Here is a 111,904-nt window from a genome sequence, read left to right on the forward strand (position 1 = left end):
ACGAATGCCTCGTCGCCTTCCACCCACGCGTCATGGCCGGCCGGAATGGTGTAGGCGTGGCCCGCAGTGACCGTGGCCCGGGCGCCGTCATCCATTTGAACCGTCAGCGTTCCGGCAGCGCAGATCCCGACGTGATTGACCTGGCAACTGTCCGTGTGCACCACGGTCTTGATGGTCTCGGACCACCGCCAGCCCGGCTCAAAAGTAAACCTGCCCAAAGTGGTGTCTCCGATGTTGACCACATCGACGGCGGTCTTGGGCGGACGGCGCCGTTCGTCGGGTTCGTCGAACGACTTCGCCTCAAGGGCTTTGACTGCTTCTCCGGCCATTTCCTTCTCCTGACAGGGAGTGATTGGAACTATTCATCCGGAGCGCCCAGACCGCTCCTGGGGTAGGTTGGCCGGCCTGGGGTAAGTCTCACGCCGTGCCAACACTGGCACCCAGCGGTATCAGCGTGCGCCCGGGAGGGGAAGGTGTCAATATCTTGTTACCCTCCATTCAGAGCAGGTCCTCTGTGGCACGGCTTTGCTGGAGCTGCCATAGTCTTATCCTCATCCAGCGCTACTCAACGGTAGGGACAGACACATGAGCATCAGCGCGAACCTGCGCCTGGTCATCGGAGCCGACCACGCCGAATTCGAGTACAAGCAAGCCCAGAATGCCGATCCGGAGGCTTAAGGTGTCATCTCTTCCTGACCCCGCCGCGGGCGGAACACGCACAACCGGCGCCGGGGCCGGGAATCAAACCGGGGCCATCATCGGTGTCAGCCTGAAAATGTACTTCGGCTATGAACGCACCCTCGCCTGGTGCAGGGCCGTTGCCGGCATAGCCTCCGCACACCCGGCAGTGCGCAACGGTGACATCGAACTCTTTGTACTCCCGGCCTTTCCGGTTCTCGCCGAAGCGGCCCGTGTCCTGGCCCCCACCGGCACCGGCACTGGTGCCCAGGACATCTTCTGGGAAGACGAAGGCGCATACACCGGGGAGGTCGCTGGACCAATGATCACAGAACTCGGCGGAGCGTATGCGGAGATCGGCCACGCCGAACGACGCCGCCTCTTCGGGGAAGACGACGATGTCATCGGGCGGAAGCTCGCTGCCGCCTACCGCAACAGCCTTACGCCCGTCCTGTGCATCGGCGAGAGGTACCGGGGAACTGCCACTGAGGCGGTGCGCCAGTGCATCAGCGAGATGGAGGCCGTGTTCAGGCGTGCAACAAGTCTGGGCGCCGGGGGGCGGACTATCGTGGCTTATGAGCCGCAGTGGGCGATCGGCGCGCCGGAACCGGCAACGCCGGAGTACATCAGCGCCGTCATCACCGGGCTGGACACGCACCTGCGTTCACTGCCCGGGCAGGCCGAGAGCCGGGTCATCTACGGCGGCAGCGCGGGACCGGGCCTGATCGGCCGGCTCGACATGTCCGTCGCCGGCCTGTTCCTGGGTCGCTTCGCCCATGACCCGAAAGCGCTGAAAACCATCCTGGACGAGACCACCGCGCGGCTGGGGCTGCCCGGCCCTGCAGAAGGCACGCCATGACCTCAATTATCGGACTGAGCTGTGCTATCGGAGCTATCGGACTGAGCCGTGCGACGAGAAACCCGCGAAGGGTCAGGAAATCTGCAGCCCCCCGTTGATATCGTAGGTGGAGGCCGTGATGAAGCCGGCGTCCTCGCCGAGGAGGAACACCATCAGGGCTGCGATGTCCCGCACGGTCCCCACGCGGCCGACCAGGATGTCCGCAGCCATGTCTGCCTTGCGCTCCTCAGTCAGCGTGCCACCCATGATGTCGGTGTCCACGGGTCCGGGAGCCACGCAGTTGACGGTGATTCCGTGCTGGCCCATTTCCCGGGCCAAGGCTCGGGTAAAGCCGATGATGGCCGCCTTCGAGGCGCTGTAAGCCACCTTGGAATAGGTGCCGCCACCGCGCTGCGCGGAAATGGACGAGACACTCACGATCCTCCCGAGCTTCCGCTCAATCATGCCCCGGAGCACGCGCTGAGTAACCAGGAATGTACCTGTCATGTTGATCTTGAATACCCGCTCCCAGCCCTCGAGCGTCTCGTCCATGAACTCCGTCGGTGAACTGATGCCCGCCAGGTTGACCAGGCCTACGATTGGCGGCAGCGCGGCCTCGACCTCGTCAATGGCGGCGTTGACCGTCGCCTGGTCGGAGACGTCCGCGCCTACCCCGATCGCCGGGACCCTGTAAACGTCCGCGATTTCTTCGGCGGCCTTCCGCGCCGAGTCGCCGTCGATATCCAGGATCGCCACCGCCCAGCCTTGGCTCGCGAGCATTTCCGCCGTTGCCCGGCCGATACCGCGCGGCGATGCGGCACCCGTCAGCACCGCAGTCCGCTCGGCCGGAAACGTTTGTGAAGGAGTCATGTCCAGTTGGCCTCTCGTAGCATGGTTGTCAATTCCTGGTGTCGAAATCGTCGGCAGCGACAGCTTCCTCACCGACCGCGGCCGGCGTGCCCGGCTTTACATGTCCCTCCGCGCGGTGGCGCGCGTAGAGGAAGGTGGCGACGGCGGTGATGGCAAGACAGGCGGCGAGGAACACCAGGCCGGACCGGTTGTCTCCGGTGGCGTCGTTGAACAGCCCTACGGCGTAGGGAGCAACGAAGCCGCCCAGGTTGCCGAGCGAGTTCACCATGGCAAGTCCGGCTGCCGCGGCAGCGCCGACCAGGGCCGTCGAGGGCATGGCGAGGAACGGGGCGATGGCGGAGTAGATGCCCATGGCCGCCAGCGTCAGGGCCATCATGGCCAGGACCGCGTTGACCTGGACCAGGTATCCGGCGGCCAGCAAACCAACGGCGGCCATGACCATGCTGATGCTCGCATGCATGACCCGGTTGCCGGTGCGGTCAGAGCGCCGGCTCCAGAAGTACACGAAGACGGCGGCAATCGTGTACGGGATGGCAACGATGAAGCCGACTTGCGTAGTGGTGAATTTGCCCAGTGCGGCGACGATGGTAGGCATCCACAGGCCGAGGCCGTAGATGCCGCAGACCAGTCCGAAGTACAGCGCGGAGTAGGCGATGGTCCGCGAGTCCTTGAGGCCTGCGAGGAAGTGGTGGGGCTGGCCCTTCTGCTTGTGTGCCAGCTCATCGTCCATGGTCTTGGTCAGCCATTCCCGCTCATCGTCCGCCAGCCAATGCGCATGGCTGGGGCGGTCGGTCATCAGGAACGGGGTCAGGAGGCCGAGGAGGATGGCCGGGACGCCTTCAATGATGTAGAGCCATTGCCAGCCTTGGAGGCCCAGAATGCCGTCCATCTGCAGCAATAGGCCCGAGACCGGGGCGCCCAGGGCATTGGACACGGGCTGGGCGAGGATGAAGATGCCCAGCACCGTGACGCGCTGGGCGGCAGGGAACCACAGCGTCAGGAAGAACAGGATGGCAGGGAAGAACCCCGCCTCAGCGGCACCCAACAGGAACCGGATGACGTAGAAGGTTACCTCGCCATTGACCAGCGCCATGGCCGTGGCAAAGATGCCCCAAGAGATGAGGATCCGGGCGATCCATTTACGGGCGCCAAACTTGTACATGCCGCCGTTGCTCGGGATTTCCAGCAAGGCGTAGCCGAGGAAAAAGATGCCTGCGCCGAGGCCATAGGCAGAGGCACTGAGGCCGATATCCTCGCTCATGGTCAGCTTTGCGAAGCCGACGTTGTTCCGGTCCAGGTAAGCGATGAAGTAAAGCAGGACGACCAGGGGCATAAGGCGGTTGCGGACCTTGCGCAGCGTCCGCTGGCCCAGCTCGTCAAGTTGATTGGCAGGATTCATTGACGTCATCATGCACCTCGCTGTGAGTAACGATCCCGCCCGGTTCCGCAGCGGAACAATACATATTTACCACTGAGAAACGCAATAGTCACCATACTTAGCATCTTCAGTTTGCGATTATTGCCGGGCAGCACTTCCCATCAAGCAGGTTTTAGTTGATGGGTGCGGGTCCGAGTTCTTCGAGGAGCTTTTGCATGGCGACGTAGGCCTTGTTGCGGTAGGCGACCAGTTCGGGGGTGCGCTCTGCCGGGACGTTGAGGAAGCCGGATCCGGTTTTGGTGCCGAGCTTTCCGGCCTCAACCAGGTCCGTGAGGATTTTCGGAGTCGCGAAGCGTTCCGGGAAGTCGGTCTGCAGGGATTTGTAGCAGAAGTTGTAGACGTCCAGGCCGGCCATGTCGGCGATCGCGAACGGGCCGAAGAACGGCAGCCGGAAACCGAAGGTGGTACGGACCAGGGTGTCGACGTCTTCCGCGGTCGCGATGCCCTGTTCCACCAGCTGGGCAGCCTCGTGGAAGAGGGCGTACTGCAGCCGGTTGAGCACGAACCCGGTGACGTCCTTGACCACGGCGGTCTGCTTCTTGGCGGCGTGAACCAGGTCCCGGACGGTCGCGACCGTTGCCGCGGAGGTCCCGGCGTGCGGGATGATCTCCACGCCAGGAATGAACGGGGACGGGTTGGAAAAATGCACGCCCAGGAACCGTTCCGGGTTGGTGACCGGTTGTGAGAGCTCAGCGATGGAGATGGTGGAGGTGTTGGAGCCGATGATCGCGTCAGCACGGGCGGCGGCGCTGATGCGGGCCAGGGTGTCGTGCTTGATGGCGATGACCTCGGGGACGGCTTCTTCAATGAAGCCGGCGTCCGCCACGGCTTCCTCGATATCCGTGGCGGCCCAGAGGTTTTGCCGCAGGGTCTCGGTGGCGCCCGCGGGGAACAGGCCGTCGGTTACGAACTGGTCGGATTCGGTGAGCAGCCGCTCGTAGTTCTGCCGGGCCACCTCGGCCGACACGTCCGCCAGTGCCACCCGGGCGCCGCCAAGCGCCAGTACCTGGGCGATCCCGCCGCCCATGTAGCCGGACCCGACCACCGCGATCTTGCCTGGGTTTTTGGGTGTTTCCGTCATGGCCAGTCACTCTCCAATCAGTCGGATTCGTAGGAGTGGATGGCGTCCACCTTGGCCGCGGAGGCCGAGCTTTCATCGAAGCGGTAGCTGAGCCACTCGCCCACGAGCTTCTTGGCAAGTTCCAGGCCGATGACCCGCTGGCCCATGGTGAGGACCTGGGCATTGTTGCTCAGGACCGAGCGTTCCACGGAGTAGCTGTCGTGCGCGGTGACGGCCCGGATGCCGGGGACCTTGTTGGCCGCGATAGCCACCCCCAGGCCCGTGCCGCAAACCAGCAGCGCCCGGTCGGCTTCGCCGTCGGCCACCTTCCGGGCGGCGTTGACCGCCAGATGCGGGTAGGCGGTGGAGTCGTTGGCGTCGACCCCGATGTCCACCACGGAGGCAACGCGCGGATCGGCTTCAAGCAGCGCCTTCAGGGCGTTTTTATATTCAACGCCCGCCTCATCGTTGCCGATTACGATGCGCCAACCTTCGGTGTCAGTCATTATGTACTCCCTTACCGGCCGTTGTGGCCTCGTCCGATGTTGCAGGTTCTGGCCTGGTCAGTTCCCTCTTGATGTGTTGCGCGACCCGTTCGCTGATGAGTCCGAACGAGACCGCGCCGGGGTCAGGGTGCCCAAGGCTCTTTTCCGCGAGGGGCCGGGCGCGGCCCTTGAGCGGGCGGAGATCAGCAGTCCGGTCGGCGGCTGTCCGTGCAGCGGCGGCAGCGGCGGCGAGGGCATCAGCCAAGGAGGTGCCGCCGTCGAGCTCGCCCAGCAAGGTGTCCCGGAAGGGCAGGAGGGCGTCCACCATGGTCTTGTCCCCGGGTTCGGCCTTGCCCAGTTCGGTGATCGCACTCACGAAAGCCTTCACCGCGGCGGCCGCATCCCCGGCCGAGTAGGACTCCCGGTTGCCCAGCGCCAGGCCCGCGGCGATGACCGCCGATCCCCAGAGCGCTCCCGAGGTTCCGCCGGCCCGTTCGCTCCAGGCCTCCCCGGCGGCGGTCAGGACCCGTTCAACCGATGCCCCGGTTGCCGCCTTCCGCTGTCCGGCCTCGAGGGCCGCGTCCACGCCGCGGCGCATACCGATGCCATGGTCCCCGTCGCCGGCGATGGCATCGAGGTTGCCCAGTTCCTCTTCGTACTCGACGACGACGTCCCGCACCCGGGCGAGCACGGCCGCCGCCTGCTGCCCGATCGCTGCCGCTGCGGAGGTGGTGTCCTCGGCCGCCTCGGACGCGGCGGCTTCCGGGCCGGCAAGTTCCCGGCGGGCGCGGGGTGCCGTGTTGCCCTTGCGGAACGCCGGGGTGTCGGCCGGGGCGGCCCAGTACTGTTCGAGTTCCTCGTCGAGCCAGAGCAGGGTCAGGGAGAGCCCGGACATGTCCAGGCTGGTGACGAGTTCGCCGCATTCGGGCTCCACTATGGTCAGTCCGGCGGCACTGAGGAGCTTCTCAATCTTGCCGAAGAGCAGAAACAGCTCGTCGTACTTGACCGTACCGAGACCGTTGACGATGGCGACCACGCGGCTGCCGGCGTCCTCCGGCTTGTCCTCCAGAAGCTTGGAAACAAGCAGCCCGGCCAGCTCCGAGGCGGTCGGCATCGGGTGTTCGGAGACGCCCGGCTCGCCATGGATGCCCAGGCCGAGTGACATCTGGCCCTCCGGGACGCTGAACAGCGGCGCGTCCGAGCCCGGCAGGGTGCACCCCCCGAACGCCACCCCGAGTGAACGGGTGCGGTGGTTGGTCCGGACCGCGAGGCGCTCCACCTCGTCCAGGTTGAGGCCAGCTTCGGCGGCGGCGCCGGCGATCTTGAAGACGGTAAGGTCCCCGGCGATGCCGCGGCGCTTTTCGATCTGCTCCAGCGGTGCGCTGGCGATGTCGTCGGTGACCAGGACGGTGCGGGTCTCGATCCCTTCGGCGTTCAGGCGCAGCTGGGCCTGGCCGAAGTGCAGCACGTCCCCGGCGTAGTTGCCGTAGCTCAGCAGCACACCGCCGCCGGCGTTTGCGGCTTTCGCCACCCGGTAGACCTGCCCGGCCGCTGGTGAGGCGAAGATATTCCCGCAGGCCGCGGCGGCGGCCAGGCCCGGACCCACGAGCCCCGCGAACGCCGGGTAGTGGCCGGAGCCGCCGCCGATCACCAGGGCGACCTGCCCGGCGGGAACCTCGGTGGCGCGGACTACGCCGCCGTCCACCCGGGCGACATGGCCGGGGTAGGCCGCGACGAAGCCGTCCAGTGCCTCATCCGCGAACTCAGCGGGATTATCGAAAATCTGCGTCATGATTCCTCATCGAATCCGTGTTGGATTATTAGTTTCCGGTACGGGGTCCGCGCCGCGCGGGGGCCCGCCATCTGTTCAGGAGCCGGCCAGTCTGGCGCCGGCGCCGGCGGGCTGCTGCCGGCCCTGCGCCACCTTGCTCGTCCCCAGGGCATAGCCGTCGGTCTTCGGCAGGACGTGGCGGCGCAGGTAGTCCTGGTTGCTGGCCGTAACCGACAGGCCGTCGCCGCCGTAGTGCTCCGTGCACAGAATCCCCTGGAAGCCCACGGAGATCGCCATCTTGAATGCCTCGCGATAGTTGATCAGGCCGTATTCCATCGGGGCCGGCATGGCAACGTAGCTGTCCCGGGCCACGTCCTCATCACGGATGTAGTTCTTCATATGCCAGTAGTTCGAGTAGGGCAGGGTCTTGGCCAGCAGTTCGCGCCAGTCTTCGATCGGCCGGTGCAGGCGGACAAGATTTCCGATGTCAGGGTTCAGCCCGACGTTGTCCAGTCCAATATCCTCCACCAGCTGCACGGACGAGTTCCCAGTGCCAAGGTAGGTGTCCTCGTACATCTCCAGCGAGAGCAGGACCCCCACCTCGGCCGCGTGCCGGCCGAGGTCGCGGAAACGCAGCACCGCGTTGTCCCAGGCTTCCTTGTCGTCCACCGGATCCTTGTAACCTTCAACCGTCCAGAACCAGAGGTGCTTTTGCTGCTCCGGGGTGATCGCCTGGTGCAGTCCAAACGAAACCACTTCGCAACCGAGTTCAGCCGCGGCGTCGATGGTTCGATGGCTGTACTCAAGGTTGGCTGACCAGTTGCCTTTCTCGATCACGCTGCGGCGGATGGCCGAGATGACGGGAATGCCGATGCCAACGCTTTCGGCGGTCTGTTTGAACTCGGTCAGGCGTTCTTTGCTGAGATCGCCGGGACGAACCCAGCTGTCCGTGAGGTCGGCGTCGGCAAAGCCGGCTTCCTTGACTTCGGTGAAAACCTCCGCCCAGGCGGAAGCGTCAGCGTCGTTGATTGGTGTGCCTTGGGCGTCCGTTCCTGGAAACTGCAGGAGGGCCGCGGTGATCGGCCAATTTTCAGCTGTGTACGCCATTGGTTCTTCACTCCTTCGTGAATCCTGTTCCTGGAGGAACCGCCCCGGCAGAAAGCTGTCAAGGCGACAAGGACTGTCCCGGGACACTCAGAAACCTATCGGGACTGTTCCCGCTTTGGAAGGGGTCACCGGCTGCCCAGGCCATCCAGCTGTGGCGACGCACCCGAAGGTCCACTTATCCCTCGGTAAGTCCGGTGCGTTTAGCGGGGGCGATGACTTTGATGACGGCGGAGTCGTCGGCGGCGGCGAGGCCTTGGGCCTGGCCGAGGAGGTAAAGCTGTTCGGCGGCCGCGGCTACGGGGGTCGCGAGGCCGGCGGCGCGGGTGGCTTTGCCTACGATGCCCATGTCCTTGACGAAAATGTCCAGGCGGGACAGGACTTCAGCGCCGCCCTCGTTGTAGGCCTCCAGGATGCGGGGGCCGCGGTTGGAGAGCATGAACGAGCCGGCGGCACCCGCTTCGAGGGCGGCGAGGGTCTTGGCCTGGTCAAGGCCCAGTGCGTCAGCCAGGGCCATGGCTTCTGCGGCGGCCGCGATGTGGACGCCGCAGAGGAGCTGGTTGACGGTCTTGAGGGCCTGGCCGTCGCCGGGCTTGTTGCCGACGACGGTCAGGGTGGAAGCCAGGAGTTCCAGGACCGGGCGGGCGCTGTCCAGGGCGGCGGGGTCGGAGCCGACGACGATCAGCAGGTCTCCTTCGCCGGCGCGCTTGGGGCCGCCGGAGAGCGGCGCGTCAACGAGGGAGACGCCGAGTTCGGCGAGGCGGGCCACAGTCGGGGGGATCGCGTCGGTGCCGACGGTGCTGCCAAGGATCACGACGGCGCCGGGTTTGAGCACGGCCGCGACGCCGGTGGCGCCGAAGAGGACCTCGTTGAGCTGTTCGGCGTTGCGGACCGCGAGCAGCAGGGCATCGGCGCCCCGGGCCGCGTCCCTGGCCGAGGTGAAGGTCCGGATGCCTGCCTCCTCCGCGAGTTTCAGGCGCGGTTCGGCGATGTCGAAGCCGTGGACGGTGAGCCGGGTGGCGAGGCGGGCCGCCATCGGCAGGCCCATCGCGCCCAGGCCAAGGACGGTGACTGTGTACTGTGCGGTCATGGTGTTCTCCAGTGAAGGCATCGTTTCAGGTGGTGGGGCCTAAAAGGTGTTGCTGAGTTTGCGCGTGACCTGGACCAAGGACTGGTCATCACCCACGTTGCCAGCGAAGACGACGAACGGGATGCCCTTGGCGGGGCCGTCCACCGGCTCCCAGAGGCTCACGATGCCCGGCAGCATGGGCCCTCGGACCATCGCATGCCGGATCTCCAGTCCATGGGCCGCGACGTCGGAGGAAGTGATGCCGCCCTTGGCGATGACGAACCGGGGCGGGAAAGTCTTGAGCGTGCGGTTTACCACGGAGACGACGGCGGCAGAGACAGTGCGTGCGATCCGCAGGCTTTCGACAGTGTCATCGGTCCTGATCAGCAGGCGGCTCGTGTGCAGGATCACGTCCCCGCCGTGCAGGGCAGCGGTGACCTCATCGACGCACCGGTCCAGGTAGGCGTCCGCGTCCGCGCGGAGCAGTTCCGCAACATCAATCTCTACGATCCGGGCCGCGGCGTGCTGGTCGGTAAGGGCCTTCAGCTGGCGGGTCGTAACGCCCACGTGCGAGCCCACCACGATCAGGCCGCCGGCCTCGGACGGGGTATGGCCGGCGTAGGCTTCCGCGCCGCTGAGCTCGGGCCGGATCTCCTGCCCGATCCGGGCCCGGACGAACGGCGGACCTACCCGGTAGAGGAGGTTCTTGCCGCGGCGTTCTGCTTCCTCCAGTCCCAGGGCCAGGGCGCGCAGATCATTCTCGGTCACAATGTCCGCCACGATCGGGGTGGACTCCGTCGCCGCGCCGATCGCGTCCGCGATCGCCCGGGCCGAACGCTCCGGATCCGCAGGAACACCGTCTGTCCCGGCCCCGGCCCGGACGATGTCCAGACCCAGCACGATCACCGACGCTGCCGGGAAACGGCCGCGGGACTTCTCCTCCACATACCGGGCCATCTCGGAGCTGGCGAACCCGAAGCTGGCATCACGGGCAAACTCCGTCTCCGCGACCGGGATCAGCTCTCCCGCCGCGGCACCGGTCCCGCGCATGTAATGCACACCGCCGATCGTCACCCTGCCCGCGTCCGGGAACGCCGGCACGATCACCACCCCGTCGGTCACCTCACCGCTGACCGCGGCGACCGTTGAGGCAATAACATCGGGCTCCAACGGAAAGTGCCCCCGCAAGGTCGAATCACTCCGGCTCACAAAACCCACCTTCAGCGGGACAGCCCCCGCGCCGGAGGCGGTGCCGGATCCGGTGGCGCCGGCCGCCGCCGTCAGGGCGTTCCGGACGACCTCCTCATTCCGGGCGGCGGCCTCCGCCGGATCAAGGCTGCGCGTGTTCGTAAGCACATACACTGCAGGCTTGCCCTGCCCAAAAGCCCATTCGAAGTCCGCCACTTCCCACCGCGTCAACACCGGCAAATCGGCCACCGACTGGGTACCCGTCGGATCATCATCCAAGACCACCAGAATCCGGAAAATCTCCGCGGAGGACCCCGCTACTTTACGGGCTACCAGCGTGGCGGGAACCTGGACTTCGGGCGGAAAAGAGGCCAGCAACTCTGCTTCTATGGGCACTTTGAACTCCGATATGGGGGAACGATTGGCTCAATTGCCTTTGTAAGTTTCCTGACCTAGGGGCTCGTTGCCCTGTGGCACGCATCACCGTGATCCTTCAGCAAAATATTCCTTTAAAGGGCCGGGGGCACCAGGGTGGAGCAAAATCGGGCGGGAATCTTGTCGGTGCTGTTTCCGGCCAGCTGACACTTCATACTCCCGTGACCGCCGAAGGTGCCGATAACCCATGTTCCGGCCGACGATGTGCCCCTTGGGCAACAGCTTGAATTACGTCAACAAATTGGGTCTTTTTGATCCACCGCGTCGCGCCTACCGTGGGACAACACGGGACGGCCAAACCGGGCTGCCGAAGTACGGAGGGTCTTAAAGATGACATCGCACGTCGCAGACTGCAGCGTAACCAACTGTTCCTTCAATGACCATACAAACTGCAACGCCGCCGCCATCACCGTCAGCGGCGCCGAAAACCACGCCAGCTGCGCAACGTTCATTGACACCGGCATGCACGGCGGCCTCCCCAAGGTGCTGGCCGACGTCGGAGCCTGCCAGCGCAGCGAATGCGTCCACAACGACCACCTGATGTGCCAGGCACCGGAAGTCCATGTGGGTCCCGGCGCGGACAACGCCGACTGCCTCACCTACGCCCACAGCTAAGCTTCCCGCCCCGTGGTTGAGCCTGTCGAAACCTTGGCGGGCCCAACCACCGGCGCTTTTGCGTGTCCGGGCTACTCTGCCGGCGCCCACAGCGTGCAGTTGATCGCGTCCGCCACCACGTCCTGCAGCTCGCCGGTGCGGTGCAGCACTTCCAACTGGCGGACAGCACCGGTACCAGCAGCCAGCAGATCATCAATCAGTGCTTCCACCCGGTCAAGGTCCCCGCTGTCCTCCAGCGCAGGACGGATGTGATTCAACAAGGTATTCACGACGGCGAGCGCCGAGGAAGGGCGGCTGGTGAGCGGATCCAGCAGCTCGCCGCGCAGTCCCCACCGGCTGGCCTTCCAGCCGGCCAGGCGGAGCAGTGCCGCCGGCACAGCCACGGGTTCGATGCCGTCCCGCCACTCCCGGGCTGCGGTCTCCACCAGCCCGCGGACAATACCGGCAAGCAGCACGGTGTTCTCCGGCCGCAGGCAAACATCGGCTATCCGGACTTCAACGGTGGGATAGTGCCGCGACAGCCTCGCGTCGAAGTAGATCATGCCCTCGTCCAGAGCCACGCCAGTGCTGATCATGTCGTGCACGAGCTGGTGGTAGGCGTCCGGGGAACCGAGGATCTCCAAGGGTCCGGCGGACGGCCACCGGTTCCACACCTGCGAGCGGTAGCTGGCATAGCCGGTTTCTTTTCCATGCCAAAAGGGGGAGTTGGCGCTCAGGGCGATCAGCACCGGCAGCCAGATGCGGATCCGGTCCAGCACGCCCACGGCCTCTTCCGCCGACTCCACAGAGACATGGATGTGGCAGCCACAGGTGAGCTGTTCCCTCGCGGTGAGCCCGTACTCTTCGGTCATGGCCATGAAGCGGCGCAGCTGCACCGGATGGGGATCGGCGGGAAGTGGGGACGTGGCCAGGGCGGCTACCCGAACGCCCACGTCCTGTGCCGCCCTGTCCGCGATGGCCCTTCCCCGAATGATGTCCGCTTCCAGTGCGGCCATGGTGGCGTGCGGAGGAGTGACTACCTCGATCATTTCCTGCTGGAATTCTGCGGTCAGGACTGGACCGGAAGCGGAGTCCATCGGACGGACGTACAGGTCCCACAGCGCGCCGGCCACAGGCACTGCCTCTCCCGTGCCTGGGTCCACCAGCAACAGCTCCTCCTCGACGCCGAACGTCCGCAGCGCCCCTTCAGTGTCGCGTCGGCCGGCGTCCAGGACTGAGCCGGCCTCTGCCGTGGCGTCTTCTGTTCCTGAGCCGTCCATCGCCGTCGTCCTTCTGTCATTCCATCCGGGCCAGTTCGTCCCAGAAACACGCAAGCGTGGCCGCGCCGTTCACCAGGACCTCAAGGCTGGCGCTCTCGTCGCTGTCATGCCAGTGGTCCTCCACCAGGCCTGTTCCGAAAAACAGGACCGGGGTATCCAGTGACCGGCTGAGGAGCTCGGCCGGGCCGCCGCCCGCATTGCCCATCCTGCCCACAGTGCGGGCGCGGAAGCCGCTGGCCATGGCCCGTTCCAGCGCGGCAACAGCCGGATGGTCCGGAGTCCAGTACGGCTCCTGGGCGGTCTCAAGGTCCACGCTGAGCGTGTGCCCGTAGTTCTCCCCGATGGTGTCCTGAACCCATTGCTGGAACTGCTCCGCCACTTTCTCCACCCGCTGGCCGGCGACGGTCCGGAAGCTCAGGTCCACGGACGCCACCGACGGAACGGCGGCGCTGGAAAGTCCGCCAGGATCGCCGGCGATCAAAGCTGTGACCTCCACCGCCGGCCGGAGCCACAGGCGTTCCGGAACCGTGTACCCCTTCTCACCAAGGATGCTTCCGGACTCGGAGCGCTCTACCCAGTCCTCTTCTGTGAACGGCAGGCGTGCGAGCGCCTCCCGAAAGTGCTCCGGCACTCGCGCAATGTCGTCGTAGAACCCGGGGATGGCGATCCGGCCATCTTCGTCGTGAAGGCCGGCGAGCAGCCTGCCCAGTTCAAAGGCGGGATTGGGCGCCGCCCCGGAGACGGCGCCGCTGTGGACGTCCACGTCAGGACCAGTAACCTCCAGGTGCGCGCTGAGCATCCCGCGAAGGCTCATGCACAAGGCTGGATGATCTGCGCGGAAGAGCAGGGTGTCCGAGAAGAGCACCAGGTCCGCCTTGAACCTGTGCCCCTGCTCCTCCAGCAACTGGGCCAGGTGCGGCGACCCGCTCTCTTCCTCCCCCTCGACGAGGTACTTCAGGTTGACGGCCGGCGCGGGGGTTGAGCCTGAACTCCCGGCGGTTGAGCCTGTCGAAACCCCGGTGGAGTGCGAGAGCGTTGGGGTTTTGGCCGCATTAAGTGAGAGAGCGTCCGGGTTTTGGGGGTCATAAGTGAGAGAGCGTCTGGATTGTTGGTGCAGGTGGGCGCGGAGGGACCAGAGGTGGGCCAGGACCTGCCCCTTGGCGTCCGAGCTGCCCCGCCCGTACAGCCTGCCGTCCCGAACCGCCGGCTCGAAGGGTGCGGTCTGGTCCCACTGCTCCGGCTTGGCCACCCGAACATCGTGGTGGCTGTACACCAGGACGGTGGGGGCGCCGGGCGCCTCACACCACTCGGCGTACACGGCGTGCGACTCCCCGGTGGGCAGCACCTCCACCACCGGAAAGCCCACGCCGCGGAACGCCGCTGCCAGCCAGTTGGCCGAGCGGAGCATGTCCTGCGCGTGCTCCGGCTCCCCCAGCACGCCGGGCACGCGCACCCACTCGGCCAACTCCCGCTCCAATTCGCCCTGCTGTGAGCGGACGAAGGCGTGAAGGTCCGTGCCGCCGTCGTTATCCGCAGCTGGCTCCGGGCCATGGTTCTTGAGGCCCTCGTTGTCCGGGCCGTCGTGCGTCAGTTCCTCGTGACCGGGCCCGTCATGGCCCTCGAGGCCGTGATACTGCTCCATGCCTTACCGCGGCTGGGCCGGGTTGGTGGGATCGCCCTGCGACGGCGGGTTGATCGGAGGTCCCGGCACGCTGGCCGTCTGCGGGGTGTCTGGCTGGCCCGTATTGACCTCAGGCGTGGTCGGCGTCCGCGGCCCCCGGGGTACGGCGCCGCCCTGCAGGTCATGGAGCCTCTTTTCGAGGATCTGCAGGATGGGCAGGCGGTTCCCGTGGGCCTTCTCGTAGGTGACCAGCTGCGCCACATCCGCCTCCTCCAGGCCGGAGATCCGGGACGGCAGGGTTCCCACCGGCAGGTGGTCGTAGTCGGGCAGCGGCAGTTCGCTGTGCTGGGGTACTTCGTTCATGGTTGTTCAGCTCCTTAGGTCAGTGAGGTCAACAGTTCAGCGCACGCCTGTTCACAGCGGCGGCACGCTTCCGCGCAGATCTGGCAGTGGTCGTGCATGTCCGCGTGCTTTTCGCATTCGTCCCCGCAGGCCTTACAGGCGGTCCGGCAGGCCTCCACCAGTGCCCGGGTGACGTTGGCGTTGGACCCGGTGAGCCGGGAAAGCACCTTCCCCGTCGTGGCGCAGATATCCGCGCAGTCGAGGTCGGTGCGGATGCACTGGGCCAGGTCCGCCACCATGTCCTCGCCGAGGCAGGCGTCGGCACAGCCAGTGCAGGTCTGCGCGCATTCGTAACAGGCGCTGATGCACTCCGAAAGCCTGGTCACATCGATTCCGCCGAGGTCCTTGGGATATGCGTCAATCATGGACCGTATATGGGTCATGCCCGTTCTCCTGTTCCCTGGCTTCTTCGAATCGCCAACCTTTTTGGTAAGTACACTTACTTGTTTCACGGTACCGGGATGGGCGCCGCTGGTACAGGGGCAAGATTCCCCTCCGACCAACCCGACCAGCGGCGGCACGGCAGCGCCGCGTCAGGCGCTGGCCTCGGCCCCGACCGGTTCAGGCTCCAGGGATCCGTGGGCAAACACTGATTCGGCCATCTGGGCGGCGATCGCATCCCAGTGGTATTGCTTCAGCAACTCGCGGGTCTTCGCTTTCGGCCCCCGCGACGGATCCCGCCGGCCAAGCTTCCGGCACAACGCCGCGAAGTCCGCACCGTCATCGCGCAGGTGCACCACACCAGGGAAATCCGCGACGACGTCCGGCACCCGCGTGGAGACCACCGGCAGGCCGGCGGCCAGGTACTCGAGCGTTTTGGTGGGGCTGATGGAGCGGGTGGCCTCGTTCAGCGCGAACGGCATCAACGCCACGTCCAGCCCGGCCATCGCCACCGGCAGGTCGGCATAGCAGGTGTAGCCTTCATAGCTGATGTTGGGCGCCTGGGGCAGGCTGGCCGGATCGATCTTGGCCACCGGCCCGTACATCCTGATATCCCACTCCGGGAGGGCGTTCGCCAGGTCCGCGATCAGCGCGAGGTCCAGCCGTTCGTCCAGGACGCCCACGTATCCGGCAACGGGACGCTGCCCCGGAACCCGGGCCTCGGCCGTCGGGAGCCTGTAATGCTCCGGCTCCACGCCGCTGGGAAAGAGGAGGGTGTCCGTGCGGCCCTGCCGCACCATGGAGCGGTGGAGCGAGCGGCCGCCGGCAAAAACGACGTCGGCCCGGCGCAGTGCCTGCCGCTGCCTTACCACCAGTTCAGGCGGGGCGTCCTTGAAGGCGGCGAGATCATCCATGACGTCGTAGACGAGCGTGGTGGGGTTCAGGGCGAGGGCCAGTTCCAGCGCCAGCGGCGTGTACAGCCAGACCACGCGGTCGCCGGCAGGCGGCCCCACCAGTTCAGGCAGCTGCGCGATGTAGTCCGGCAGGACGTCGTCGAAAAAGCCCACGTGGTGGCCCTGCTCCGGAATCTCCAGCCAGGCGCGGTGGAGGCCGTCCACCTGAATGTGGTTCATCCGGTTTGGTCCGCTGAATCCCGGCGACGGTGTGAGCGGCTCCTCCACATACCAGGTGGAACAGCGGGAACCCAGCCGGGAGACCAGGTGCTGGGGACGCTGCCAGACCCAGTCCCAGCGGAGGTGCGACAAAACAATCAGTTCACTCGGCATTGGCTATCCTCAATTCCATTCGTGTCTCCGTGCGGGGAAGGCTGTTTCCCTGATCCGCTTCAGGGGCCGGTATCCACTTCCAGTGGGACATCTGGGACTCGTACCCGCGCAGCCACGTGGCAACCGGTTCGCCCAGGGTGTACGCCGGCAGGTCCTTTGCGGACACGCCGGCCGCGGCTTTCGTGTAGGTTTCTGACATCACGGACGGCTGCCGCGCCAGCTCCTGGTCCAGCCAGAAGACGCCCACGGGGTCGATGTGGCCATCGCTGCGGAACAGCAGCGAGTCCCAGTCCGTGGAGTCGATCACCGGGAACCAGCACAGGCCGTCCAGCGGCACCCCCATGTGCCGGGCCCGTTCGCACTGCTCCAGGACGTACTTGAACCAGGTGGCCCGGTCCGAGGTGCGGCCGCGGACATTGGTTTCGGTGAGCAGGCACGGCAGCCGGTACCGGTCCCAGTACAGGTAGATCTGTTGCGCCAGCGGCAGGGGGTGCGGGGTGTTGGGCGTGCCGCCCTTGTCATCGAAGTGCCACTGGCAGTGGGCGTAGTAGTCCAGGCCCAGCACGTCGATCCGCCCCGGTTCCAGGCCCTGCAATTTCCCGCCGCCCGCTTCACGAAGCAGCTCTGCCATGGGCCCGTCCGGGTCATAGCCCGTGCCGTCGAACCTGCCCAGGAAGCTGTCCAGCACCAGGAACCGGCGCTCGTTGGCCATGGTGGCGTAGGCGCTTCCGCCGGCCCCCTCCCCGGTGTGGTGTTCGCAGCTGTCCACCCACACATGCTTGGCGCCCGGCAGCAGCTCCGCGTAAGCGCGGCTGGCCTCCGCTACGGCCGGAATTACGTTGAGGATCTGGGCCACAAAGTTGTCCAGGCCCTTCTGGTAGGGCGGCCAGATGCCCTCATGCCCCGTGAGGAACAGGGTGGAGAACGGCTCGTTAAAGAGCGTGTACTCCTCCACGCACGGGTAGCGCCTGGCGAACTCTTCTGTGTACCGGAGGTAGGCGGTGCGGAACCGCGGATCCGCGAAGCCGCCCTCCATCCATCGGGGATAACTCGTATGGTGGACCAGGTCCACGATGGGCCGGAAGCCGTGGTCGCGGAGATAGTGCAGCACCTTGTCCGTGTCCTGCCAGTTCAAGACACCCTCTTCAGCCTCCACGCGGTGCCAGCGGACGGGGTATCTCAGCCTGCTGATTCCGCACTTGGTGAGCAGCGCCAGGTCCTGCTTCCACTGGACATCGTGCGCAGTGGATTCGAAGATGTCCTTGTCGTGCCTGGGGAGGTACGTACTCTCGAACGCGCCAATGATCTCGATTCCGCTCATATGCCGGCGCCTTCGCCCTGCAGAACGGGATTTTTGGCGCTCTCCGTAGTTGCAGCGCTGCCAGGGCTGTCCGCGCTGCCAGCGCGGCCGGCCAGGTGCTCGTACACCAGGTCCAGCAGTTCCGCGGCCCGCAGGTTCAGCCGCCGGGATTCGTCCAGGTCCCGGTCCAGCCGGGCAACCTCAGCACGGAGCTCGGCGATGTCAGTTGCGGCGATGGCCAGCCGCAGGTTGATCTCCTCCAGCGGGTCCTCCAGGGGCTCGTGCTCGTGGATGGCGTCAATCAGGGGATCATTCATGGCATTGCCCTCACTTTCAATCGGCTGGCAGGTACGGCGCCTTCTTCCCGGCGCCCGTTGTGTGGTGTTACATCTTCCGCTTCAAGCCCCAGCCCGGCGAGGCTGGACTTCAGCTCTGCCAGATCCACCGGGGCGTGGAACCGGCAGCCCGGAAACGGCGGCGCGGACTCTCCCGGCTGGACTTCCAGGACCGCCTCAGCCGGTGCGTCCTGGTTCCTCAGCAGGTGCCCGATCAGAGTCAGCGTGTTCTCCCGGCCCTGCCCGTTGAGGGAATTCAGCAGCAGCCGCGCGTACACGTGCAGCGGACCGGCACCCTGATGGGCTAGTTTCGCCAGCGGGGCGGTCTCGCGCAGGGAATTGAGGTTGACCCTTTCGCCGCGTAACGAGCCGGTGCCACCGTGCGGGGCATGCAGGTTCTGGACCGCCGGCCGGCTGTAGTCCACCGCCACCACGTGGTGCCCCTGCTCCGCGAAATGCCGGGCATCGGCGCCAAGGCCGCAGCCCAGCTCCAGGATCCGGGAGCCAGGACGGAGCACGCCGGCCCAATCCTTCGCCAACGCCGCCGGTTCAGACCAGGACGACGGCGTGTGCCCGGCACCCTGCCCGGCGTCGCCGCGGAGCAGCGCCCTGTGGTGGTCCTCCCAGTTCTCCCGGTCCCCGTCCAAGCTGCCCAGCCAGTTGTCATAACGACGGCGGGCCGGCGGCGGCGTGCTGAACCGGAAGGCCGGGTCAGGGGTCCGCCAGGTGCGGCCATAGATTGCCGCCAGCATTTGCTCCGGCTCCGCCGGGGCAGGCAGTTCCCTGCCGTTGATGGTGAGGCTGCGGAGCGGGAAAATCTTCACCGTCCCGGCGCGCTCCCGGGCGTGGAACGTGCCGTGGAACCAGCCATCAACCAGGAAGTAGGTGAAGATGTCCAGGTAGAACCGGTCCGTGCCGTCCGCCGCCGGGAACAGCAGCTGCAGGTGCCCCGCCGAGTGCCGCACCGTTTCGTAGCCTTGGGCGTGGAGGGCCCGTTCCAGCTCGAAGCCCTCCAGCGCGATGTCCGACGGGTTCTGATGCCGGCTCAGGTAGGCCAGGTCCACGTCGTCGTCTCCCGGCATCACGCGCCCGTCCCGGACAGGTCCCAGGAGCGTGCCGCCGGTAACGAACAGCTCCTGCCCGCGGCCGCGCAACCACTCCACCAGCCGGCACGCCTCATCCAGGGCTTCATCGATCAGGTAGGCCCGCTCGCCGGCGAAGTTGCGCCCGATCCGCCCCCACTTATTGATGATCTGCGGGATACCCGTGCCGGCTTCCTCAAGCGAGAACTGGTGCGGCGCGTCATCAAAGGCGACTGTCGCCGTCGTACTCAGCGGCAGTCCGTCCTGGAGCACTGAGAGCCGCGCCCATCCCGAGAGCCTCCCGGCGAGGGCCGCAGGCCAGTCGATGACGGACACTTCCGGGCCGGGCGTGACAGTTTCGCCGGCGCGGACGTTCCAGATGGGCCTGCCTTCGAGCAGGATGGACAGCGTGGCGTCCGCCGGGATGGGCGGGCCCTCCAGCCGCAGCGACTGCCGGTCCGCCTGGAGCCGGTGGCTGTGGACCCGCTTGTGGGCCTGGACGGGATGGACCTCGGCGACGTGTGTCTCGGCGGCGTGTGTCTCGACAGCCTCCCTCATGGCTGGGCCACCAGTTCCGGGTCCTTGGACGGGTCCGTGTACGGCAGGCGGACGTCCACCACCTGGCCGGTCATGGCCGAGGCCAGGACCTGGATGCTCGCCCCGGCAACTGCCGCCGCGGGCAGCAGCGATCCTTCCGCTTCCACCCCGAACGCCCTGGTCCGCATGGGAGTGGCGGTCCGGCTGGGGCTGATGCAGTTCACCCGGATGCCGTCCGTGCTCCATTCATCCGCGAGCGCCTGGGTGAGGTTGACGATGGCGGCCTTGGTCGCGGAGTAGACCGTGTAGTTGGCGCGGCCGCGGGTGTACGAGCTGGACGCAAAGAGGGTCAGCGATCCCCTGCTCGCCGCCAGGTACTTCTGGGATTCCTGCGCCACAATGAAGGCTGCAGTGAGGTTGACGTCCACATCGTGGTGCAGCTGCTCATCGGTCAGCTGCGCGAGCGGACCCACGCTGAGCACGCCGGCCGTGAGGATCACATGGTCAATGCGGCCATGGACGGCCGCCGCCTCGGCGAGCGCCCGCGCCACGCACTGGCGGTCCTCCACATACGTCCCGTTGCCCGTGCGGCTTTGCCCGATCACCGAGGCGCCTTCCGCCTCAAGCTGCTGGACCAGCTCCAGGCCAATGCCCGAACTGGCACCGAAAACCATGACCTTCGCGCCGCGCAGCCCGCCGGTGTTCCCGCCGGGTAGCACGGTCTTGTGCTTGAGCTGGAAAAGCTTGTCCGCAAGGTGGATGTCAATGGGCTGGGTGATCTTGATATTCGCCTCGTCGCCGTCCACCACGAAAATGGGGACATCCGGGCAGTATTTAAGGACAACGGAGCAGTCGTCGGTAGCCGAGAAGTCCGGGTCCTGGTTGGCCCGCTCGTAGGCCGTTGCGATCACGGACATCCGGAACGCCTGCGGCGTCTGGCCGCGCCGCAGTTTGGCCCGGGGCGGCACGGCGCGGATGAAGTTGTGGTCGTCCACTTCGATGATGGTGTCCGCCGACGGAATGGCGGTGTCGACGGCGGAATAAACGTCGAGTGCGCGGATGCAGGCTGTAATGATGTCCTCGTCGAGCAGGGGCCGGACGGCGTCGTGGAAAATGACGTTGGCGTCCTTGTCCGCAATGGCCTCCAGTGCGCGGCACGAAGTTTCGCTGCGGTCCGCACCGCCCGGATAGATGCCGGTAACCTTGCTCGCCCTGGCCCCCGCCTTGCCGTCCGGGGTGGCCCCGCTGTGCAGCAGCAGTTCCCGGGCCTTGGGAATGTAGCCGGGCGCCATCATGACGATGATCTCGTCCACCAATCCGGAGTGCTCGAACAGCTCCACCGTATGCTCCAGGCTGGTGCGGCCGGCGATGGGGACAAATTGTTTAGGGATGTCCAGGCCCATCCGGGCCCCGACTCCTCCGGCGAGGATGACCGCCACGTTGCGGCGCCGGGTGCCGGAGGTGGAAGAGGGTGGTTTCTGGTCCATGGCTGGTCCTTTCTTCGAAAAATGGCGGCCTAGCGAAGGCCGGTGGGGGTGCCTCCCGCGTTCTCCGTAGCGGATGGGATGCTGATGGAAGCGGCCTTGAGCCGCTGTTTTGTCTCCTCAGCGGTGATGTAGGAATTCATGCGGGGATACTCGCCCACCGGGACCACTGCCGAGACGAACGTCCTGTTGTGGATGCGGACCAGGTTGTAGGAGCGCGCGCCGGCCAGGCCCTGCATTGCACCGGACGGAAGGGCCAGGTCCTGGTTGTAGCTGGTGGAGGACGCAACGGCCACGGGGATGTTGGCGAATGTTGAAAAGACCGTGTGATGGGTGTGGCCGGAAAGGATGCCGATGACGTCGCTGCCCTCCAGCACCTGGGCCAGGTGTTCCTGGTTCCGCAGCTCGGAAAGCACCGCAAGTTCCTGTACCGGCGGAACGGGCGGGTGGTGCATCACCAGGAGGGTGCCGTCGTCGGCCCTTGTTTCCAGCTCGCCAGCCAACCACTGCAGCTGGCCGTCGGTTATCTCGCCGTGGTGGTGGCCCGGCGTGGAGGAATCCAGGACCAGCACGCGCAGGCCGCCCAAGTGGTAGCAGCGGTCCACGGGAAGCGTCCCCGGTTCCTCGTCCAGGAGCAACTTCCGGAAGTTGGCGCGTTGGTCATGGTTGCCCATGGCCCAGATGATTTGTGCGCCCATCCGCTCGGCGTAGGCCTCGCAGGTAGTGCGCAGCCGGCGGTAGGCCTCCGCGGTTCCCTTATCCGTCAGGTCGCCCGAGAAGATGATGGCTTCCGGGTCCAGGCCGCTTGCCTCGATGGAACTGAGGACCTCCACGAGCCCCGCCTGCGGATCCAGCTCGCCGTACAGCAGCCCTTCTTCCACGAAGTGCGGGTCACTGACGTGGACCAGCACGTGGTTGGGGTTTGAGTACTCGGACCGGATCACCTGCATGGGGGCCTCTCAGCAATCCCCACCTCGGCATTGCCGCGGCGGGGTGGTGTGCTGACGGGCACTGCTTGCCGTCGAAGGAAGAACATCATAAGCATGCTTATGAACGCATGGGAAGAGTTGCGTGCCCGCACCTTGTACTCACCCGCCCGCCACGAGTAGATTCGGAAGTGTGACGGGGATCATTACCGTCTCCCGCGGCCCTCCTGCAGAGGTTGCGGATGCAGCTGCTGGAGCAGGCCGGCAGCACTTGGTGCAGAACCGGATAGAGCGTGAAATGCCGTCCTCCCACTTCCAGCAGTTCCTTGATGAAGCCACCACCCCTGACCCTTCATCCGACCACCCGCTGGGGCCTGATTGCCTCTACGGCCTCTACGTCAGCTGGGCATCCCTGCACGGTTTCCGGCCGAAATCGGACCAGGCCTTCCGCGCCGGCATGCTCAGGTGCGGAGTGCATCCGGATGATTGCCGGCTGCATATGACCGGGCCCGCGGCTGCCGATTACATCCTCTACAGCTACCCCGCCGTAGCCTGACTCGGGCTGCCCAGGGCGGAAGGGGACAGCCATGGGATTCGATGTGCACGAGCCCGAGGAACGCAGTCACCTCAACCACGCGCTGCTGACAGCTGACATCACTGTTTCAGAGCTCTGGTTGCGGTACTTCAGCATGAGCGGCATGGCCGGCGAGTATGAGGTCCAGGCCTACGTGGAGGGACTCATCTCCCTGCCCGCCCTTCAGCGGAACCTGCTGGCCATGGCCGCGGAGGAGATCGCCAGCGAGTCGGTTTGAGCCCAAGAGGGCGCTTGGTCAGAAACCCTTTCCCTGCGGCTCCGTTCCGCGCTAGTGTGGGCTCATCCACAGGCCACGCGCCATGGGATATTGGGCTCATGCAGCTGGGCCTCTGGATCATTTCCGGAGGAGAACCGCGCGGTGAACACCACTCGACGAAACACTTCCAGATGGCGGCGCACGGCTGCCCTGTCCTTTATCCCGGCAGTGATGGCTCTGACTTCCTGCTCAGCCGAGGTCCAGCGCGGCTGGCTTCCGGGCGAACGGGACACCACCGACCACACCCCCCTGGTCACAGACCTGTGGGTGAACTCGTGGATTGCCGCGGTGATTATTGGCGCCATCACTTGGGGGCTCATCCTGTGGTGCATCATCGCCTACCGGCGCAAGAAAAATACCGTCGGGTTCCCGCGGCAGATGAGCTATAACCTCCCGCTGGAAGTCTTCTACCTCTCCGTACCGCTCATGATTGTGGGGGTCCTGTTCGTTTTCACCGACCGGGACCAGCGGGCCATGGACGACCGCTTTTCCGATCCCGACGTGGTGATCGATGTCCGCGGCAAGCAATGGTCCTGGGACTTCAACTACGTCAAGGAAGACGCCCATGAGGACCCGGGCGTCCAGGCCCACCTGGACGGCAACTGGGGGGCGCCGGACCGGCTGCCCACCCTGTACCTGCCGGTGGGCAAGAAGGTGGAGCTGCAGCTGAACTCCCGCGATGTCCAGCACTCCTTCTGGGTGGTTGAGTTCCTCCAGAAACGGGACCTGTATCCGGGCAAAAACCAGTACAACAGGTACATCAACATCATTCCCACCCGCACCGGTGAGTTCACCGGCAAATGCGCGGAACTCTGCGGCGAATACCATTCCGAGATGCTTTTCAAGGTCCGGGTAGTTTCCGAGCAGGAATACAACAGCCACATCGCAGATCTCCGGGCCAAGGGCAACACCGGTATCCGCGGCGACGAATTCGACCGGAACCCGGCACGACCAGCCCTGGAGCCTGCACAGCAAAGGACGGAACCGTAATGACCACCACCGGCCAGAACATGGGCGCAACGTCGGCCACCGCCGCACCGGCGGTGGCTAAACGCCCCAAAGGCAGCATCGTTGTCAGCTGGATCACCTCCACTGATCACAAAACCATCGGGTACATGTACCTGATCGCGTCATTCGTGTTCTTCTGTTTGGCCGGCGTCATGGCACTGCTGATCCGCGCCGAGCTGTTCGAACCCGGCCTGCAGATCCTGCAGACCAAGGAACAGTACAACCAGCTCTTCACAATGCACGGCACCGCGATGCTGCTGATGTTCGCCACCCCGCTCTTCGCAGGCTTCACCAACGTCATCATGCCGCTGCAGATCGGTGCGCCGGACGTCGCGTTCCCGCGTTTGAACGCGCTGGCTTTCTGGTTCTTCCTCTTCGGCTCCACCATCGCGGTATCCGGCTTCATCACCCCGCAGGGCGCCGCGTCCTTCGGCTGGTTCGCCTACGCTCCGCTGTCCAATACCACCTTTACGCCGGGGCTCGGCGGGGACCTCTGGGTGTTCGGCCTGGCGCTGTCCGGTTTCGGCACCATCCTTGGCGCCGTCAACTTCATCACCACCATCATCTGCATGCGCGCCCCGGGCCTCACCATGTGGCGGATGCCGATCTTTACCTGGAACGCCCTGGTCACCTCGATCCTGGTGCTCATGGCGTTCCCGCCGCTGGCCGCCGCCCTGTTCGCACTGGGTGCGGACCGGAAGTTCGGCGCCCACATCTATGACCCGGCCAATGGCGGCGCCATCCTCTGGCAGCACCTGTTCTGGTTCTTCGGCCACCCCGAGGTGTACATCATCGCGCTGCCGTTCTTCGGGATCGTCTCGGAGATTTTCCCGGTCTTCAGCCGCAAACCGATCTTCGGCTACAAGGGCCTCGTCTACGCAACGATCGCCATTGCTGCCCTCTCCGTGACGGTGTGGGCCCACCACATGTACGTCACCGGGGCAGTGCTGCTGCCGTTCTTCGCGTTCATGACCATGCTCATCGCGGTGCCCACCGGCGTGAAGTTCTTCAACTGGATCGGCACGCTGTGGGGCGGTTCACTCACCTTTGAGACGCCCATGCTGTGGAGCCTCGGCTTCCTGATCACCTTCCTCTTCGGTGGCCTCACCGGCATCATCCTGGCCTCGCCGCCGCTGGACTTCCACGTCTCGGACACGTACTTCGTGGTGGCACACTTCCACTACGTGGTGTTCGGCACCGTGGTGTTCGCCATGTTCGCCGGGTTCTACTTCTGGTGGCCCAAGTTCACCGGGACCATGCTGAACGAGCGCCTGGGAAAGATCCACTTCTGGATGCTGTTCCTGGGCTTCCACGGCACCTTCCTCATCCAGCACTGGCTCGGTGTGATGGGCATGCCCCGCCGGTATGCGGACTACATGCCTGAGGACCAGTTCACCGGGATGAACCAGTTCTCCACCATCAGCTCCTACCTGCTGGGGGCATCCCTGATCCCGTTCTTCTGGAACGTCTACATCACCTGGCGCAGGGGCAAGAAGGTCACCGTGGATGATCCCTGGGGCTTCGGCGCTTCCCTCGAGTGGGCCACGTCCTGCCCGCCGCCGCGGCACAACTTCACCTCGCTGCCCCGGATCCGTTCCGAGCGGCCCGCCCTTGACCTGCACCATCCCGAGTTGAGTGTCCGGGATAACCCACCCGCTGACAACCCGGCTGCCAACGTCCTGGGCGCCGCGGACATCGGGGAACGCAACGTCAGGGACCTGAACCCCGAGACGTAGCACCCGCCACGAAGCCCCCTGCCCGCCGGTCTTTCCCCGGCCGGCTGGGGGCTTCTCCTTGTGGCATTGACCCGCAAAATACCTTGCGACGCAACAAAACGCCGGCGCTCCCGGAATTTCGGCGGCGCCAGCGTTCCAGCGCGTCGGACACTACCCGGGGGTCGGCTGCCCGCTGCTGGACAGCCGCCGCCCGCCGTCGCGCTTTACTCCTTGTTGAGCTTGTCCTGGATGGTCCCCGCGGCCTTTTCCATGGTGTTGGGCAGCTCGGTGGTGCCGTAGAAGCGGGAATCAGGGTGCGTGGGCGGCGGCATGGGAACACCGGCCGGGGGCTCGGCCACATAGCTGAACTCGCCGAGGCCGTCCGGGGTGGGGCCTTTGGCCCAGGAACCTTCAGCGGCGGCCTGGCCGTCGGAGAAGTTCCGGTACTGGTAGGCGACGTCCCGCATCTCCTTGTTGAGGGGGAAGTTGCTCGGCACGGGGAAGTTCTCGTTGCCTTCTTCCTGCAGCTCGCGGGCCGCGGCAACCCACTGGTTCTGGTGCATGGTGTCCCTGGCCAGCAGGAAGGACAACATATCGCGGACGCCGTGGTCGTCAGTCATGTGGTATAGCCGGGCCACCTGCAGCCGGCCCTGCATCTCGGCGTTGGCGTTGGCCCAGAAGTCGGCGAGCAGATTGCCGCTGGCGGTGACGTAGCTGCCCTGCCAGGGGTTGCCGTTGCTGTCCACAGGCCGGACGCCGGCACCGGCCACGATGGCTGCCTGAACATCAGTGCCGCCCACCACGGCTGCCACGGTGGGGTCGGCCTGGACGGCGTCGCCCGTGATGCCCAGGGGTGCCTTTTCCAGCAGCTGGGCGATCATGGTGGCCAGCATCTCAACATGGCCAAATTCTTCGGCACCAATACCGAAAAGCATGTCCCGGTACTTCCCCGGGATGTGGGCGTTCCAGGCCTGGAACGAGTACTGCATGGCCACGGTAATTTCGCCGTACTGCCCGCCCAGCACTTCCTGGAGCTTGCGGGCATAGACGGCATCCGGCTTATCCGGCGTCGACTTGTATTGAAGTTCCTGCTTGTGAAAGAAAACCACGAGTATGTCCTCTCGACCATCTGGATTTTTGGACCCCGACCCGATCCCTGATGCTGATTTAATCAGCATGCTTACTATCCTGCGGCAGCGGAGCCGATATATCCAGACGCTTGCCTCCCCTAAAAACAAGCCATCCTCCCAGCGCGAGAAGCACGCTGATCGCGAGGAAGCCCACATCCCAGGCCAGCGGGCCGCCCAGATCATCCCGCACATGGTGGAGCTGCAGCAGCTGGTGGTTGACCAGGCCCTCGATGACGTTGAAAGCGCCCCAGCCACACAGCACAAGCCCGGTGTGGAACCGCCAGCCCGCGGACAAGCGCCCCTGCCGGCCTGCCCTGACCGCGAGGACAGCTGCGGCCACCACCAGCACCCACATGGCGCTGTGAAACAGGCCGTCCGCCAACGTGTTCATTTCCAGGCCGGCCACAGTTTTGGTGTTGCCGGCCTCGGTGTGGCTGAGCATGTGGTGCCACTGCAGCAGCTGGTGCAGGACGATGCCGTCCACAAACCCGCCGATTCCCACGCCGAAGAGGAAGGCCGGTGCCTTGCTGGGGACTTCCGCGGTCGCTGGCCCAATGCGGTCTTCCCGTGACACTTTCCGCACCCTTCCTCCGGCGAGCCTTTCACCTGCTCCCTACCCGCCGTCGGCCACCTTAAGCACGCCGGACCCCGCTGCCGGGTGACGGGTTGCAGAACCCTTGACCAACCCCGCCACCAAGTGGAAACGTAGGGCAGGCGGTGCGCCTCCAGCAGCGGGGTGGTTCCAGCTGGCTAGGGAACAGCACTGCAAGCCACGACATCCGAGGTGGCGCTCATGCGAGCAATGGTTTACCGCGGCCCCTACAAAATCCGCGTCGAAGAAAAAGACATTCCCAGGATCGAGCACCCCAACGACGCGATCGTCCGCGTCACCACGGGGGCGATCTGCGGCTCCGACCTGCACCTCTACCATGGCATGATGCCGGACACCCGGGTGGGGATGACGTTCGGGCACGAGTTCGTGGGAGTGGTGCACGAGGTTGGCCCTTCAGTGCAGAACCTCGTCCCGGGCGACCGGGTGATGGTCCCCTTCAACGTGTACTGCGGCTCCTGCTACTTCTGCTCCCGCGGCCTCTACTCCAACTGCCACAACGTCAATCCGAACGCGACGGCGGTAGGCGGCATTTACGGCTACTCCCACACCTGTGGGGGTTACGACGGCGGCCAGGCTGAGTATGTGCGCGTGCCGTTCGCCGATGTGGGGCCCGCCAAAATTCCGGACTGGATGGACGAAGAGGACGCGGTCCTGCTCACCGATGCGCTGCCCACCGGCTACTTCGGCGCCCAGTTGGGAGACATTGTTGAGGGCGACACCGTGGTGGTGTTCGGCGCCGGGCCGGTGGGCCTGTTTGCCGCGAAGTCGGCCTGGCTGATGGGCGCAGGGCGCGTGATCGTGATCGACCACCTGGAGTACCGGCTGGAGAAGGCCCGTTCGTTCGCTCACGCCGAGACGTACAACTTCGTGGAGTACGACGACATTGTGGTGCACCTGAAAAAGGCCACCGACTACCTGGGCGCCGACGTCGTCATTGACGCGGTGGGCGCCGAGGCAGACGGCAACTTCCTGCAGCACGTGACCGCGGCGAAGCTGAAGCTGCAGGGCGGCTCGCCCATTGCCCTGAACTGGGCCATCGATTCCGTCCGCAAAGGCGGAACGGTGTCCGTGGTGGGCGCGTACGGGCCGATCTTCAGTGCCGTGAAGTTCGGCGATGCCCTGAATAAGGGCCTGACGCTGCGGATGAACCAGTGCCCGGTGAAGCGGCAGTGGCCGCGATTGTTCGAACACGTCCGGAACGGGTACCTGAAGCCCAGCGATATCGTCACCCACCGCATCCCGCTGGAGCACATCGCCGAGGGATACCACCTCTTCTCCGCGAAGCTTGATGACTGCATCAAGCCACTCATCGTTTCCACCCCGGCCTGAACCGGACCAGGCATTCCGGACTGAAGGGAAGAGATCACCATGGCTGTAACACCGACGCCGTACATCGCCGGCAAGCCCGAGCCCAGGGAGTCCGCGGAGCAGTTGCGGGCCCGGATTCCAGGCTGGGGCGTGGACAGGGACCCGGCGGACCGCCCCTCGTTCCCGCGGGAACAGCCGGGCATCCAGACCGGCGCGCACTGGGACTTTCCCGAGCGCCAGCCCGAGGAATGGCCCCGGGAACGCTCGATCGAGCACGCATTCCTTACCCCCGTTTTCGGTACATCTGCCCCGCTTGCCGGGGCATCCGGGGCCATCCGGAAGTACGCCTACGCCCGGTTCAGTGAGGGCCGGGCCGCACACTGGCTGCTGCTGATTGCCGCGGACCGGGTGGACGCGTGGGAACACCACCTGCGTTCGTTGGGCACGCTGCGGCCGGACAACCCCGTCACCGAAACCGGGGTGCTCAGCGAGTTCTCCCGGCACGGTGTCCGCTCCCGGTTCGGGCAAAAGCGGGCCGACGTCAACCACCAATGGATCGATCCTTTCGTAGTGGGCGGACCGTGGGTGCTGGCCGGGCTGGGTGCCGTTGCCGCCGGTCGGCTGCTGTGGCGGGTTTCAGGAGCGCGACGGGTTTCGGGAGCCCGGCGATGACCCAGGCTGCGGCCGGCCGGGCTTCGTTCACCACCGTGGCTGAGGGCGTCCACCGCGTCTCCGAAGCTTTCGTCAACTTCTACCTGGTGGAAAGCGCCGACGGGCTGACCCTGGTGGATTCCGGGCTGCCGGCCATGTGGAAATCCCTGGCGGATTCCGTTCGGGGACTTGGGCACGGGATGGGCGACATCAAGGCCGTTGTCCTCACCCACGCGCACTTCGACCACCTGGGGTTGGCGCACCGGCTGCATTCCGAATTCAAGGTGCCGGTCTGGGTCCACGGCGGCGACTCGTTTATCGCCCGCCACCCCTACCGGTACCAGCATGAAAAATCCCGTTTTGTGTTCGCGTTGGCCCACCCGAAAGGCCTGCCCGTCCTCGCCAGCATGACCAGGGCGGGCGCGTTGCGGGTGAAGGGCATTGACGAGCTGACCCTGTTTCCTGCGCAGACCGGCACCCTCCCGGTGCCGGGGCAGCCCGAGGTGGTGCTCTCCCCCGGCCACACGGCCGGGCACTGCGGGCTCTACCTGCGGGACCGGGACGTGCTGTTCAGCGGGGATGCCCTGGTAACGCTTGATCCGTACTCCGGCCGCACCGGTCCGCGCATCGTGGCCGGCGCCGCCACCATGGACAGCCGCCAGAACCTGGACACCCTCACCCAGCTGGCCCAGACGGGCGCGTCCCTGGTCCTGCCGGGCCACGGCGAGCCCTGGACCGGCGGCATCGACGAGGCGGTGGCAGCAGCCCGGCGCGAGGTGGCTTCCTGAATCGCATATTGCCGAGGCCCTGCCGCGCTGCCGCGCCAGCCCGCCGTCGTGATCCCTCCTGACTGGACACAGAAAAAACACCGTGTTGAAACAATTCAGCAACCTCGGCCGGGCAAGCTGTGACTACTGGGATACGACAGCAGGAGGCACCGCATTATGGAGGCACAAGGAGTACGTACGGGCCAGCTTCGCATCGGCGACCAGATCGAGGCGTGGCACAACGGCAAGCTTTTCCACCGGGGGCGCGTCACCGACGTCGTTCCCGCCCTGGAACTGTTCTGGATCCTGGACGCCAGGACCGGCACGCGCAAGCTGCTGGATCCCGAGGCGCTGGAGATCCGGCACGTCGAGGCGCAAGCGAAGCCGCTGGCCACGGCCTGAGCTACTTTCCCGCGGCGCCCGGAGAAAGTAACCTCTGAAACCGGAAGAAATTTTTGGTGAAGGAGGCCGGGTTTGAGCGAGGACAAGTCCCAGGGTAGTTGGGAGGACGGCGGAGAGCCGTTGATCCCCGCGGAGGACCGCCAACTGCACGAGCTGGTACTCAACAGTGTTGACGTCACGGCGTTCCTCCAGGAACTGGCGGTGCTCACGGCGTCCACCCTGTCCACTCCCTCGACTCAGCTCCACTGCGGCGTGACCGTGGTCAGGCACCGGAAACCAAGCGTGGTCGCCAGCAGCGATGAGCGTGCCCGCTCGCTGGATGAGCTCCAGAACGCCTTCGACGACGGCCCTTGCCTCACCGCCCTCCGGCGGCACGAAATCGTCCTCGTCCAGGACCTCAGAAGGGAGGGGCGGTGGCCCGAGTATGTTGGCGTGGCACGGGAGCAGGGCATCGGACTGATCCTCGCCATCCCGCTGGAACTTGCCGGCGAGGCCGAAGCCGTGGTGAACCTCTACGCGGAAAAGCCCGGCAGCCTCTCACCCCTGGACATTGATACTGCCAGGAATTTCGTGGCCAATGCAGCAAAATCACTGCGGCTGGCGCTGAGGCTGGGCAGCCTGCGGGATACCACTGAAGATTTGGCCGCTGCGATGAAGTCCCGGGCGACCGTGGACATGGCGGTGGGCGTAATCATGGCGCAGAACCGCTGCACCCACGACGAAGCCATCTATGAGCTCACACGGTCTTCCGGGGTGAGGAAGGCCCGGCTCCGTGACACTGCGGCAGTGGTGGTGGGCGCGGTCAGTGGCAAGGGCTCTGATGCGGCCCGTGAAAGCATCAAGGCCCTGCTCGAGGAGTAAAGGCCCGGGCCTTGCCTAGGGGCGCTCCTGGTACACGTCCGGGATGCCGTCCTGGTCCGCGTCCAGTTTTTCGGCTTCTTCAGCTGCGCGGTACTGGCGGTTCCGGGTCCGCAGCACGGCCGTGGCCAGCAGCGCCGCCAGCAGGGAGGCAGTGAGGATTCCCACCTTGGCGTGGTCATCATGCAAACTTCCCTGCCCGAAGCTGAGCTCGGCCACCAGCAGGGACACCGTGAACCCGATGCCGGCCAGGACCGCCACCCCGAAAACGTCGACCCACGTGAAGGACTCGTCCAGGCGCGCCCTGCTGGTTTTCGTCAGAAGCCAGGTGGTGCCCATGATGCCGATCGGCTTTCCGAGCACCAGCGCCACGATGATGCCCAGGGCCACGGGATCGGCCAGGGCAGAGCCAAGCCCTTCCCAGCCGCCCACCGCCACGCCGGCGGAGAAAAACGCGAAGACCGGAACCGCGATGCCCGCTGATATGGGCCGGAACCGGTGTTCGAAGATCTCGGCCAGGCCTGGTCCGGCTTCCGGCCCGCCCGCAGCCTGTGACCGGATCACGGGGATGGCGAAGCCCAGCAGGACGCCGGCCACCGTGGCGTGGATGCCCGACGCATGGACCAGCGCCCACGTCATCACCCCGAGCGGCAGCAGGATCAGCCATGCAGCCGCGGTGTGGCGGCCGAAGAAATAGCGGTACTTGTGCGCCAGGAACGCGTAGATGGCCAGTGGTATGAGGGCCAGAAGCAGCGGCATGGTCTGGAGGTCGCTGGTGTAGAAGAACGCGATGATGGTGATGGCGATCAGGTCATCCACCACGGCCAGGGTCAAGAGGAAGATCCGCAGCGCGCTGGGCAGGTGCGATCCGATGATGGCCAGGACTGCCACGGCGAAGGCGATGTCCGTGGCGGTGGGGATGGCCCAGCCGCGCAAAGTATCCGGGCTGGCGAGGTTGATCAGGGCGTAGATGGCAGCCGGGGCCAGCACGCCGCCAAAAGCCGCAGCGACAGGAACTACAGACTTGTTGAGCTGGCGCAGGTCCCCCGCCACGAACTCCCGTTTTAGCTCCAGCCCTACCAGGAAAAAGAAGATAGCGAGCAGCCCGTCGGCCGCCCACGCACCGAGACTCAACTCAAGATGCCAGGGCCCGTAACCAATCTTGAAGTCCCGCAGCGCGAAGTAACTGTCCGACGCCGGTGAGTTGGCCCATACCAGGGCAACCACGGCCGCGATAACGAGCAGGGCTCCGCCCACGGTTTCCTTGCGGAGGATCTCCCCGATCCGCAGGGCTTCGGCATAGCTGCCGCGTCCGAAGATGGTGGAGCGGGTGGGGCCGGAACGGGGCGTTTGGCTCATAGAGGGTCCTCAGGCTTGGCTCGACAAAATTATGCCGACCAGACTTCCCGGCGCACCTTCGATCCATCCTAAGGCCTACCCGGCCCGGCGACGCCCGCTTCCCACCAGCCTGCTGTCCTGGGCAATGGCGGCGACGGCGTTGTTCAAGTAGCACCGCGTAACCTCAGAATTTGCCAGCTTCACGAGTTCGGCTGCCACCACTACCAGCTTGACATTGCGGTGGCTGCTGGTGCTGACCAGCACCTGGAAGGCGTCGTCGGAGTTTATGTTCAGCTGGCCCATCAGGATTCCCCGTGCCTGGTCGATGACACTGCGGGTGGATGTTGCCCCTGCCACCGCATCCCGGGCCGTCTCCTCGGTTTCGCGCCGGAGGGTGGAGGTGAGATCCACCATCACTCCTTCAATGGCAACGACTTTCCCGGTGGCGTCCACGATCCCATCACCGGAAGTCAGCACCCTGCGGGTCCGTCCCCGGGAATCGATGATGCGGTGATACATGCAGAAGTAGCCCCCGGTCCGGCAGACCTGTTCAACGATTTCCTGGCAGCGGGCCCTGTCCTCCGGATGCTTGTGCGAGAACAGCAGTTCCAGGGTGGGGACCACCTCACCGCGCTCGTAACCATGCAGCTGGAACATGCCGTCCGACCATTCAACCTTCCAGCCGTCCAGATCCGCATGGAAAGTGCCGGCAATGCAGGGATCGTCACCCAGTGCACTGGAGTATGTGTAGGGACCGCTGAGTTCAGCCACAAAGCCACCTCCGGTCTAATTTTCCAGCCTCACCCAACCAGGGCAGGCACCATTGCCTTGTGACTCAAGTATGGCCATGATGGCGCGTCGCCGCTAGGTGGGATTTCCCCCATAGGCTGCAATAACGTGGTGCGCGGAAGGCCGCGCCCCTTGACTCCTATACCCCCTAGGGGTATATTTTCGAGTGTTGTCAGTGAAGTGGTATGTCCCGGCCGGTGCACCGCACCCGCTTTTCACAGCCGTTCAACCCCAGCGCCCATTGATCCTTTACCAAGGAATGGAAACTGACATGCATGACATCGAAAACCGCGACGGCGAGGCCCGCGGCGCCCGCAGCGGAGCTGTTTCAGCCCCTGCGGCGGCTGCTGCCGACCACGGGCACCAGGACCCAGGGCACGCACATCACGACGACGACCACGCCGTCCACACCCACGGCCAGCATGCAGGGCACAGCACGGCCATGTTCAAGAACAGGTTCTGGCTGACGCTGGCGCTCTCGGTTCCCGTGGTCTACTTCAGCCCCATGGTGGGCCACCTCCTGGACTTCATGGCACCAGTGTTCCCGGGCTCCACGTCGATCCCGCCGGTCCTGGGCACAGTGATCTTCCTTTACGGCGGCCAGCCGTTCCTCAAGGGCGGCCTGCAGGAGCTGAAGGACCGCCGGCCGGGCATGATGCTCCTGATCGGCGTGGCCATCACGGTGGCGTTCGTGGCCTCCTGGATCACCAGCCTGGGCCTGGGTGGTTTCGACCTGGACTTCTGGTGGGAACTCGCGCTCCTGGTGGCCATCATGCTGCTGGGCCACTGGATCGAGATGCGGGCCCTGGGTTCAGCGCAGGGCGCCCTCGATGCGCTCGCTGCCCTGCTGCCCGATGAAGCCGAACGCATCACGGACAGCGGCACCGAAACCGTGCCCGTCTCCGAACTTCGCCTGGCTGATCTTGTCCTGGTGCGTTCCGGCGCCCGGATGCCCGCCGACGGCACGGTGGTCCAAGGGCAGGCCGAGTTCGATGAATCCATGATTACCGGCGAATCCAAGACCGTGCCCCGCGGCCCCGGCGATGCCGTGGTGGCCGGAACCGTCGCCACCGATTCGAGTGTGCGCGTCCGGGTTGACGCAGTGGGCGAGGACACCGCACTGGCCGGCATCCAGCGGCTGGTGGCCGAAGCACAGGCATCGTCGTCGCGCGCCCAGGCCCTGGCCGACCGCGCCGCCGCCTTCCTGTTCTACTTCGCCGCGGGCGCCGGCGTCATCACCTTCATCGTGTGGACCCTGCTGGGCAGCATTCCCGAAGCCGTCACCCGGACCGTGACCGTGCTGGTGATCGCCTGCCCGCACGCCCTGGGCCTGGCCATTCCGCTGGTCATCGCCATCTCCACCGAGCAGGCAGCCCGCGCCGGCGTCCTGATCAAGAACCGGATGGCCCTGGAGCGGATGCGCACCATCGACGTGGTCCTTTTCGACAAGACCGGCACCCTCACCACCGGCGAGCCGGAGCTGAAGGACGTGGCCGCGGCGCCAGGCGTGGAGACCGATGAGCTGCTGGCCCTGGCCGCCGCCGTCGAGTCCGACAGCGAGCATCCCGTGGCGCGGGCCATCGTCCGGGCAGCCCGGGAGCGGAACCTGGCCCTGCCCGCGGCGGCCGAATTCGCGTCGCTTATCGGCCGCGGCGTCCGTGCCTCCGTGGACGGCCGCACGGTGCATGTAGGCGGGCCCGCGCTCCTGCGCGAGCTTGGCGCCGTCGTGCCTTCCGGCCTGTCAGGCACGGCGCGCGGGTGGATGGACCGCGGCGCGGCCGTCCTGCACGTGATTGACGACGGCGGCCGGGTGCTGGGGGCGGTCAGCCTGGAGGATGCGGTCCGTGCGGAGTCGCGGCAGGCGGTGGCTGCCCTGCAGCAGCGCGGCGTCAAGGTGGCCATGATCACCGGTGACGCGCGGCAGGTGGCCCAGGCCGTGGCCGAGGATCTGCACATCGACGAGGTGTTTGCTGAGGTCCTGCCGGCAGACAAGGACAAGAAGGTGGCCGAGTTGCAGGCCCGGGGCCTGAAGGTGGCCATGGTGGGCGACGGCGTCAACGATTCACCCGCCCTGGCCCGCGCCGAGGTGGGGATTGCGATCGGCGCGGGGACGGACGTGGCCATGGAATCGGCCGGGGTGGTGCTGGCCGGGAACGATCCGCGCGCCGTGCTGTCCATGGTGGACCTGTCCCGGGCGAGCTACCGCAAGATGTGGCAGAACCTGGTGTGGGCCACAGGCTACAACGTCCTGTCCGTGCCGCTGGCCGCGGGTGTCCTGGCGTTCGCCGGGGTGGTGCTGTCCCCCGCTGCCGGCGCGGTGCTGATGTCTGCCTCCACTATCGTGGTGGCTTTGAACGCCCAGCTGCTCCGGCGGATGCGGCTCAATCCGTCCGCGGTGCGTTAAGGAGACGCTCCATCACCTCCTGCACGAAACCCCTCAACGCTCCATCACCTTTCGCCGCTTTTTCGACGACGCTCCATCACGTAGGAAAGAAATTTGTTGACATGAAGTTCAGTTCATTCGCCCTAGCCGGCGTACTCGCGGTCTCGCTCGGCCTTGCCGGGTGCGCCGCCGGGTCCGGAACCTCCAGCGGCGGCATGCATTCCAGCCACGGCAGCTCCAGCCCGGAGTCCAGCATGATGCCCGACGCCAACGCGGACCATAACCAGGCAGACATGATGTTCGCCCGAATGATGATTCCGCATCATGCCCAGGCGGTGGAAATGAGCGGCATAGTCCTGGCCAAACCCGACCTGCGCGCGGAAGTCACCGCGCTGGCCAGCCGGATCAAAGACGCGCAGGCACCGGAAATCGAGACCATGACAGGGTGGCTCAAGAGCTGGAACGTGCCCACCATAATGCCGGACCACTCCGGGGACGGCATGTCCGGGATGCTGGGCGCGGAGGGCCTCGACAAGCTCAAGGCTGCTCAAGGCGCCGAGGCCGCCAGACTTTTTATGGAGCAGATGACGGGGCACCATGAAGGCGCTCTGGAGATGGCAAAGCAGGAGATCGGCGCGGGCAAATACCCGCAAGCCATCCAGCTTGCGCGCGACATCGTCACGGCGCAGGAGGCTGAAATTGCGGAGATGAAGAAACTCCTGGCCGCGCTGTAACCGTCCCCTCCCCCAAACGCTCTCTCGCTTAATGCAACGAATGGGCGGACGCTCTCTCACTTTCCTTACGAAAGTGAGAGAGCGTCGGCCGGAAAACCGCGTTAAGTGAGAGAGCGTCCCTGTGGGTGGCTGCGCCGCCGGCTTGGTCAGGAGTCAGGCGGTGCGGCGGTTGACGTGTTCGGGCCGGATTCCGATCCCGATGAACCGGGCCGTGATCGGGCGCAGCAGCGGCGAGGCAGCCCGTAGAAGCATCACGAGCCAGCGGGGTGCCACGCGGTTACCGGTGGTAGCCCGGAGGAGCACCCTGTGTCCGTTGCGCTGAAACTGCTGCATGATCTTCACCGGCATCTCCCGCCGCCGCTGCACGCCGGCAAGCTTCCGGACCGGCGCGGTCCCGCCCGCGAGGTCGTCGGCGATCGCGTTGGCCAGGGCGACAGCGTCCTGGATGGCGAAGTTCACGCCGACGCCGAAGATTGGCGACATCGCATGGGCAGCGTCACCGATGGCAATAAACCCGGGACGGTACCAGCGCCGGAGCCGGTTGATCTGGACGGAGAGGAGCTTCACCTGGTCCCAGTCCGTGAGGTTGCCGACGACGGGTCGCAGGAACGGCGCGGCGCTAGTGATCCGCGCTTGCAGGCCGTCCACCTCCGCCGCTCGAAGCTCGTCAAAACCACCTTTGCGGATCACCATGCCCGACTGGTACCTGTCGCCACGATCAATCGTGAGCACCATCCCTCGAGCAGATATGTAGCCGAGGGTTACGGGCGGAGGGTCCGGCGGCTTGGGCAGGTTGAACCACAGCACGTCGATCGGCACTCCATAGCCCTCGGGAGTCAATCCGGCAGCGGTACGCAGGGCAGAACTGCGTCCGTCGGCAGCGACGGTGAGGGCCGCGCGGATCTCGATGCTGCCGTCGGACGTGATGGCCCGGACTCCGCGCACCTGGCTGTCTTCGATGATGAGGCCGGTGGCCTCGGTGAGCATGCGGAGCTCGAAGGTGGGGAACGCCGACGTCTCGCGGGCAAGGAAGTTCAGGAAGTCCCACTGGGGCGCCAGGACGAGGAAGTTGTCCGGCGCGGGGAGGGTGCCGAAGTCCACGATGGTGATGCGCCGGCCGTCGACGACGATGTCCAGGCTGGACAGCCTCGTCAGCGGCAGTTCCAGGAACTTCTCGCGCAGCCCGAGTTCGCCGAGCAGGGTGACCGTGGATGGATGCACGGTGTCGCCGCGGAAGTCGCGGAGGAAGTCGCCGTGCTTCTCCAGCACGGTTACCCGCAGGCCGCGGCGCGCAAGCAGGTAGCCGAGCACCATGCCCGCCGGGCCGCCGCCGGCAATCACGCAGTCCCGTTCGATAACGCTTTCCACAGTCATATCATCGTGCCCCTTGGCGAAAGGTGATAGAGCGTTCCTTGGAAACCTGCGAAAGCTGATGGAGCGTTGCCTGGAAACGCGCGAAAGGTGATGGGGCGTGCGGGGTGGGGCGGCCGGCGTCGGGCTGATGCGTGTTAAGTTGAAAAGCACGGACGCATCGGCTGGAAAGAGAAATCTCCCTTGGACTCATCCGCACCAGTAAGAATCCTGACTGTCTGCACGGGCAATATCTGCCGCTCTCCGGTGGCCGAGCGGCTGCTCCAGGCGGGGCTCAACCAGGTGCTGCCGGGCGGTTTTGAGGTGCGGAGCGCAGGAACCCGGGCCATGGTGGGAGATCCCATCCAGCCCATCTCGGCCGACATCATCCGCACATTCGGCGGGGACCCTGAGCAATTCGCCGCCCGCCAGCTGACTCCAAAAATCCTGCGCGGCGTGGACCTGGTGCTGACCATGACTTCCGGGCACCGCGGCGAAGTCCTGCAGCTGGACGCGTCCCTCCTCAAACGCACCTTCACCATCCGGGAGTTCGCCCGCATGCTCGACGTCCTGGACCAGCGCGCCGAGGCCGGGGTTACGGCACCTGAGGAAACGTACGACGACGGCGATCCCCTGGCTGCGAACCGCACCTTTTGGCGGGGCCTGCCCGCGCGGGCAGCCGCCGTGCGCCACTTGTCGCTGCCCGCGGACTCCGCGGAGAACGACATCATCGACCCCTACCGCCGGGCGCCCGAGGTGTACCGGCAGATGGAGGACGAACTCGCCCCGGCGATCGTGTCCATCCTGCGCCATGCACGCCTCAACGCCCCGGTCCCCGGGACGCGGACGGGCTCGCTGTAAAACCGCAGATGACAGTTTGGATACGTATATAGCCAGGGAAGGCCTGGCGGGCGGACACTGTTCCCACCATACGCACAATGAGGTGAGGCACAATGAGCACGCCAGACGGTTCTGAACCCTCCGGCAGCACCCCTTCCGGTTCCCATCCGCACGGCCTGGGCTGGGTGGCGCACGGACGGCGGCGCTGGATCGCCGCCCTGCTGGCGCTGGCACTGGTGGCGGTTGCCGTCGTCGCGATCGTTAACCTCAACCGTGCCGGCAGCACCGAGGCGCAGCCCGCCGGAACTCAAAGCGCTTCCCAGACGCCCACCCCCAGTGAGACGCCGTCCGAAACAACCCCGCCGCCGCCACCACCTCCCCCGCCGCCGCCTCCACCCATTCCGGAGCTTGGTGCGGCGGCAATGAACGTCCTGGTGATCGGCAGCGACAGCCGTGACAACGCCCGGAACGCCGCCGCCCACACGGCCGCCACCGGTGAGCCGTTGGACCACCGTTCCGACACGCTGATGGTGGTCCACGTCCCGGCCGACCGGCACACCCTGTACATCGTGTCCATTAACCGGGACCTGTGGGTGGACATTCCGGGCTTCGGCGGCGGGAAAATCAACGCCGGGCTGCAGTACGGCGGCATCGATATGACCACCCAGACGGTGCAGCAGCTCCTGGGCATCACCATTGACCACACCCTGATGCTCGACTTTAACGGCTTCCGGGGACTGATCGACGGGCTCGGCGGCATCGACGTGAACGTCACCCTCCCCTTCCAGTCCACGCATGAGACCGGGCATGTCTTCGGGCCGGGCGTGAACCACCTGGACGGGCAGTCAGCGATGGAGTTCGTGCGGGAGCGGTACGCCTTTTCCGACGGCGACTTCCAGCGGGTGCGCAACCAGCAGACCCTGCTCCGCGCCGTCCTGGCCCGGCTCACCGGCGGCGGCGCGCTGAACGACGTCACCGCGGTCCGCGGGCTGGTGGACTTGGCGTCCTGCTGCCTCACCGTGGACAGGGGCTTCGACCCGGTGCAGGCCGCCATCCTCGCCTACAGCCTGCGCAACCTGGACACCAATGCGATCGGCACCATGACCCTGCCCACCGCCGGATCCGGGTTCGTGGCCGGCCAGTCCGTGCTGTTCCCCGACTACGGCGGCATCAACGCCGTGGGGGCGGCGCTGCGTGAGGGCCGGATCGCGGACTTCGCGGTGCCGTAGGGGCTGTGCGGCGGCGCCGGGCCGGTTCCCTCCTGCCGTTGTTCGTTATTTTCCTGACCACGGGGGTACGCCGCTGGTAGTGTTCCTGCATTCGGGCATGCCAAGCGGACGGGGTGATTCTTTGTGAAAGAGGACGGGCTGACGGAAGCTGTCCAGGAGCCCGGGGCGGTGGAACTGCTGCTGGTCCGCCACGGCGAGAGCGAAGGCAACGTGGCCGCCACAGACGCGCGACTGGCCGGGGCTGAGGTCATCGAGGTGCCGGCGCGGGATGCGGACGTGAACCTCTCAGACACCGGCCAGGAGCAGGCCAAAGCCTTGGGGGTGGCGCTGGCGCGGATCGCCGCGGAAGCCCGGCCCGACGCCGTCGTCTCGTCCCCTTACGCCCGGGCGCGGCAAACGGCGGAAATCGCGGTGGAAACCGCGGGCTGGCCGGTGAAGGTACGCACCGATGAGCGGCTGCGGGACCGGGAACTCGGCATCCTGGACCGGCTGACGCGGATGGGAGTGGAGAACCGCTTCCCGGAGGAGGCCGAACGCCGGGAGTGGCTGGGCAAGCTGTACTACCGGCCGCCGGGCGGGGAGTCCTGGGCGGACGTTGCCCTGCGGCTGCGCTCCGTCCTGGATGAGCTCAACAATCTCAGTACCGGGCACCGGGTGATGCTGGTCTGCCACGATGCAGTGATCCTGCTGTTCCGGTACGTGCTGGAGGGGATGAACGAGGAGGAACTCCTTGACCTGGCCGCGAGCACGTCTGTACTGAACGCCTCGCTGACACGGTATGTCCGGCCCTCCGGTCAGGGGCCCTGGACACTGGAAAGCTTCAACGTGGCGGACCATCTCACGGAGCAGGGTGTCACAGTCACCGAGCATGCGGGAGATGCCAGTGTCCACCCGAAGTGACTCCAACTCCCCGACTCTGGTGACGCCGTCGCTCCTGCGGGAGTGGCCGTTGCCGGCGCCGGGCGAAGACAAGTATTCACGCGGCTCGGTCCTCGTGATCGGCGGTGCGCGGGCCACGCCGGGAGCGGCGCTGCTGGCCGGTACTGCCGCGCTGCGGGCCGGCGCGGGTAAGCTCACGCTGGCGGTGGCGGAGTCCGTGGCCGCGCAAGTGGCTGTGGCGCTCCCCGAATGCGGGGCGATGGGGCTGCCGGAAACCGCTGAGGGGTCGGTGACGGGTGAAGGGCTGGACCGGATCTCCTCTTATCTCGACCGCGCCGATGTGATCCTGGTGGGGCCGGGCCTGGACGATCCGGACCTCGCCGAGGAATTGTTGCGGGTCCTGCTGGAGCGGGAGGCTCACTCGCGCTCCGGTGACTCAGGCTCGGGTGATTCAAACTCGGGTGAGGGGAACGCAGGGGGAGGTCCCGCCGTCGTCCTTGATGCTTATGCCCTGGGCGGCCTGGTGAAGGTGGCCGGCCAGCTGGGACCGTGGAAGGGGCGGCTGATCCTGACGCCCAATCCCAAGGAGGCGGCTGTCCTGCTGGAGCGGGAGGTGAATGACCTGGCGGCGGATGTGGCTGAAATTGCCGACAAGTTCCAGGCGGTGGTGAGCTGTCAGGGCCTCATTGCCCGGCCTTCCGGCGGCGATGAAGTGGAGGAACCCGAATTCTGGCAGATGACCACCGGGTATGGCGGACTGGGAACATCGGGAAGCGGGGACGTGCTGGCCGGCGCGATTGCCGGCCTGCGTGCGCGGGGAACCACCGGCCCGCAGGCCGCCTGCTGGGGAACACACCTGCACGCTGCCGCGGCGGACCGGCTTGCGAGCCGGATGGGTCCCCTCGGATTCCTTGCCCGTGAACTGGCGGACGAACTGCCCGCCCTGATGCTGGAGCTGAACACCTGAACCCGCTCCCCTGAAGCTGGAAAACCCCGGACATGGGATGGCCCCCGGCCGAAGCCGGGGGCCACCGTATCGGGAGATTCAGGCCTACGCTGCCGATGCGCTGTCAGCGCTGTGGCGTGCCCAGAATGGCGATCCGCCCAAGGAGGCAGTCAACAATTGGATGCCCGATATCCCGAACCTGTTGAACCTAGGCGGCAATCTCTTGCTGGGCCCCCTTTGTCTCAATCTCGATCTTGCGCGGCTTGGCCTTTTCGGCAACCGGAATCCGGAGCGTCAGGACACCGGCGTCATACGTGGCCTTCACGTTGTCAGTGTCGAGTGTGTCCCCGAGGATCAGCTGGCGGCTGAACACGCCGCGTGGCCGTTCGGAGGCGATCAACTCGGTGTCCTTCCCGGCAGGTTCGGGACGCTCTGCCCGCACCGTCAGGACATTCCGTTCCACATCCAGATCCACTGAATCCGCTGCAACGCCGGGCAGGTCAAAGGCGACGACAAAGTCCTGGCCCTCGCGCCAAGCGTCCATCGGCATCGCTGCCGGACGCGCTGCAGTGCCGAGGACCTGCTGGGCCAGCCTGTCCAGCTCGCGGAACGGATCGGTTCGCATCAACATGGCTTCCCTCCTCGTAAGAGACGGTCCAACATTGTTTGTGATCTCAGCCGATCTGTATTGGCTGATACAGATTTTTTAGCTCTGCGCCAGGAGATCTTCAAGCGGTTCGAGGAAGAATTTTCCGGAATTTTTGGCGCCCGGGCAGACGTGGCGAAGGGGCCTCCCGCGCTGCGCGGGAGGCCCCCTCTTCTGCGTGTTTTGGCTGTTCAGCTTCGGGTGGGATCGGGACGCAGCGGTGTGGGCCCCGGATCCGGCACGGGCAGCGGCCCCGGGGGTTCCGGCGTCGGGAACGGATTGGGGGGCTGCGGACCCGGGTGGCCGGGCTGGGCGGGATCAGGCTGGTCCGGGCCTGGTTCCGGCGGGAACGGTTCGGGCTCGTGCACTGGCGGGATGGTCATATGCTTCCCCTCTCACGCTGGGCGATGTGCCTTAGCGTGAACAGGATACGCCAGCGGCCGGAACCCCACTAGGCCGCCCCTCTTCGCCGGATGCCCTATCAGCTTTAGTCCTCAAGGCGGCCGGTTGGGGACTAAACCTGATAGCGCATCGTCCGGATTTCTGCGGGAGGTGATGGAGCGTTCCCCAAAAACCTGCGGGAGGTGATGGAGCGTTCCCCAAAAACCTGCGGGAGGTGATGGAGCGTCGTTGTGATGGGTGGGGCGGTTGGGTGGCGGGCCGGGGCTCTCGTCCGGTAGCGAACGGCCGGTTCAATGTCCGGCCGGGTCTATATATTGAAACCATGACCCAGACTCCGCTGCAGGATTCCGCCGGCACCGCGACTGCCCCGCCCGCTCCCCCGGTTGCCAAGAAGATCCCCACCGAACGTACCCACCACGGGGATACCTTCGTGGACAACTACGAGTGGCTGCGGGACAAGGAATCCGAGGAAGTAGTGGAGCACCTGAAGGCTGAAAATGCTTACCAGGAAGCCGTCACCGCACACCAGGAGCCGCTGCGCGAGGCGATCTTCCAGGAGATCAAGGGCCGCACGCAGGAAACAGACCTCTCCGTCCCCCACCGCAAGGACGGCTGGTGGTACTTCAGCCGTTCCGTGGAGGGCAAGGAGTACGGCATCCAGTGCCGGGTCAAAGCAGAAGACACGGGCAATCCGGTACAGGACTGGACCCCGCCCAAGGTGGAGGCCGGCGTCGACATTCCGGGCGAGGAAGTCCTGCTGGACGGCAACGTCGAAGCCGAGGGCAAGCCCTTCTTCTCCGTGGGCGGCTCGGCCGTGACGGTGGACGGCCACCTCTACGCCTACGCCGTGGACAACAGCGGCGACGAACGCTTCACCCTGCGCATCAAGGACCTCCGCACCGGTGAACTGCTGCCGGACGTCATCGAGAACATCTTCTACGGCGTCTCCTTCTCCCCCGACGGCACCCGCATCTTTTACACCGTGGTTGATGAGTCCTGGCGCCCCTACCAAGTCAAGGCACACGTCCTGGGCACCCCCGTTGAGGACGACGCGGTGATCTACCAGGAGGACGACGCCGCCATGTGGCTGGGCTTCGAGCTCTCCGCCGACCGGCGCCACCTGGTGCTGGGCATCGGCTGCTCTGAATACAGCGAGACCCGCCTGCTCCGCTTCGATGACCCCGCCCAGGAACTCACCACCGTGATCTCCCGGAACGAGCGGGTGCTGTATGAGGCTGAGCCGTTCCTGCTGGCCGGGCCGGACGGCGAAAAGACGGAAAAGATCCTGCTGACCCACAACCGCGGCGCCATCAACTCCATGGTCTCCCTGGCTGACCCGGCCGAGCTGCGCAAGCCGCTCGCCCAGCAGCGGTGGGCCACCGTCGTCGAGCATTCCGACGACGTCCGCGTCAATGGCGCGGGGGTCACCTCCACGCACCTCGTGGTGTCCATCCGCAAGGACACTATCGAGCGCGTCCAGGTCATCGGGCTGGCCGGGCTGGGGACCGCCGCGCAGGAGCCGCCCGTGGAGCCGGCGTTCGATGAGGAGCTGTACACGGCCGGGGTGGGCGGATCGGACTACGAGGCTCCGGTAATCCGGCTGGGCTACACGTCCTACTTCACGCCGTCGCGCGTCTACGACTTCCTGCTGCCCACCCCCGGGCAGCCCGCCGGCGAACTGCTGCTCCGGAAGGAAAGCCCGGTGCTGGGCGGCTACGACGGCAGCGACTACGTGGCCACGCGTGAATGGGCGCAGGCCCAGGACGGTACCCGGATCCCGCTTTCGGTGCTGCGGCACAAGGCCGTGAAGCAGGATTCGATGGCGGCCGGCCTGGTATACGGGTACGGCTCCTACGAGATGAGCATGGATCCGGGCTTCGGCATTGCGCGGCTGTCCCTGCTGGACCGCGGCGTGGTGTTCGTGATCGCCCACATCCGCGGCGGCGGCGAGCTGGGCCGGCACTGGTACGAGGACGGCAAAAAGCTCACCAAGAAGAACACGTTCACCGACTTCATCGACGCCACCGACTGGCTGGCCGGCTCCGGCTGGGTGGACCCCTCCCGGATCGTCGCCCTGGGCGGCTCGGCCGGCGGGCTGCTGATGGGTGCGGTAGCGAACATGGCCCCGGAAAAGTACGCCGCGATTGTGGCGCAGGTGCCGTTTGTGGATCCGCTGACCAGCATCCTGGATCCGGACCTGCCGCTGTCCGCGCTGGAGTGGGAAGAGTGGGGCAACCCCATCACCGACCCAGGGGTCTACGCCTACATGAAGTCCTACTCACCCTACGAGAACGTGCACCAGGCCGCCTACCCGAAGATCGCCGCCGTGACATCGTTCAATGACACCCGGGTCCTCTACGTGGAGCCCGCCAAATGGGTGCAGGAGCTGCGGAACAAGACCACCGGGACCCAGCCGATCGTGATGAAAATCGAGATGGACGGCGGCCACGGCGGCGCGTCCGGCCGCTACGTCCAGTGGCGCGAACGGGCCTGGGACTACGCCTTCATCGCCGATTCGCTCGGCGCCACGGAGCTGCTGCCGGGCGCTGGCCTGCGGTAATTGAGCGTACGACGGCGGGCGCGTCCCGCCGTCGTACGTCCGCCTTGCGCCTCAGGGAACGGCGCCCCAGGCAGGGGCGTCCGCGGCAGGGGCGTCCCCGGCGCAAACCCGGGACCTCAAACCTGCGGGTGCTCCGCCAGCCACTCCGCCAGGGTCTCGAGATTGGCGCGGACCGTCCTCCCCTGGGCCCGTTCCACCAGCGCATCCGCCAGCTTGCCAAACACCCCGCCCAGGCCGGACGCGGCGTCGATCCTCTGGGTAAGGCGCGTACCGTCGGCGGCCGGTTCGAGCGTTAACGTCACGGTGAAGTCCAGCTTGCCCTCGACTGAACGGGACACCATGCGCCGGGGCGGATCGAATTCGGTGACCTCCACGGTCCAGTCGAACTGCCGTCCCATGATTTTGCTGGTTCCACGCCCCCGGGAACCGACTCCAATAGGGCCGTCCCCGACCTGCCCTGACGAGGTGACGGAGGAATCATAGACGGCGATGTTTTCGAATTTCGACAGAAAGTCAAAGACCTCCTGCGGCGGCCGGGCAATAACGACACTTTCTTCTACAACAGGCACTGCAGTCTCCTTTGAAAGGCACCTGATGCCGGCGGCCTTGCCGGCACAAAGGCAGGCACAGCGCCAGAGTGGACCCGCAGCCCGCCAGTGTCAATGGCTTCCCTCAAGGGCAAAGCGTAGCTGCAGCAGGGCAGCCTCCTGCGCCAGGCTGACCTGCCGGACCGGCCTGACCAGCAGCAACGTGACGCCTGGCAGGTCCGGCGCGATTCCCAAAAAAACTAATCATGCTTACCATTGTCTGGCGCCGGCTGCCCGCTGGGGGCAGGTTAACCGGCGCCTGATGTGGAGGCTTGAGTGAGCATGGAACAGGAAATGCGTCCCTTGACCGACGACGAACTGATCGCAGAACAGGCAACGGCTTTGCCGGACAAGGAAGTTGCCTCTGTCCTTGACCTGAACGCTGACCTTGATCTGGGAATTGACGCGGCAGCGCCCATCGACCTCGCCGTTGCGGCCAACGCCAACGTGGCAGCCCCGATCGACGCGGCGGCCTCGGCCAACATTCTCTCCTTCGGCTCGGATGCGCAGGCACTGGCGGACCAGGGCGTCATGATCGATCAGGGCATCGTGGCGGACGCAAACGCCGAGTCCACGCAGGACAGCATCATCGACCAGGGCAACGACACCATCGACGGCGGCACCCCCGACAGCACCGGCGGGGACACCATCGACGGCGGAACCGCGGCCGACGGCGGCACCGTCCTCCCCGACGGAACGGGCACCGACGGGCTCGTCCCCGACGGCGGACTGGGCGACGCCCTGCCCGACGTCGGCGCACTGCCCGTGGATCCCGCTGCTGCCCTGGACGGCGACCTGCTCAACGTCAACGTGGACCTGGCGGCCGATGCGGATATCGCTGCTCCCATCAACGGTGCCGTGGCAGCCAACGCCAACGTGGCCGCCCCCATCGACGCCGCCGTGGCCGCGAACATCGGCTCCATCGACAGCCAGGCCTACGCCGTGGCGGACCAGGACGCACTGATCACCCAGCACATCGAGGGCGAAGCCAACGCCTCCGCTGACCAGCAGTCCAACCTCGAACAGTAAGCCCAGATGACCCACACCACCGGTGGACCGCGCTCCCAGGCCGGCCCGCCGTCGTCCGCTGCGCCCCTGGCCGAGCACCCGCTGCACGTCCCTGCCCTGGCTGACGGCGTCCAGCTGATCGGACGGTCGCGGGGATCCGGCTACCGGGAGCCGCCTTCGCTGGTCCGCCGCGCGGACGGGCAAACCCTCCAACTGACGCCGTTGCTGTTCGCGGTGCTCGAGGCAATGGACGGCAGGCGCACGGTGGAGGACATCGCCGCGCATGCCAGCGAAGCGTCGGGAAGGCTCGTCAGCGCCGGGAACGTGCGCACGCTGATGGACTCGCAGCTGCTGCCGCTGGGCCTGCTCCGGCTGGCGGACGGGTCCCAGCCCGAAGTGCGCAAGGCGGACCCGCTGCTCGGCATGCGTTTCCGGTACACCGTGACGGACCCGGACCGCACCCGCAGGATCACGGCACCCTTCACCGTCCTGTTCAACCCGCTGATCGTCGTGGCGGTGACGGCGGCCTTCCTGGCTTCGTGCTGGTGGGTGCTGATGGTGAAGGGGCTGGGATCGGCCACCCATGAAGCGTTCGAGAACCCTGTCCTGCTCCTGCTGATTTTCGCCGTGACCATCCTGTCCGCCGGCTTCCATGAGTTCGGGCATGCCGCCGCTGCACGCAAAGGCGGCGCCACCCCGGGAGCCATGGGCGCAGGCCTGTACCTGATCTGGCCGGCGTTCTTCACGGATGTCACCGATTCCTACCGGCTGGGCCGCGGCGGCCGGCTCCGCACCGACCTGGGCGGCTTGTACTTCAACGCCATCGTTGCCGTGGCCATCATGGGCTTGTGGTGGGCCACAGGCTTCGATGCGCTGCTGCTGGTAGTGGTCACGCAGATCCTGCAGATGGTCCGGCAACTGCTGCCCCTGGTCCGGTTCGACGGCTACCACATCCTGGCGGATGCCACCGGGGTCCCGGACCTGTTCCAGCGCATCAAACCGGTCCTGCTCGGCCTGCTCCCCTGGCGGTGGGGCCGGGTGGAAAACAAGGTCCTCAAGCCCTGGGCGCGTGCCGTGGTAACGCTGTGGGTGCTCGTCACGGTGCCGTTGCTGCTGTTCAGCATGGCCATGATGGTGATCTCGTTCCCGCGCCTGCTGGCCACTGCGTGGAGCAGCGCAGCCAAACAGCAGGCGATGCTCGCTGAAAGCCTTTCCGCCGGCGACCTTGCCGGCACCGCCGTGCGCGCCCTCGCCATCCTGGCCGTTGCCCTGCCCATGGTTGGCATGCTCTACATCCTGCTGCGGCTCCTTCGGCAGCTGGTCACCGGGCTCTGGCAGAGGACTCGCGGCAAGTTTGTGCAGCGTACCGCTGCCATGGCGGCCGTGGCAGCATTGCTGGCCGGGCTCGGCTGGGCGTGGTGGCCCGACGGCGGGACGTACCGTCCGGTCCGGCCTTACGAACGTGGGACGCTGGCTGATGCCACCGCCGCCATCGTCCCGTCGGCAGGGACCGCAGGCATGGCGCTTCGTGAGGGCGGCAGCGGGCGGACCGTGGCGCTCTGGCCCAAAGGAGCCACGACGCCAACCCGGGAGAACCCGCAGCTGGCCATGGTGCTGGTTCCGGCAGAGGGCTCCGGCGCGGACCCGTCCGCTGTTGCTCCCGCCGGATCCGCCGGTGCAGCCGCACCATCGTGGGTGTTTCCGTTCGACCGGCCGGATGCTCCCGAGGAGGACGGCAACCAGGCGCTGGCGGTGAACACCACCGACGGTTCCGTCACCTACAGCGTTGCCTTCGCGCTGGTGTGGGCCGAAGACGGAGAACCGGTGGATACCCGGAACGAGGCCTACGCCTTTGCCAGCTGCACCGGCTGCGCCGCGGTTGCAGTGGGCTTCCAGGTGGTCCTGGTTGTGGGGCAGACGGATGTTGTTGTTCCGGAGAACCTCTCTGCTGCGGCGAACTACAACTGCCTTGAATGCCTCACCTACGCCCTCGCCAGCCAGCTGGTCCTCACCCTTGATGGGCCGCTGACAGACGAAGGCATGGCGTCGCTCCAGGCGCTATGGGCCGAGATCGCGGACTACGGCAGGAACATCCAAAACGTGCCGCTCTCCGAAATCCAAGCCCGTCTCGCCGCCTACAAGGAACAGATCACAGCCATCATCAAGGCGGACCCCAGCGCCACCAAGGGCCCGACGCCGGCGAAAACTTCCGCGCCGGCCAGCCCGCCGGGCGGAGCCGCTGCACCCACAACGTCAGCTGAACCGGGTGTGCCCGCACCCGGGTCACTCACGGGGACCCAGGCACCCGCTCCGGCAGGAACAGCCCCTGCCAACGCACCGGCGACGCAGCCCGCTTCCGATGAGGTGGCGCCGTCGTACGCTCCCGTTGAGACGTCGGCCCCAACAGCGGATACTGGGGACACGGCCCCCGCCGGCCCCGCCACCGCAAACCCCAGCTAGGAGAGCAGATGTCGTTGAGCAAGGGAACGTCCGTGGAATGGAACTCGCCGCAGGGTAAGACGCACGGCAGGATCGTGGAGAAGAAGACGGGCGACTTCGAGCTGGACGGCAAGACCCACCGCGCCAGCGAGGACGATCCCCAGTACGTGGTGGAATCCGCGAAAACCGGGGCGCGGGCAGCCCACAAGGCCTCAGCCCTGACGGAGAAGAAGTAACCCCGTGGCCGCCCAGCATGAGGTTGTGATCATCGGCGGCGGCAACGCGGGTATTTCCCTCGCCGCCCGGCTGGAACGGTACGGCGTCAAGGATGTGGCCGTGGTGGAACCGCGGGACCACCATCTTTACCAGCCGCTGTTCTCGCACATCGCCGGTGGCCGGGCGTCAGCGAAGGAAGCTGTCCGGCCCCAGGAACCGCTGATTCCGAAGGGTGCCACCTGGATCCGGGACGCCGCTGCCGGGATCGACACTGATTCAAACACGGTGACCCTTGAGTCCGGCGCCACGGTGGCGTACGGGCAGCTGGTGGTCTGCCCGGGCCTGCAGTATGACTGGGACGTTGTGCCCGGCCTCGCCGAAGCTGTCCATTCACCACACGGCGCCTCCCACTACGAGTTCGAGCTGGCGCCGAAGGCCTGGACGCTGCTGAGCGGGCTGAAATCCGGCACCGCCCTGTTCACCATGCCTGCGGGCCCGATCAAATGCGGCGGCGCGGCCCAAAAGCCGATGTACCTGGCCTGTGACTACTGGAAAGGACAGGGTGTGCTGGACCGGATCCGGGTGGTGATGGTGCAGCCCTACCCCACGGTGTTCGGCGTGCCGGAGGTGGACCGGGAGCTGGACCGCAAGATCGCCGAGTACGGCATTGAGCTGTGGACCAACAGCGAGCTGGTGTCCGTTGACGCGGCCGGCCAGCTGGCCACCATCAGGAACACCACCACCGGCGTGGAGGAGAAGCTGCATTACGACGTCCTCAACGGTGTCCCGCCACAGTCGGCGCCGGACTGGCTCAAAGCGACCAACCTGCCTGCATCCGGTGACGCCGGCGGGTTTGTGGAGGTGGACCGGCAAACCCTGCGGCACATCCGGTTTCCGAACATCTGGTCCCTGGGCGATGCCGCCGGGACCACCAATTCCAAGTCCGGCGGGGCACTGCGCAAGCAGACGGCCGTGCTGGCCAAAAACCTGGTAGCCGCCCGGAAAGGGAAGCAGCTGCCCGCCAAGTACAACGGCTACTCGGTCTGCCCGTTCACGGTGTCCCGGAACACCGTGGTGTTCGCCGAGTTCGATGACCGCTACCGGCCCATGCCCACCGTCCCCCGAGTCCCCACCTGGAACGAGAGCAGGCTGTCCTGGGTGGTGGACCGGGATATTTTCCCGCACGTGTACTGGAACCTGATCCTCAAGGGCCGGGCGTAGGTTCTTTTGGTAGATGGCCCTGGGAGAGCCGGTGGTTGAGCCTGGGAGAGCCGGTGGTTGAGCCTGTCGAAACCTCGCTGCGGGGCCTCCGATAGGCTCAACCAGCGGCATCCGGCTTCAGCCGTTTTGCGGCCTGGCCCACTCGCCACTCGTCGGCCAGGACCGCGTAGATCAGTTCGGTGGCCCACTGGCCTTTGTAATGCCACTTGTCCACCTGCCGCGCTTCCTGCCGCATGCCCAGACGGCGGCATAGGTCGGCGGATGCTGTGTTCAGCTCGTCCAGGCGTGCCTCGATCCGGTGCATGCCCACGTCCTCGAATCCAAGCCGCAGCATCGCCTCCGCGGCCTCAGTGGCATAGCCCTTGCCCCTGGCACCCGGCGCCAGGCTCCAGCCCACTTCGCCCTGGCCTTGGCCGGGCAGCCACTTGAGCACCACTTCGCCCTGCAGCACGCCGTCCGCCGCCGACTCGATGGCCAAGGCCACCCAGTCGCCTTCCTTTTCGAACACGAAGTTGGCGTAGTGGCCCACCCGTTCCATCGACTGCGTATAGCTCTTGGCCGGTCCGGGCAGGAACCGGGCGGTTTCCGGCAGCGAGTGGTAGGCGTGGAAGGCGTCCAGGTCGCTGCCTTCAAAGCGGCGCAGGATCAGCCGCTCGGTTCGAATGGGAAGGGTGATTTCCGGCATGGATGAGAGGCTACGCCATGCCGACGGCGGCAGTCGCCTCCGCGGTGGTGCGCTCGCCGTTGCTCTGGCAACCTCCCCGGAGTAGGGTTCGCGTACGGGCTGCTGGTGCCTGGTTTCTTGGCGTTTCCCGTTGTCCCTTCTCCTCAAGGTTGTGGCTAAGTTGAAGCCAGCGACGCCCTGGGCCGCTTCCCTCGCCTTCAGCATGTTGCTGACCCTCGCGGCGTGCACTTACGAGGAGAGCACGGAGGGCCCTACTCCGGCCGTGACGACTGCGGTGGCCAACGCCAAAGTCCTTCGCATCGGCACGCAGGATGACGGGAATGTGCCCACCCGCGGCCAGATCGAGGAATTTGCCCGGCAGGTCCAGGAACGCTCCGGCGGGAACCTGGTTATCGAGCCGGTCTTCAGGGCCGGCGGCGACCAGGTCAGGGGCTGGGACCAGCTCGTCGCGCAAAGAGTAATGACTGGAGACCTCGAAATGGCAGTCATCCCGGCGCGGACCTGGGACACCGAGGGAGTGCTGTCCTTCCGGGCGCTCTCCGCCCCCTTCCTGGTGACATCCAGCGCCGTCATCAAGGAAGCGGTGAAACCGGAGTACGCGCAGGGGATGCTGGCCGGCCTCAAGGACGTGGGCGTTACCGGTCTGGCCATGTTCCCGGACGGCCCGCGGGTCCTGTTCTCGTTCACCACGCCAATCCTCTCGCCGGACGACATCCGGGGAATGGCAATCAGGGCACCCCTTTCCACCACTACCTACGCGGTCCTGGAATCTCTCGGCGCCCTGCCGCAGGATCTCGCTGACCAGGAATTCGGTGAAGGAGTTGAGGGCGGAAAGGTGGGCGGCGCTGAATCCTCGCTCGGCTACGCTTCCAATTTGCCCGGAGCCCTGAATAAAACAGGGCATGCAATCGCTACCGGCAACCTGGTGGTCCACTCGAAGATCAACACGATCGTGATCAATGAAAAAGCAAGAGCTGCTCTCAATGCGGACGAGCAGCAGATTCTCCAGGACGCGGCGGACTACACCAGGGAATGGGCCTCGTCCCTGCTCGCAACCGTCTCGGCGGAGGCGCGGAAGTACTGCCAGGACGGCGGCAAAGTGGTGATGGCAACCGAAGAGCAGCTGGCCGGCTTCCGCAATGCCGCAGCCCCGGTATACACCACCCTCGATCAGGATGCCGGCACCCGTAACCTCATTGCAAAGCTCCGCGATCTCGCCGCGAACACTCCGGCCGACCCTGCCGTCGAACCCTGCGACTACGACACCTATTGATGCCTGTTGACCAATCCGTTGTTCCCCACAGGCCCCCCTGGCAGCGTAGGGCCCAGGATCGTTGGAACGCCCGCAAGGACCGTTACGCAGCAGTCGAGGAGGAGACTACGGCGGCCGTCGCCTCCGCGATGGCCCGTTCCTCGTCCGTGGGAATGACCAGCACCGGAATGGCGGAGCCCAGGGTGGAAATGACGCGGGGTTCCCTGGACCGTTCAGCATTCAGGCCGTGGTGGAGCTCTACCCCCAGCGCTCCCAGCTTATCCACCACGAGCGCACGGAACTGGTGCGAATTCTCGCCGATGCCCGCGGTGAACACGATGGCTTTGGCCCCGCCCACGGCCACGTGGTAACCGCCGATGTACTTCGCGAGCCGGTAGGAGGTGACCGCGAGCGCGGTGGCCGCCTTCTCGTTCCCGGCCTCGGCCGCCTCCACGACGGAGCGCATGTCATTGTTGCCGGCCAGGCCCTTCAGCCCGGACTCGCGGTTCAGCATGGAGTCGATGTCCTCAGGGCTCCAGCCGGCCCTGGCGAGGAACACCAGGATGGACGGGTCCAGATCGCCCGAGCGCGTCCCCATCACCAGGCCTTCCAGCGGTGTGAAACCCATGGATGTGTCCACCGAGCGTCCGCCCTGGACAGCTGTGACCGAGGCACCGTTGCCCAGGTGGGCGATGACGCCGTCGAAGTCGCTGACCGGAAGGTCCAGCAGCGTGGCGGCGCGGCGGGTGACGTACTCGTGCGACGTCCCGTGGAACCCGTAGCGGCGGATGCCGTGGTTGGTGTACAGCTCGTCCGGGACGGCGTAGCGCCAGGCGTGTTCGGGGAGGGTGCGGTGGAACGCTGTATCGAACACGGCCACCTGCGGCATGTCCGGCCACTTCCGGGTGATGGCCCGGATACCCAGCACATTGGCGGGGTTGTGCAGGGGCGCCAGCGGGTTGAGCCGTTCGATGGCGCGGGTGATTTCGTTGTTGATCAGGACCGGCTCGGCGAACCGCTCGCCGCCGTGCACCACGCGATGCCCGACGGCTGCCAGCTCCAGGCCGCCCAGCTCCTGGTGGATGGCGGCGTCCACCTGCTCGAGCGCCTCTGCATGATCCCGCGGGCCCTCTATTTCGCCGTCCCCGTCGCCGCCGTTGCCCATACCGATCTTCTCGATCAGCCCCTCGGTGAGGACGCTCCCGGCAGCAACATCGCGCACTTGGTATTTGAGCGAGGACGAGCCGGAATTGATGACGAGCACGAGCATGCGGGCCTCCTGAGCCTGGCTTCTGCAGTTCAAACCCCACTATAGGCTGGGCAGCCGCGCGGTTTCCTTGCGGATGGGCGCGGGCTGTGCCTAGAGTCGGCAGACAGGCTGGACCACGCCCGAAAGGACATTCCATGACGAACGAGCCCGCTTCGATCGACGAGAACGATCCCACCAACACGGGATCCAGCAGCACGGCACCCCTCAATCCGCAAGCAGACACCGACGCCGGCTCAGGCTCCGGCACCAAGGACCCCACCGGCGTCGAAGGATCCAACCCGGCCCTGGACGATACGGGCAACCTCAAGGCAGCCGAGACCGGCGACGCTCCGGAGGCGCCGGAAAACACCGGTGACCTCGACCTCACGCCGCAGGGCCTCTCAGACGAGCCGGCCAAGCAGGAGGACGACCAAAGCCTGGTAAAGCCGGACAACAGCTGACCTGCTTCGTCCGCGGCGAAGCGCGACGCGGCGGACCGGGCCAGACTCCCCACGCGGACCGCGCGGACTGGTATTTCGGTGTCGGCGCTTAGGCGGCATGCCCCCGCAGGGACCCCGGCGATCCGGCGATCCGGCGCCTGGAGCCGGCGCGGGCAAGGCCAATAGCGGCCAGGACGGCTCCCGCTCCTTCGGCGACGGCGCTGAGTGCCTTTTCGAAGAACCACACGGGTTCGTACATCGCCGGCATGGGACCGATGGCCGGAATGTCGATGTAGCGGTACAGCATCACGGCTGCGAAAGCGCTCAATGCGACAGCCAGTGCCATGGCGTAGGAGAGCCTGCTGCCCCGGATCAGGACGTAGAAGCCCACCAGCACCGCCGCGGCCGATTCGAGCAGGAACAGGTTGCCCTGCCCGATCCCGCCGGGGTTGGCGGCCTGATAACCGGGGGCCAGATGGATGTGCACTCCGGCGTCGATGAACAGCGCCACTGCCGTCAGAATTCTCAGGGCCATGTTCATTTGACTGTCAGCGTGCCTTTCATGTTGGGGTGGTACGTGCAGAAGTACGGATACGAGCCCGGCTTTGAGGGGGCGGTGAACGTGGCCGTGGCCCCGCCTCCGTCCACTTCAACGTCAAATGCCTTGCCCTCCTGAGCCGTGACGGTATGGGGCGCGGAGTCCATGTTGGTGACCGCCACAACGGCGCCAGGCGCCACCGTTAACGGCTCGCCATACTTGAAATCCTTGATGCTGATGCTTGCCGCCGCGTTCGACGCTCCGGCCGATGAACCGGCTCCCCCGGATGGCGCTGTTCCGGTTCCGGGACTTCCGCCGCCAGGGGCGCAGCCGCCCAGTAAGAGCGCTGCCATCAGCAGCAGTGCCGCCCTGCCTCGAACCTCTTTCATCCTGTACCGTCCTCGACGCCCGGAACCAGGGCCGGCCCCTGTTTGTCCCCTTATTGTGCGCCCGCCCGGCCGAATTGTCCCCTGTCTGGAGGAATCAAACGTTGTTCCTGGCCGCGGCGCAATCCTGGCCCGCCGCAAAGCATCAGGCGGGGGCCGTCGTCGTCGGTGGTTAAGCCCATCGAGACCCCGCGCCTAGGAGGCCGGCGCCTGCGCCTGGATGGCCGTAATTGCCACGGTGTTCACGATGTCCTCCACGGTGCAGCCGCGGGAGAGGTCATTGACCGGCTTCCGCAAGCCCTGCAGGACAGGCCCGACGGCGACCGCTCCCGAGCTCTGCTGCACCGCCTTGTACGTGTTGTTGCCGGTGTTCAGGTCTGGAAAGATGAACACGCTCGCCTGTCCGGCCACTGAAGAGCCCGGCATCTTGGATTCGGCGATGGAGGCGTCAACGGCGGCGTCGTACTGGATGGGGCCTTCGACGGCGAGGTCCGGGCGGCGCTGGCGCACCAGTTCGGTGGCCTGCCGCACCTGTTCCACGGCCTCGCCCGAACCAGAACCGCCCGTGGAATAGGACAGCATAGCCACCCGCGGCTCCACGCCAAACTGGGCCGCGGTCTCGGCTGAAGCCAGCGCGATGTCCGCCAACTGCTCCACGTTCGGATCCGGATTCACCGCGCAGTCGCCGTACACCAGCACCCGGTCCGGCATCAGCATCAGGAACACCGAGGACACGATCTTCACGCCCGGGCGGGTCTTCACGAACTCCAGCGCGGGCCGGATGGTGTGCGCCGTGGTGTGCGCAGCCCCAGACACCATTCCGTCCACAACGCCGAGCTGGACCATCATGGTGCCGAAGTAGCTGACGTCCTGCATGATCTCCAAGGCTTTGGGCAGGTCAACGCCCTTGTGCGCCCGCAGTTCCGAATACTTCTCCGCGAACTTCTGCCGCAGGTCCGACGTTGCGGGGTCCACGATGTTGATCCCGGACAGGTCGATGCCACGGGCGGCCGCCAGTTCACGGACATCCGATTCCGGGCCCAGCACGGTGAGGTCGCAGACGTCACGCCGGTGCAGGATTTCCGCCGCCCGCAGGATCCTCACATCGGTCCCTTCGGGGAGGACCACGTGCCGGCGCTGGGCCCGGGCGCGTTCGATGAGGTCGTGCAGGAAGCGGAGCGGGGTCATGCGTTGGGCCCGTGGCAGGTGCAGGCGTTCCACCAGCTCCGCCTCATCCACGGTGCGGGACCAGAGCCCCAAGGCCGAGGCCACCTTCCGCCGGTGCCCGGACCAGATCTCGCTCCGGACCTCCGAAACGCGGCGGGCCGTGGTGTACGTGTCGTCCGTGGCCGCGAACACCGGGAACGGCGCCTGGGCCAGGAGCGGGTAGATGTTCGCGTCCGGCGCCAGGCCCCCTGTGAGGATCAGCGCCGACGCCACCGGAAACTCGGGCGAGAAGGACGACGCCAGGCACGCCACCATCACGTCCGCGCGGTCGCCGGGCACAATCACCAGGGCGCCCTCGTCCAGAACGTTCAGGAAGTTGCCCACGTTCATGGCCGCCACCTTGATGTCCCGGACGTCGCGTTCCATGTCCGCCCTGCCGGCAATCTGCCGCACACCCAGCGCGGCAGCCACCTCACCGGTGGTGGGGCGCGCAATCTCCTCCAGCTCGGGCAGCACATACACCGGCCGCTTGGAGGCCCCGGGCTTCACGGCGGCGGCGATCGCCTCGACGTCGTCCGGGTCCGCGCGGTTCACCATGATGGCCAGGAGTGCACACTTCTCCGCGGCCAGCTCCTTGCGCGCAACCTCGACGGCGGCCGCCGCCTCCGCCACGGTCCGCCCCTTCGCGCCCACTACCGCCACCACCGGTGCAGAGAGGTTGTTGGCCAGTCGGGCGTTGAGGTCGAATTCGACGGCGGCGTCCTGGCCGGTAAGGTCAGTCCCCTCGATAATCACCACGTCGCAGTGGCGGGACATTTCGGCGAAGATCTCCACGCAGCGGGAGTCGATGTCCGCCCGTTTTCCTTCGGCGAGCAGCGACCGGACCTCCTCGTGCGTGAGGCCGCCGCGGCACCGCTCATCCTCCAGCTCGAACCGGGACTTCATCAGCGCAACCATGGGATCGTCCGCCGGGTCCGGGCCGTGGACCACGGGTTTGAAGAAGCCGATCCTGTCCGCGTGGCGGTGCAGGGTGTCCGCCAGGCCCAGGGCCACGAGGGACTTGCCCGATCCGGGGGTGGTTGCGCTGACGTAGATGCTTGTGGCCATGGTCCGCCCTTTGCAGGTCTGTTGGTGCCGGTACTCCATCCTTGCACTTACCGTCCCGGGCCGCCTGCCATCCATTCCAGCCCAGCTTTGGGGTAATCCGCTGGCGGGCGCCCCGGAAGTTGCGCTGGGCAAGGCCAAAACCGGGCTGGTTTGGACGTGCCCGCCGCTCCCTCTCCCCTTGACACCGGCCCCCCTCATGGGATTACCTAATGAACATTCGGTAAATAAAGCTGGAGGCAATGACGCATGGCTGAAACAACAGTTTCCGGGGCTATCCACCCCATCCTGGAGAACGACTACGCCTCAATCTGGATGGGAATCGAGGTCCTCGCCATCAGCGACGGGCATGCCACCATCCGGATGACCCTGCGCCAGGAGATGCTCAACGGCTTCGGCATGGCCCACGGCGGAATGATCTTCGCCTTCGCGGACTCCGCCTTCGCCCTGGCCTGCAACCCGGCCACCCCGGCACCCGGCGAGGAGAACAACATCACTGTAGCCGCCGGCGTCGACATCAACTTCCTCAAGCCGGCCTACCGCGGCCAGGTGATCACCGCCGTCGCCGACCGCCGTTCCAGCGCGGGCCGCAGCGGGCTGTATGACATCCAGATTTTCGCTGCCGACGCCGATGCCCAACCCGATCCCGAAAAGCCAGGTGAACTCATCGCCGAGTTCCGCGGACGCAGCCGGACCATCCCCAAGAAGTAGGAAACCATGACCCTCCATGCCCCCGAAACCCCCGTGTCCCCGGCCGCGACCGATGCCGTGCTTGACCGCGAGGAAACCATCTCCCGCGACGAGCTCGAGGCCCTCCAGCTCGCCCGCCTGCAGCACACCGTGGCCTACGCCTATGATCGCGTGCCCCTGTACAAGCGCAAGTTCGACGACGCTGGAGTCCACCCCGCCGACCTGCGTGAACTCAGCGACCTGGGCAACTTTCCGTTCACCACCAAGGAGGACCTGCGTGCCGAATACCCGTTCGGGATGTTCGCGGTTCCGCAGAGCGAAGTAGCCCGCATCCACGCCAGCTCAGGCACCACGGGCCGGCCCACCGTCGTCGGCTACACCAAGCAGGACTTGGCGGACTGGGCCAAACTCGTGGCCCGCAGCTTCCGCGCCTCCGGCATCCGTCCCGGCATGAAGGTCCACAACGCCTACGGCTACGGCCTGTTCACCGGCGGCCTCGGCGCCCACGCCGGCGCCGAAGCACTGGGCTGCACCGTCATCCCGATGTCCGGCGGCCAGACCGAACGCCAGATCCAGCTGATCCAAGATTTCAAGCCGGACGCGATCCTGGCCACCCCCACCTACCTGCTGACCATCGCCGATGCCATGGCCCACATGGGCATCGACCCGGCCTCCACGTCGCTGAAGTTCGCAGTACTGGGCGCGGAGCCGTGGACGCAGGAGATGCGGCACGAGCTCGAAGTGATGATGAACATCAAGGCCTGCGACATTTACGGGCTCTCCGAGGTGATGGGGCCGGGCGTCGCCGGCGAGTCCGTGGAGACCCAGGACGGCAGCCACATCTGGGAGGACCACTTCCGCCCCGAAATCATCGACCCGTTCAACCCGCTGGCGGGCAAGGAAAACGTGCTGCGCGACGGCGAACACGGCGAACTCGTCTTCACGTCCCTCACCAAGGAAGCCCTGCCGATCATCCGCTACCGCACCAAGGACCTCACCCGGCTCCTGCCCGGCACCGCCCGCCCCGCGCACCGGCGCATGGGCCGCATCACCGGCCGCAGCGACGACATGATCATCCTGCGCGGCGTGAACCTCTTCCCGTCCCAGATTGAGGAAATCGCGCTCCGGATCCCCGAGCTCAGCCCGCACTTCCAGCTCGAACTCACCCGCCCCGAAGGCCAGCGGATGGACCAGCTGACGGTCCGCATTGAAAGGCGGGACGCCGTCGCCCCCGAGCAGAGCACGATGGCGGCACGCACCTTGAAGGAGCAGATCAAGATCCACGTGGGTTCTTCGTGCCTGGTGGACGTGGTGGAGCCGGGCTCGCTGGAGCGGTCCAACGGCAAGCTGCGCCGGATCTACGACCTTCGGCCGAAGGGGTAGTCGGGCCTGCGCCGGACTGACTTGCGCCGACTGACCGACCGTTCATGAGAAACTAGCCACTATGCCCAGCACCACTGATACAGCCGGCACCGCCGGCACCAAGCGCGGCCGCCCCGGATACGACCAGCAATCGGTGCTGCGCATCGCCGTCGATGTCTTCAACCGGCACGGTTACGACGCGACGTCTATGGGCATCCTGGCGGACAACCTGGGCATTTCGAAGTCGGCGATCTACCACCACGTGCCGTCCAAGGGCGACCTGCTCAAGCTCGCCCTTGACCACGCTCTCGGCGGGCTCGAGGCGATCCTGAAGGAGCCGCAGGCCACGTCCGGCGCGGCAGATGCCCGGCTCGAGTTTGTGCTCCGGCAAACCGTGGCAGTCCTCGTGGAGCGGCTGCCGTTCGTCACGCTGCTCCTGCGGCTCCGCGGGAACACCGAGATTGAACGTGACGCCCTGGAGCGGCGCCGCACCTTTGACCACAAGGTGGCCGGGCTGATCTCCGCCGCCCGGGACGAAGGATCGCTGCGCCAGGACATCGACCCCCGGACAGTCACCCGGCTGCTGTTCGGCATGATCAACTCGATCGTGGAATGGTACAAACCGGGCGGTTCCCTCTCGCCGAAACGGCTCGCCGACGACGTCATCACCATGGCCTTCGACGGGCTCCACTCCCAGCCTTAGCCCCCGGGGAGATCGGCCCGGAGATTCCAACCCCTAAAAATACTAAGTGTGCTTGGTATTTCTGTTGTTGCCCGGCTACGGTGGTAGGACCAGCCAGCATCCGCAGGAGGCAGTCCATGAGCATCAGCACCCGCCGGGGATTACACCGTCCCGCCCGCTTCGGCACATTGGCCGGAGCGGGAGTGCTGGCAGCTTCCCTGACCCTGACCGCCTGCACAGGATCCCAGGCTCCGCCGGCCCCGAGCGAAACGTCCGGCGCCGCTACGGCCGGCAGCAGCACCCCGCCGCCGGCCGGCACGTCCCCCGGCCCCAGCGGTTCAGCCAGCGCTTCCGCCAGCGCTTCCGCGGGCAACCCCGCGCCGGCGCCCGATGTGGCCGGCGGCATCCCGGAGCTGGTGGAGAACCTGGCCCCGTCGGTGGTGACCATCTTCACCGAAGGCGGGCTCGGCAGCGGCGTGGTGTATTCCGCGGACGGCCTCATCCTCACAAACGAGCACGTGGTCAAGGGCAACACCAGCGTGGAGGTCGGTTTCGCTGACGGCCAGCGGGTGCAGGGAACGGTCAGGGCCAGTGACGCCGTCACGGACCTGGCCCTGGTCCAGGCGGACCGGAAGGGCCTGCCTAAGCCCACCTACCAGAGCACCCTGCCGCGGGTGGGTGAAGGCGCCGTGGTGCTGGGGTCCCCGCTGGGCTTCGAGAACACGGCGACGGCCGGGATCATCTCCGGGCTGCACCGGTCCATCCCGGGCTCGGCCTCCAACAGCCTGTCCTTGGTGGACCTGATCCAGACGGATGCACCTATCAGCCCGGGCAACTCCGGCGGCGCCGTGATCAACATGCGGGGCGAAATCATTGGTATCAGCGAGGCCTACATCCCACCGTCTGCCGGGGCGGTCTCCCTGGGCTTTGCCATCCCGGCGGCCACCGCCGTGCAGGTTGCGGAGGAACTGCTGGCCGACGGCACAGCCGAGCATGCCTACCTCGGCCTGACCCCGGGCGAACTGACGCCCCAGATCGCGGACCAGCTGGGCATCGAGGCGAGTACCGGCGTCGTGGTGTTGTCCGTGGATGAGGACGGCCCCGCGGGACGGGCAGGAATCCGGCCGGGAGACGTGCTGGAGTCCATGGAGGGAGTGGAGCTGAAGGCACCCGAGAAGCTCCTGGCGGAACTGCGCAACCGCAATCCCGGCGATACCGTGAGTTTCAAGGTCAAGCGCGGCGACCAGAGCCTTGACCTCAAAGCGGACCTGATTGACCGGCCAACCCAGTAGTACAACCGAGAGGAAGGTTACACAATGAGCCCCAAGGAAGAACCGGACGCCGGATTCATCATTCCGGACCCGTCAAAAGTCCGCGAGGACATCCCGCAGGATTCCGCGGACGAAGCCAACGCGATCCGCTTCAGCGAAGAACAGGCACTGATCGAGGAACAGTCCCACGGCATCCGCCCGGACACGTACAGCGTGCCCTCCGGCGGCCCCACTATGGACGAGGCCCGCGGCAACATGGACCTGTCGGACCAGACCGGGGCGGCGCCGTCGGACGACAGCAGCGACGACGGCCTGCACAGCGGCGCCGAATCCTGACACTTTCCGCGTCGTAAACGAGCGGCAGGCGCGTCCCGGTCTCCGGGGCGCGCCTGCCGCTTTTTGCGGGTCTTGAGTCAGAGCTCGTACTCGGCCTGCACGCCAAGCGATTCGTGGACGCACAGGATGTTCTGCTCGGTATCCATAAACCAGGCGCACTTCTCCGAGTTCGTGGTGCAGATATGGTCCTTGGTCCGAAGGTTCGGCAGGTCGTAGTCCTGGAACTGCACCCCACTGGCCTCCATGTCCCGGACCGTCCGCTCGATGTCCGCAACCTCGAAGCTCAGTGTGGTGTGATCGGAATGCCTGCCATCCGATACGGGCATCAGCTGCAGCATCGGGCCGCCGTTGGTGCCGAAGAGTTCGCTTCCGTCGTCTGTCATGCCACGGTGCGGGAGTCCGAGTTTTTCCGTATAGAACCGGCGGGCGCGCTGTGGATCATCGACTGGCAGGACGGTAGTGACTGTGTTCAATCTAAGGCTCATCTAGCCACCTCCTACGGGGAGAATCTTACGCCCGGGCAGCCCGAAAAGCCCTTGCCCATTTCCCCCGATTCAGACCCTCTCTCACTTAATGCGGCCCAACCCGGAACCCTCTCTCACTTTCCTCAGGAGAGTGAGAGAGGGTCCGGGAAAAAGGCGCGTTAGGTGAGAGAGCGTCCGGGGTGGGGCTATTTTTCGACCAGTGTGAGGACGTCGTAGGTGGCCACGATCTCGTCGTCCTGGTTGGTCAGCACCGCGTCCCAGGCCACCTCGCCGTACTCGTCGGTTTCGCGCGGGGTGATCTTCTTGGCGGTGAGGGTCACCCGGATGGAGTCGCCCGCGGCCACCGGCGTGATGAAGCGCAGGTTTTCCAGGCCGTAGTTGGCCAGGACCGGGCCCGGGGCGGGTTCCACGAACAGTCCGGCACCCCAGGCCAGCAGGAGGTAGCCGTGCGCAACGATGCCCGGGAAGAAGGGGTTGGCTTCCGCAGCTTCCTGATTGGTGTGCGCGTAGAACGTGTCGCCGGTGGAGTTGGCGAAGGCGGTGATGTCCTCCAGGGTGACCTGGCGCAGGTCGGAGCGGACGGCGTCGCCAATCTGAAGCGTCTTCAGCGGCTTCCGGAAGGGGTGCGTCCCTTCGGTTTCAACCGTGAAGTTTCGGTCCGCCCCCGAATGCCAAATGCCGGTTACGGCGGTGAGCATGTTGGGCGAGCCTTGGATGGCCGTGCGCTGCATGTGGTGCATCACCGAGCGGATGCCGCCCAGTTCCTCGCCGCCGCCGGCGCGGCCGGGACCGCCGTGGACCAGGTGCGGCACGGGTGAGCCATGGCCCGTTGACGAACGCGCATCCTCGCGGTTGAGCATCAGGACGCGGCCGTGGTGGGCCGCGATTCCGGTCACGAGTTCGCGGGCAACCGCGGGATCGTTGGTGCAGACCGAGGCGACCAGGGAGCCGTTGCCGCGGGCGGCGAGGCGGACGGCGTCGGGAATGTCCTTGTACCCGATCACCGACGAAACCGGACCGAACGCCTCCAGCGAGTGCACTTCCTCCGCCTCGGGGTCCTGCCAGGTCAGCAGGACGGGCGCCATAAACGCGCCGCCGTCAACCACGCCGGTGGACCCGTCGGCAGAGGTGACCGACGGCGAATCGAGGGTTCCGTACGCAAGCTCACCGCCGGCGTCGAGCATGGACTGCACTGCCGCGCGAACGTCCTCAAGCTGTTCCACGGAGGCGAGCGCGCCCATGGTGACGCCGTCTGCCCGTGGATCACCAAGGACAATGCGTTCGTTAATGCGCTTGCCGATGGCGGCGGAAACGGCCGGCACCAGCTCCTGAGGGACGATGGCGCGGCGGATGGCGGTGCACTTCTGGCCGGCCTTGGCCGTCATTTCGGTGACCACAGACTTCACGAAGGCGTCGAATTCGGGCGTGCCCTCCACCGCGTCCGGGCCGAGGATGGCGGCGTTCAGCGAATCGGTTTCGGACGTGAAGCGGACGCCGCCCTGCACCACATTGGGGTGGGACTTCAGGGACAGTGCGGTGGAGGCGGAACCGGTAAAGGCCACCAGGTCGCGGTAATCGAGCACATCCAGCAGCCCGCGGACCGAACCGGAAATCAGCTGCAGCGAGCCCTTGGGCAGGATGTTGGATTCGACAATCGCCTTGACCACGGCTGCCGCCACGTACCCGGTGGGGGTGGCGGGCTTGACGATGGTGGGGACGCCGGCGATGAAGGCGGGCGCGAACTTCTCCAGCATGCCCCAGACGGGGAAGTTGAACGCGTTGATCTGTACGGCCACGCCTGGGATGCGGGTGTAGATGTGTTCGCCGGCGAAGGAACCGTCCTTGGACAGCACCTCCATGGGCCCGTCCACCACCACCTGCGAGTTGGGCAGCTCCCGCCGGCCCTTGGAGCCGAAGGTGAAGAGGACGCCGATGCCGCCGTCGATGTCGATCATGGAATCGACTTTGGTGGCGCCGGTCTGGGCGGAGAAGGTGTAAAAGTGTTCGCGCCGGGTGTTCAGGTACTGCGCCAGTTCCTTGAGTTTGAGGGCGCGCTGGTGGAAGGTCAGCCGGCCGAGTTCGGCCTGTCCGGTGGTGCGGCCGTGCTCAACCACGGCGCCCAGGTCCAGCCCCTCGGTGCTCACTTTGGCCAGGATCTCCCCGGTGCTCGCGTCGCGGACGGGGACAGCGGAACCTGCGGAGCCGTCGTCGGGCGTCCACCACCGGTCCATGATGAAGCTGGGCACTGTCTCCACGGTGTCGACCGTGGCCTGGGGAGCTGTGGCGGTGGTGGTCATCGTTGACGGGTCCTTCCAACAAGGGGGCAGACAACGGCAGCCATGATTACTGACCGTCCGTTCGGTAATATATTCACCATACATGAAGTGCCGTGCTGCAGACTAGAAGGCCGGGACTGAAATGGCCAACCAGGAGGAGAAGATATGGGCGCCCCATCACAGAAGGATGCCGCTTCAGAGCACGAGCATGCCCACGAGCTGTGGAAGATCACCCTCGGCGAGCTGGACGAGAAGATGGGCGTGAAGATCCTGGAAGAGTCAGTGGAGCGGGTGGTGGCCACCATGCCCGTGGAGGGGAACCGGCAGTCCTTCGGGTTGCTGCACGGCGGCGCCTCCCTGGCCGTGGGCGAGGCCGTGGGGTCCTGGGCGGCGGTGATCCACGCGAGCACCATGGGCAAGACGGCGGTCGGCGTGGACGTTTCAGCCACCCACCACCGCTCGGCGCGCGAGGGCCAGGTGACCATCACCGCCACCCCCATTCACCTGGGCGGCACACTCACCACGCACGAGGTGGTCATCACCAACGAGGCCGGCCAGCGGCTCTGCACCCTGCGCATCACCAACCTGCTGATGAGGCGCCACAAATAACCCCTTGCGCTATCAGGCAACGTCGTCATTCTTCGCCTTCAACGACGATAACTGATAGCTCAACCGCGTGCGCGGCGCCTCCGACGGCGGACCAGCACGGTCAGCACGCCCCCGACCACGATCGCCGCCGCGGCAGCGCCTGCCGCCGGGACGAGTGCGGAGGCCCCGGTGTTGGCCAGATCAGCCGGGGTGCTCACGGCCGGGAGCACGACGACGGCGGGCGGGCTGTCCGCAGGAGGCGGCGGTACGGGCGGGGCCGGGTCAGCCGGGGCCGGCGGCGGAGCAGGGTCCAAGACGAACGATGCGCTGGCCGTTGCCGAGACGAGTCCGTCCAGTGCCTGGGATACGGAAACTGTGTGGATTCCGGCGGCCAGTCCGTCAGGGAAGGGGACCCTCCAGGTTCCGCCCGCTACCAGCTCCAGCGGAACCAGGGCAGGTGCGGCCGATCGTGATCCGGCCGGGCCGCCCGACGTGGGGCTGGAAAGGGGCTTGCCGTCGATCGACACCGTCACTTCGGCCCCCTCGGTGCCGCTGCCGGAAATGGTTTGCGGCAGCTTGTCCTGGCGGAAGTGCTGCCCGTCATCAATGCTTGCAATGACAGGATCTGGAGGCGTTACCTGGACCGTTGCTGTGGCGGCAGGGCTGTTGGCAGTTCCCGGCGAGGACAGTACAGCTTTGACCATCACATTCCCGAAAGCTGCCGGGCCTGCCACGCTCGCCGTCCATTGCCCGTCCAGGCCTACTGTTCCGGAGCCTGCCACATCGCCTGACAGGGACACCGTTGCACCGGGAGCGCCCGTGCCGGAAAGGGCTGTCAACTCCGTCAAGGGCTGGCTGGCAGGCGCGGTGATGGTCGGGGCGGCCAGGGGTGCCGGCGCAACATCCGCCGTCAGCGACGCGGCCCCGGAGCGGCTGGAACCGTTCATCGTTTCAGCCTGGAAGGTCAACTGGCCGGCAGGCCACGGGGCTTTAAAGCTCCAGTAGCCCGCTTCGTAGACGGGCACGTCGAAGGTTTCATAGCCGGGCAGGGTGATGCGGACGGCGGTTCCTGCCGCGGAGGCCGGCTCCGCGGGCACCATCCCGGAGATGGTCTGGCCCGCCTGCACGCTTTCCCCCGGCGCAGGCGAGCCCAGCACCGGCTTATTCAGGAAGACTTCCAACTGATACCCGGGCAACACCTCGAGGGCATCCTGCAAGGTGGCTGCCAGGGCGAAGTTCTGAGCGCCTCCACTTTCCCCGGCGGAATGGATGCCCACTGCGAAGTTCCCGCTGATCCAGGGGCCGCCCGAGTCACCGCCGGCCGATTGGACATCCAGGGACACGAAGCCCCTGATAGCTCTGAGATCCGTGTCGTCTTTTGCGTAGTTAGTCCCCTCAATGAGGTAAATCCCAACCTCGCTGATGGTGCCGCACGACCACCCCGACCGCCAGCCGGAACGGCACACGTCCATGCCGATCACCGGGGCAGCCGCACCGATGATTTTGACGTCCTGGCCCGACGCGGACTTGTCGCCCCAGGTGGTAGCGGCGGGCAGCGGGTCCAGATCCGCACGGAGGGCACCAATGACCGAGACGTCCGTTCCCACGTTCCCGGGGTCGGTGCCATTGTTGGGCCGCAGTACCGGGGAGTTGCCGGGTCCGCCGAATTGACTGAATTCGAAGTTTCCCAGAAACCCTGCCCGCGCTCCTTGAAGTAGCAGGTCAGCGGTCTTGGACGCGCCGTCCTCGCCACAGTGTCCGGCGGTCAGGACCGCTGGCAGGCCCGCCGGGGTGAACGCGGAGAACCCTGTCGAACAAATCCATCCGCTGTCCGCTGCATAGCCCACTCCGCCCGGGACGTCTGCTTCCGGCTTCAGCGGGGTTCCCTGTGCCAGTTCAACGTTGGCGTATCTGGACACGAATTCCGACGGCGACATCTTCCCGGTGCCTGCTTCCGTCACCGATGAAACTGTGGCGGACTTCACCGCCGCGCCTGCTGCTTCCGGCATGTTGACGCCACCGGTCTTGATGACAAACTTGGTACCAGTGCTGACCACCGCCTGCAGGCCCGTGATACCTACGTCGCGCACGTAGGCCTGGAAAAGCTGCTCGGTGCTGGCGGCAAGCTCGGACCCGGGCTCCGGGGATGTGGGTGCTGCTGATTCAGGCGCAGCTGCCGCTTCGAGCTCCAGTGGAAGGCCTGGAGCACCGGCGACGAGCGCGTGCACGGCTGCCTGCAGTCCGGCTCCGAAACCCGACACGATGATCCTGCTGTCTGCCACCCGGATTCCCGTGTAACCGGGGACGGCGCTGAGCTTGGCTGCGGCGGCCTCTGCCCGGACGCTTAGCTCCCCTGCCACGTCGAACTGCTCCGGCGTCAGGCCGAGGTCGCGCTGGACCGCATCCGCGAGACCCGTCGAGGAAATGCCGCCGGAAGCTGCGGGCGTCGGAGGCGCCGCGGCGAGACTTACGGCCGGACCGGCAGCGGGGCTCGTGGCTGGCATGGTTGCCGGAGCTGTACTGTCGTCCCCCGTTGCCCAAGCCGGAACAGCGACATAGGCGGACGCAGCCAGCATCCCCGTGGCAGCGCCCAGCGACAATGCCCGGCGCAGTTCTTCCCTGTTCACCGAACCACCCCAGCTCCACAGAGGGACAGCACTGCATTGATCTCGGCCTCGGCGAGCCCGTTTGCCAGCAGGAACTTCCGGGTATCCAGGCCCCGCACAAACTCCACGACGGCGTCGCCCCGCTCCTCCAGCAGTGGTGCCAGCTCGTGCTCCTCAAGATAGCGCTCGCGGTCATGGGGAGGACCGTGGGTGCGGTAGCGTTCGTTGATTCCGCGGGCTGCCCGCCGGTATCCGTCGGCGATGTCCTGGTCGGAGTCCCCCGCCAGGTCCTGCACCATGGCTGCCACCATGCCGCTGCGGTCCCGGCCGGCGGCGCAGTGCAGCACCACATCGCCGTGGCGGGACGCTGTTGCGAGGGCCTTGAAGACGGCCGCCAGCTTTCCAGGGAAGAGCCGCGCGTTGTCTGCGTAGTAGGCGGGATCGTTGAGGTAGGGGCCGGCAAGTCCGGTGAAGCGCGGATCGCCCGGTTCTTCGGTGGGCGCGGAGACCAGTGAGATGCCGGACCAGGCCGAGTCGGCCACCGACGGGTCGCTGTCCCGGCGCCGCACCTCGGCAACGTTGCGGAGATCGATCACGGTGCGGATGCCGTCGTCGTACGCCTGCCGCCAGCCCGCCTCCGTCAGCCATTCGCGCCGCCCCATGCGGTAAACACCGCCGGAGACATGCCACGCGTTGACAGCACCATCCCAGTCCATGGGCCCGCCCGCACTCTTCATCCGGACAGCTAATCACAGGAGTCACAGGAGTCGCACGTCATCTGCAGGCGCATGTGAAGCAAAAACGAGTACTCAAGGTCAGTGACCGGCGCCGCAGGCAAGCGTACGGTGGCATGTACATGCCTTCTGCCGGCAGTTATGTTCAAAGGAGAACGCCCATGGGAAAAGCATTAGTACGACGGCGGCACTCGGCTTTCGCAGCCGGTCTCGCCACACTTGCGATGGCACTCGGCTTTACGGCCATTCCTGCCGACGCGGCGCCGCGGGAGCAGGTGGATTACGTTGCGCTTGGGGACTCGTATACGGCCGGGACCGGAGCGGGGGCTTTTCCCTCCGCAGGTACCTGCATCCGAACCGCTGGCGGTTATGTGGACGTGGTCGGAAAGACGGGACGGGTTAACCTGGTCGCCAATGCTGCCTGTCACGGCGCGCTCTTGACGCAGTACAGCACTATCCCCCACGACCCCCGGATCCCTAATGCCAACCAGCAGATTGATTCTCTTATTACTTCAAGGGCACTCACCTCCTCCACAGAACTGGTCAGCATTACGGCGGGCGCCAATGATGTAGGAGTCACTGGCGTTCTGGTGACGTGTCTGACGCAATCACCTCAGGCCTGTCTTGCGGCCGTGCAGACTTCTGCCGCAACTTTCCCAAAGATGCAAACTGACCTCGTCACCGTATACCAACGGCTCCGTACTGCCGCTCCGAACGCCGAGATCGTTGTCCTCGGTTACCCGAGGTTGTTCGATCCGGCAATTCCCTTCGAACAAATCGACCCCGCAGTCCTCAACGCGATCAACGCCGCTGTGGACACTTTGAACCGCTCCATTCAGGCTGCCGTTGAAGCTTCAGGGACAGACGCAGTATTTGTTGACGTCACGGACCGTTTTATCGGGCATGAGGTCAATTCCGCAGACCCCTGGATCTTCTTCAGAACTCCAACAGTGAGTTCCAGTGGCTTGGTCTTCGATCCGCGAAACTTCCACCCGAACAAGGCAGGGCACCGGGCTTACGCGTCCGCGCTCCTTGCGGCAGTCAAGCCGGGACAACTCGTTCGCTAAGCCCAGCGACTATCCGCGCCGGGCGAGCCGGTATTCGAGCCCGGCGCGGACCATGGGCCATTCGTGTTCGAGGATGGAGAACACAACGGTGTCGCGGAGGATGCCGTCGCTGGTCCTGGAGTGGTTGCGGAGCACGCCGTCCTGCTTCGCTCCGAGCCGGGCAATGGCCTCACGCGACTGGTGGTTGAGCCAGTGCGTCCGGAACTCCACCGCCGGGCAGCCAAGCACCTCAAACGCATGGCGCAGGAGCAGAAGCTTCGAATCGGGATTCGTTCCTGTCCCCTGCACGGAAGCGGCATTCCAGGTGGAGCCGATCTCCACGCGGGGAGTGCCGGCGTCGACATTCATATAGGTGGTCATCCCGATGATCCTGCCCGGGCCGCCGGTAGCCGGGTCCATCAGCCGGGTGGTGAAGGGCAGCATGGAGCCCTGCTCCTGCAGCGCGAGCCGTCGTTCAATCTCGGCCACCATTCCCTCCGGCGAGGGCACCGAGGTGTACCAGAGGCGCCACAGCTCACCGTCCCTGGCCGCCTCGACCAGGCCGTCGTGGTGCTCCACGGACAGCGGCTCGAGGGTTACATACCGTCCGGTCAGGGTAAGGGGTTTAAGGAAAGCCACTGCACCAGCCTAGGTCCAACCTCCGCAGCCCGTTACGCTGGGCATCGGACCCACGGACAGCAAACGAGGGAGATGACGTGTCAGGACACAACCCGGACCCGGAAGACGACAAGCTGACTGGCCTGGAGCCTGGCGGCGGAGTGCCCCCGGGCGAAACGCCGCCCGGTGAAGCCTCCACCAACACCACCCAGGGCCATGACGAGCACGGCACGAAGAAGGGCACGCAGATCATCGTGATCGCTGCGATCGCGGTGGTGGTCCTGCTGGCGCTGCTCTACTTCGTCGGCTACATCGTGAGCATGCTCGACTAACCCTCTTTCCCGGCTGGGCCAGTGAATCTAGCTGGGCCAGTCAAAAAAGCCCTTGCCGGTTTTGCGCCCCAATTCGCCGCGGGCCACCTTGTCCTTGAGGATCTGCGGCGGCGCGAAGCGTTCACCCAGGGTGGAGTGGAGGTATTCGGCGATGCCCAGCCGGACGTCCAGCCCCACGATGTCAGTTGTTTTCAGCGGCCCCGTGGGGTGCTTGTAACCCAGGACCATGGCAGCGTCGATGTCCTCGGCGGACGCGACGCCCTCCTCCACCATGCGCATCGCCTCCAGGGCGATCGCCACGCCGAGCCTTGAGGACGCGAACCCGGGAGCGTCATTTACGACGACGGCGGTCTTGCCGAGTGCCTCAACCCACCCCTTCGCGGCAGCAGCGAGTCCGGGAGACGTGCGCTTGCCGAGCACCACCTCGATGAGCGTTGACGCCGGAACCGGGTTGAAGAAATGAAGCCCCAGGAAATTTTCCGGCCGCTTCAGTTCACCGGCCAGGCCGTCCACGGACAGGGACGAGGTATTGGACGCCAGGTATGCATCGTCGGCCAGCCGTTCCTCGATCCCGCGCAGTGCCGTCACTTTTAAGTCCCAGTCCTCGGGCACTGCCTCGACCACCAGCTGCCGGTCTTTGAAAGTGTCGTAGTCCACGTCCACTGTCAGCCGGGATACGAGTTCGTCCAGGTTGGCGTCAACGGCGCCGCGCTCAATGCTCTTGGCCGCAGCCGATTCAACCCGCTCCCGGGCAGCCTCTGCGGACTGTTCGTCGCGCTCGATGACCAGTACGTCGGCTCCCTTAACCAGGAAGGCATGGGCGATGCCCGCACCCATGCGCCCGCCGCCCAGAACACCCACGCGCGAAGGCAGGCCAGGTGAAAGCTGCGATTTGCTCATGAATTCTTCTCTCCGGTTTCGGCGTCGGTTTTCATGCCGGTGTTCTTTTCGGCCTTCTTATCTGCGTTCCTGTCGAGGAACTTCTGCATCCGGTGGAACTTGGCCTCGGACTCAAAAAGGATGCCCTGGGCCAGCTGGTCAATGAGCGGATGAGCTTCTGCGGGGGCGTGGAACACCGACTTGGTGATCCGCACCGCCAGCGGGTCCTGCCGGACGATCGGGTCCGCCAGTTCATGCGCCGCGTCCAGCAGCAGTTCCGGCTCGTGGATCCCGGTGATGAGGTTTAGTGCCAAAGCTTCGTCGGCGCCAAGGACTTTGCCGGCCAAAAGGATCTGCTTGGCCACCGGTTCCCCCACCAGTTCCTTAAGCCGCCAGCTCGCACCTGCCGCGGCGAGGATGCCCAGCCCGGTTTCCGGATTTCCGATGCGCACGTTCGGCGTACCGATCCGGAAGTCAGCCGAATAAGCCAGTTCCGCGCCGCCGCCCAGGCAGTACCCGTCCAGGGCCGCAATCACCGGCATGGGCAGCTTGGCGATCCGGACGAAAATCGTGGAATTGATCCCCTGCAGGGCATCATCCCGGCGCCGCTCGCGCAGCTGGGCGATGTCCGCTCCCGAGGCAAACACACCGTCAACCCCTGCGATGATCAGCACCTTCGGGTTCTGCTCCAAAGCCGTGCAGACCACATGGAGTTCATCCACCATCTGCTGGTCGATGGCGTTCCGCACCTCGGGACGGTTGAGCAGCACCACCACACGGTCCGTGCGCTCCTCCACCAACAGCGCATGGAACTTCTCCGCCGCCAAGTCCACAGCCCCCGCCATCAGACCTTCTCCAGCAGCATCGCCGTACCCTGACCCACACCAATGCACATCGTCGCCAGCCCCACCTTGGCGTCCTCACGCTCCATCCGCCCCAGCAGCGTAATGGCGATCCTGGCCCCGCTGGAACCCAGCGGGTGCCCCAAAGCGATGGCGCCGCCGTCGTTATTCACAATGTCCGGTTCCAGGCCCAGCCGGCGGATGCACGCCAGGGACTGCGTGGCAAAGGCCTCGTTGAGTTCGACGGCGTCAAGGTCACCGACGCTGAGGCCGCTCCGCTTCAGGATTTTCTGCGTTGCCGGCACGGGACCGATGCCCATGATTTCCGGCTCGCAGCCGGCCGAGGCGCCATCGATGATCCGCGCCCGCGGCATCAGGCCCAGCCGCTCGATGGCCGCCTCCGAGGCAACGATGATCGCGGAAGCGCCGTCATTGAGGGACGAGGAGTTGCCGGCGGTGACCACGGTCCCGCCGTGCGTTACCGGCTTCAGCCCGGCAAGGACGTCCAGGGTGGTGCCCTCGCGGGGGCCTTCATCGGTGTCCACCACGTGCTCGGACTTGCGGGCCTTGACGGTGACGGGGACGATCTCGTCCTTGAAGCGGCCGGCAGCGATGGCGTCCAAGGCCCGCTGGTGGGAGCGGACGGCGAAGGCGTCGGCGTCCTCGCGGGAAATGCCGTCAACGCGGGCTACTTCCTCCGCGGTTTCCGGCATGGCGTAGGTCATCTTGCCGTCGCGGGCCAGTTCACCCTTGTGGAACCGGGGATTCGTGAAGCGCCAGCCAATGGACGTATCGAAGATCTGGCCCGGCTTGGCGAAAGCCGCGGTGGGCTTCTCCTGGACCCAGGGAGCCCGGCTCATGGATTCAACACCGCCGGCAATCACGATGTCCGCGGCGCCGGCCTTGATCATGTGGCTCGCCTGGATGATGGCGCTCAGACCGGAGGCGCAGAGCCTGTTGACGGTAATGCCCGGGATGTGGAGGGGCAGCCCGGCGAGCAGGGTGGCCATCCGCGCCACGTTCCGGTTTTCCTCCCCGGCCCCGTTGGCATTGCCCAGGATGACTTCGTCGATGCTGTCCGGATCCAGGCCCGCCCGGTGCACCGCTTCCCGGATCACCAGGGCTGCAAGGTCATCAGGGCGGATGGACGACAGCGCGCCGCCGTATTTGCCCACCGGCGTTCGGACCCCGCCAACAAGGAAAGCCTGCGGACCTGCGGTTGCAGCCATGGAAACACCCTTCACGCGATAAACAGCACTGTCATCTGCGGCCGGCAGCTCCCCCACTTACCGACCGTTCGTTCTGTAAATAGTACACGGGAGGAGTCAGCTGTGAATACCAGGGTTTTAGAGGACCGTGACGCCCAGATGCGCTGCCAGCAGGGGCGCCAACAGGCCCAGCTGGAATTCATCGATCACCACGCCGGCCAGGCTGCCGAGTCCGCTGATGCTGCGGAATTCGGTGCCGCGAAGGTCGAAGTCCTTGAGTCTTGCCCCACTGAGGTCCAGCGACCCGACGGTGCAGTTCTTCAACGCCACCCGGGTCCCTGCTGCTGAACCGAGGTCCAGTTCGTTGATGATGCAGTCAGTGATCAGCACATCCGTGAGCTTGGCGCCCCGCAGGTTGAGGAAATCCAGCTTGCCGCCGTCGATGCGCACGGACTGCCAGCCGCTCTCATACAGTTCGGCCGAGCCCAGCCGCGGGTTACGCAGCTCAACGTCCCGCCACGTGGTCCGGGCAGCCCGGAAAACGGGGGAATACAACTCGCCCAGAATGCAGTCGCGAAAGGAAGAGCCGCGGAGCTGGGTGTCGTTGAAGGAGATGCCCTGGAACTCACACTCGGCGAAGTCCGTGCCGGCCAGTTCCAGGCCGTCGGCCTCCACGCGGCTGTACCGGCCGCCGTCGTGCCTTTCCCCGCGCCGGAAACCCTGCTCGGGATCCTCGGCCAGGTCTTCCAGCACAACAGGCGTGACCCTGGGGGCAGCAACTTTAGATGCGGCGGCCTTGGCGGCGCCGCTCCGGCCAGTTGAAGCCGCCACTACGCGAGCAATTCCGCTTTGGCGGCGATCTCCGCGAGGTCCTTGGTGAGGGCCTTGCGGGTGGCGGCCATGCCCATCCGGCCGAACAGCAGCATCAGGATTTTGCTGGCAACAGTGGGCTTGATGACCTCGGCAGCGAACGTGAGGGTGAGGTCCGTGCCGGCGTCCCGCGGGGACAGGCTGAACCGGGTGGTGTAGTCCGCTCCGCCCTGCTCGGCCCTGACGGTGGTGCTGCGGTTCGGCTCAGTCTCGGCCACCCACATCTCCACGGTTTCAGCCCTGCCGAACATCTTCCGGGTCTCCTTCCAGCGCGTCCCCTCGCCATACGGGCCATCGGTGAGGAGTTGAACGGACTCCACTCCGGAAAGGGTGGCCGCCGAGCCGGGGATATCCGTAATGACGGACCAGACTTTTTCCGGTGGCGCCTGGATGTGCTGGGTGAGGCTGGTGCTGTGCTCCATGTTTCGAGCCTAGCCGCGGGCACCGACAATCAACAGGCGGCCCGTCCGCCCGAAACAGAGAAGGCCCGAAATAGTAAGCAAGCTTCGTGTTAGGGTGAAAATGCACTGTTTTTGATCAACGGAAACGAAAGGAGGCCACCACCATGGGCCTCGGAGACAAGATCAGTAACGCAGCAGAAGATCTCGGCGGCAAGGCCAAGGAAGCAACGGGCAACGCGACCGATAACGACCGCCTGAAGGCCGAAGGCCAGGCCGACCAGGTCAAGGCTGACGCCAAGAAGGTGGGCGAAAGCGTCAAGGACGAGTTCAAGCGCGACTAGCCTCTCCTGCGGCAGCCAGGCTTCACCAGGCCGGCTGTAACAGAGCGAAACGGCGGCGGATCCCCACGATCCGCCGCCGTTCTGTTTGTCCAGGGAATCAGTTTCCGGGAGCCATCACCATCCGCTGCGGGTTGGCGTATGCCCCTGCCGGGAGTCATCCGGCATCGTCATTTCGGCCCGCAAACCGAGGAGCCGGATGGGGCGCTCCGGCTCGATTTTCGCCACCAGGTCGAGGGTGCGGGCGAGTACTTCCGCGGGGTCCGATATCTCGGGGATCTTCCTGGCGTACGTCTTGGTGATGAACGGGGCGTAGCGGACCTTGAGCGTCAGCCCCACCACCGGCCGCCCCTCGGCCGCGACATCCTCCAGGACGTGCGCCGCCAACTCCCTGACGGCGTCCTCAATCTGCCCGGATTCCGTCAGATCATGCTGGAAGGTGGTTTCGCGGCTGTGCCCGCGGGCCACCCAGGGCGTGTCATCCACCGTCCGCGAACCGTCGCCCCGCCCCAGCTGCGCATACCAGGGGCCCATCCTCGGCCCGAACTCGGGGACCAGGTCCTCCGGATTGGACCCCGCGAGCCCGGCGACCGTCTTGATGCCGAGCGTGGCAAGGCGGCGGGAAATCTTCGTTCCCACGCCCCACAGCTCGGTGGTGGGCCGGCTCCCCATGACCTCGAGCCAGTTCGCTTCTGTGAGCCGGAAGACGCCGGCGGGTTTGCCGAACGACGTCGCCACCTTTGCCCGGACCAGGGTGTCGCCGATGCCCACACTGCAGTGCAGCCGCGTCTCCTCAAGGACGGCACGCTGCACCTGCCGGGCGTACGCCTCGGGATTATCCGTCTGCACGCCGATAAACGCTTCATCCCAGCCGAGCACCTGGACTGTAGCGCCGGGTTGTGAACGCAGCACCGCCATGACTTTTTCGGACGCTTCCAGGTAGGCCTCGTGGTCCACGGGCAGGATCACAGCCTCGGGCACTTTCCGCGCGGCGATGCGCAGCGGCATTCCGGAGCCCACGCCGAACACCCTGGCTTCGTAGGACGCCGTCGAGACGACGGCCCGCTCGGTGGGATCGCCGCGGCCGCCAACGATCACCGCCTTGCCCGCGAGCTCGGGCCGGCGGAGCACCTCGACGGCGGCGATGAACTGGTCGAGGTCCACATGCAGCACCCAAGATTCGCCTACAAGCCCCGGTTCACTCACAAGCCCCAGTTTGCCCCGGCGCGGCGCCCGGCACCACCGTTTCCACCGCTTTCCGTCAAATTCGCCGGAACGCTGCCTTGACGCTGAACCGTTTCGGCGAACCCGCACGGTTCCAGCGTCCATGGACATTTTCCACATAGCGACGACGGCGCCTGGCCCAAGGCGTTACCCACTCCTGAAGCTGGGTGCATGACAAAACGTTCCGCACCTTTGCCGCAATTGCCGGCCACGGGAAACCTCTGGCGAACCGACCAGCTTCATGCCAAGGGGCTCAACTCCCGGACCATCCGGCATCTGGTCAATCAGGGAAGCCTCGTCCGCTTGCGGTATGGCTGTTACATCCGCGGCTCGGTGTGGGAAAAGCAGTCTGCAAAAGTCCGCAGCCTGCAGTTGATCCATGCCCATGCCCATGGGACACTCACCACCTCAACGGGAAACCTTGTCTACAGCCATACTTCCGCGGCACGCCTTCACCGCCTCTTCCTCTGGGATGTGGATGACCTGATCCATATCCTGCTCCGGGTTCGGCCATCCGGCGAGCGCCTCGGGAAGGATGTCCGCGGCCATACCCGGCCCTATACGGATTCGGAAGTGACAATGATCGGAAACCTCAGGGTGACGACCCTTGAACGGACAGTTGTGGACTGCGGGATGATGCTTGAATACCGCCAGGCACTGATCCTCGTGGACCATGCGCTTAGGTTCGGTGCCAGCCCCGATCTTATGAATGCCATGGCCGGCAACCTGTCAGGCTGCGGTGGAATAAGAACCCTTCGCCCCGCACTGGCCAATGCGGATGCCCGCGCCGAATCGGCCGGAGAAACGCTGACCCGGGAGCTCCTCGCACGGCTAAACCTGCCCATGCCCGAAGCACAGGTGGAGGTCCGGAGCCGCTTGGGCTGGCACCGCTTCGACTTCGCGTGGCGGGAGAAGAAAGTCGCTCTTGAATTCGACGGGAGGATCAAATATTTCAACTACGCACCAACCGCTGAGGTCCTGTACCAGGAGCGGCGCCGGGAGAAAGCACTTACTGAAGAGGGGTGGCTCTTCGTCCGCGTCGAGTGGAAGGATCTGTTCCGCGAACACGAATTCAAGAACCGCATCCTCGCTGCCCTCTCTAACCGTGCCGGCGTCCAAATCGCCGGAACCGTTCCGGGACGCTGAAGCGTTTCAGCGACCAGGCACTGTTCCGGCGATTCAGGTCATCCGGCACGCTGGAACGGGCGGGAGGACGCCAAACGGCGGGCCGCCCCCGAAAGGGTGACCCGCCGTCGTCGGGGTTTCGGCAGGCTCAACCACCCGCCTGCCGCAAGAGGTGCTAGCTGTACAGCTCGCTCTTGGGCTCGTTGTTCTTGACCTTCTGCCAGCCCAGCCACAGGACCACCGCGAAGAACGGGATGGTGGCCAGGGTCCAGAGGCCCAGGTAGAACACCTCGCCGCTCTTGCTGGTCATCGTGTCGAAGCCGATGAGCACCGTGATGGCCAGGAGGCCAATTAGGCCGGCCCAGCTGGTCCACGGCGAACCGGGCATCGGCAGGCTGGAGGTGACACCCTTGCGGTGGCGCAGCACAATCTGGCTGGCGAAGATGGCACCCCAGCAGAAGATGACGCCGATGGAGGCCGAGTTCAGTGCCAGGTCGAACGCGTAGGAACCGCCCAGCCAGATGTTGAGGAGGATGCCCACCAGGTAGAACACCGCGATGGCGAGGATGGCCGCGTACGGAACGTGCCGCTTGGACATCTTCGTGAGCCACTGGGGTGCGTGGCCGTTGTTGGCCATGGTGCGGAACACGCGGCCGATGGAGTACAGGCCGGAGTTGCAGGAGGACAGTGCGGCGGTGATGACGATCATGTTCATCACGTCGCCCACCCAGGCCAGGCCCATCTGGCCAAAGACGGTGACGAACGGTGAGGTGCCCGCCACGTACTGGTCGGACGGCAGCAGCATGGCCAGCAGGGTCACGGAGCCAACGTAGAACACCACGATGCGCAGGACGACGGCGCGCACGGCCTTGGGCACTTCGCGTTCCGGGTCCTGCATCTCCCCGGCGGTGATGCCCACCAGTTCGATGCCGTTGTAGGCAAAGATCACGGCATTGAGGACCAGGACCATCACCAGTGCGCCCTTGGGGAACATGCCGCCCTCACCGGCGAAGAGGTTGGCGACCGACGCATGGCCGTCGCCCACCTGGGCGTTGGTGACCACCATGAAGGTGCCCACTGCCAGGAAGATCAGGATGGCGCCCACCTTGAGGCAGGAGGCCCAGAATTCGAACTCGCCGAACGCCTTGACGCTTAGCAGGTTGACTGCCACCAGCAGCGCCAGTGCGGCGATGGCGGAGGCTTCCACCGGGACGTTGGGGAAGAAGAACTGGAAGTACAGGCCGATCGCGATCAATTCCGCGATGCCGGTCATGCCCCAGTTGATGAAATACATCCAGCCGGAGAGGTAGGCGCCCTTTTTGCCGAACATCTCGCCGGCGTAGCTGACGAATGAGCCGGAGGTCTGGCGGTACATGATGAGTTCGCCCAGCGCCCGCATCAGCAGGTAGGCGATGACGCCGGCAATGGCGTAGGAGAAAATCAGGGCCGGGCCAGTGGAGGCCAGCCGGCCGCCGGCACCCATGAACAGGCCGACGCCGATGGCGCCGCCCATGGCGATCATGGTGACGTGGCGCCGGCCCAGCGTCTTGCTGTAACCCTCGGCGCTGAGGGAGGGGTCGACGGCGGTGGATGGTGCCGCGGGGTTCTGGAGATCTGTGGGGGTACTTTGAGGCACAACGGTTCCTTGTGGGTTGGGGGTTGGCCGCATCCGGAACACGAATGATCCCGCTCACATAATTCGGGGAAATGCCTGTTGGGCAACCCAATGTGGTGGGAATCTCTCGTGGCGCCGAAGCTTCGCGCGGCTCGTCTATCTTACAAGACGCAACGGGGTGCTACGTGACGCGCGCTACACCGGGAGCTGCAGAACCAGATTCTGCTGCCCGTCCGTTGACACGGTGTAAGGGCGGAGATTGTCCGCGCCGGTGGTGGAGCAGCCCGTGGCCAGGTCAAACGCATGCTGGTGCAACGGACACACCACCACGTTGAGGTCAAGGGTCCCGTCGGCCAGCGGGCCTCCCCGGTGCGGACAAACCGCCGGGAGCGCCCGGAGCGAGCCGTCCCGAAGCCGGAACACGGCCACCTGCCCGCCGTCCACGGCGAAGGCCCTGCCCTCGCCGAGCGGAATCTGCTCCACCGGCCCCAGGACGAAGGTTTTTGCTCCCGCAGTGGCCTCGGTGCTCATTGGACGGGTACCTGCGGGAGGACCGTCAGCGGCAGGGAGGTGCGGAACTGTCCGGGGGTCATTGCGTCCCCGCGCTCGGTCCAGGGGTCCTCGTAGCTGTCAACGGAATCCTGCATGGCGGCGTCCAACCGGGCCGCAAGGCCCTCCGAGTCGGCGACAATAACGTTCCGCAGATGCTCGATGCCAACCCGGGGGACAAACGAGTACGTCCGTTCCAGCCAGTTGGCGCGTTCCCGGTAGTACTGCATGAACCTGCCGGCGAGGACCTTGACCTCTTCAGGATCATCTACGGTGGCGAGGAGATCGCCCTTGCGGATGTGGGCGCCGGCAGCACCACCCACATAGATCTCCCACCGGCCGCCTTCCACCGCCACAACTCCCACGTCCTTGACTAACGACTCCGCGCAGTTCCGGGGACATCCGGACACCGCCAGCTTCAGCTTGGCCGGCGCTTCGATCCCCTGGAAGCGGGATTCGAGCTCAATGCCAAGCCTGGTGGAATCCCCGGTCCCGTAGCGGCAGAAGTCCTTGCCCACACAGGTCTTCACTGTGCGGAAGCTCTTCCCGTACGCATAACCCGAGGGCATGTCCAGGTCCGCCCACACCTGCGGCAGGTCCTCCTTGCGGATTCCCAGCAGGTCGATCCGCTGCCCGCCGGTCAGCTTGATCAGCGGGACGTTGTGCTTCTCGGCAACATCGGCGATCCGGCGCAGCTGCTGGACCGACGTCACCCCGCCCTTCATCTGGGGCACCACTGAGAACGTGCCGTCCCGCTGGATGTTGGCGTGCACGCGGTCGTTGATGAACCGGGCGTCGCGTTCGTCAATGTACTGGTCCGCCAGCATCATCTTCAGCAGCGAGGCAAGCCCCATCTTGGACCTGGCGTCTTCACCGCCAGGAGCCAGTGCCTGGAACACGGCCGAGACCGAACGCAGCCCGCGCTTCCGGATTTCGGCCATCAAAGCCGTCTTGTCCAGGGGAATGGCGGGGACGTAGTAGCTGGCCGCGGGGTCCTCTTCCACGGCTCCATCCGCCGCCCATTCCACCACCTGCCGCACCAGCAGCTTGCACGAGCCGCACCCCTTGCCGGCGCGGGTGGCCTCCATGGCTTCGGCAACGGTGGCGCAGCCGCCCCGCACCGCATCCACAAGTGTCTTTTTGCTGATGCCGTTGCAGTTGCACACCTGGGCATCGTCGCTCAGCTCGGCAACTCCGGCGTCCCCATCGGGGGTCCCAAGATCGAACATCAGCCCGATCCGTTCCTCGGGCAGGGGCAGTCCGCGGTCGTACGCCTCGGTCAGGTAGGCCACCTTGCGGCTGTCGCCAAGGAGCGTGGCGCCCACCATCTTGTTGTCCCGGACCACGATGGATTTGAAGACGCCGCGGCTGGGCTCGGAGAAAACGATATGTTCATCCGTGTCGAGTTCGGGTCCGTGCAGGCCCATGGAGGCCACTTCGACGCCGGCCACCTTCAGCTTGGTGGCCGTGCGGGAGCCCAGGTACATGGCGGAAGTGTCCGCCCCTGTCACATGGTTGGCCAGCACCACGGCCTGCTCCCAGAGCGGTGCCACCAGGCCGTACACCTCGCCGCGGTGCTGGACGCACTCCCCCACCGCGTAAATGTCGTCCTCGTCCTCGACCCGCAACCTGTCATCGACCACGATGGCCCGTTCCACGGGCAGGCCGCTGAGGACGGCGAGGTCCACGTTGGGGCGGATTCCTGCGGCCACCACCACCATGTCGCACGCGATGTCGGTGCCGTCGCGGAGGCTGACCCCGGTGACCCGGTCGCGTCCCAGCACAGCCGTGGTGCGGCTGCCGGTAAGTACCCCGATGCCCAGGGCCTCCACGCTGCGGCGGAGCACCGCACCGCCGTCGGGCCCCATCTGCGCGCTCATCAGATGACCAGCAGAATGGACCACGACCACCTCGATCCCGTTGCTGCGCAGGCCGTAGGCTGCTTCAAGCCCCAGCAGTCCCCCGCCGATCACCACAGCGCGGCGGTGATGCTCGTCCTGGGCATACGCCACCATTTTGCGGGTGTCGTCGATGGTGCGGAACCCGAACACGCCCGGCTTCACGGACCCTGCGGGCGTGTAAAGGCCGTCCATTGGCGGCATATGGGAGCGGCTGCCGGTGGCGATGACCAGGGTGTCGTAGGGTGTCACCCTGCCATCGTTGGAGAAGACGTGCTTCGTGAAACGGTCGATCCGGTCCACCCTGACGCCGGGATGCAGCGTGATGCCGTTGTCCTGGTACCAGGACAGGGAGTTCAGGAAAATATCGGCGTCGCTTTCCTCGCCGGAGAGGACGTGGCTGAGCATGATCCGGTTGTAGTTTCCATAGGGTTCATCGCCAAACATGGTGATGGTGAGCTGTCCGGCACCGCCCCGGGCGAGGATTTCCTCCACCGCCCGGGCACCGGCCATGCCGTTGCCGATCACCACCAGCCGGCGGCGCGGGCCCGGCCCGGAGGGACCTTGCCCAGATGGCCGGGTCCGCGGAGCGTCCAGGACGCTGGTCATCAGTGTTCCACCATGCCCAGGTCGATCACCACGGACCCGCTGACGCCCTCCGGGGCGGCCAGGTACAGCTCGATGGCCGACCCGCCCTCGATGTCCTCCACCACCCGCAGCGGAACATGGACGTCGCTTTTGGCACCGATGGGAAAGTACCGCATGGGCACCCCGTTACGCAGGAGGACCACGGTGATCATTTCCGGGCTCGAATTGCCGCCGCGGAAGTAGAGCGTCTGATTAATGACCCCGTCCGGGACGTAATGCGAGAGCTCGCTATGAATGGGCACCGGCTTTTCCATGCCCGCGCCCTGGAAGGGGAAGATGCCCTGGAGGAAAAGGTTCTTGGTCAGCATGGGCGTGCCCTTTCGGCCGGCAACAACTGTTACAGCCCATCCTGCGACGCCGATGTTTCGGCCTGCCGGGTCCCCGGTAACGATCCCTTTACGCAAAACTCACTGTTTTTCGGGGGCACTCAACCGCCGGGCTGCAGCCGCCCGACCTAACTACCTGACGTCCCTCAGGCGGAGCCAGCGGTTGTTGCGTCAAGCGCCCATCCACGTCGCATTGAACGTCCCCATTCACGCTTTCGGTGCGTTATCTGCCAGCCAGTTCGGTGGGGATAGGCTGGCAACATGGCCATCGCACACCGCCGACCACCCGCACCGCAGCCACAGCTCTACCGCTTTTCGCCCCTCGACTTCACAGCGGTGGGCCTGTACGTGGCTATTGCCGGATTCTTCGCGGTGGCCAGGGAGCTGGTGGCGCCCTTCCTCCGGCAGGTCGCTCCCACGCCGGCCGCGGCCTCCTACGCCATGAACCTGCTCTTTTATGCCTCGGTGGGAATCCTGGCGCTCCTGGCCGCCCGCCAGGTGGTGGGCCGTGACCTGCGGGTGCTGGCAACCCGGCCGTGGTTCACCCTGATGATGGTTCCCGCCGCCGTGATTGTGATGATGATCCTCACGGCCGTGGTGGTGGCGGCCAGCGGCAATGTGGCAACCTCCGAAAACCAGGCGGGACTCCAGGCACTGATGCAGCAGGTCCCGGCGTGGCTGATGGTCCCGCTGCTGGTGGTGGTGGGCCCGTTCGTGGAGGAATACATCTTCCGCCACCTGCTGATCGGAAAGCTGAGCCGGCGTATCAACCTCTGGGTGTGCTGCGGGTTGTCTGTCCTCCTGTTCGCCGCCCTGCACATCGTGGGCCGGGAGGCGCTGACGCTCACCGTCCTGCTGCCGTACCTGGCCATGGGGGCAACGCTGGTGTTCGTCTATGTCTGGACCGGCAGGAACCTGATGTTCTCCTACTTTGTCCATGCCGCCAAGAACCTGCTGGCAGTGGTGTTCATCTACGCCATCCCGCCGGAGGTCTACGAACAGCTCCAGCAGGTCCCGGCCTAGCCAGGCGGGCTGCGGCTACGCCGAATGGCTGGACCCTTGGACCGTGAACACCGGAAGATGCCCGTACCGGCCCTGTCGCACCGGCCCTGGCCCACGTAGCTTGGTGGCATGGGACTGAATATCCAGATTGTCATTGACTGCCGTGATCCGCACCATCTGGCCGAGTGGTGGGCGGAGTCCCTGGACTGGGCCGTGGAGCCCCAGGACGAAGGTTTCATCCGGTCCATGATCGAGCAGGGGTACGCCAGCGATGATCAGACAACCATCCACAACGGGGTGCTCGTGTGGCGTGATGCGTGCGCCATCCGGCCGCCCGAGGAACTCGAGGTGAAGGCACCCACGCGGCGCCTCCTGTTCCAGACGGCGCCGGAGGACAAAAGAGTCAAGAACCGCGTGCACTGGGACATCAACCTGGCGGGCCGGGACAAGGACGAGGTGCGCCGGGAACTGGAGGCCCGGGGTGCCACGTTCCTTTGGACAGCCAATGAGGGACCGCATTCCTGGCACACGATGGCGGACCCTGAGGGCAACGAGTTCTGCATCAACTGACCCCGATTACTAGACTTGGACGGTGAGCAACCAAATCCCCGCCTCGGTGTCCGACGTCTTCGATCCCACCCGCTGGCGTGTTGTGTCCGGCTTTGACGACTTCCAGGACATGACCTACCACCGGCAGGTGGAAAGGGATTCCGACGGCGGGTGGGTGCGTGACCTGCCCACGGTCCGGATCGCTTTCAACCGGCCCGAGGTCCGCAACGCATTCCGGCCCGGCACGGTGGATGAGCTGTACCGGGCGATGGACCACGCACGGATGTCACCGGACGTCGCCACCGTCCTGCTCACCGGCAACGGCCCCTCCCCGAGGGACGGCGGCCACTCCTTCTGCTCCGGCGGGGACCAGCGGATCAGGGGCAGGGACGGGTATCGGTATGCAGACGGCGAGACCCAGGAGAGCATCGACCCCGCCCGGGCCGGCAGGCTGCACATCCTGGAAGTCCAGCGGCTGATGCGGACCATGCCCAAGGTGGTCATCGCCGTCGTCAATGGCTGGGCTGCCGGCGGCGGGCACTCCCTGCATGTGGTGGCCGACCTCACCATCGCCTCCCGGCAGCACGGCAAGTTCAAGCAGACGGACGCCACGGTGGGAAGCTTCGACGCCGGCTACGGCTCGGCCCTGCTGGCGCGCCAGATCGGGCAGAAGGCCGCCCGGGAAATTTTCTTCCTGGCCCGCGAATATTCCGCGGAGGACATGGTCCGGATGGGGGCCGTGAATGAGGCCGTGGACCACGGGCGTCTCGAAGAGGTTGCCCTGGAATACGCGGCGGACATTGCGCGGCAGTCGCCGCAGGCCATCCGCATGCTCAAGTTCGCCTTCAACCTTGCCGACGACGGACTCGCGGGCCAGCAGGTTTTCGCCGGCGAAGCCACGCGGCTGGCCTACATGACGGACGAGGCGGTGGAGGGCAAGGAGGCATTCCTGCAAAAACGCGATCCGGACTGGTCCAACTTCCCGCACTACTTCTAAGGCAGGACCCGGCAAATGAGCAGCGAACCAACAGGCTCCACCAGCAGCAACACACAGATCACCGGCGCCCCCAACATCGAACCGGCCCTGAAGGCCCTGGCCGCCGCACTCCACGGCGAGGGCCCCGCCGTCGAACTTTCCGTCGATGGGGACGGACACCTGGTGGTAGGCCATGTGGACACGCCTGGCTGCGACGACGCCGTGGCCGTGGTCCGCACCTCCGGTTCCACCGGGACCCCCAAGGCCACCGTCCTGACGGTCGAATCCCTGGCCGCATCCTCGATGTCCACGGCCCTGGCGCTCAAGGGTGAAGGCCAGTGGCTCCTCGCGCTGCCCGTCCAGTACGTGGCGGGCATCCAGGTCCTGGTGCGTTCGCTGTTCGCCGGCACCCGCCCCTGGGTGATGGACATGTCCGGCGGGTTCACCCCCGAAGCCTTCACGGCTGCGGCCCTGGAACTGACCGACAAAATCCGGTTCACCTCGCTGGTCCCCACCCAGCTACAGCGGCTCCTGGACGCGCCCTCCCCGGACACCCTGGCAGTACTCCGCCGGTTCAACGCCATCCTGCTGGGCGGCGCCCCCGCCCCCGCGCCGCTGCTGGCCGCCGCCGCGGAGGCCGGCGTCCGCGTCGTCACCACCTACGGCTCTGCCGAGTCCTGCGGCGGCTGCGTCTATAACGGCTTCCCGCTGGAAGGGGTGTCCGTCCGGGTTGAGCCTGACGGCCGGATCCTGCTGGGCGGCGACACCATCGCGGCGGGCTACCTCGAAGCGCCGGATGAGGCCAACGCCACCTTCTTCGAGGAGGACGGCGTCCGCTGGTACCGCACCAGTGATCTGGGCAGCATCGACCACGACGGCCGGCTCACCGTCCTGGGCCGGGCCGATGATGTCATCATCACCGGCGGCATCAAAGTTTCGGCGGCGCATGTGCAGAAAGCGCTGGAAAAGTCCGACGCCGTCGCCGCAGCCTTTGTGACCGGTGTCCCGTCCGCGGAGTGGGGCCAGGCGGTGGCCGCCTACGTGGCACTGGCCGAAAAAGGCTCAGGGACAGGGGCCGGGACCGCCGCCGAAGCCGTCGGCTTCGCGTCAGGCCGGGACCACGCCGTCGTCCTTGAACAGGAATGGCACCGGACGCTGGGCATCCTGGCGCCCAAAACAGTACTCGCCGCCAAGGCACTGCTGATGCTGCCGAACGGTAAGCCCGACCGGCTGGCAATGGCCGCCGAACTCAACGCCCTGCACCAGGGAAAGTAAAGTAGACCTGCACCACCGGGCAGGACACCACCCTGCCGCCTTCCCAAACCAACGCGAGGTACTGACCGTGGCCACAGCCGCACAATGGATCCAAGGCGCCCGACTCCGGACGCTGCCCGCTGCGATTGCGCCGGTGCTGATCGGCTCCGCCGCCGCCTATGAGATGGATTCGTTCCTCCTGTTCAACGCCATCCTTGCGGCGCTCGTGGCACTTCTGCTCCAAGTGGGTGTGAACTTCGCCAATGACTACTCAGACGGTATCCGCGGCACCGACGACGACCGGGTGGGTCCGCTCCGCCTGGTAGGTTCAGGCGCCGCCAAGCCCGAGCACGTCAAATATGCTGCGTTCGGTACGTTTGGTGCCGCCATGATTTTCGGGCTGGTCCTGGTGATCATCACGCAGAGCTGGTGGCTGATCCTGGTGGGGCTGGGGTGCGTCATGGCGGCCTGGGGCTATACCGGCGGCAAAAACCCCTATGGCTACATGGGCCTGGGCGACGTGTTTGTGTTTGTTTTCTTCGGGCTGGTGGCCACACTGGGCACCACGTATACGCAGGCGGGACAGATCAACCTGCCGGCCATCATCGGCGCGATCGGCACCGGGCTGATTGCCACGGCGCTGCTGATGGCCAACAACGTCCGCGACATCCCCACCGATATCCAGGCGGGAAAGAAAACCCTCGCCGTACGGTTGGGTGACAAGCATGCCCGCGAGAGCTACGTCCTGATGCTCGCCGTGGCCATCATGCTGGTGGTGATCCTGGCCCCCGGACGGCCGTGGATGCTGATCGTTCTGCTGCTTATTCCGGCGTGCCTGATGCCTGCCTGGCTGATGATCAACGGGCGCAAGCGCAAGAGCCTCATCCCGGTCCTGAAGCAGACCGGGCTGATCAATCTCGGGTACAGCCTGCTGTTCTCACTGGGCCTGGTGCTCAGCCACGGCTTCTAGGACCGGATCTTCCAGGCCTGGGCTAAGGCGCTGCTAGGACTGTTTGGGATGCTTGGCGTCGTTTCTGATGGCGATATCCGGGTTGGCATCCAGGAGGGCGTCCTCGGCGTTGGCGTCCTGGACTTCATTGGCGGAGCGGAGCGGCTTGGCCTGGCCGGAAAAACGCTGGTGCAGGGCCGCTGCCGCCTCATCCCGCTGCTTCTGGAAGAACAGGTAGCTCACGGCGAAGGCGATCAGTGCCGCGCAGATGACGGACATCAGCACGCCCAGCTGCAGGAACATAAAAACTACGAACAGGGGCGCAAAGAGAGCCAGGCGGATCAGGGAATATTTCAAAAAGGCCACATTCAAGTTTAGCCGCCTCCGGCCGAAGGCCCCCGCGCCTCCTGACGATAGACTTAATGGCATGCTCCTCCGTGTGGCTTTGGCCGTGGCAGTCCTCGTCATCTTTGTGTATGGCCTCGTGGACGTGATCCGCACTGATGGGCGACTCACCCGGGGGATCTCCAAACCGGCCTGGATCGTGGTCATGATTGTTTTGCCCGTCATCGGCGCTATTCTCTGGCTCCTGATCGGCCGGCCGCGAGGAGCCTCTCCCCAACAGAGCCAGCGCCATCCCACCGCTCCGGACGATGATCCGGACTTCCTCCGCAACCTTGAAGCCCGCCGGCGCAACCAGGCGGAAGCCGAGCGCCTGAAGAGGCTGAAGGCTGAACTGGATGCCAAGGCGAAGAACCGAGGCGATGGCACGGCCGGCGGCAAGGACAAACACGAATCCGACGAACACGATACCGACGGGCTGAAGTAGGGGCTACGCCTGGCTGAAATCCGGCCGTTGAAATCGGCCCCTTGATCCAGCGGCTAAGCGGGCTGGCCCGCCGCCTGGGTACAGATGGCCACAATGCCCTCACAGCTGCGGATGACCACCCTGCACACCTCGACAGCGGATCGGTCGGTCAACGGGTTTTCAGCTACGGCCCGCCAGCGTTCCAATCGGCTGCGTGCCTCGGCAGCGAGCTGGTCCGGGCCGGCGCCGGCCTCCAGTCCGAGCCGCACGTGCGAGGCGGCACCCCAGCCACCAATGAGGCCCTCGGCTTCGTTGGCGAGCCCAGCGGGCAGCGTAACCCCGGTGGTCCGGAGGGCTGCCAGGAGCCGCAGTTCACGGAACTCGTGGGCGTTGACCTGCAGCCGTTCCAGTGCCACTGCCAGCTTGCCGGTCCCCTCGCGGGGTGAAGTCCGCAGCAGGGTTTCCACCCCCACCAGGGCGGTCCTGGCCTTAAGCGCGTCGGCCCGGGCCTGGAACTGGCGCGCCAGCAGTTCAAGAAGGGGATGCAGCCCGCTGCGCCGGGCGAGTTCGGTCGCCAGGGGCGTCGGTTCGGCAAACCCGTTGCGGATGAGGACGGCTGAAAGGCGGATGCCGAACACACCGTACCTTTCCAGCAGCGCGGCGCGGGCCGCCGTCGTCAATCCTTCCGGGCCTGCAGCACGCAGGAAGCGGTCCGCGGACAAGAGGAGCTTTTCCCGGTCTGCCCGTTCCATCCCGGCCAGCAACTGCAGGGCCTCGAAATCGGACTGGCGCATGGTGCGGGCGCTCTGGGCCAGAAGTCCCGCCACCGGGACCACCCCCAACGCCAGCTTCCGCAGGTTGTGGTCCCGCCGGTATCTTTCGGCGATTTCCCCGGCGGCAAGGAGGGAATCGATCCTTCCTCCACCCACCTCATCGGCCCGGGAGAGGACAGCAAGGGCGTTGACCGTACCGGACTTCCCTGCTTCGGTGTCCTTGAACGCTTCCAGGAACCGCAGGTCCGATGCATGCATGTGGCGCATCAGGTAAATGACGGCGTCCGCTTCCGACGGCGTGTCCTCCGGTGTGAGGAACCTGGTGGACCGTGCCGCCACGTCTTCCGAGAGGGAAGCGATACCCGGGGTGTCGATGAGGGTCATGTCCCGCAGGCCTGGTGACGGCCACTCGACGTCAAGGCGGCCGACGTCGTCCGCCTTGACGTTGCCAAGGACAAACACCAATCGGCCGTTCACGCGCTTGACGGGAAGGCGGCGCGGTGGGCCCTCAACCGGGTACAGCGTGATCCGCGGCGTGTAGCCGTAGCGGTACCAGGTGACGATCCGGGTGCACTCCGCAGTGTCCGTGGGGGCTATCTCCTCACCGAGGATGGCGTTCAGGAGCGTGGACTTCCCTGCCTTCACCATGCCGGCGAGGGCAATCCGCAGCGGTTCTTCCAGTCTCCTGGCATAACCCTGGAGTACTGCCACGGCTGCCGGATCATCCCGGTAGGCGTCCAGCGCCTCCCGGACGAGGTCCGCTGCTCCCGCAATTGTTGACGCCGTCATACCACCCCCGCCGCAGCAGGCGGCACTCCCACCACAGGGGCCGGGCCGGCCGGCGGTTCCGGATTCTGCGCGGCGGACTTGCGGGCCCGCGGTGCGCCGGCTGCCACTTCGGCCGCCACCGCCTCGGCGGCACGCGCCAACGCCTCAACCTTTTTGAGCTCAACCTTGATTTCGCGGATCCGTGCCACCTTTTCCAGGGCGTAAGTGGCTGCTGCCTTCTGGGCTGCGGCCACGGAATCCGCCAGGGAACGGTGATGCTGGTCTGCGATCTCCGTGAAATGGTCCCGGGTGGAGCGCTGGACAAGCCGCAGCCGGTCCTTCAACTGCTTGCCCACCTGGAAGGTGACGTCGTCCAGTTGGCGCCGTACCAGGGCCTTGGCCTCGGCCTGGCGCCGCTTCAGCCTTGCTTCCCTGTCTTCCCGGTAGGCCTTGCGGCCCAGCAGGAGCCCGGCACCCACGGAGAGGGGGTTGATGAGGGCCATGCCGAAGATCCCGGTCAGCAGGCCGAACATCAGCACACCGCCGTAGGACCCGCGCATGCCGATCAGCACCTTTTGGATCGGGTTGATGCGGCCGCTGTCCAGCACGGGCATGTCATCCACGGGATCCAGGACGTCTCCGGTGTCTGAAACGTGGAGGACGGGCAGGGCAACCTCGTCCTCGGCGAAATGCTCCGCCACCTGGGCGGCGAGCCACTGCGCCCGCTCGCTGGTCCAGACGAACGTGTCCGAGATCGCCGCAGCGACGCAATCCTCGAGCCAGGTGGAGAATTGGGGCCAGATAGGCCCGGGATCACCGGCGTCGATGGCGGCCTCGGCTTCCCGCTGGATCCGGCGCAGCCGGTCCCTGAGGTCATATTCCATGTCCGCCATGAGGTCGCTGATGCCGTCATTGAGGGTGGTCTGCCAGCGGGCGGACCGCCTGCGCAGCTCGTCGGCTTCCGCTCTGGCTGCTTCCAGGCCGGCAATCATCTGCGGCGTTTTTTCCGGGTTTTCGAATGCTTCCAGTTCCGATTGCAGGGACAGCCGAAGATTCTCGGCGACCGACAGCAGGTCCTGGCTGACGGAACGCCGCTGGATGCGCTGCGCCTTCCCCACGATCTCGTTTCGGATGTAGGTGATCAGGCCCGGGAAACCGGACTCTACGTTCAGTTCGGTGTCCTCCAGGCGCGCGGCTTCCAGGCGGAGGTCGGAGGAGACGCTGAAAAGCGGGATGTCCTGCGCCACTCGGGCAAGGTGTCCGCGGTCGATCTCCTCAACGCGCCGCCAGTCCGGATAGAGGTCCGTCTTGGACAGGACGCCCACAACGCTGGGAGTGAGCCGCATGGCCTGGCGGAGGAAACGAAGTTCCGGTTCCGTGTACTCCTGCGAAGCATCAGATACCAGCACCATGGCATCAGCGGTGGGAAGCGCGGTGAGGGTGGTAAGGGTGTGGGCCGAATTAAGCCCGCCCACGCCAGGGGTGTCGATGACCGTGAGGCCGCCCGTGAGCAGCTTTCGCGGCAGGTACACCTCGCCCGCCACAAGTTTTTTACTGTTTCCGGGGTTGCCCCGCTCGGAAACATAGGACGGCAGGTCAGCGATCGGGACGGGCTGGCGTTCAACGTCGGTGTCGTCGTTGGCGTCTGCCGCGGGAACCAGGATGGCGGCGGAGGCGGTGTCGCCATAGCGGACTACGGTGGGGACGGAGGTGGCGATGTCGTCATCGACAGGGCACACCGGAGCGTTCACGAGGGCGTTGATGAGCTTGCTTTTGCCTTGCTTGAATTCGCCCACAACGATGACGCGGATGCTGGGGTCCTGCAACCTTCTTAGCGTCTGGTCCAGGCGTTTCCGGAGATCCAGGCGGTCTCCGGTGCCCACCAGTTCCAGGCCCTGCTCCACCAGGCTAACGAGTTGGACCTGGGTCAGGGGGGTTGATGGTCTTGCCGGCCCTGCATCTGCCACAGCGCCTCCTTTACTTATGAGTCATCGACAGCGGCGTCATCCCCGGCTGCGGCGAAGTTATTGTCCTCAAGGTCCCCAACAGTGAGCGGCGCATCATGGGAGTTCCCGTTGCCAAAGTCCTCCAGTTCAGTGTCCTCGTGGCCAACGTTATCGAGAATGGTGGTTTCATTCCCCACATCGTCCAAGGTGACGTCGGAATAGTCCGGGTTGCCGGCATTGGTCAGCTCAGCATCGATATCCGTCTCATTGAACGCGTCGTCGCTGGAATTGTCATTACCGGAGGCCAAATCGATATTCGTCGGGTTGTCCTCAGTGTTGCCCACGGCGTCCAGATCGGCATCAATGTCAACGTCGGTGTTGAAGGAGTCATCGATGACTGTCTCCCCGGTGCCGATGTTGACGTCGCTGCCTGCGTGGATGGAGTTATCGCTTGAGTCGTCCTGGTTGTAGGAGTCCTCAACGTCGATGGAATGATCAGCGTCAACGTCAATGTCGATGTCAACGTCGTCGCCGGCGGCGATGGCGTGGGCGCCGGAAGCCACTACGGAATCGTTGTCGAACCATTGCTCGATGTCGCCATCCGCCCAGATGTTCTGGTTGACGGACTGGTCGGTGATGGTGTCCCGGTCGTCCACGGTTGAAGTATAGGAGTAGTTGTTTACAATGCGTTGGAGCTGCTGGATGGCGTGTGCATTGTCCTCGTGCCCGGGGTCTCCGCCCCCGTCCCCGCCGCCCGCTGGAGGCGGGGTGTAGGCGATTCCGCCGCTGGCGCCGGGCCCCGTGGCTGCGCCGTTGCCGCCGGTGTTGTAGTCCCGGTCCAACCGGGAAGCATTGACCGTAACGGGCGCATAGTCCAGGACAACCGGCATGGCTGCGTCAACGTCGGCCGAGCAGACAGCACCCAGGCCATGGTCCTCGAGGACTCGCTCCGGATTTGCCAGGAATTCCTGTGTGGCCTCGCGGTCGCCAAAGAGTTGCATCAGGAACCGGACCAGATCGCTTGCGACTGTCATTGGTGGTCCTCAATCTCTCTGCGGTGCGGATCGCCCTGCACACCCGGCTTGAGTCAAACCTACGGTTCCCCTTCCGGTGCGGGCATCGGGCCATTTCCCCCTACCCGCCTCCCCCGCCCCTGGGAAACTGAAGCCCTTCCCGATACGGGTCTTAGGGGTTTTCGGTTCAATCCTGTTCATGGTTTTCCGAAGCCAGGACCAGCCGCAGCCTTGCCAGCAGGTCGGAGCGGTTTTCGGCACCGAGGCGGCGGCGCATGCGGGCAATATGGTGTTCGGCAGTCCTCGGCGAGATGTAGATTGCCTCCCCGATCTCCCGGTACGTCTTGCCCTCAAGTACCAGCCTGGCAACTTCCTTTTCCCGTTCGCTCAGGCCCGAGCCCTCCGGATGCATGCCGTTGGCACCTTCGGCAGAGGTATCGCGGGACTCATGACCCCTGGAGGTTCCGTTTCCTCCCGGGCCTGACTGCGGGTGAAGGTCCCTCGCACACGAGAGCAGGCGCACCATATCCTTGCGTTCGTCGGCCCGCGCAGCGGCATGGCCGGCCAGCCTGGCGCCTTCCCAGGACATTCCGACCCTGGCCAGTCCCCGAGCCGCGGACTCAACGTCCACAGGGCGGAACTTTCCTGCCAGAACCGAAACCCAGGCCTTACCAGCGCCGGCAAACACTGCAGCAAGGTGGCTGTGGTTCGCGGCCCGGGCCAGGGCGGCGGCATGGGGAGCCAGGTCAGCCGGGCTGTCGCCGAGCAGGGCTGCCTGGACGGCTGCCCAGTGGAACGGCACCGCCCACAGGGGCGGATCACCGAGGCGGCCCAGCAATTGATTCGCCGCCTCCAGATAATGTGCCACCCGGCGGGTCTCCCGCAGCCGCGCGGCCGCGATCATCAGCTCGGCCCACGGCAGCAGGCTGTAAAGGTCCACCGAGGTGTGGAGCATGGCTTCATGGGCCCGCTCCCACGCCGTCAGGAGTTCCGGGATCTCGCCGTTGCGCCGGGCGAGCCCCACTTCCAGCGCCGCACACAGGAATTCATCCCGCGGGACCAACGGCCAGTGGTTCACTTTTGAGGCCTCATTGATGGCAAGCCGGACGTCGTCAAGCCTGTCCTGCTGCATAGCCGACCACGCTTGAAGCAGGAAGAGCCGTGGCTTGGCGGCGTTTCCGCCCTGGCCCGCTGCCGCAGCGGACCGGCAGACGGTTTCTGCCAAATGGGGCTCCCCCGTGTGCAGGGCAAGAAGCGCGGCCAGGGCGGCAGGGGTGTCCGGGAGGGGAAGTGCAGTACCGGTGGCGTTAAGCATGTCCGAGGCGTGGATCAGCACCGGGAGCGCCCGGTGGGGATCCATTGCCAGCGACTCCAGGATGCCCCTGCCGGTCTCCGTGAGCGAGGCCGACAGCAAGGTGGGAGCTGCCGGCGGCGCATCTGCCTGGAACAATGCTGTGGCGCCGGGAAGGTTGCCACATCCGATCATGGCGACCGCGGCGAGGGGTGCCGAAGGGCCCACCCTTGAGGCACCCAGCCAGCTGTATGTGTCCCCGCCCTGTGCCAGCATGCCCCGCTGTGCCCACACCGCCGCCGCCACGTCCACCCCGCGGCGCACGTCGGGCGGATCAGCACGCACCAGGAGGGTGTCGAGGATTTGGGTGGCCCTGTCCAGGCCCCCATCAGCGGCTGCAGCCTGGGCACGGCGTGCCGCGGTTGCTATTTCGTCGGCTCCAGCCAGCAGGGCTTCATCGTAGAGCTGGGAGGCCAGCCCCGGATTATGTTCCAGCGCCTTGTCACCTGCGCGTTCCAGCTCGGAGGCAACACGGGAATCCGCCAGGCCGCCGCGTGCCATTTCGCGGGCAAGGTCCCCGAGCGGCTGGCCCACCGACGCGTGCGCGGACACGAGCTCGCGCTGGAGCGCGTGCACCCTGGTGGTCGGCGCCACCGCCAGCAGGGCGTGCTGGGCTGGTCCCACCACAGTTCCGTCAGGGGTCAGCAGGCCGGCGGCTTCTGCGCGCCCCACCAGGGCGTCCAGGCTTTCCACCTGGCCCAGGTCAATCTTCCGCTGCAGGTCCGCGGACAACGGGCCGGGCAGCACAAAACCGACGGACAGCGCCAGCAGGAGTTCACGGACCGCCGCGTTCTCGCCGTTGAGCTGCCGGGCCATCTGCTCGGCAGCGTGGGCCGATCGGCTGGGGTTCAGCTCCGGCGTCAGGAAACCATACTCTTCGACGCGTGTGTCCTGGCCAGCCATCCTAGGCCACCATTCCTGGGACGACGGGGGCAGCCGGGTCCGTCACGGCAGGATCGGTGGCGGGTGGTGGCGTTACCGCCAGTCCGGGTGACGGCGACGTTACCGTCGGTTCGGGCGACGGCGCCGGCGACGTTACCGTCGGTTCCGACGACGGCGCCGGCGACGTTACCGTCGGTTCCGACGACGGCGCCGGCGCGCCCGTCGCTTCCGACGACGGCTCCGGCGCGCCCGTCGGCTCGGACGACGGCTCCGGCGTTACCGCCGGTTCGGACGACGGCTCCGGCGTTACCGCAGGTTCGGACGACGGCTCCGGGGTTACCGCCGGTTCGGACGACGGTACAGGCGTGGGGGTGCCGGAATCAGTGGGCGGCACCGGCTCGCCCGTCACAGGATCAACCGGCACCGGCTCACCCGTCACAGGATCAACCGCAACCACGGGTGTGCCGGCGGGATCAGTGGTCCCGGCACCACTACCGGCGTCAGCGATGACGGCGCCTCCCCCGGCTGCAACTCCTGGACCGTCAAGTGCCAGGGCTCCCCCAGCAGCCAACCAATTCTCGGCTGCCGCGCTCCATGCCGGCTGGCTGGCGGGTGAGGTGTCCACAGTAAGGCCCGGCCCGCCAGTTGCTGGGGAAACATCGTTCACCCGGGCCTCAATGGTGGCCAATGGCGTGCCGGCCGCCGCAGCTACCGCCCCGCTTCCACCCCCGGAACCCCCTGAATCGCCAAGACCACCCGGAGCCGCAACCTCCTCAGGAGCCGCCCCCGCCTCCGGCACAAAAACGGATGCCAGGTTACTGAAGCCCGCCGGGCCCTGCGCGGCCGTGGCGGTGAGGACACTCACCAAGGCCGCAGCGGCTGCGATGGCGGTCAGCCTGACCGTGGGCTTCGGGGCGTGCGCGCCGCCGTGGATGCCGCCGTGGCCGTGGACCGAGGCGGCGGCTCCTGACGGCGCGCCGGCCGCCGTCGTACTCTTGCGTGACCAACTGGCAAGGCGGGCAACGTGCGCGCCCCCGTCCGGAGCCAGTCCGATAGCGGCGGCGGCCTCCGCAAGCAGCTCCTCGGCCGCTGCCCGGGCCTCTGCCTCCGCGCGTGCCAGCACGGCGGACAACGCGGCGCCCAGGCAGATGGATGATTTGGGGTCGGCATCGACGGCGATGGGCCGGTCGAGCTGTTCCGAGATCAGCTGCGCCACGAGCGGGATCCGCGATGAACCGCCAATCAGCAGCACCGCGGAAAGGTCCGCAGGTTCCAGCTCCAACTGGGCAAGCGACTGTTCCAGCGCTTCGACAGTATCGCGGACGGAATCCTCGATCAGCGCTTCAAATTCCGAACGCACCAGGCGGATCTGCTGCTGGAAGCCGGGAAGGAGCACCGAAATGTTGGCCTCGCTGTCCGAGGAGAGCGCTTCCTTGGCTTCCACGCATTCACGCCTCAGCCTGCCCAGGGCGGCGCGCACCCCGGCGTCTGCAGGGTTGAGCGTGGACAGGACGTCACCGGTGTGCCCGGCGACGTAGCGGAAGACCTCCGCGTCAAAGTCGGCACCGCCCAGGTTCTCGATGCCCTCCGGGCGCCCCACAAGCTGGAACCGGTTGCTGGCCGCCTTCCGGAGGACAGCGGTATCAAAGGTTCCGCCGCCGAGGTCGTAGACGCCGATGGTGCTGCCCACCTCCACCCGGACCTGCGAGGCGTAGTAGAGCGCCGCCGCTTCCGGTTCGGGGACGAGCGTGACGTTGTCCAGGCTTTTGGCGGCAAGTGCCGCCAGGATCAGGGAGGTGCGGTGGCTGCCCCAGGCAGCGGGGTGGGTGAGGATGACTTCCGACGGCGGGGCCCCCTCGCGCTCGGTTGCCCGGTCCACCACCCAGCGCGTCATCGTGGCAAAGACATCCTCTGGGTCCACGGACAGCCCGCCCACGGAGATAGGAACGGCGTCGCCCACCCGGCGCTTGAATTCCCGCACTGCGCGGCCAGGGTAATCGAGGCTGCGGCGTTCTGCGGCCTCCCCCACCAGCAGGGGACCCTCCTCGGGGTAATACACCACTGAGGGCACGGCTGTGCCCCGGAGTCCCAGCGGGAGGCACTCCGGGGCAGGGGAACCCTGGCCAAAACGGGCCACGGCGGCCGCGGTGAAACTGGTCCCGACATCTATGCCAAGTACATAGTCCATGGGTACCTCGGGAAAAACTGGTGTTTCGCCTGCAAACTTCATCACAGGCGAACGTCACCAAGGTAGCATCACGGCAGGACGGCGAACACCCCTATTGCTACACCGATTGGTTTTTACCCCGCATTTCCCTCAGTGCGGGGACGAAACCTGTGTTCAGAGCCCGGAGTACGAGTGAAGCCCGTTGAAGAATTGGTTCACGATGGTGAAGTTGAAGATCACGCACGAGTAGCCGACGATCGAGAGCCAGGCGGCGCGTGTTCCGGTCCAGCCACGGGTTGCGCGCGCGTGGAGGTAGCCGGCGTACACCACCCAGATCACGAAGGTCCAGACTTCCTTGGTGTCCCAGCCCCAGAACCTGCCCCACGCCTTTTCGGCCCAGATGGCACCGAACATCAGGGTGAAGGTCCAGCCGATGAAGGCGATGGCGTTGATCCGGTAGGACAGGTTTTCCAGGCTCAGCGCGGACGGCACCAGGCGCATGAAGCCGAGCTTGTCCGCACCGCCCGCGGCCACGGTTTTTTGCCGGTGGGACTGGACCAGCTGGAGCGCAGACATGGCGAACGTCAGGGTGAACAGTGCGGAGGAGAGCACCGCGATGGAGACGTGGATGATCAGCCAGTAGCTCTGCAGGGCCGGGACCAGGTGCCCCACCGGGGTCCAGTACGCCACGGAGGCCGCCACCAGCATAATGATGCCCAGGCCCACCACAAACGTTCCCAGGAACCGCAGGTCGCGCCGGATCAGCACCAGCAGGAACACGGCGATGGCCACGAAGGCGCCTGTGGTGAGGAATTCATACATGTTGCCCCACGGCACGCGGCCGGCCCCGAGGGCGCGGGTCAGCACGCCGGCGCCGTGGATCACTGCGCCCAGGACGGTCAGGGCCACGGCAACCCGGGCGGGAGCACGCCGTTCGGCGGCGTACCGCATGTCGCCGTCTGCGGTGATGATTCCCCCGCCTCCTGCGCCGGCCGGCCGGGCAGTGGACGACGACGGCCGCTCCGCCCTGCCCGCAGGCCCGGCAAGGTGGGACTCACTGCGGGCCCCCGCAGCTGCGCCAACCGGCACCCGGACCGACTCTTCAGCCTGCGCAGCTTTGAGGTCGATGGCGCGCAGGGCTTTGCTGCTTTTGGCCAGGTCCCACGCGAACGCGATGAAGGCCACCGTGTACGTGCCGGCTGCCAGCAGCATAAAAAGCTCGCTGTACTGGCCCATGGTTTCGTTGATTCCAAACAGCATTACTGGTCCTTTTCGGGCCCGGAGGGGCCGGCAGTGGTGATGTAGCCTGCGCCATTATCGCTTGGGCTGCTGGGAGCTTGCTGGGACTCATTGGGGTCCGCCCCGGCGGGATCGGCGGCAAGCTGCCATTCCTCGGACAGCAGCTTCCGTACGGCCTGGGCTTCCGCCGCGAGCCGGTGGTCTTCGCCGCGGGCCAACAGCCCGTATTCCACCATGGTGCGGCCGTCCTCGTGGGTGCCGGTGCGGATCCAGACGCGGCGGCGGTTGATGTACAAGGAGAGGATCAGGCCGGCCACGGCCAGGAGCGCGAAAACCAGGGCGTAGAGCTGGCCGGGGTTGTGGTGGATGTCAACGCCGATGTAGCGTTTTACGCCGTCGAAGCTGATGGTGCCTTTACCGTCCGGGAGCGTGTAACTGTTTCCCGGGACCAGGGTGATTCCGCCGGCGTCGAGGTTCCGGGCGTTCAGCGGCGTCAATTTCTTGACGTCCAGTTCGAAGACGTTTTGCGGTGCGCCGTTACCCAGGCCCAGGTCACCGTAAAACGAGTTCAGTGACAGCTGCGGGTTGAACAGCTCGGGGTCCCCGCTGAAGGAAACCCCCTCGTTTGAAACGAACGCGGTGGGCAGGAAGAAGCCGGCGAAGCCCAGCTGCTCCGGCTTGGCGTCCGGGACCTTGATCACCACGGAGGAGTAGTAGTTGTCGCCCTGCAGCTTGGCCACCACGGGACCCTGCATGGCCACGTTTCCTTCACCGTCCCGGATGGTCACCACGGGGGCGTAGCCGTTGCCGGTGAGGTAGATGCTGGTGCCGCCCAGGGTGATGGGATCGTTGACCTTCAGGATTTCCTTCTGCGCCGGCGCGTCCGGGTTTTCCTTGGTGGTCACGGCGGCGGAGAAGTCGATGGGCTGGCCGAACTTGCCCTCGGATTCGCGGTCGAACGTGATGTCGAACTTGTCCAGCTGGAGCGAGTACGGCTGGAGCTGGCTCGACTGGAAGTTGGTGCCCGGCGTGAACTGGTCGTAGCCCACCAGGGTGTTGACGAACGTGTCGCCCTCCACCAGGATGCGCTGGCCGCTGTAGCCGAACAGGCCGCCGATGGCCACGGACACCAGCACGCCGATCAGGGACGTGTGGAACACCAGGTTCCCCACTTCTTTGGCGAAGCCCCGCTCGGCACCCAGGGACGGCCGTTCGCCGGCGGCATCGCGGACCTCCACGCGGTAGCCGCGCTTCTTCAGCAGCCCGGCGGCACTGTTGATGGCATCCGACGCCGGGATCCCGGCGTCGGCCGGTATCACCAGGGTGCCGTACTCGGGAAGGCGGGAAAGACGCTTGGGGGTCCGCGGCGGCTGGGAGCGCATCGCCTTGTAGTGGGCGATGGCCCGGGGCACCACGCAGCCGATCAGGGAGATGAACAGCAGCAGGTAGATGGCCGAGAACCAGGCTGAGGAGTAAACGTCGTACAGCTGCAGGGTGTCCAGCAGTTTGCCGTAGTCCGGGTTGTCCTTGATGTACTGGGTGACCACCGACGGGTTGGCCGGGCGCTGCGGGAACAGCGAGCCCGGAACTGCCGCGACGGCGAGGAGCAGCAGCAGGAACAGGGCGGTGCGCATGCTGGTCAGCTGGGTCCAGGCCCAGCGGAGCATGCCCGCCGGTCCCAACGCCGGCAGCGCGGCGTCGGCCTTGGCCTCCGACACCTTGGCGCCGGTCTCCGGGGCAGAAGATTTCTTCTTTACGTTCACACGCTCGCTCATCAGATCGGCAACTTCACATCAGTTTGGAACCAGTACTGCAGCCCGGTGACCCAGGTGCCCCAGACGCCGCTGGCCATCAGCAGCCCAAGGATCACCAAAATGCCGCCGCCGATGCGCTGGATGGCCAGGCGGTGCTTGCGGAAGAAGGCCATCACTCCCATCCCCCGGCGCAGCGCCAGGGCGATCAGCAGGAACGGGATCCCCAGCCCCAGGCTGTAGACGAACGCCAGGAAGGCACCCTTCGCCGCGGACGAACCGCCGGAGAGGCTCAGGAGCTGGACCGCAGAGTAGGTGGGGCCGATGCACGGCGCCCAGCCCAGCCCGAACGTCAGGCCCAGCAACGGTGCGCCCCACAGCCCTGCCGGCGGTTTGGCATGGATCTTGGCGTCCCGCTGAAGCCAGCTGAAGCCGCCCATGAACACGATGCCCATCACAATCACCAGGACGCCCAGGAGCTGGGTGATCCAGGCGTTCTGCGATCCAGTGATCAGGCTGCCCAGCTGGCCGAAAGCGCCGCCCAAAAGGACGAAGATCACGGAGAAACCAAGCACGAACAGGCCAATCCCCGCCAGCATCCGGCCGCGCTTCTGCTTCTGCAGGTCCACCCCGGACAACCCCGTGACGTAGCCCAGGTAGCCGGGCACCAAGGGCAGGACGCAGGGGGAAAGGAAGGAGACCAGTCCGGCCAGCAGTGCCACCGGAATGGCAAGGAGGAGCGAACCGTTAAGGATGGCTTCGGCGAAGGGGCTGTTCACGGCTACTCAGCCACGGCGGCAGCGATGAGGGCCTTCAGCGTGCCCCGCTCGATTTCGCCCAGCACGCGGGAGGCCACCCGCCCCTGCTTGTCCAGCACCAGCGTAGTGGGGACTGCTCCCGGGGGAACCAGCCCGGAGACCGCCAGGAGGACGCCGCCGTCCTTGTCATCAAAACTGGGGTAGGTCAGGTTGAAGGACTTATCGAAAGCCTCGGCAGTTGCCTTCTCATCCCGCAGGTTGACGCCGAAGAACTGCGCGCCCTGGGGCTTGAACTCCTGGTGGAGCTCTTCGAGGACAGGCGCTTCGACGCGGCATGGGGCGCAGGCGGCGAACCAGAAGTTCAGGACCGTCACCTTCCCCTGGAAGTCTGCCGGCGTAACAACAGTGCCGTCGAACAGCGTCCCGTTGATCTGGACGGCTGACTTGCGGTCCGCCGGGGCGAATTCCGTGACGGAGCCATCGCCGGCAACGTAGTTCTTGTTGTCCCCCGCCCGGGCCTGCTCGGCGAGGGCATCCTGCTGGGCGCAGGCCGAGAGGCCCAGGGTGAGGGCGGCCAGGGCGACGCCGCCGGCAGCAAGGACGCTGCGGCGGGAGGCCGAAGGCCCCGCCTGATTAATACTGTCGGTCACTACTAGGCTCCAGGGGTGCTGGCTGCACCGGGAAGAAGGGACGCCGCGGGTTCGCTGTACATGACGCGCACAAGTGCGCCGTCGTCGTCGAACACCAGCGACGTTATGGAGGTCAGGGTGCACTCACGCTTGCGCGGATCGTGCCACAGGGGCTTGCCTTCGGCGCTGAGCCGGGTTGCCCAGATGGGGAGCTGGTGGCTGACCATGATCGCCTCGGGCCCGTCGGTTCCGAAGTCGCCGCCGGCCAGCTCGATGGCGCGGAGGCGCGCCTCCTGGACCGCAGCCATGACCCTTGCGGCCTGCTGCTTGTACGGCTCGCCCCACGATGGCCGCAGGGGATTAACCAGCCGCGGCCAGTGCCTGGGCCGGCGGAGTTCGGCCTTGGTGACCTTCATCCCCTCGAAGTAGTTTTCTGCTTCGATGATCCGCTCGTCCGTGTGGATCTGCAGGTGCAGGGCTTCCGACGTCGGCCGGGCAGTTTCCTGCGCGCGGTCCAGTGGCGAGGCGGCCAGGTAGGTGATGCGGGCACCGCTGGCGGCACGCTGCCGGAAGTGCTCTGCCAGCATGCGCGCCATCTCCTGCCCCAGCCCGGAGAGGTGGAATTCGGGCAGCCTTCCGTACAAAACGCCGTCAGGGTTGTGGACCTCGCCGTGGCGGAGCAGATGGACAGTGGCTTGGGGCATGTTTACCAGTTTCTCAAAGATGGCCTGTGATCCGAAATCTTCTACATCCAGTAGAACTGAAGTTTTTGAAGAAATGTTCCGAAGGCGGGAACAAAACATGCAAATGCATGTTTATACTGGATGCAGCAGTTAGTTGAGGCTTCAACAGATGTAGCTTCAACACCCAGATCAGTCAACAGGCACCACCCTCTAAGGAGCAACATCATGGCACTTCCCGCAGACGTCACCACCGGCACCTGGACCTTGGACAACTCGCACAGCGAGATCGGCTTCACCGTCCGCCACGCAGGCATCAGCAAGGTCCGCGGCCAGTTCAAGGAAGCAGAAGCAACCCTGGAACTCGGCCAGGATGTGGCCGAGTCCAGGATCAACGCCACCATCAACACGGCCAGCTTCGATTCCGGCGACGCCAACCGCGACGGCCACGTCAAGGGTGAGGACTTCTTTGACGTGGAGAAGTTCCCCGAGATCTCCTTCGTCTCCAACGGGCTGGTGGCCAACGGCAACAGCTACGAACTGACCGGCGACCTCACCATCAAGGGCGTCACCCGCCCCGTCACCCTCGAAACCGAGTTCAACGGCGTGGCCGTGGACCCGTTCGGCAACACCCGCGCCGGCGTTTCCGCCGAGACCACCATCAGCCGCAAGGACTTCGGCCTGACCTGGAACGCAGTCCTCGAGGCCGGCGGCGTCCTGGTCAGCGACAAGGTTGCCATCAACCTCGAACTGGCCTTCATCGCTCCCGCAGCCTAGTCAACGATCCTGCCGGGACCCCGGCACCGGTTTCTCCAGCCGGTGCCGGGGTTTCCGTCTTTAAGCCGTATCGCCCTGCCTTCGTACCGCCCTGCGCAGTGAAGCCCGGGTTCGTTGCGCAGGGGCAGTCCCTGCGCAACGAAGCCCGCCGTCAACGCCAATCGCGGACCTGCCGCAAGGGTGGAGGAACCGGCGCACGACTACAGTGAGGGCCATGAGCAACTTTGAGGACGCCAGGCCCCGCACCGGTTTCTCGGGGATATTCTCCGTGGCCAGCCTTCCCGCCGAACTCAAGGTCTCGTTCTGGATCTGGTTCCTCGGCGGCATCCTCGGCCTGCTCGGCGGACTGCTCGGGATGCTCGCCTCACTGACCCTCTTCGCCGCAGCGCCCGGCCCGGCCCTTGGGGTCCTGTTGCTGATGCTGTTGGCCGCCACCGTAGGCACCGCGCAGATCATCTTTGCGTTGAGGATGAAGGAGGGCAAGCAGTGGGCGCGGCTGGCCCTCACGGTCCTGACCGCCGTCACCCTGGTCCTTGCCATGGTGAACCTGGCGATGCGCGTTGGGCAGGGCGGGAATTGGGCAGGCTTCTTATCAGCCTTGCGGCAACAGTCCTGCTGTGGCTTCCCCGGTCACAGGCCTGGTTCGCGGGTGCGCGCGCCGGGAGAGGCAACGGTACGGGCACCAGCTAATCCATGGGACGGGCAAGCCTCTGCAGCAGGCACACCCGCGGAACGGCGGGCGGAATACCTCCTTGGAATGACCCCCAAGCGGCCGGTCCGGGGGTACGGTGGACTTAAGCCATGCTGGGGGTAGGGCGCAGGACCGAAACCCGGCAGCCCACCTGGATCCCGACATGAAGAAGGACAGCTCATGAGTAATCCTCCCGTCCCGCCTCCCGTGCCCAACGACCCCGAGCAGGGCAACCAGCAGCCGCGCTACGGCGAGAACGCTCCCCAATACGGCCAGCAGTCCGGACAGAACGCGCCCCAGTTCGGGCAGAACCCGCCCCAGTACGGCCAGTCCGGCGCACCGCAGTACGGGCAGAACGCTCCCCAGTATGGCCAGAACCCGCCGCAGGCGCCGGCCTATGGACAGCAGCCGTACGGTCAGCAGCCCTACGGCCAGTCCCCGTACGCCCAGTACCCGTCGGAGCAGCCGCAGGCCGCAGGCAGCACGGGCGTGCCGCAGTTGGTCAACATTTCGTTCTGGCTTCTGATCGCCTCCGCCGCGATTTTCGTCATCTCGATGCTCACCGGCCTCACCCAGCTGGATGATCCAGTGTTCCGCCAGACTTTTGAGCAGCAAGTGGAGGGCACGGGAGCCGGCGTGACGTACGAGGACATCAAGGGGGTCATCGCCGGAACGCTGGTGGTGTTCGCCATCATCGGCGTCGGGCTCTACCTGCTGGTGGCATTCTTCGTCCGGAAGGGCAAGAACTGGGCCCGCATCCTGGGCACCGTGTTCGCCGCGCTGTCCGTCTTCGGCCTGTTCGGCATTCCTTCGCTCGCCACCGTCGGCACCCTCCTGGGGATTGCCGCCATCGTCCTGCTGTACCTGCCGGCGTCTGCTCCGTACTTCCGCAAGCAGCAGCCCTTTGCCAACCCGTACGGCGGCGGCCTGGGCAACCCTTACGGCCGGTAGCCACGCACTTCCCACACCTGCGGGCGTGGGTCCCGGAACTGCCGGAGCAATCAGGCAGTCTGTTCCGGGGCCTGCGCCCGTTGTGCGTGGTAGGCAAGAATCTGAAGTTCCGTAGCCATGTCCACCTTGCGGAGGTTAACCCCCTCCGGTACCTGGAGCATCACCGGGGCGAAGCTCAGGATGCTGTGCACACCAGCGGCCACAACCCGGTCGCAGACGCCCTGGGCCACCGCGGCAGGCAGCGCCAGCACCACCATGTTGGCCCCGGTCCGGTGCAGGACGGTTTCCAGGTCCGCAACGTCGCTGACCCGCAGCCAGCCCACTTCGTTGCCCACCACCATCTGGTCGGCATCAAAAATAGCCACGACGTCGAAGCCTCGGGATTCGAACCCGCCGTACCGCGCCAGGGCCTTGCCGAGGTTGCCGGCGCCGACGATTGCTACCTTCCAGTCATGGGTCAGGCCCAGGGCGGCCGCGATGTGCCGGCTCAGATACTGGACTTCGTAGCCCACGCCGCGGGTACCGTAGGAGCCCACATGGGACAGGTCCTTGCGCAGGGTGGCAGAGCTGACGCCGGAGGCTTCGGCGAGGGATTCGGAGGAGACGCGCTCCACTCCTTCGGCCAGCAGGGTGTTCAGGGCGCGCAGGTAGAGCGTCAGCCGGGCCACCGCAGCGGGCGGAATCTGTTTGGCCGGCGTGCCCGTGGTGTCCGGAAGATCCGGGACAGCCTGGGGGGTTGAATCCAGCGAAGCCACCAGCCCCTCCCTCGCATCGCGTTGTGACTCCACTCTAGAGCCCTCCCGCGGAAGCCAACAAAGCAGGGGGAAACAAAGCAGGGAGCACCAAGGCACGCGCCATCACCGGTACTGCTCCCCTACTGTGTCATGGCCCGCTGAAGCACGCGTTCCAGCCGGACCTCGTCGATTTTCCAGAAGTCGCGCTGCACTCCGTCCACCAGCACCACGGGGATCTCCTCGGCGTAGCGCTCCCGCAGGTCCGGCTGGTTGTCCACTGACTCTTCGGTCCACTCAAGGCCCAATGCGGCAGTGACCCGCCCTACGGCGTCGCGCGCTTCCCCGCAAAGGTGGCAGTCAGCTTTGGTGATCAGGACGACGCGGGGTGTGGCCATGGATTAACCGTAGTCCCGTTCCCCAGCGCGCGGCGACGCCGACGCCGTCCAGCCAGTGGATTGACTAGACTCGACTCCATGCCCGAGGAGAAGTACGTCGCCGTAGTCACCAAACCGGTTGCTGCGCCGCAGCCCGGCGAGGCGGCCTTCTTCGACGTGGACAACACCCTCATGCGCGGCGCAAGCCTCTTCCACGTGGCCCGGAAGATGCACCAGCGCGGGGCCTTCACCCTTACCCAGGCGGCCGGCTTCGCCTGGAAGCAGTTCAAGTTCGTGGCCCGCGGCGAAAACATGGACGACGTCCATGCGGTCCGCGACTCCGCCCTCACCCTGGCCGCCGGTATCACCGTGGATGATGTCAAGGCCTTGGGCGAGGAGGTCTACGACGAAATGATCGCGTCCAGGATCTGGCCCGGCGCCAAGGCCCTCGCCGAGCAGCACCTGCGCGTGGGCCGGCGCGTGTGGCTGGTAACGGCCACCCCCATCGAGGTGGCCACCGTCATTTCCACACGGCTGGGACTCACCGGAGCGCTCGGTACCGTGGGGGAAGTCTCGGAGGGCATGTACACCGGACGGCTGGTGGGCGACATCCTGCATGGCTCGGCCAAGGCCGTGGCAGTGCAGGAGATTGCCGATGCTGAGGAACTGGACCTCAAACGGTGCTGGGCCTACAGCGACTCCTACAACGACATCCCTTTGCTCACCCTCGTTGGACACCCGGTGGCCATCAATCCGGACGCCCGCCTCCGGCGCCACGCCCGCGACCATAACTGGCCCGTCTACGACTTCCGCGCAGGCCGCCGCGCAGCCACCCTCGGCCTCAAGGCAGCCACAGTCTGCGGCGCCGTTTACGGGCTCTGGAAAGGCTTCGCCCGGATCCGTGGCCCGCGCATCTAGGCAGCCCGACACAGAAATGCCCGCCACCTCGGAAGGGGGCGGGCATTTCCACGCTGTTCGAAGTATCTCTACTTCTTGTTGCGGCGCTGGTGACGGGTCTTGCGAAGCAACTTGCGGTGCTTCTTCTTGGCCATACGCTTGCGACGCTTCTTAATAACTGAACCCACGAAAGTTCCTTACAAACTAGATGCAGTACCTGTCTGATGGAAAATGTTCGTGGACAGAGCTACGAACTGAACAACTGACAGATTCTTACAATGACGTAAAACGTTCCTTAACAGGGTACCGCCTATCCGGGGCGGCTTCTGACCGCAGGGGCTCCGACCGGCGGAAATAGGGTTTTGCGACGTAACCGGGTCAGGCGGTTTCGGTGTGGCCGTCCACCACAGCGCCCTTGAGGTACTGCTCCACGGCGTTCTCGGGAACCCGGTAGGAACGGCCGAACCGCACCGCGGGCATCTCCCCGGCGTGAACCAGCCGGTAGACAGTCATTTTGGAGACGCGCATGACCTGGGCAACTTCAGCCACGGTCAGGAACTTCGCGTTGGAGAAGTTCTGTTCTGCCGACATTTCCCTATTTCCTTTGCTGACGGATGGACAACAGTGACCCCAGGTACGTGCCAATGCGGTGTTCCGATGCTGAGCCATCCACCAACCACCTAACTAGATACTCTAGATGTTCCTGTGGCAGATGTGAAAGTAGTGCGCTCCCCTATTTCGCCCCCTGGTTCACCCCCGGCGCTTCCGCGCCGAAGCCGCCAGCTGGTTTAGCACCGAGACGGACATGTCCCAATCCATGCAGGCATCGGTAACGCTCTGGCCGTAGACCAGCCCGTCCCGGCCGGCCGCATGCTCGGCAACATCGAGGTTCTGGGCTCCGCCCACGAGGAAACTTTCGAGCATGACACCGGCGATGGCCTGCGCCGAGGCGCCGCCCTCCTCGAGCTGGGCACCGATTTCCAGTGCGACTTCGGCCTGGCGGTGGTGGCTCTTGCCGCTGTTGGCGTGGCTGGCGTCCACGATCAGGCGCGGGTTCAGCTGCTTGCCGGCGAGCCTGGTGGAGGCAGCTTCGACGTCGGCCGCCGAGTAGTTCGGTCCCTTGCGGCCGCCGCGGAGGATGACGTGGGTGTCAGGGTTTCCGGCCGTGGCCACCAGCGCGGCCCGGCCGTCGCCGTCAATGCCAAGGAAGGCCTGGGCTGCTGCCGCGGCACCGCAGGCGTCAATGGCCACCTGAAGGTCGCCGTCGGTCCCGTTCTTGAAGCCGATGGGCATGGACAGGCCCGAGGCGAGCTGCCGGTGGATTTGGCTTTCGGTGGTGCGGGCCCCGATGGCGCCCCAGGAAATCAGGTCCGCCATGTACTGCGGGCTGATGGGCTCAAGGAATTCAGTGGCAGTGGGCAGCCCCAGCGCGGTGACCTGCTGCAGGAAGTGCCGGGCGGTCCGGAGGCCGGTGACCATGTCGTGGCTGCCGTCCAGCCGGGGATCGTTGATCAGGCCCTTCCAGCCCACCGTGGTGCGGGGCTTTTCGAAGTACGTCCGCATCACGATCAGCAGGTCTTCCTTGTGCTTCTCGGCCTGGCTGACCAGCCGGCGGGCGTACTCCAGCCCCGCCTTGGGATCGTGGATGGAGCAGGGCCCCACGATTACCAGCAGGCGGTCGTCCACTCCGTCCATGATCGCGCGGACTTCGTCGCGTCCGCGTTCGACGACGTCTGCCGCCTCGGCTGCCAGCGGCAGTTCCGCGATCAGTTCCTGCGGGGTGGGCAGCGCGGTGAATTCACTGACGCGCAGGTTGGACGTGGACTTTGCCGTACGGGGGTTGCCGCTGGCGGTGGTTGCGGGGGCTGTTGCGGTGCTCATGGTGGGTCCTGTTCCAGATGGGAAGCGGGCCCAGTCAGAACCCGCCGGAGAAACGGCGAAGGGCAGAGAATAATCTCTGCCCTGTTGGCTCTGAAGGAAAGTTGGATGCGTGTCAGTTAGACGCGGGCCCCTCCAGAGCCAACGAAAAATACGCATACCAACGGTTAGTCATGCCATGACCATAACCGCCAATCCGCCGCCGCCGCAAAAGTGTTACGCCGGGTCATGCGAGAGGCTGGCCACCAGTTCCGCATGCTTCTGGTCAGTCAGGCGATACCAGTACATGATGCCGACGGCGGCCAGCACCAAGGCCCCGGGCAGCAGTCCGGCCGCTGCCCGGATGGCGAGGGTGGCTGCATCGGACTGTTCGGCCGTGCCCGAAACATAGCCGCCCCAGGCCAGGGAGAAGGCCACCACCCCGCCGCCGAATCCCATGCCCAGCTTCCGCGTAGCTGCCAGAAGCGCGTAGTTGATGCCCTGGACCCGGACACCGGTTTTCCACTCCCCGTATTCCACGGTGTCGGCAATCAGCGCCCAGGTAAGGATGCTGACTGACGCCGAGGCCAGGAGCCCCAGCACGAGGCCCGCCAGGCCAAGCAGTGGCGCGGTCGCGGGCGCCAGGAAAACCAGCAAGCCGCCCAGCACCCCCAGGCCCCCGCCGGCGCTGTAGACGGCACGTTTGCCCCACCGCGCCACCGGCCGCGGCAGCAGCACGGCCAGGGTGAGGGTGATGACCACCTGGGCGCCGGCCATCACGGGAAACAGGTCCACCCGGGACAGCACGTCACGGAGATAGAAGAACTGGGCGGCACCCGTGGCCGACGTGCCGGTGACGAAAAGTATCGAACTGAGGCACAGGACCACCAGCGGCGAATTAGCCTTCAACGCTGCGATGCTTTGGCTGAGGGTGATCCTGGGGACGGCGCCGGCGACCCGCTCAACGCACACCGTCCCGGTGAAGACATACAGCGCAGAACCAACAACGGCGAACGCCAGGGTCAGCCAGGTGAAAATTTGCTGCATATCCTGGCCGGCACCGAGGAGCGGTGCGATGAAGAAGCCCAGGGTGGCGCCCACTGACAGGCCGCCGATGGTTCTGGCCCCGCCGAGCCGTGCGCGGTCCTTGGCGTCCTGGGTCATGGCTCCCACCAGGCAGCCGTAGGGCACGTTGACCATGCTGTACGTGAGGCAGACCAACCCGTAGGTGCAGTAGGCGTAGAGCAGTTTCAGTGACGGGTCCACGTCCGGAACATGGAACACCGCCACGCTCAGCAGCAGCGGAATGAAGCCGAACATCAGGAACGGCCGGAACTTTCCCCAGCGCCTGGTGTGGACGCGGTCCACAATCCGGCCGGCGGCGATGTCCGTGAAGGCATTGAAGATCCGCGCCACCAGCAACAACGTGCCGGCGGCTGCTGCCCCGATTCCGGCAACGTCCGTGTAGTAGACAAGCAGGAACATGTTCCCGGTACTGATGATCATGCTGTTGGCGGCATCGCCGGCGCCGTAGCCGAAAACGCTGAGCCTGCTGAGTTTCTTCATTGATTCCTTGGTCGCGCCGGCTGGGAAACCGTTTTCTCACAGCCGCAAAAGGAACTTACCCCAAAATCTTGCGAAGAAACAGCAGCTGCCTGATCCAGTGGTGCTCCTGGCCGCCTTCGTGGTTGTTGAACCGGTAAACCTCGATTTCCTTGGCAGCTCCGGTTCCCGATGATTCACCGCTGCAGGAGCCGTAGGCATTGAAGCTGGCGAAGACCGTGGACGGCGGGCAGATGTCATCCATCTGGGCGGCCGAGTACAGTGCAGGCACGGTTGCCCAGCGGGCCAGGTTGACGCCGTCGAAGTAGCGCAGGACTTCCAGGATGGGTTCGTAGCGGTCCCGGTGCCGGGCCAGGAAGGCCGCAATTTCCGGGTACGGCCCGCGCGGAGTGATGTCGATCGCGCGGGGGAAGTCCTGCAGGAAGGGGACGTCCGGCAACGCGGCGATGACGCCGTCGAGCCTTCCTGCCGCCAGCCCGGCAACGGCCACCACGATGCCGCCGCCCTGGCTGACGCCGGCCAGCACCACCCGGGACGCATCCACCTCCGGGTGGGACTGCGCGGCTTCCACGGCACGGAATGCATCCACGTACACGCGCCGATAGTAATAGTCCTCGCGGCTGCCCGCTCCCCTGGTCATCAGGCCGGCATGCGCCACGTCCCCGGCGGAGGGATGCGGATCGGCCGTCTCACCCAGGGTGCCGCCGTAGCCCTGCCCGCGGGTGTCCATAATGAAATGCGCGTAGCCGGCCTGCGCCCACCGCGTCTCCTGGTTGACCAGCCCGCGGCCGCCGGAATACCCCACGTACTGGACCACCGCGGGCAGCGGTGTGCCGGCCTCCCGGTTGGCGGGAAGGTGCAGCCAGCCCTTGATTGGGGCGCCGCCGAAGCCGGAAAACGTCACGTCGAAGGTATCGATCACGGAGAGGTAGTTCTCCACCGGCTCGAAGGAGGCGTCCAATGGGAACGCCTGTGCCTCCCTGATGGAGGTGTCCCAGAATTCGCCGAAGTCCTCCGGCGGGGTCACCGTGGAGGTATAGCCGCGGAGCTGATCAAGCGGGAGGTCGAAAAGGGGCATCGTTGTCCGTCCTTTTGGTCATTGGCGGGTCTCTGGATAGCCCGGCTTGTTCTGGTTTAGCCCACGATGATGACGTCCAAGCGGCGGGGCCCGTGCACTCCCTCGACGCGTTCGAGTTCAATGTCCGAGGTTGCGCTGGGCCCGCTGATCATGGTGAGGGGACGGGTCCCGTCCAGGCGGCGGAGGGCTTCGGGCAGGATGGCGGTGACGTCGCGCAGGTGGACCACGCACACATGGTGGTCGGGGATCAGCGAGATCGCGCGGCGGCCCTGGTCCGGGCTGCCGTCGAGGATGATGGTTCCGGATTCGGCGACCGTCACGGCGCTGGAGGTGACGACGGCGTCAATTGCGTCGAGTTCCGCCACTGACCGAACGCCGTGCGCGCCGCCGTCGTACTTGATGCGCGTGGGATCCGTCTCCCAGGCGAGCCAGCCCGGCTCCAGTCCCGCCGGGACAACATACGTTGCGGCACCGGCCAGCAGCCCTTGGATGGTGGCCGGCACGTCCGCCGCCGCCACCACGGTGACGCCGGCTTTATAGTCCTCGAGCCGGTCCACCAGGATGTGCGTCAGCTCGTCGAAGCCCAGCTCGACGGCGGAACGGTAGCCGCGCGGAACCTCCGGCACCGCCGGGGAATCTTTCACCGCTGTCCGGACGGCGTCCAGGATGTGCGCGCGGGCGCT

The 111,904-nt window shown here is 65.9% G+C and carries 110 protein-coding genes (3 of these 110 only partly in view); 44 read left to right on the forward strand and 66 right to left on the reverse strand.

Annotation, left to right across the window (positions count from 1 at the left end; all coding sequences use genetic code 11):
- A protein-coding gene (locus QFZ36_RS07995) for a cupin domain-containing protein (protein WP_306635360.1) crosses the window boundary here: on the reverse strand, nt 1-329 show its 5' portion. Its footprint begins 46 nt before the window's first position; 329 of the gene's 375 nt are visible here — the first part of the coding sequence; the start codon lies at nt 327-329; the stop codon falls past the left edge of the window.
- Nucleotides 330-754: 425 nt separating this feature from the next.
- Here QFZ36_RS07995 and QFZ36_RS08000 point away from each other — a divergent pair, with 425 nt between their 5' ends.
- On the forward strand, nt 755-1,537 hold the full coding sequence (locus QFZ36_RS08000; RefSeq protein ID WP_373427076.1) for a triose-phosphate isomerase family protein: 783 nt from the start codon (nt 755-757) through the stop codon (nt 1,535-1,537).
- Between the two features lie 72 nt (nt 1,538-1,609).
- Here QFZ36_RS08000 and QFZ36_RS08005 read toward each other — a convergent pair whose 3' ends face one another.
- The 8 genes from QFZ36_RS08005 to QFZ36_RS08040 form a co-directional block, all read right to left on the reverse strand.
- Complete coding sequence (locus tag QFZ36_RS08005) at nt 1,610-2,386, reverse strand: SDR family NAD(P)-dependent oxidoreductase (protein WP_306635364.1); 777 nt, start codon at nt 2,384-2,386, stop codon at nt 1,610-1,612.
- 28 nt (nt 2,387-2,414) lie between these two features.
- Nucleotides 2,415-3,794, reverse strand: coding sequence for an MFS transporter (locus QFZ36_RS08010; RefSeq protein ID WP_306635365.1), 1,380 nt, complete (start codon nt 3,792-3,794; stop codon nt 2,415-2,417).
- Between the two features lie 142 nt (nt 3,795-3,936).
- Complete coding sequence (locus tag QFZ36_RS08015; RefSeq protein ID WP_306635367.1) at nt 3,937-4,905, reverse strand: 3-hydroxyacyl-CoA dehydrogenase family protein; 969 nt, start codon at nt 4,903-4,905, stop codon at nt 3,937-3,939.
- A gap of 17 nt (nt 4,906-4,922) precedes the next feature.
- Entirely contained in the window at nt 4,923-5,390 is a 468-nt protein-coding gene (locus QFZ36_RS08020) for a ribose-5-phosphate isomerase (protein ID WP_306635369.1), read from the reverse strand.
- The gene (locus tag QFZ36_RS08025) at nt 5,383-7,161 is read right to left on the reverse strand and encodes a dihydroxyacetone kinase family protein (RefSeq protein ID WP_306635371.1); all 1,779 of its coding nucleotides are present in this window, start codon (nt 7,159-7,161) and stop codon (nt 5,383-5,385) included. The genes QFZ36_RS08020 and QFZ36_RS08025 overlap by 8 nt, the downstream gene beginning before the upstream one ends.
- 75 nt (nt 7,162-7,236) lie before the next feature.
- Nucleotides 7,237-8,247: a sugar phosphate isomerase/epimerase family protein gene (locus tag QFZ36_RS08030; RefSeq protein WP_306635373.1), complete on the reverse strand. Its 1,011-nt coding sequence runs from the start codon at nt 8,245-8,247 to the stop codon at nt 7,237-7,239.
- Nucleotides 8,248-8,422: 175 nt separating this feature from the next.
- Nucleotides 8,423-9,334: an NAD(P)-dependent oxidoreductase gene (locus tag QFZ36_RS08035; RefSeq protein ID WP_306635374.1), complete on the reverse strand. Its 912-nt coding sequence runs from the start codon at nt 9,332-9,334 to the stop codon at nt 8,423-8,425.
- 39 nt (nt 9,335-9,373) lie between these two features.
- Nucleotides 9,374-10,897, reverse strand: a complete 1,524-nt coding sequence (locus QFZ36_RS08040; RefSeq protein ID WP_306635376.1) for a four-carbon acid sugar kinase family protein — start codon at nt 10,895-10,897, stop codon at nt 9,374-9,376.
- 369 nt (nt 10,898-11,266) lie between these two features.
- Between QFZ36_RS08040 and QFZ36_RS08045 the strand changes: the two genes are divergently transcribed.
- Nucleotides 11,267-11,551 (forward strand): DUF1540 domain-containing protein, encoded by a 285-nt coding sequence (locus tag QFZ36_RS08045; RefSeq protein ID WP_306635378.1) that lies wholly within the window; start codon nt 11,267-11,269, stop codon nt 11,549-11,551.
- 71 nt (nt 11,552-11,622) lie between these two features.
- Here QFZ36_RS08045 and QFZ36_RS08050 read toward each other — a convergent pair whose 3' ends face one another.
- The 10 genes from QFZ36_RS08050 to QFZ36_RS08095 all read right to left on the reverse strand — a co-directional run bounded on the left by QFZ36_RS08050 (nt 11,623) and on the right by QFZ36_RS08095 (nt 22,188).
- Nucleotides 11,623-12,810, reverse strand: coding sequence for a carboxylate-amine ligase (locus QFZ36_RS08050; protein WP_306635380.1), 1,188 nt, complete (start codon nt 12,808-12,810; stop codon nt 11,623-11,625).
- A gap of 16 nt (nt 12,811-12,826) precedes the next feature.
- Nucleotides 12,827-14,452 (reverse strand): M20/M25/M40 family metallo-hydrolase, encoded by a 1,626-nt coding sequence (locus QFZ36_RS08055; RefSeq protein ID WP_306635382.1) that lies wholly within the window; start codon nt 14,450-14,452, stop codon nt 12,827-12,829.
- Between the two features lie 3 nt (nt 14,453-14,455).
- The gene (locus QFZ36_RS08060; protein ID WP_306635384.1) at nt 14,456-14,794 is read right to left on the reverse strand and encodes a hypothetical protein; all 339 of its coding nucleotides are present in this window, start codon (nt 14,792-14,794) and stop codon (nt 14,456-14,458) included.
- Nucleotides 14,795-14,808: 14 nt separating this feature from the next.
- Nucleotides 14,809-15,216 carry a four-helix bundle copper-binding protein gene (locus QFZ36_RS08065; protein ID WP_306635386.1) on the reverse strand — a complete coding sequence of 136 codons (408 nt, stop codon included), beginning with the start codon at nt 15,214-15,216 and terminating at the stop codon, nt 14,809-14,811.
- 150 nt (nt 15,217-15,366) lie between these two features.
- The gene (locus QFZ36_RS08070) at nt 15,367-16,500 is read right to left on the reverse strand and encodes a glycosyltransferase (RefSeq protein WP_306635388.1); all 1,134 of its coding nucleotides are present in this window, start codon (nt 16,498-16,500) and stop codon (nt 15,367-15,369) included.
- Nucleotides 16,490-17,821, reverse strand: coding sequence for a family 1 glycosylhydrolase (locus tag QFZ36_RS08075; RefSeq protein ID WP_306635390.1), 1,332 nt, complete (start codon nt 17,819-17,821; stop codon nt 16,490-16,492). Before QFZ36_RS08075 ends, QFZ36_RS08070 begins: the two co-directional genes overlap by 11 nt.
- On the reverse strand, nt 17,818-18,117 hold the full coding sequence (locus QFZ36_RS08080; protein ID WP_306635392.1) for a DUF6752 domain-containing protein: 300 nt from the start codon (nt 18,115-18,117) through the stop codon (nt 17,818-17,820). Before QFZ36_RS08080 ends, QFZ36_RS08075 begins: the two co-directional genes overlap by 4 nt.
- A complete protein-coding gene (locus tag QFZ36_RS08085; protein ID WP_306635394.1) occupies nt 18,114-19,775 on the reverse strand; it encodes a class I SAM-dependent methyltransferase in 1,662 nt (553 codons plus the stop codon). Before QFZ36_RS08085 ends, QFZ36_RS08080 begins: the two co-directional genes overlap by 4 nt.
- Nucleotides 19,772-21,241 carry a bifunctional cytidylyltransferase/SDR family oxidoreductase gene (locus QFZ36_RS08090; protein ID WP_306635396.1) on the reverse strand — a complete coding sequence of 490 codons (1,470 nt, stop codon included), beginning with the start codon at nt 21,239-21,241 and terminating at the stop codon, nt 19,772-19,774. The genes QFZ36_RS08085 and QFZ36_RS08090 overlap by 4 nt, the downstream gene beginning before the upstream one ends.
- Nucleotides 21,242-21,270: 29 nt before the next feature.
- Nucleotides 21,271-22,188, reverse strand: coding sequence for a metallophosphoesterase (locus QFZ36_RS08095; RefSeq protein WP_306635397.1), 918 nt, complete (start codon nt 22,186-22,188; stop codon nt 21,271-21,273).
- A 169-nt stretch (nt 22,189-22,357) separates the two neighbouring features.
- Here QFZ36_RS08095 and QFZ36_RS08100 point away from each other — a divergent pair, with 169 nt between their 5' ends.
- The 4 genes from QFZ36_RS08100 to ctaD all read left to right on the forward strand — a co-directional run bounded on the left by QFZ36_RS08100 (nt 22,358) and on the right by ctaD (nt 25,759).
- Entirely contained in the window at nt 22,358-22,720 is a 363-nt protein-coding gene (locus tag QFZ36_RS08100; protein WP_306635398.1) for a hypothetical protein, read from the forward strand.
- Between the two features lie 31 nt (nt 22,721-22,751).
- A complete protein-coding gene (locus QFZ36_RS08105; protein WP_306635399.1) occupies nt 22,752-22,976 on the forward strand; it encodes a hypothetical protein in 225 nt (74 codons plus the stop codon).
- 141 nt (nt 22,977-23,117) lie between these two features.
- The gene (ctaC, locus tag QFZ36_RS08110) at nt 23,118-24,005 is read left to right on the forward strand and encodes an aa3-type cytochrome oxidase subunit II (protein ID WP_373427029.1); all 888 of its coding nucleotides are present in this window, start codon (nt 23,118-23,120) and stop codon (nt 24,003-24,005) included.
- Nucleotides 24,005-25,759 carry an aa3-type cytochrome oxidase subunit I gene (ctaD, locus tag QFZ36_RS08115; RefSeq protein ID WP_373427030.1) on the forward strand — a complete coding sequence of 585 codons (1,755 nt, stop codon included), beginning with the start codon at nt 24,005-24,007 and terminating at the stop codon, nt 25,757-25,759. Before ctaC ends, ctaD begins: the two co-directional genes overlap by 1 nt.
- Nucleotides 25,760-25,962: 203 nt before the next feature.
- Here the strand turns inward: ctaD and QFZ36_RS08120 are convergent, their stop codons facing one another.
- Together QFZ36_RS08120 and QFZ36_RS08125 are read right to left on the reverse strand one after the other, a co-directional pair.
- Nucleotides 25,963-26,847 carry a manganese catalase family protein gene (locus tag QFZ36_RS08120; protein WP_306635401.1) on the reverse strand — a complete coding sequence of 295 codons (885 nt, stop codon included), beginning with the start codon at nt 26,845-26,847 and terminating at the stop codon, nt 25,963-25,965.
- Between the two features lie 58 nt (nt 26,848-26,905).
- Nucleotides 26,906-27,442 carry a DUF2243 domain-containing protein gene (locus tag QFZ36_RS08125; RefSeq protein WP_306635403.1) on the reverse strand — a complete coding sequence of 179 codons (537 nt, stop codon included), beginning with the start codon at nt 27,440-27,442 and terminating at the stop codon, nt 26,906-26,908.
- A 219-nt stretch (nt 27,443-27,661) separates the two neighbouring features.
- On the opposite strand from QFZ36_RS08125, the gene QFZ36_RS08130 reads away from it, so the two are divergent.
- The 5 genes from QFZ36_RS08130 to QFZ36_RS08150 all read left to right on the forward strand — a co-directional run bounded on the left by QFZ36_RS08130 (nt 27,662) and on the right by QFZ36_RS08150 (nt 31,470).
- Nucleotides 27,662-28,810: a zinc-dependent alcohol dehydrogenase gene (locus tag QFZ36_RS08130; RefSeq protein ID WP_306635405.1), complete on the forward strand. Its 1,149-nt coding sequence runs from the start codon at nt 27,662-27,664 to the stop codon at nt 28,808-28,810.
- 39 nt (nt 28,811-28,849) lie between these two features.
- Nucleotides 28,850-29,461 carry a hypothetical protein gene (locus tag QFZ36_RS08135; protein ID WP_306635407.1) on the forward strand — a complete coding sequence of 204 codons (612 nt, stop codon included), beginning with the start codon at nt 28,850-28,852 and terminating at the stop codon, nt 29,459-29,461.
- A complete protein-coding gene (locus tag QFZ36_RS08140) occupies nt 29,458-30,228 on the forward strand; it encodes an MBL fold metallo-hydrolase (RefSeq protein ID WP_306635410.1) in 771 nt (256 codons plus the stop codon). Before QFZ36_RS08135 ends, QFZ36_RS08140 begins: the two co-directional genes overlap by 4 nt.
- Before the next feature lie 156 nt (nt 30,229-30,384).
- Complete coding sequence (locus QFZ36_RS08145; RefSeq protein WP_306635412.1) at nt 30,385-30,609, forward strand: hypothetical protein; 225 nt, start codon at nt 30,385-30,387, stop codon at nt 30,607-30,609.
- A gap of 72 nt (nt 30,610-30,681) precedes the next feature.
- Complete coding sequence (locus QFZ36_RS08150; RefSeq protein ID WP_306635414.1) at nt 30,682-31,470, forward strand: GAF and ANTAR domain-containing protein; 789 nt, start codon at nt 30,682-30,684, stop codon at nt 31,468-31,470.
- A gap of 15 nt (nt 31,471-31,485) precedes the next feature.
- Here QFZ36_RS08150 and nhaA read toward each other — a convergent pair whose 3' ends face one another.
- Both nhaA and QFZ36_RS08160 read right to left on the reverse strand, forming a co-directional pair.
- Nucleotides 31,486-32,826: a Na+/H+ antiporter NhaA gene (gene nhaA / locus QFZ36_RS08155; RefSeq protein WP_306635416.1), complete on the reverse strand. Its 1,341-nt coding sequence runs from the start codon at nt 32,824-32,826 to the stop codon at nt 31,486-31,488.
- A 75-nt stretch (nt 32,827-32,901) separates the two neighbouring features.
- Complete coding sequence (locus QFZ36_RS08160; protein ID WP_306635418.1) at nt 32,902-33,576, reverse strand: PAS and ANTAR domain-containing protein; 675 nt, start codon at nt 33,574-33,576, stop codon at nt 32,902-32,904.
- A 289-nt stretch (nt 33,577-33,865) separates the two neighbouring features.
- On the opposite strand from QFZ36_RS08160, the gene QFZ36_RS08165 reads away from it, so the two are divergent.
- Both QFZ36_RS08165 and QFZ36_RS08170 read left to right on the forward strand, forming a co-directional pair.
- Nucleotides 33,866-35,998, forward strand: a complete 2,133-nt coding sequence (locus QFZ36_RS08165; protein WP_306635421.1) for a heavy metal translocating P-type ATPase — start codon at nt 33,866-33,868, stop codon at nt 35,996-35,998.
- A 101-nt stretch (nt 35,999-36,099) separates the two neighbouring features.
- Nucleotides 36,100-36,711: a DUF305 domain-containing protein gene (locus QFZ36_RS08170; RefSeq protein ID WP_306635422.1), complete on the forward strand. Its 612-nt coding sequence runs from the start codon at nt 36,100-36,102 to the stop codon at nt 36,709-36,711.
- A 153-nt stretch (nt 36,712-36,864) separates the two neighbouring features.
- Here QFZ36_RS08170 and QFZ36_RS08175 read toward each other — a convergent pair whose 3' ends face one another.
- Nucleotides 36,865-38,085, reverse strand: coding sequence for an FAD-dependent oxidoreductase (locus QFZ36_RS08175; protein ID WP_306635423.1), 1,221 nt, complete (start codon nt 38,083-38,085; stop codon nt 36,865-36,867).
- 180 nt (nt 38,086-38,265) lie between these two features.
- Between QFZ36_RS08175 and QFZ36_RS08180 the strand changes: the two genes are divergently transcribed.
- The 4 genes from QFZ36_RS08180 to QFZ36_RS08195 all read left to right on the forward strand — a co-directional run bounded on the left by QFZ36_RS08180 (nt 38,266) and on the right by QFZ36_RS08195 (nt 41,976).
- Nucleotides 38,266-38,922, forward strand: a complete 657-nt coding sequence (locus tag QFZ36_RS08180; RefSeq protein WP_306635424.1) for an arsenate reductase/protein-tyrosine-phosphatase family protein — start codon at nt 38,266-38,268, stop codon at nt 38,920-38,922.
- 92 nt (nt 38,923-39,014) lie between these two features.
- Nucleotides 39,015-40,130 carry an LCP family protein gene (locus QFZ36_RS08185; RefSeq protein WP_306635425.1) on the forward strand — a complete coding sequence of 372 codons (1,116 nt, stop codon included), beginning with the start codon at nt 39,015-39,017 and terminating at the stop codon, nt 40,128-40,130.
- Between the two features lie 123 nt (nt 40,131-40,253).
- Complete coding sequence (locus tag QFZ36_RS08190; RefSeq protein ID WP_306635426.1) at nt 40,254-41,030, forward strand: histidine phosphatase family protein; 777 nt, start codon at nt 40,254-40,256, stop codon at nt 41,028-41,030.
- Complete coding sequence (locus QFZ36_RS08195; protein WP_373427031.1) at nt 41,008-41,976, forward strand: NAD(P)H-hydrate dehydratase; 969 nt, start codon at nt 41,008-41,010, stop codon at nt 41,974-41,976. The genes QFZ36_RS08190 and QFZ36_RS08195 overlap by 23 nt, the downstream gene beginning before the upstream one ends.
- A gap of 187 nt (nt 41,977-42,163) precedes the next feature.
- On the opposite strand, the gene QFZ36_RS08200 is transcribed toward QFZ36_RS08195, so the two are convergent.
- Entirely contained in the window at nt 42,164-42,586 is a 423-nt protein-coding gene (locus tag QFZ36_RS08200) for an Hsp20/alpha crystallin family protein (protein ID WP_306635430.1), read from the reverse strand.
- A gap of 739 nt (nt 42,587-43,325) precedes the next feature.
- Here QFZ36_RS08200 and QFZ36_RS08205 point away from each other — a divergent pair.
- Complete coding sequence (locus QFZ36_RS08205; RefSeq protein ID WP_306635432.1) at nt 43,326-45,563, forward strand: S9 family peptidase; 2,238 nt, start codon at nt 43,326-43,328, stop codon at nt 45,561-45,563.
- A 116-nt stretch (nt 45,564-45,679) separates the two neighbouring features.
- Here the strand turns inward: QFZ36_RS08205 and QFZ36_RS08210 are convergent, their stop codons facing one another.
- A complete protein-coding gene (locus QFZ36_RS08210) occupies nt 45,680-46,132 on the reverse strand; it encodes an SRPBCC family protein (RefSeq protein WP_306635434.1) in 453 nt (150 codons plus the stop codon).
- A gap of 300 nt (nt 46,133-46,432) precedes the next feature.
- Between QFZ36_RS08210 and QFZ36_RS08215 the strand changes: the two genes are divergently transcribed.
- Genes QFZ36_RS08215 through QFZ36_RS08230 form a run of 4 tightly spaced genes read left to right on the forward strand, consistent with a single transcriptional unit; the run spans nt 46,433 to nt 51,034 of the window.
- Nucleotides 46,433-47,179 carry a peptidoglycan-binding protein gene (locus QFZ36_RS08215; RefSeq protein WP_306639136.1) on the forward strand — a complete coding sequence of 249 codons (747 nt, stop codon included), beginning with the start codon at nt 46,433-46,435 and terminating at the stop codon, nt 47,177-47,179.
- Between the two features lie 6 nt (nt 47,180-47,185).
- Nucleotides 47,186-49,618, forward strand: coding sequence for a M50 family metallopeptidase (locus QFZ36_RS08220; protein ID WP_306635436.1), 2,433 nt, complete (start codon nt 47,186-47,188; stop codon nt 49,616-49,618).
- 8 nt (nt 49,619-49,626) lie between these two features.
- The gene (locus tag QFZ36_RS08225; protein ID WP_306635438.1) at nt 49,627-49,833 is read left to right on the forward strand and encodes a hypervirulence associated TUDOR domain-containing protein; all 207 of its coding nucleotides are present in this window, start codon (nt 49,627-49,629) and stop codon (nt 49,831-49,833) included.
- A 4-nt stretch (nt 49,834-49,837) separates the two neighbouring features.
- Complete coding sequence (locus QFZ36_RS08230; RefSeq protein WP_306635440.1) at nt 49,838-51,034, forward strand: NAD(P)/FAD-dependent oxidoreductase; 1,197 nt, start codon at nt 49,838-49,840, stop codon at nt 51,032-51,034.
- 97 nt (nt 51,035-51,131) lie between these two features.
- On the opposite strand, the gene QFZ36_RS08235 is transcribed toward QFZ36_RS08230, so the two are convergent.
- On the reverse strand, nt 51,132-51,719 hold the full coding sequence (locus tag QFZ36_RS08235; RefSeq protein WP_306635442.1) for a GNAT family N-acetyltransferase: 588 nt from the start codon (nt 51,717-51,719) through the stop codon (nt 51,132-51,134).
- A 151-nt stretch (nt 51,720-51,870) separates the two neighbouring features.
- On the opposite strand from QFZ36_RS08235, the gene QFZ36_RS08240 reads away from it, so the two are divergent.
- A complete protein-coding gene (locus QFZ36_RS08240; RefSeq protein ID WP_306635444.1) occupies nt 51,871-52,992 on the forward strand; it encodes a TRAP transporter substrate-binding protein in 1,122 nt (373 codons plus the stop codon).
- A gap of 82 nt (nt 52,993-53,074) precedes the next feature.
- On the opposite strand, the gene QFZ36_RS08245 is transcribed toward QFZ36_RS08240, so the two are convergent.
- Nucleotides 53,075-54,241, reverse strand: coding sequence for an acetate kinase (locus QFZ36_RS08245; RefSeq protein ID WP_306635446.1), 1,167 nt, complete (start codon nt 54,239-54,241; stop codon nt 53,075-53,077).
- A gap of 134 nt (nt 54,242-54,375) precedes the next feature.
- Here QFZ36_RS08245 and QFZ36_RS08250 point away from each other — a divergent pair, with 134 nt between their 5' ends.
- Nucleotides 54,376-54,681 carry a hypothetical protein gene (locus QFZ36_RS08250; RefSeq protein ID WP_306635448.1) on the forward strand — a complete coding sequence of 102 codons (306 nt, stop codon included), beginning with the start codon at nt 54,376-54,378 and terminating at the stop codon, nt 54,679-54,681.
- 88 nt (nt 54,682-54,769) lie between these two features.
- On the opposite strand, the gene QFZ36_RS08255 is transcribed toward QFZ36_RS08250, so the two are convergent.
- The 3 genes from QFZ36_RS08255 to pta all read right to left on the reverse strand — a co-directional run bounded on the left by QFZ36_RS08255 (nt 54,770) and on the right by pta (nt 57,858).
- A complete protein-coding gene (locus QFZ36_RS08255; RefSeq protein WP_306635449.1) occupies nt 54,770-55,195 on the reverse strand; it encodes a hypothetical protein in 426 nt (141 codons plus the stop codon).
- 2 nt (nt 55,196-55,197) lie between these two features.
- Complete coding sequence (locus QFZ36_RS08260; RefSeq protein WP_306635451.1) at nt 55,198-55,587, reverse strand: cupredoxin domain-containing protein; 390 nt, start codon at nt 55,585-55,587, stop codon at nt 55,198-55,200.
- Between the two features lie 192 nt (nt 55,588-55,779).
- Nucleotides 55,780-57,858, reverse strand: a complete 2,079-nt coding sequence (gene pta, locus QFZ36_RS08265; protein WP_306635453.1) for a phosphate acetyltransferase — start codon at nt 57,856-57,858, stop codon at nt 55,780-55,782.
- Between the two features lie 246 nt (nt 57,859-58,104).
- On the opposite strand from pta, the gene QFZ36_RS08270 reads away from it, so the two are divergent.
- The 5 genes from QFZ36_RS08270 (at nt 58,105) to QFZ36_RS08290 (ending at nt 62,196) form a co-directional block, all read left to right on the forward strand.
- Entirely contained in the window at nt 58,105-58,566 is a 462-nt protein-coding gene (locus tag QFZ36_RS08270; protein ID WP_306635454.1) for a hotdog fold thioesterase, read from the forward strand.
- Nucleotides 58,567-58,572: 6 nt separating this feature from the next.
- Nucleotides 58,573-59,928, forward strand: a complete 1,356-nt coding sequence (gene paaK / locus QFZ36_RS08275) for a phenylacetate--CoA ligase PaaK (RefSeq protein WP_306635456.1) — start codon at nt 58,573-58,575, stop codon at nt 59,926-59,928.
- A gap of 61 nt (nt 59,929-59,989) precedes the next feature.
- Nucleotides 59,990-60,610, forward strand: coding sequence for a TetR/AcrR family transcriptional regulator (locus QFZ36_RS08280; RefSeq protein WP_306635458.1), 621 nt, complete (start codon nt 59,990-59,992; stop codon nt 60,608-60,610).
- Nucleotides 60,611-60,726: 116 nt separating this feature from the next.
- Nucleotides 60,727-61,881: a S1C family serine protease gene (locus QFZ36_RS08285; protein ID WP_306635460.1), complete on the forward strand. Its 1,155-nt coding sequence runs from the start codon at nt 60,727-60,729 to the stop codon at nt 61,879-61,881.
- A gap of 24 nt (nt 61,882-61,905) precedes the next feature.
- Nucleotides 61,906-62,196 carry a hypothetical protein gene (locus tag QFZ36_RS08290; protein ID WP_306635462.1) on the forward strand — a complete coding sequence of 97 codons (291 nt, stop codon included), beginning with the start codon at nt 61,906-61,908 and terminating at the stop codon, nt 62,194-62,196.
- Between the two features lie 77 nt (nt 62,197-62,273).
- On the opposite strand, the gene QFZ36_RS08295 is transcribed toward QFZ36_RS08290, so the two are convergent.
- Complete coding sequence (locus QFZ36_RS08295) at nt 62,274-62,681, reverse strand: VOC family protein (protein ID WP_306635463.1); 408 nt, start codon at nt 62,679-62,681, stop codon at nt 62,274-62,276.
- A gap of 185 nt (nt 62,682-62,866) precedes the next feature.
- Nucleotides 62,867-64,978, reverse strand: a complete 2,112-nt coding sequence (paaZ, locus tag QFZ36_RS08300; protein ID WP_306635464.1) for a phenylacetic acid degradation bifunctional protein PaaZ — start codon at nt 64,976-64,978, stop codon at nt 62,867-62,869.
- Nucleotides 64,979-65,122: 144 nt separating this feature from the next.
- Here paaZ and QFZ36_RS08305 point away from each other — a divergent pair, with 144 nt between their 5' ends.
- Nucleotides 65,123-65,566, forward strand: a complete 444-nt coding sequence (locus QFZ36_RS08305; protein ID WP_306635465.1) for a PaaI family thioesterase — start codon at nt 65,123-65,125, stop codon at nt 65,564-65,566.
- A 59-nt stretch (nt 65,567-65,625) separates the two neighbouring features.
- On the opposite strand, the gene QFZ36_RS08310 is transcribed toward QFZ36_RS08305, so the two are convergent.
- Together QFZ36_RS08310 and QFZ36_RS08315 are read right to left on the reverse strand one after the other, a co-directional pair.
- Nucleotides 65,626-68,172, reverse strand: a complete 2,547-nt coding sequence (locus tag QFZ36_RS08310) for a trypsin-like serine protease (protein ID WP_306635467.1) — start codon at nt 68,170-68,172, stop codon at nt 65,626-65,628.
- On the reverse strand, nt 68,169-68,867 hold the full coding sequence (locus QFZ36_RS08315; protein ID WP_306635469.1) for a tyrosine-protein phosphatase: 699 nt from the start codon (nt 68,865-68,867) through the stop codon (nt 68,169-68,171). Before QFZ36_RS08315 ends, QFZ36_RS08310 begins: the two co-directional genes overlap by 4 nt.
- Before the next feature lie 179 nt (nt 68,868-69,046).
- Here QFZ36_RS08315 and QFZ36_RS08320 point away from each other — a divergent pair, with 179 nt between their 5' ends.
- Nucleotides 69,047-69,952 (forward strand): SGNH/GDSL hydrolase family protein, encoded by a 906-nt coding sequence (locus QFZ36_RS08320; RefSeq protein WP_306635471.1) that lies wholly within the window; start codon nt 69,047-69,049, stop codon nt 69,950-69,952.
- A 9-nt stretch (nt 69,953-69,961) separates the two neighbouring features.
- Here the strand turns inward: QFZ36_RS08320 and QFZ36_RS08325 are convergent, their stop codons facing one another.
- Nucleotides 69,962-70,570 carry a GNAT family N-acetyltransferase gene (locus tag QFZ36_RS08325; protein ID WP_306635473.1) on the reverse strand — a complete coding sequence of 203 codons (609 nt, stop codon included), beginning with the start codon at nt 70,568-70,570 and terminating at the stop codon, nt 69,962-69,964.
- 77 nt (nt 70,571-70,647) lie between these two features.
- On the opposite strand from QFZ36_RS08325, the gene QFZ36_RS08330 reads away from it, so the two are divergent.
- Entirely contained in the window at nt 70,648-70,881 is a 234-nt protein-coding gene (locus QFZ36_RS08330; RefSeq protein WP_306635474.1) for a DUF6480 family protein, read from the forward strand.
- A 27-nt stretch (nt 70,882-70,908) separates the two neighbouring features.
- Here the strand turns inward: QFZ36_RS08330 and QFZ36_RS08335 are convergent, their stop codons facing one another.
- From QFZ36_RS08335 to QFZ36_RS08355, 5 genes are all read right to left on the reverse strand, one after another.
- Nucleotides 70,909-71,781, reverse strand: a complete 873-nt coding sequence (locus QFZ36_RS08335) for a 3-hydroxyacyl-CoA dehydrogenase family protein (RefSeq protein WP_306635475.1) — start codon at nt 71,779-71,781, stop codon at nt 70,909-70,911.
- Nucleotides 71,778-72,605, reverse strand: a complete 828-nt coding sequence (locus QFZ36_RS08340; RefSeq protein WP_306635477.1) for an enoyl-CoA hydratase/isomerase family protein — start codon at nt 72,603-72,605, stop codon at nt 71,778-71,780. Before QFZ36_RS08340 ends, QFZ36_RS08335 begins: the two co-directional genes overlap by 4 nt.
- Nucleotides 72,605-73,831, reverse strand: coding sequence for a thiolase family protein (locus QFZ36_RS08345; protein WP_306635479.1), 1,227 nt, complete (start codon nt 73,829-73,831; stop codon nt 72,605-72,607). Before QFZ36_RS08345 ends, QFZ36_RS08340 begins: the two co-directional genes overlap by 1 nt.
- A 117-nt stretch (nt 73,832-73,948) precedes the next feature.
- Nucleotides 73,949-74,641: a pentapeptide repeat-containing protein gene (locus QFZ36_RS08350; protein ID WP_306635480.1), complete on the reverse strand. Its 693-nt coding sequence runs from the start codon at nt 74,639-74,641 to the stop codon at nt 73,949-73,951.
- Nucleotides 74,641-75,102, reverse strand: coding sequence for an SRPBCC family protein (locus QFZ36_RS08355; RefSeq protein WP_306635482.1), 462 nt, complete (start codon nt 75,100-75,102; stop codon nt 74,641-74,643). Before QFZ36_RS08355 ends, QFZ36_RS08350 begins: the two co-directional genes overlap by 1 nt.
- 143 nt (nt 75,103-75,245) lie before the next feature.
- Between QFZ36_RS08355 and QFZ36_RS08360 the strand changes: the two genes are divergently transcribed.
- On the forward strand, nt 75,246-75,422 hold the full coding sequence (locus QFZ36_RS08360; protein WP_221386135.1) for a CsbD family protein: 177 nt from the start codon (nt 75,246-75,248) through the stop codon (nt 75,420-75,422).
- 114 nt (nt 75,423-75,536) lie between these two features.
- Here the strand turns inward: QFZ36_RS08360 and QFZ36_RS08365 are convergent, their stop codons facing one another.
- On the reverse strand, nt 75,537-76,625 hold the full coding sequence (locus QFZ36_RS08365; RefSeq protein WP_444964480.1) for a DNA polymerase IV: 1,089 nt from the start codon (nt 76,623-76,625) through the stop codon (nt 75,537-75,539).
- A 189-nt stretch (nt 76,626-76,814) separates the two neighbouring features.
- Here QFZ36_RS08365 and QFZ36_RS08370 point away from each other — a divergent pair, with 189 nt between their 5' ends.
- Nucleotides 76,815-77,789, forward strand: a complete 975-nt coding sequence (locus QFZ36_RS08370; protein WP_306635484.1) for a hypothetical protein — start codon at nt 76,815-76,817, stop codon at nt 77,787-77,789.
- A 154-nt stretch (nt 77,790-77,943) separates the two neighbouring features.
- Here QFZ36_RS08370 and QFZ36_RS08375 read toward each other — a convergent pair whose 3' ends face one another.
- The 4 genes from QFZ36_RS08375 to QFZ36_RS08390 form a co-directional block, all read right to left on the reverse strand.
- Nucleotides 77,944-79,404, reverse strand: coding sequence for an amino acid permease (locus QFZ36_RS08375; RefSeq protein ID WP_306635485.1), 1,461 nt, complete (start codon nt 79,402-79,404; stop codon nt 77,944-77,946).
- A 174-nt stretch (nt 79,405-79,578) separates the two neighbouring features.
- Nucleotides 79,579-79,914 (reverse strand): Rieske (2Fe-2S) protein, encoded by a 336-nt coding sequence (locus tag QFZ36_RS08380; RefSeq protein ID WP_306635487.1) that lies wholly within the window; start codon nt 79,912-79,914, stop codon nt 79,579-79,581.
- Nucleotides 79,911-82,439: a nitrite reductase large subunit NirB gene (gene nirB, locus QFZ36_RS08385; protein ID WP_306635488.1), complete on the reverse strand. Its 2,529-nt coding sequence runs from the start codon at nt 82,437-82,439 to the stop codon at nt 79,911-79,913. The genes QFZ36_RS08380 and nirB overlap by 4 nt, the downstream gene beginning before the upstream one ends.
- Nucleotides 82,439-82,786: a molybdopterin oxidoreductase gene (locus QFZ36_RS08390; RefSeq protein ID WP_306635490.1), complete on the reverse strand. Its 348-nt coding sequence runs from the start codon at nt 82,784-82,786 to the stop codon at nt 82,439-82,441. Before QFZ36_RS08390 ends, nirB begins: the two co-directional genes overlap by 1 nt.
- A 279-nt stretch (nt 82,787-83,065) precedes the next feature.
- Here QFZ36_RS08390 and QFZ36_RS08395 point away from each other — a divergent pair, with 279 nt between their 5' ends.
- The 5 genes from QFZ36_RS08395 to QFZ36_RS08415 all read left to right on the forward strand — a co-directional run bounded on the left by QFZ36_RS08395 (nt 83,066) and on the right by QFZ36_RS08415 (nt 87,555).
- A complete protein-coding gene (locus QFZ36_RS08395; RefSeq protein ID WP_306635491.1) occupies nt 83,066-83,827 on the forward strand; it encodes a CPBP family intramembrane glutamic endopeptidase in 762 nt (253 codons plus the stop codon).
- A 108-nt stretch (nt 83,828-83,935) separates the two neighbouring features.
- Nucleotides 83,936-84,376, forward strand: coding sequence for a VOC family protein (locus tag QFZ36_RS08400; protein ID WP_306635493.1), 441 nt, complete (start codon nt 83,936-83,938; stop codon nt 84,374-84,376).
- A gap of 22 nt (nt 84,377-84,398) precedes the next feature.
- Nucleotides 84,399-85,352, forward strand: coding sequence for a 1,4-dihydroxy-2-naphthoyl-CoA synthase (locus QFZ36_RS08405; protein ID WP_306635495.1), 954 nt, complete (start codon nt 84,399-84,401; stop codon nt 85,350-85,352).
- 15 nt (nt 85,353-85,367) lie between these two features.
- On the forward strand, nt 85,368-86,606 hold the full coding sequence (locus tag QFZ36_RS08410) for an AMP-binding protein (protein WP_306635496.1): 1,239 nt from the start codon (nt 85,368-85,370) through the stop codon (nt 86,604-86,606).
- 67 nt (nt 86,607-86,673) lie between these two features.
- Nucleotides 86,674-87,555: a 1,4-dihydroxy-2-naphthoate polyprenyltransferase gene (locus QFZ36_RS08415; protein ID WP_306635498.1), complete on the forward strand. Its 882-nt coding sequence runs from the start codon at nt 86,674-86,676 to the stop codon at nt 87,553-87,555.
- Between the two features lie 33 nt (nt 87,556-87,588).
- Here the strand turns inward: QFZ36_RS08415 and QFZ36_RS08420 are convergent, their stop codons facing one another.
- Nucleotides 87,589-87,900, reverse strand: a complete 312-nt coding sequence (locus QFZ36_RS08420) for a DUF4229 domain-containing protein (RefSeq protein ID WP_306635499.1) — start codon at nt 87,898-87,900, stop codon at nt 87,589-87,591.
- Between the two features lie 61 nt (nt 87,901-87,961).
- On the opposite strand from QFZ36_RS08420, the gene QFZ36_RS08425 reads away from it, so the two are divergent.
- A complete protein-coding gene (locus QFZ36_RS08425; RefSeq protein WP_306635501.1) occupies nt 87,962-88,363 on the forward strand; it encodes a PLD nuclease N-terminal domain-containing protein in 402 nt (133 codons plus the stop codon).
- Nucleotides 88,364-88,416: 53 nt separating this feature from the next.
- Here the strand turns inward: QFZ36_RS08425 and QFZ36_RS08430 are convergent, their stop codons facing one another.
- The 10 genes from QFZ36_RS08430 to QFZ36_RS08475 form a co-directional block, all read right to left on the reverse strand.
- Nucleotides 88,417-89,904, reverse strand: a complete 1,488-nt coding sequence (locus QFZ36_RS08430) for a dynamin family protein (RefSeq protein WP_306635503.1) — start codon at nt 89,902-89,904, stop codon at nt 88,417-88,419.
- The gene (locus QFZ36_RS08435; protein ID WP_306635505.1) at nt 89,901-91,850 is read right to left on the reverse strand and encodes a dynamin family protein; all 1,950 of its coding nucleotides are present in this window, start codon (nt 91,848-91,850) and stop codon (nt 89,901-89,903) included. The genes QFZ36_RS08430 and QFZ36_RS08435 overlap by 4 nt, the downstream gene beginning before the upstream one ends.
- 14 nt (nt 91,851-91,864) lie before the next feature.
- Nucleotides 91,865-92,863 (reverse strand): IniB N-terminal domain-containing protein, encoded by a 999-nt coding sequence (locus QFZ36_RS08440; RefSeq protein ID WP_306635506.1) that lies wholly within the window; start codon nt 92,861-92,863, stop codon nt 91,865-91,867.
- A 166-nt stretch (nt 92,864-93,029) separates the two neighbouring features.
- The gene (locus QFZ36_RS08445) at nt 93,030-95,096 is read right to left on the reverse strand and encodes a LuxR C-terminal-related transcriptional regulator (RefSeq protein WP_306635507.1); all 2,067 of its coding nucleotides are present in this window, start codon (nt 95,094-95,096) and stop codon (nt 93,030-93,032) included.
- 1 nt (nt 95,097) lies between these two features.
- Complete coding sequence (locus QFZ36_RS08450) at nt 95,098-97,263, reverse strand: Hsp70 family protein (RefSeq protein WP_306635508.1); 2,166 nt, start codon at nt 97,261-97,263, stop codon at nt 95,098-95,100.
- Between the two features lie 153 nt (nt 97,264-97,416).
- Nucleotides 97,417-98,502 (reverse strand): c-type cytochrome biogenesis protein CcsB, encoded by a 1,086-nt coding sequence (gene ccsB / locus QFZ36_RS08455; protein ID WP_306635509.1) that lies wholly within the window; start codon nt 98,500-98,502, stop codon nt 97,417-97,419.
- Nucleotides 98,502-100,256, reverse strand: coding sequence for a cytochrome c biogenesis protein ResB (gene resB / locus QFZ36_RS08460; protein ID WP_306635510.1), 1,755 nt, complete (start codon nt 100,254-100,256; stop codon nt 98,502-98,504). Before resB ends, ccsB begins: the two co-directional genes overlap by 1 nt.
- On the reverse strand, nt 100,256-101,011 hold the full coding sequence (locus QFZ36_RS08465; RefSeq protein ID WP_306635511.1) for a cytochrome c biogenesis CcdA family protein: 756 nt from the start codon (nt 101,009-101,011) through the stop codon (nt 100,256-100,258). Before QFZ36_RS08465 ends, resB begins: the two co-directional genes overlap by 1 nt.
- A gap of 2 nt (nt 101,012-101,013) precedes the next feature.
- Nucleotides 101,014-101,640 (reverse strand): TlpA family protein disulfide reductase, encoded by a 627-nt coding sequence (locus tag QFZ36_RS08470; RefSeq protein WP_306635512.1) that lies wholly within the window; start codon nt 101,638-101,640, stop codon nt 101,014-101,016.
- 2 nt (nt 101,641-101,642) lie between these two features.
- Nucleotides 101,643-102,323: a histidine phosphatase family protein gene (locus QFZ36_RS08475; protein WP_306635513.1), complete on the reverse strand. Its 681-nt coding sequence runs from the start codon at nt 102,321-102,323 to the stop codon at nt 101,643-101,645.
- Nucleotides 102,324-102,527: 204 nt separating this feature from the next.
- Between QFZ36_RS08475 and QFZ36_RS08480 the strand changes: the two genes are divergently transcribed.
- From QFZ36_RS08480 to QFZ36_RS08490, 3 genes are all read left to right on the forward strand, one after another.
- Nucleotides 102,528-103,076, forward strand: coding sequence for a YceI family protein (locus QFZ36_RS08480; protein WP_306635514.1), 549 nt, complete (start codon nt 102,528-102,530; stop codon nt 103,074-103,076).
- 214 nt (nt 103,077-103,290) lie between these two features.
- The gene (locus QFZ36_RS08485) at nt 103,291-103,890 is read left to right on the forward strand and encodes a hypothetical protein (RefSeq protein ID WP_306635515.1); all 600 of its coding nucleotides are present in this window, start codon (nt 103,291-103,293) and stop codon (nt 103,888-103,890) included.
- A 57-nt stretch (nt 103,891-103,947) separates the two neighbouring features.
- Nucleotides 103,948-104,718: a hypothetical protein gene (locus QFZ36_RS08490; RefSeq protein ID WP_306635517.1), complete on the forward strand. Its 771-nt coding sequence runs from the start codon at nt 103,948-103,950 to the stop codon at nt 104,716-104,718.
- A gap of 50 nt (nt 104,719-104,768) precedes the next feature.
- Here the strand turns inward: QFZ36_RS08490 and QFZ36_RS08495 are convergent, their stop codons facing one another.
- Together QFZ36_RS08495 and QFZ36_RS08500 are read right to left on the reverse strand one after the other, a co-directional pair.
- Nucleotides 104,769-105,473 carry a redox-sensing transcriptional repressor Rex gene (locus tag QFZ36_RS08495; protein ID WP_306635521.1) on the reverse strand — a complete coding sequence of 235 codons (705 nt, stop codon included), beginning with the start codon at nt 105,471-105,473 and terminating at the stop codon, nt 104,769-104,771.
- A 119-nt stretch (nt 105,474-105,592) separates the two neighbouring features.
- Entirely contained in the window at nt 105,593-105,847 is a 255-nt protein-coding gene (locus tag QFZ36_RS08500; RefSeq protein WP_306635523.1) for a glutaredoxin family protein, read from the reverse strand.
- 78 nt (nt 105,848-105,925) lie between these two features.
- Here QFZ36_RS08500 and QFZ36_RS08505 point away from each other — a divergent pair, with 78 nt between their 5' ends.
- On the forward strand, nt 105,926-106,744 hold the full coding sequence (locus tag QFZ36_RS08505; RefSeq protein WP_306635525.1) for an HAD family hydrolase: 819 nt from the start codon (nt 105,926-105,928) through the stop codon (nt 106,742-106,744).
- Nucleotides 106,745-106,812: 68 nt separating this feature from the next.
- On the opposite strand, the gene QFZ36_RS08510 is transcribed toward QFZ36_RS08505, so the two are convergent.
- Nucleotides 106,813-106,911, reverse strand: a complete 99-nt coding sequence (locus QFZ36_RS08510; RefSeq protein ID WP_003792170.1) for a 30S ribosomal protein bS22 — start codon at nt 106,909-106,911, stop codon at nt 106,813-106,815.
- Nucleotides 106,912-107,101: 190 nt separating this feature from the next.
- Entirely contained in the window at nt 107,102-107,314 is a 213-nt protein-coding gene (locus QFZ36_RS08515) for a helix-turn-helix domain-containing protein (RefSeq protein ID WP_050053879.1), read from the reverse strand.
- 159 nt (nt 107,315-107,473) lie between these two features.
- Nucleotides 107,474-108,604 carry a 3-deoxy-7-phosphoheptulonate synthase gene (locus QFZ36_RS08520; RefSeq protein ID WP_306635527.1) on the reverse strand — a complete coding sequence of 377 codons (1,131 nt, stop codon included), beginning with the start codon at nt 108,602-108,604 and terminating at the stop codon, nt 107,474-107,476.
- 213 nt (nt 108,605-108,817) lie between these two features.
- The gene (locus QFZ36_RS08525) at nt 108,818-110,146 is read right to left on the reverse strand and encodes a glycoside-pentoside-hexuronide (GPH):cation symporter (RefSeq protein ID WP_306635528.1); all 1,329 of its coding nucleotides are present in this window, start codon (nt 110,144-110,146) and stop codon (nt 108,818-108,820) included.
- Between the two features lie 55 nt (nt 110,147-110,201).
- Nucleotides 110,202-111,221 carry an acetylxylan esterase gene (locus QFZ36_RS08530; protein WP_306635529.1) on the reverse strand — a complete coding sequence of 340 codons (1,020 nt, stop codon included), beginning with the start codon at nt 111,219-111,221 and terminating at the stop codon, nt 110,202-110,204.
- 56 nt (nt 111,222-111,277) lie between these two features.
- Nucleotides 111,278-111,904: the 3' portion of a LutC/YkgG family protein gene (locus QFZ36_RS08535; RefSeq protein ID WP_306635531.1), read on the reverse strand. It continues 3 nt past the right edge of the window; the window shows 627 of its 630 coding nt (coding positions 4-630); the start codon falls outside the window, past its right edge; it ends in the stop codon at nt 111,278-111,280.
- Nucleotide 111,904: a 1-nt sliver of a LutB/LldF family L-lactate oxidation iron-sulfur protein gene (locus QFZ36_RS08540; RefSeq protein ID WP_306635532.1), read on the reverse strand. The gene runs 1,517 nt beyond the window's last position; only 1 of the gene's 1,518 nt is visible here; its start codon lies beyond the right edge, outside the window — the gene reads right to left on this strand; the stop codon is cut by the window's right edge — 1 of its three bases falls inside, at nt 111,904. The genes QFZ36_RS08535 and QFZ36_RS08540 overlap by 4 nt, the downstream gene beginning before the upstream one ends.

This window comes from Pseudarthrobacter siccitolerans, assembly GCF_030823375.1.
GTDB lineage: Bacteria > Actinomycetota > Actinomycetes > Actinomycetales > Micrococcaceae > Arthrobacter > Arthrobacter siccitolerans_A.

Excerpts from the sequence above, each read along its gene's own strand:
- QFZ36_RS08045 (WP_306635378.1), top strand. The coding sequence starts at position 11,267 with ATGACATCGCACGTCGCAGACTGCAGCGTAACCAACTGTTCCTTCAAT.
- QFZ36_RS08060 (WP_306635384.1), bottom strand. The coding sequence starts at position 14,794 with ATGAACGAAGTACCCCAGCACAGCGAACTGCCGCTGCCCGACTACGAC.
- QFZ36_RS08505 (WP_306635525.1), top strand. The coding sequence starts at position 105,926 with ATGCCCGAGGAGAAGTACGTCGCCGTAGTCACCAAACCGGTTGCTGCG.
- QFZ36_RS08140 (WP_306635410.1), top strand. The coding sequence starts at position 29,458 with ATGACCCAGGCTGCGGCCGGCCGGGCTTCGTTCACCACCGTGGCTGAG.
- QFZ36_RS08245 (WP_306635446.1), bottom strand. The coding sequence starts at position 54,241 with ATGCTCGTGCTCGTCATCAATTCCGGCTCGTCCTCGCTCAAATACCAA.
- QFZ36_RS08195 (WP_373427031.1), top strand. The coding sequence starts at position 41,008 with ATGCCAGTGTCCACCCGAAGTGACTCCAACTCCCCGACTCTGGTGACG.
- QFZ36_RS08490 (WP_306635517.1), top strand. The coding sequence starts at position 103,948 with ATGAGTAATCCTCCCGTCCCGCCTCCCGTGCCCAACGACCCCGAGCAG.
- QFZ36_RS08145 (WP_306635412.1), top strand. The coding sequence starts at position 30,385 with ATGGAGGCACAAGGAGTACGTACGGGCCAGCTTCGCATCGGCGACCAG.
- QFZ36_RS08445 (WP_306635507.1), bottom strand. The coding sequence starts at position 95,096 with ATGGCTGGCCAGGACACACGCGTCGAAGAGTATGGTTTCCTGACGCCG.
- QFZ36_RS08200 (WP_306635430.1), bottom strand. The coding sequence starts at position 42,586 with ATGTTGATGCGAACCGATCCGTTCCGCGAGCTGGACAGGCTGGCCCAG.
- QFZ36_RS08355 (WP_306635482.1), bottom strand. The coding sequence starts at position 75,102 with ATGGAGCACAGCACCAGCCTCACCCAGCACATCCAGGCGCCACCGGAA.
- QFZ36_RS08185 (WP_306635425.1), top strand. The coding sequence starts at position 39,015 with ATGAGCACGCCAGACGGTTCTGAACCCTCCGGCAGCACCCCTTCCGGT.
- QFZ36_RS08095 (WP_306635397.1), bottom strand. The coding sequence starts at position 22,188 with ATGCAGGTGATCCGGTCCGAGTACTCAAACCCCAACCACGTGCTGGTC.
- QFZ36_RS08530 (WP_306635529.1), bottom strand. The coding sequence starts at position 111,221 with ATGCCCCTTTTCGACCTCCCGCTTGATCAGCTCCGCGGCTATACCTCC.
- QFZ36_RS08285 (WP_306635460.1), top strand. The coding sequence starts at position 60,727 with ATGAGCATCAGCACCCGCCGGGGATTACACCGTCCCGCCCGCTTCGGC.
- QFZ36_RS08315 (WP_306635469.1), bottom strand. The coding sequence starts at position 68,867 with ATGGACTGGGATGGTGCTGTCAACGCGTGGCATGTCTCCGGCGGTGTT.
- QFZ36_RS08305 (WP_306635465.1), top strand. The coding sequence starts at position 65,123 with ATGGGCGCCCCATCACAGAAGGATGCCGCTTCAGAGCACGAGCATGCC.
- QFZ36_RS08340 (WP_306635477.1), bottom strand. The coding sequence starts at position 72,605 with ATGGCGGGGGCTGTGGACTTGGCGGCGGAGAAGTTCCATGCGCTGTTG.
- QFZ36_RS08085 (WP_306635394.1), bottom strand. The coding sequence starts at position 19,775 with ATGAGGGAGGCTGTCGAGACACACGCCGCCGAGACACACGTCGCCGAG.
- QFZ36_RS08390 (WP_306635490.1), bottom strand. The coding sequence starts at position 82,786 with ATGCTGACCAAGAACCTTTTCCTCCAGGGCATCTTCCCCTTCCAGGGC.
- ccsB (WP_306635509.1), bottom strand. The coding sequence starts at position 98,502 with ATGCTGTTTGGAATCAACGAAACCATGGGCCAGTACAGCGAGCTTTTT.
- QFZ36_RS08050 (WP_306635380.1), bottom strand. The coding sequence starts at position 12,810 with ATGGACGGCTCAGGAACAGAAGACGCCACGGCAGAGGCCGGCTCAGTC.
- QFZ36_RS08015 (WP_306635367.1), bottom strand. The coding sequence starts at position 4,905 with ATGACGGAAACACCCAAAAACCCAGGCAAGATCGCGGTGGTCGGGTCC.
- QFZ36_RS08440 (WP_306635506.1), bottom strand. The coding sequence starts at position 92,863 with ATGACAGTCGCAAGCGATCTGGTCCGGTTCCTGATGCAACTCTTTGGC.
- QFZ36_RS08290 (WP_306635462.1), top strand. The coding sequence starts at position 61,906 with ATGAGCCCCAAGGAAGAACCGGACGCCGGATTCATCATTCCGGACCCG.
- QFZ36_RS08370 (WP_306635484.1), top strand. The coding sequence starts at position 76,815 with ATGACAAAACGTTCCGCACCTTTGCCGCAATTGCCGGCCACGGGAAAC.
- QFZ36_RS08075 (WP_306635390.1), bottom strand. The coding sequence starts at position 17,821 with ATGAGCGGAATCGAGATCATTGGCGCGTTCGAGAGTACGTACCTCCCC.
- QFZ36_RS08175 (WP_306635423.1), bottom strand. The coding sequence starts at position 38,085 with ATGACTGTGGAAAGCGTTATCGAACGGGACTGCGTGATTGCCGGCGGC.
- QFZ36_RS08010 (WP_306635365.1), bottom strand. The coding sequence starts at position 3,794 with ATGACGTCAATGAATCCTGCCAATCAACTTGACGAGCTGGGCCAGCGG.
- QFZ36_RS08270 (WP_306635454.1), top strand. The coding sequence starts at position 58,105 with ATGGCTGAAACAACAGTTTCCGGGGCTATCCACCCCATCCTGGAGAAC.
- nhaA (WP_306635416.1), bottom strand. The coding sequence starts at position 32,826 with ATGAGCCAAACGCCCCGTTCCGGCCCCACCCGCTCCACCATCTTCGGA.
- ctaD (WP_373427030.1), top strand. The coding sequence starts at position 24,005 with ATGACCACCACCGGCCAGAACATGGGCGCAACGTCGGCCACCGCCGCA.
- QFZ36_RS08135 (WP_306635407.1), top strand. The coding sequence starts at position 28,850 with ATGGCTGTAACACCGACGCCGTACATCGCCGGCAAGCCCGAGCCCAGG.
- QFZ36_RS08220 (WP_306635436.1), top strand. The coding sequence starts at position 47,186 with ATGACCCACACCACCGGTGGACCGCGCTCCCAGGCCGGCCCGCCGTCG.
- QFZ36_RS08430 (WP_306635503.1), bottom strand. The coding sequence starts at position 89,904 with ATGACGGCGTCAACAATTGCGGGAGCAGCGGACCTCGTCCGGGAGGCG.
- QFZ36_RS08320 (WP_306635471.1), top strand. The coding sequence starts at position 69,047 with ATGGGAAAAGCATTAGTACGACGGCGGCACTCGGCTTTCGCAGCCGGT.
- QFZ36_RS08165 (WP_306635421.1), top strand. The coding sequence starts at position 33,866 with ATGCATGACATCGAAAACCGCGACGGCGAGGCCCGCGGCGCCCGCAGC.
- QFZ36_RS08345 (WP_306635479.1), bottom strand. The coding sequence starts at position 73,831 with ATGGCTGCAACCGCAGGTCCGCAGGCTTTCCTTGTTGGCGGGGTCCGA.
- nirB (WP_306635488.1), bottom strand. The coding sequence starts at position 82,439 with ATGACCAGCGTCCTGGACGCTCCGCGGACCCGGCCATCTGGGCAAGGT.
- QFZ36_RS08020 (WP_306635369.1), bottom strand. The coding sequence starts at position 5,390 with ATGACTGACACCGAAGGTTGGCGCATCGTAATCGGCAACGATGAGGCG.
- QFZ36_RS08480 (WP_306635514.1), top strand. The coding sequence starts at position 102,528 with ATGGCACTTCCCGCAGACGTCACCACCGGCACCTGGACCTTGGACAAC.
- QFZ36_RS08065 (WP_306635386.1), bottom strand. The coding sequence starts at position 15,216 with ATGACCCATATACGGTCCATGATTGACGCATATCCCAAGGACCTCGGC.
- QFZ36_RS08425 (WP_306635501.1), top strand. The coding sequence starts at position 87,962 with ATGCTCCTCCGTGTGGCTTTGGCCGTGGCAGTCCTCGTCATCTTTGTG.
- QFZ36_RS08225 (WP_306635438.1), top strand. The coding sequence starts at position 49,627 with ATGTCGTTGAGCAAGGGAACGTCCGTGGAATGGAACTCGCCGCAGGGT.
- QFZ36_RS08335 (WP_306635475.1), bottom strand. The coding sequence starts at position 71,781 with ATGAGCAAATCGCAGCTTTCACCTGGCCTGCCTTCGCGCGTGGGTGTT.
- QFZ36_RS08170 (WP_306635422.1), top strand. The coding sequence starts at position 36,100 with ATGAAGTTCAGTTCATTCGCCCTAGCCGGCGTACTCGCGGTCTCGCTC.
- paaZ (WP_306635464.1), bottom strand. The coding sequence starts at position 64,978 with ATGACCACCACCGCCACAGCTCCCCAGGCCACGGTCGACACCGTGGAG.
- QFZ36_RS08520 (WP_306635527.1), bottom strand. The coding sequence starts at position 108,604 with ATGAGCACCGCAACAGCCCCCGCAACCACCGCCAGCGGCAACCCCCGT.
- QFZ36_RS08080 (WP_306635392.1), bottom strand. The coding sequence starts at position 18,117 with ATGAATGATCCCCTGATTGACGCCATCCACGAGCACGAGCCCCTGGAG.
- QFZ36_RS08025 (WP_306635371.1), bottom strand. The coding sequence starts at position 7,161 with ATGACGCAGATTTTCGATAATCCCGCTGAGTTCGCGGATGAGGCACTG.
- QFZ36_RS08400 (WP_306635493.1), top strand. The coding sequence starts at position 83,936 with ATGGGACTGAATATCCAGATTGTCATTGACTGCCGTGATCCGCACCAT.
- QFZ36_RS08215 (WP_306639136.1), top strand. The coding sequence starts at position 46,433 with ATGGAACAGGAAATGCGTCCCTTGACCGACGACGAACTGATCGCAGAA.
- QFZ36_RS08395 (WP_306635491.1), top strand. The coding sequence starts at position 83,066 with ATGGCCATCGCACACCGCCGACCACCCGCACCGCAGCCACAGCTCTAC.
- QFZ36_RS08410 (WP_306635496.1), top strand. The coding sequence starts at position 85,368 with ATGAGCAGCGAACCAACAGGCTCCACCAGCAGCAACACACAGATCACC.
- QFZ36_RS08260 (WP_306635451.1), bottom strand. The coding sequence starts at position 55,587 with ATGAAAGAGGTTCGAGGCAGGGCGGCACTGCTGCTGATGGCAGCGCTC.
- paaK (WP_306635456.1), top strand. The coding sequence starts at position 58,573 with ATGACCCTCCATGCCCCCGAAACCCCCGTGTCCCCGGCCGCGACCGAT.
- QFZ36_RS08485 (WP_306635515.1), top strand. The coding sequence starts at position 103,291 with ATGAGCAACTTTGAGGACGCCAGGCCCCGCACCGGTTTCTCGGGGATA.
- QFZ36_RS08130 (WP_306635405.1), top strand. The coding sequence starts at position 27,662 with ATGCGAGCAATGGTTTACCGCGGCCCCTACAAAATCCGCGTCGAAGAA.
- QFZ36_RS08255 (WP_306635449.1), bottom strand. The coding sequence starts at position 55,195 with ATGGCCCTGAGAATTCTGACGGCAGTGGCGCTGTTCATCGACGCCGGA.
- QFZ36_RS08070 (WP_306635388.1), bottom strand. The coding sequence starts at position 16,500 with ATGCCGAGTGAACTGATTGTTTTGTCGCACCTCCGCTGGGACTGGGTC.
- QFZ36_RS08515 (WP_050053879.1), bottom strand. The coding sequence starts at position 107,314 with ATGTCGGCAGAACAGAACTTCTCCAACGCGAAGTTCCTGACCGTGGCT.
- QFZ36_RS08235 (WP_306635442.1), bottom strand. The coding sequence starts at position 51,719 with ATGCCGGAAATCACCCTTCCCATTCGAACCGAGCGGCTGATCCTGCGC.
- QFZ36_RS08500 (WP_306635523.1), bottom strand. The coding sequence starts at position 105,847 with ATGGCCACACCCCGCGTCGTCCTGATCACCAAAGCTGACTGCCACCTT.
- QFZ36_RS08475 (WP_306635513.1), bottom strand. The coding sequence starts at position 102,323 with ATGCCCCAAGCCACTGTCCATCTGCTCCGCCACGGCGAGGTCCACAAC.
- QFZ36_RS08030 (WP_306635373.1), bottom strand. The coding sequence starts at position 8,247 with ATGGCGTACACAGCTGAAAATTGGCCGATCACCGCGGCCCTCCTGCAG.
- QFZ36_RS08005 (WP_306635364.1), bottom strand. The coding sequence starts at position 2,386 with ATGACTCCTTCACAAACGTTTCCGGCCGAGCGGACTGCGGTGCTGACG.
- QFZ36_RS08035 (WP_306635374.1), bottom strand. The coding sequence starts at position 9,334 with ATGACCGCACAGTACACAGTCACCGTCCTTGGCCTGGGCGCGATGGGC.
- QFZ36_RS08250 (WP_306635448.1), top strand. The coding sequence starts at position 54,376 with ATGACGAACGAGCCCGCTTCGATCGACGAGAACGATCCCACCAACACG.
- QFZ36_RS08280 (WP_306635458.1), top strand. The coding sequence starts at position 59,990 with ATGCCCAGCACCACTGATACAGCCGGCACCGCCGGCACCAAGCGCGGC.
- QFZ36_RS08205 (WP_306635432.1), top strand. The coding sequence starts at position 43,326 with ATGACCCAGACTCCGCTGCAGGATTCCGCCGGCACCGCGACTGCCCCG.
- QFZ36_RS08525 (WP_306635528.1), bottom strand. The coding sequence starts at position 110,146 with ATGAAGAAACTCAGCAGGCTCAGCGTTTTCGGCTACGGCGCCGGCGAT.
- pta (WP_306635453.1), bottom strand. The coding sequence starts at position 57,858 with ATGGCCACAAGCATCTACGTCAGCGCAACCACCCCCGGATCGGGCAAG.
- QFZ36_RS08380 (WP_306635487.1), bottom strand. The coding sequence starts at position 79,914 with ATGAGCACCGAGGCCACTGCGGGAGCAAAAACCTTCGTCCTGGGGCCG.
- QFZ36_RS08105 (WP_306635399.1), top strand. The coding sequence starts at position 22,752 with ATGGGATTCGATGTGCACGAGCCCGAGGAACGCAGTCACCTCAACCAC.
- resB (WP_306635510.1), bottom strand. The coding sequence starts at position 100,256 with ATGAGCGAGCGTGTGAACGTAAAGAAGAAATCTTCTGCCCCGGAGACC.
- QFZ36_RS08360 (WP_221386135.1), top strand. The coding sequence starts at position 75,246 with ATGGGCCTCGGAGACAAGATCAGTAACGCAGCAGAAGATCTCGGCGGC.
- QFZ36_RS08450 (WP_306635508.1), bottom strand. The coding sequence starts at position 97,263 with ATGGACTATGTACTTGGCATAGATGTCGGGACCAGTTTCACCGCGGCC.
- QFZ36_RS08295 (WP_306635463.1), bottom strand. The coding sequence starts at position 62,681 with ATGAGCCTTAGATTGAACACAGTCACTACCGTCCTGCCAGTCGATGAT.
- QFZ36_RS08055 (WP_306635382.1), bottom strand. The coding sequence starts at position 14,452 with ATGGAGCAGTATCACGGCCTCGAGGGCCATGACGGGCCCGGTCACGAG.
- QFZ36_RS08090 (WP_306635396.1), bottom strand. The coding sequence starts at position 21,241 with ATGGACCAGAAACCACCCTCTTCCACCTCCGGCACCCGGCGCCGCAAC.